At 64.0% G+C, this 89,245-nt stretch carries 87 protein-coding genes and 1 rRNA gene; 56 read left to right on the top strand and 32 right to left on the bottom strand.

The window, feature by feature from the left end:
- Positions 1–3: 3 nt before the first annotated feature.
- The 5 genes from rrf to HHL21_RS19720 all read left to right on the top strand — a co-directional run bounded on the left by rrf (position 4) and on the right by HHL21_RS19720 (position 4,623).
- A 5S ribosomal RNA gene (rrf, locus tag HHL21_RS19740) occupies positions 4–116 on the top strand.
- A gap of 125 nt (positions 117–241) precedes the next feature.
- Positions 242–931 (top strand): response regulator transcription factor, encoded by a 690-nt coding sequence (locus HHL21_RS19735; protein WP_169469085.1) that lies wholly within the window; start codon positions 242–244, stop codon positions 929–931.
- A complete protein-coding gene (locus HHL21_RS19730; RefSeq protein WP_169469083.1) occupies positions 918–2,180 on the top strand; it encodes a sensor histidine kinase in 1,263 nt (420 codons plus the stop codon). The genes HHL21_RS19735 and HHL21_RS19730 overlap by 14 nt, the downstream gene beginning before the upstream one ends.
- A gap of 66 nt (positions 2,181–2,246) precedes the next feature.
- A complete protein-coding gene (locus HHL21_RS19725) occupies positions 2,247–3,887 on the top strand; it encodes a phosphoethanolamine transferase (RefSeq protein WP_229496598.1) in 1,641 nt (546 codons plus the stop codon).
- Positions 3,877–4,623: a phosphatase PAP2 family protein gene (locus tag HHL21_RS19720; protein ID WP_169469081.1), complete on the top strand. Its 747-nt coding sequence runs from the start codon at positions 3,877–3,879 to the stop codon at positions 4,621–4,623. The genes HHL21_RS19725 and HHL21_RS19720 overlap by 11 nt, the downstream gene beginning before the upstream one ends.
- Here HHL21_RS19720 and HHL21_RS19715 read toward each other — a convergent pair.
- From HHL21_RS19715 to HHL21_RS19700, 4 genes are all read right to left on the bottom strand, one after another.
- Entirely contained in the window at positions 4,599–4,943 is a 345-nt protein-coding gene (locus HHL21_RS19715; protein ID WP_169469080.1) for a DUF1840 domain-containing protein, read from the bottom strand. The genes HHL21_RS19720 and HHL21_RS19715 overlap by 25 nt on opposite strands.
- Positions 4,944–5,027: 84 nt before the next feature.
- Entirely contained in the window at positions 5,028–6,275 is a 1,248-nt protein-coding gene (locus HHL21_RS19710; RefSeq protein WP_169469078.1) for an MFS transporter, read from the bottom strand.
- A 1-nt stretch (position 6,276) separates the two neighbouring features.
- Positions 6,277–6,786, bottom strand: a complete 510-nt coding sequence (locus HHL21_RS19705; RefSeq protein WP_169469076.1) for a hypothetical protein — start codon at positions 6,784–6,786, stop codon at positions 6,277–6,279.
- Between the two features lie 27 nt (positions 6,787–6,813).
- Positions 6,814–8,334 (bottom strand): YifB family Mg chelatase-like AAA ATPase, encoded by a 1,521-nt coding sequence (locus tag HHL21_RS19700; RefSeq protein WP_169469075.1) that lies wholly within the window; start codon positions 8,332–8,334, stop codon positions 6,814–6,816.
- Between the two features lie 188 nt (positions 8,335–8,522).
- On the opposite strand from HHL21_RS19700, the gene HHL21_RS19695 reads away from it, so the two are divergent.
- A complete protein-coding gene (locus tag HHL21_RS19695) occupies positions 8,523–8,780 on the top strand; it encodes a hypothetical protein (RefSeq protein WP_169469073.1) in 258 nt (85 codons plus the stop codon).
- 500 nt (positions 8,781–9,280) lie between these two features.
- Entirely contained in the window at positions 9,281–9,481 is a 201-nt protein-coding gene (locus tag HHL21_RS19690; RefSeq protein ID WP_169469072.1) for a hypothetical protein, read from the top strand.
- Positions 9,482–9,650: 169 nt separating this feature from the next.
- Here the strand turns inward: HHL21_RS19690 and HHL21_RS19685 are convergent, their stop codons facing one another.
- Positions 9,651–9,896 carry an accessory factor UbiK family protein gene (locus tag HHL21_RS19685; protein WP_169469070.1) on the bottom strand — a complete coding sequence of 82 codons (246 nt, stop codon included), beginning with the start codon at positions 9,894–9,896 and terminating at the stop codon, positions 9,651–9,653.
- A 247-nt stretch (positions 9,897–10,143) separates the two neighbouring features.
- Between HHL21_RS19685 and HHL21_RS19680 the strand changes: the two genes are divergently transcribed.
- The 12 genes from HHL21_RS19680 (at position 10,144) to HHL21_RS19625 (ending at position 21,464) form a co-directional block, all read left to right on the top strand.
- Entirely contained in the window at positions 10,144–10,887 is a 744-nt protein-coding gene (locus HHL21_RS19680) for a TorF family putative porin (RefSeq protein ID WP_169469068.1), read from the top strand.
- 13 nt (positions 10,888–10,900) lie between these two features.
- Positions 10,901–11,239: a P-II family nitrogen regulator gene (glnK, locus tag HHL21_RS19675; protein WP_169469066.1), complete on the top strand. Its 339-nt coding sequence runs from the start codon at positions 10,901–10,903 to the stop codon at positions 11,237–11,239.
- A gap of 12 nt (positions 11,240–11,251) precedes the next feature.
- Entirely contained in the window at positions 11,252–12,784 is a 1,533-nt protein-coding gene (locus tag HHL21_RS19670; RefSeq protein WP_169469064.1) for an ammonium transporter, read from the top strand.
- A 157-nt stretch (positions 12,785–12,941) separates the two neighbouring features.
- Complete coding sequence (gshA, locus tag HHL21_RS19665) at positions 12,942–14,243, top strand: glutamate--cysteine ligase (protein WP_169469062.1); 1,302 nt, start codon at positions 12,942–12,944, stop codon at positions 14,241–14,243.
- A gap of 68 nt (positions 14,244–14,311) precedes the next feature.
- Complete coding sequence (gene gshB, locus HHL21_RS19660; RefSeq protein WP_169469060.1) at positions 14,312–15,256, top strand: glutathione synthase; 945 nt, start codon at positions 14,312–14,314, stop codon at positions 15,254–15,256.
- 1 nt (position 15,257) lies between these two features.
- Positions 15,258–15,665, top strand: a complete 408-nt coding sequence (locus HHL21_RS19655) for a PTS sugar transporter subunit IIA (RefSeq protein ID WP_169469058.1) — start codon at positions 15,258–15,260, stop codon at positions 15,663–15,665.
- 65 nt (positions 15,666–15,730) lie between these two features.
- Positions 15,731–16,000, top strand: coding sequence for an HPr family phosphocarrier protein (locus HHL21_RS19650; protein ID WP_169469056.1), 270 nt, complete (start codon positions 15,731–15,733; stop codon positions 15,998–16,000).
- Between the two features lie 41 nt (positions 16,001–16,041).
- Positions 16,042–17,799 (top strand): phosphoenolpyruvate--protein phosphotransferase, encoded by a 1,758-nt coding sequence (gene ptsP, locus HHL21_RS19645; protein WP_169469054.1) that lies wholly within the window; start codon positions 16,042–16,044, stop codon positions 17,797–17,799.
- 19 nt (positions 17,800–17,818) lie between these two features.
- A complete protein-coding gene (metX, locus tag HHL21_RS19640) occupies positions 17,819–18,970 on the top strand; it encodes a homoserine O-succinyltransferase MetX (RefSeq protein WP_169469052.1) in 1,152 nt (383 codons plus the stop codon).
- Positions 18,967–19,584, top strand: a complete 618-nt coding sequence (gene metW / locus HHL21_RS19635; protein WP_169469050.1) for a methionine biosynthesis protein MetW — start codon at positions 18,967–18,969, stop codon at positions 19,582–19,584. Before metX ends, metW begins: the two co-directional genes overlap by 4 nt.
- Positions 19,585–19,667: 83 nt before the next feature.
- A complete protein-coding gene (locus tag HHL21_RS19630) occupies positions 19,668–20,552 on the top strand; it encodes a M48 family metallopeptidase (protein WP_169469048.1) in 885 nt (294 codons plus the stop codon).
- Entirely contained in the window at positions 20,553–21,464 is a 912-nt protein-coding gene (locus tag HHL21_RS19625) for a pseudouridine synthase (RefSeq protein ID WP_169469046.1), read from the top strand. It abuts the gene before it with no gap.
- On the opposite strand, the gene HHL21_RS19620 is transcribed toward HHL21_RS19625, so the two are convergent.
- Positions 21,465–24,152, bottom strand: coding sequence for a DUF4214 domain-containing protein (locus HHL21_RS19620; protein WP_169469044.1), 2,688 nt, complete (start codon positions 24,150–24,152; stop codon positions 21,465–21,467). It abuts the gene before it with no gap.
- A gap of 216 nt (positions 24,153–24,368) precedes the next feature.
- Positions 24,369–25,139 carry an exodeoxyribonuclease III gene (locus tag HHL21_RS19615; RefSeq protein WP_169469042.1) on the bottom strand — a complete coding sequence of 257 codons (771 nt, stop codon included), beginning with the start codon at positions 25,137–25,139 and terminating at the stop codon, positions 24,369–24,371.
- Positions 25,140–25,198: 59 nt separating this feature from the next.
- Here HHL21_RS19615 and pyrE point away from each other — a divergent pair, with 59 nt between their 5' ends.
- Positions 25,199–25,861, top strand: coding sequence for an orotate phosphoribosyltransferase (gene pyrE / locus HHL21_RS19610; protein WP_169469040.1), 663 nt, complete (start codon positions 25,199–25,201; stop codon positions 25,859–25,861).
- A gap of 77 nt (positions 25,862–25,938) precedes the next feature.
- Here pyrE and gatB read toward each other — a convergent pair whose 3' ends face one another.
- Genes gatB through gatC form a run of 3 tightly spaced genes read right to left on the bottom strand, consistent with a single transcriptional unit; the run spans position 25,939 to position 29,221 of the window.
- Entirely contained in the window at positions 25,939–27,399 is a 1,461-nt protein-coding gene (gatB, locus tag HHL21_RS19605; protein ID WP_169469038.1) for an Asp-tRNA(Asn)/Glu-tRNA(Gln) amidotransferase subunit GatB, read from the bottom strand.
- Positions 27,400–27,421: 22 nt separating this feature from the next.
- Positions 27,422–28,897: an Asp-tRNA(Asn)/Glu-tRNA(Gln) amidotransferase subunit GatA gene (gene gatA, locus HHL21_RS19600; RefSeq protein ID WP_169469036.1), complete on the bottom strand. Its 1,476-nt coding sequence runs from the start codon at positions 28,895–28,897 to the stop codon at positions 27,422–27,424.
- Positions 28,898–28,918: 21 nt separating this feature from the next.
- Entirely contained in the window at positions 28,919–29,221 is a 303-nt protein-coding gene (gatC, locus tag HHL21_RS19595) for an Asp-tRNA(Asn)/Glu-tRNA(Gln) amidotransferase subunit GatC (RefSeq protein WP_169469034.1), read from the bottom strand.
- A 309-nt stretch (positions 29,222–29,530) separates the two neighbouring features.
- Here gatC and HHL21_RS19590 point away from each other — a divergent pair, with 309 nt between their 5' ends.
- The 6 genes from HHL21_RS19590 to HHL21_RS19565 all read left to right on the top strand — a co-directional run bounded on the left by HHL21_RS19590 (position 29,531) and on the right by HHL21_RS19565 (position 36,183).
- A complete protein-coding gene (locus tag HHL21_RS19590) occupies positions 29,531–30,574 on the top strand; it encodes a rod shape-determining protein (RefSeq protein ID WP_018057985.1) in 1,044 nt (347 codons plus the stop codon).
- Between the two features lie 133 nt (positions 30,575–30,707).
- Entirely contained in the window at positions 30,708–31,730 is a 1,023-nt protein-coding gene (gene mreC, locus HHL21_RS19585) for a rod shape-determining protein MreC (RefSeq protein WP_169469032.1), read from the top strand.
- A complete protein-coding gene (mreD, locus tag HHL21_RS19580; RefSeq protein WP_169469030.1) occupies positions 31,727–32,239 on the top strand; it encodes a rod shape-determining protein MreD in 513 nt (170 codons plus the stop codon). The genes mreC and mreD overlap by 4 nt, the downstream gene beginning before the upstream one ends.
- A 7-nt stretch (positions 32,240–32,246) precedes the next feature.
- The gene (gene mrdA / locus HHL21_RS19575; protein ID WP_169469028.1) at positions 32,247–34,154 is read left to right on the top strand and encodes a penicillin-binding protein 2; all 1,908 of its coding nucleotides are present in this window, start codon (positions 32,247–32,249) and stop codon (positions 34,152–34,154) included.
- Positions 34,155–34,162: 8 nt separating this feature from the next.
- On the top strand, positions 34,163–35,275 hold the full coding sequence (gene rodA, locus HHL21_RS19570) for a rod shape-determining protein RodA (protein ID WP_169469026.1): 1,113 nt from the start codon (positions 34,163–34,165) through the stop codon (positions 35,273–35,275).
- Entirely contained in the window at positions 35,275–36,183 is a 909-nt protein-coding gene (locus HHL21_RS19565) for a septal ring lytic transglycosylase RlpA family protein (protein ID WP_169469024.1), read from the top strand. The genes rodA and HHL21_RS19565 overlap by 1 nt, the downstream gene beginning before the upstream one ends.
- 6 nt (positions 36,184–36,189) lie before the next feature.
- Here HHL21_RS19565 and HHL21_RS19560 read toward each other — a convergent pair whose 3' ends face one another.
- From HHL21_RS19560 to argS, 7 genes are read right to left on the bottom strand one after another with little or no spacing between them, the layout of a single operon-like run.
- The gene (locus tag HHL21_RS19560; protein WP_169469022.1) at positions 36,190–36,888 is read right to left on the bottom strand and encodes an SPOR domain-containing protein; all 699 of its coding nucleotides are present in this window, start codon (positions 36,886–36,888) and stop codon (positions 36,190–36,192) included.
- Between the two features lie 3 nt (positions 36,889–36,891).
- A complete protein-coding gene (locus HHL21_RS19555) occupies positions 36,892–37,620 on the bottom strand; it encodes a type III pantothenate kinase (RefSeq protein ID WP_169469021.1) in 729 nt (242 codons plus the stop codon).
- Between the two features lies 1 nt (position 37,621).
- Positions 37,622–38,389: a biotin--[acetyl-CoA-carboxylase] ligase gene (locus HHL21_RS19550; protein ID WP_169469019.1), complete on the bottom strand. Its 768-nt coding sequence runs from the start codon at positions 38,387–38,389 to the stop codon at positions 37,622–37,624.
- Entirely contained in the window at positions 38,386–39,159 is a 774-nt protein-coding gene (locus HHL21_RS19545; RefSeq protein ID WP_169469017.1) for an SDR family oxidoreductase, read from the bottom strand. The genes HHL21_RS19550 and HHL21_RS19545 overlap by 4 nt, the downstream gene beginning before the upstream one ends.
- Before the next feature lie 19 nt (positions 39,160–39,178).
- Entirely contained in the window at positions 39,179–39,850 is a 672-nt protein-coding gene (locus HHL21_RS19540; protein ID WP_169469015.1) for a thiol:disulfide interchange protein DsbA/DsbL, read from the bottom strand.
- Between the two features lie 24 nt (positions 39,851–39,874).
- Positions 39,875–40,510: an SPOR domain-containing protein gene (locus tag HHL21_RS19535; RefSeq protein ID WP_169469013.1), complete on the bottom strand. Its 636-nt coding sequence runs from the start codon at positions 40,508–40,510 to the stop codon at positions 39,875–39,877.
- 19 nt (positions 40,511–40,529) lie between these two features.
- Complete coding sequence (gene argS / locus HHL21_RS19530) at positions 40,530–42,239, bottom strand: arginine--tRNA ligase (protein WP_169469011.1); 1,710 nt, start codon at positions 42,237–42,239, stop codon at positions 40,530–40,532.
- Between the two features lie 182 nt (positions 42,240–42,421).
- On the opposite strand from argS, the gene rsmB reads away from it, so the two are divergent.
- The 8 genes from rsmB (at position 42,422) to HHL21_RS19490 (ending at position 50,541) form a co-directional block, all read left to right on the top strand.
- Positions 42,422–43,852 (top strand): 16S rRNA (cytosine(967)-C(5))-methyltransferase RsmB, encoded by a 1,431-nt coding sequence (rsmB, locus tag HHL21_RS19525; protein WP_169469009.1) that lies wholly within the window; start codon positions 42,422–42,424, stop codon positions 43,850–43,852.
- Between the two features lie 48 nt (positions 43,853–43,900).
- Positions 43,901–44,464 (top strand): DUF4390 domain-containing protein, encoded by a 564-nt coding sequence (locus tag HHL21_RS19520; RefSeq protein ID WP_169469007.1) that lies wholly within the window; start codon positions 43,901–43,903, stop codon positions 44,462–44,464.
- Complete coding sequence (locus HHL21_RS19515) at positions 44,465–46,741, top strand: sensor histidine kinase (protein WP_169469005.1); 2,277 nt, start codon at positions 44,465–44,467, stop codon at positions 46,739–46,741.
- A gap of 93 nt (positions 46,742–46,834) precedes the next feature.
- Positions 46,835–47,554 carry a response regulator gene (locus tag HHL21_RS19510; RefSeq protein WP_169469003.1) on the top strand — a complete coding sequence of 240 codons (720 nt, stop codon included), beginning with the start codon at positions 46,835–46,837 and terminating at the stop codon, positions 47,552–47,554.
- On the top strand, positions 47,551–47,922 hold the full coding sequence (locus tag HHL21_RS19505; protein WP_169469001.1) for a P-loop NTPase family protein: 372 nt from the start codon (positions 47,551–47,553) through the stop codon (positions 47,920–47,922). Before HHL21_RS19510 ends, HHL21_RS19505 begins: the two co-directional genes overlap by 4 nt.
- A gap of 109 nt (positions 47,923–48,031) precedes the next feature.
- Complete coding sequence (locus HHL21_RS19500) at positions 48,032–48,289, top strand: BTH_I0359 family protein (protein WP_131428549.1); 258 nt, start codon at positions 48,032–48,034, stop codon at positions 48,287–48,289.
- A 116-nt stretch (positions 48,290–48,405) separates the two neighbouring features.
- Positions 48,406–49,173: a class II glutamine amidotransferase gene (locus HHL21_RS19495; RefSeq protein WP_169468999.1), complete on the top strand. Its 768-nt coding sequence runs from the start codon at positions 48,406–48,408 to the stop codon at positions 49,171–49,173.
- Positions 49,174–49,260: 87 nt separating this feature from the next.
- Positions 49,261–50,541, top strand: a complete 1,281-nt coding sequence (locus HHL21_RS19490) for an EAL and HDOD domain-containing protein (protein WP_169468998.1) — start codon at positions 49,261–49,263, stop codon at positions 50,539–50,541.
- Between the two features lie 93 nt (positions 50,542–50,634).
- On the opposite strand, the gene HHL21_RS19485 is transcribed toward HHL21_RS19490, so the two are convergent.
- Positions 50,635–51,012, bottom strand: a complete 378-nt coding sequence (locus HHL21_RS19485; RefSeq protein WP_169468995.1) for an SPW repeat protein — start codon at positions 51,010–51,012, stop codon at positions 50,635–50,637.
- A gap of 112 nt (positions 51,013–51,124) precedes the next feature.
- On the bottom strand, positions 51,125–54,889 hold the full coding sequence (metH, locus tag HHL21_RS19480) for a methionine synthase (protein ID WP_169468993.1): 3,765 nt from the start codon (positions 54,887–54,889) through the stop codon (positions 51,125–51,127).
- Positions 54,890–55,216: 327 nt separating this feature from the next.
- Here metH and HHL21_RS19475 point away from each other — a divergent pair, with 327 nt between their 5' ends.
- Complete coding sequence (locus HHL21_RS19475; protein WP_169468991.1) at positions 55,217–55,471, top strand: BrnA antitoxin family protein; 255 nt, start codon at positions 55,217–55,219, stop codon at positions 55,469–55,471.
- Here the strand turns inward: HHL21_RS19475 and fmt are convergent.
- On the bottom strand, positions 55,468–56,424 hold the full coding sequence (fmt, locus tag HHL21_RS19470) for a methionyl-tRNA formyltransferase (RefSeq protein WP_169468989.1): 957 nt from the start codon (positions 56,422–56,424) through the stop codon (positions 55,468–55,470). The two genes, HHL21_RS19475 and fmt, sit on opposite strands and share 4 nt — an antisense overlap.
- An 8-nt stretch (positions 56,425–56,432) precedes the next feature.
- Entirely contained in the window at positions 56,433–56,975 is a 543-nt protein-coding gene (gene def / locus HHL21_RS19465) for a peptide deformylase (protein ID WP_169468987.1), read from the bottom strand.
- A gap of 282 nt (positions 56,976–57,257) precedes the next feature.
- Between def and HHL21_RS19460 the strand changes: the two genes are divergently transcribed.
- The 4 genes from HHL21_RS19460 (at position 57,258) to HHL21_RS19445 (ending at position 62,891) form a co-directional block, all read left to right on the top strand.
- The gene (locus HHL21_RS19460) at positions 57,258–58,358 is read left to right on the top strand and encodes a LysM peptidoglycan-binding domain-containing protein (RefSeq protein ID WP_169468985.1); all 1,101 of its coding nucleotides are present in this window, start codon (positions 57,258–57,260) and stop codon (positions 58,356–58,358) included.
- A gap of 7 nt (positions 58,359–58,365) precedes the next feature.
- Positions 58,366–59,478: a DNA-processing protein DprA gene (dprA, locus tag HHL21_RS19455; RefSeq protein ID WP_169468983.1), complete on the top strand. Its 1,113-nt coding sequence runs from the start codon at positions 58,366–58,368 to the stop codon at positions 59,476–59,478.
- A gap of 85 nt (positions 59,479–59,563) precedes the next feature.
- A complete protein-coding gene (locus HHL21_RS19450) occupies positions 59,564–60,028 on the top strand; it encodes a Smg family protein (protein ID WP_169468981.1) in 465 nt (154 codons plus the stop codon).
- A 211-nt stretch (positions 60,029–60,239) separates the two neighbouring features.
- Positions 60,240–62,891: a DNA topoisomerase III gene (locus HHL21_RS19445; protein WP_169468979.1), complete on the top strand. Its 2,652-nt coding sequence runs from the start codon at positions 60,240–60,242 to the stop codon at positions 62,889–62,891.
- Positions 62,892–63,140: 249 nt separating this feature from the next.
- Here HHL21_RS19445 and HHL21_RS19440 read toward each other — a convergent pair whose 3' ends face one another.
- The 4 genes from HHL21_RS19440 to petA form a co-directional block, all read right to left on the bottom strand.
- Positions 63,141–63,815 carry a hypothetical protein gene (locus tag HHL21_RS19440; RefSeq protein ID WP_169468977.1) on the bottom strand — a complete coding sequence of 225 codons (675 nt, stop codon included), beginning with the start codon at positions 63,813–63,815 and terminating at the stop codon, positions 63,141–63,143.
- Between the two features lie 26 nt (positions 63,816–63,841).
- A complete protein-coding gene (locus HHL21_RS19435; RefSeq protein ID WP_169468975.1) occupies positions 63,842–67,411 on the bottom strand; it encodes an ABC transporter permease/M1 family aminopeptidase in 3,570 nt (1,189 codons plus the stop codon).
- Positions 67,412–67,420: 9 nt separating this feature from the next.
- On the bottom strand, positions 67,421–68,311 hold the full coding sequence (locus HHL21_RS19430; protein ID WP_169468973.1) for an ABC transporter ATP-binding protein: 891 nt from the start codon (positions 68,309–68,311) through the stop codon (positions 67,421–67,423).
- Between the two features lie 221 nt (positions 68,312–68,532).
- Complete coding sequence (petA, locus tag HHL21_RS19425) at positions 68,533–69,135, bottom strand: ubiquinol-cytochrome c reductase iron-sulfur subunit (RefSeq protein WP_169468971.1); 603 nt, start codon at positions 69,133–69,135, stop codon at positions 68,533–68,535.
- A 125-nt stretch (positions 69,136–69,260) separates the two neighbouring features.
- Here petA and HHL21_RS19420 point away from each other — a divergent pair, with 125 nt between their 5' ends.
- A complete protein-coding gene (locus tag HHL21_RS19420) occupies positions 69,261–69,707 on the top strand; it encodes a hypothetical protein (protein WP_169468969.1) in 447 nt (148 codons plus the stop codon).
- A gap of 31 nt (positions 69,708–69,738) precedes the next feature.
- The gene (gene coq7, locus HHL21_RS19415) at positions 69,739–70,383 is read left to right on the top strand and encodes a 2-polyprenyl-3-methyl-6-methoxy-1,4-benzoquinone monooxygenase (RefSeq protein WP_169468967.1); all 645 of its coding nucleotides are present in this window, start codon (positions 69,739–69,741) and stop codon (positions 70,381–70,383) included.
- Between the two features lie 12 nt (positions 70,384–70,395).
- Here the strand turns inward: coq7 and HHL21_RS19410 are convergent, their stop codons facing one another.
- From HHL21_RS19410 to HHL21_RS19395, 4 genes are read right to left on the bottom strand one after another with little or no spacing between them, the layout of a single operon-like run.
- Positions 70,396–70,836 (bottom strand): OsmC family protein, encoded by a 441-nt coding sequence (locus HHL21_RS19410; protein WP_169468965.1) that lies wholly within the window; start codon positions 70,834–70,836, stop codon positions 70,396–70,398.
- 23 nt (positions 70,837–70,859) lie between these two features.
- The gene (locus tag HHL21_RS19405) at positions 70,860–72,041 is read right to left on the bottom strand and encodes an ABC transporter permease (RefSeq protein ID WP_169468963.1); all 1,182 of its coding nucleotides are present in this window, start codon (positions 72,039–72,041) and stop codon (positions 70,860–70,862) included.
- Positions 72,038–72,769, bottom strand: a complete 732-nt coding sequence (locus HHL21_RS19400; protein ID WP_169468961.1) for an ABC transporter ATP-binding protein — start codon at positions 72,767–72,769, stop codon at positions 72,038–72,040. The genes HHL21_RS19405 and HHL21_RS19400 overlap by 4 nt, the downstream gene beginning before the upstream one ends.
- 26 nt (positions 72,770–72,795) lie before the next feature.
- The gene (locus HHL21_RS19395) at positions 72,796–74,232 is read right to left on the bottom strand and encodes an alpha/beta fold hydrolase (RefSeq protein ID WP_169468959.1); all 1,437 of its coding nucleotides are present in this window, start codon (positions 74,230–74,232) and stop codon (positions 72,796–72,798) included.
- Positions 74,233–74,487: 255 nt separating this feature from the next.
- Between HHL21_RS19395 and rplM the strand changes: the two genes are divergently transcribed.
- From rplM to erpA, 5 genes are all read left to right on the top strand, one after another.
- Complete coding sequence (gene rplM, locus HHL21_RS19390) at positions 74,488–74,922, top strand: 50S ribosomal protein L13 (protein ID WP_169468957.1); 435 nt, start codon at positions 74,488–74,490, stop codon at positions 74,920–74,922.
- 9 nt (positions 74,923–74,931) lie between these two features.
- Positions 74,932–75,324: a 30S ribosomal protein S9 gene (rpsI, locus tag HHL21_RS19385; RefSeq protein WP_131428569.1), complete on the top strand. Its 393-nt coding sequence runs from the start codon at positions 74,932–74,934 to the stop codon at positions 75,322–75,324.
- Positions 75,325–75,573: 249 nt separating this feature from the next.
- Complete coding sequence (argC, locus tag HHL21_RS19380; RefSeq protein WP_169468955.1) at positions 75,574–76,623, top strand: N-acetyl-gamma-glutamyl-phosphate reductase; 1,050 nt, start codon at positions 75,574–75,576, stop codon at positions 76,621–76,623.
- Between the two features lie 106 nt (positions 76,624–76,729).
- On the top strand, positions 76,730–77,128 hold the full coding sequence (locus HHL21_RS19375) for a bactofilin family protein (protein ID WP_169468953.1): 399 nt from the start codon (positions 76,730–76,732) through the stop codon (positions 77,126–77,128).
- Between the two features lie 52 nt (positions 77,129–77,180).
- Complete coding sequence (erpA, locus tag HHL21_RS19370) at positions 77,181–77,543, top strand: iron-sulfur cluster insertion protein ErpA (protein WP_169468951.1); 363 nt, start codon at positions 77,181–77,183, stop codon at positions 77,541–77,543.
- Positions 77,544–77,546: 3 nt separating this feature from the next.
- On the opposite strand, the gene HHL21_RS19365 is transcribed toward erpA, so the two are convergent.
- Both HHL21_RS19365 and HHL21_RS19360 read right to left on the bottom strand, forming a co-directional pair.
- Entirely contained in the window at positions 77,547–78,647 is a 1,101-nt protein-coding gene (locus HHL21_RS19365) for an anhydro-N-acetylmuramic acid kinase (RefSeq protein WP_169468949.1), read from the bottom strand.
- A gap of 96 nt (positions 78,648–78,743) precedes the next feature.
- Entirely contained in the window at positions 78,744–80,117 is a 1,374-nt protein-coding gene (locus HHL21_RS19360; protein ID WP_169468947.1) for a M23 family metallopeptidase, read from the bottom strand.
- Between the two features lie 174 nt (positions 80,118–80,291).
- Here HHL21_RS19360 and tyrS point away from each other — a divergent pair, with 174 nt between their 5' ends.
- The 9 genes from tyrS to ruvB all read left to right on the top strand — a co-directional run bounded on the left by tyrS (position 80,292) and on the right by ruvB (position 88,175).
- Positions 80,292–81,560, top strand: a complete 1,269-nt coding sequence (gene tyrS / locus HHL21_RS19355) for a tyrosine--tRNA ligase (RefSeq protein WP_169468945.1) — start codon at positions 80,292–80,294, stop codon at positions 81,558–81,560.
- Positions 81,557–82,003, top strand: a complete 447-nt coding sequence (dtd, locus tag HHL21_RS19350; protein ID WP_169468943.1) for a D-aminoacyl-tRNA deacylase — start codon at positions 81,557–81,559, stop codon at positions 82,001–82,003. Before tyrS ends, dtd begins: the two co-directional genes overlap by 4 nt.
- A gap of 33 nt (positions 82,004–82,036) precedes the next feature.
- Positions 82,037–82,684 carry a histidine phosphatase family protein gene (locus tag HHL21_RS19345; RefSeq protein ID WP_169468941.1) on the top strand — a complete coding sequence of 216 codons (648 nt, stop codon included), beginning with the start codon at positions 82,037–82,039 and terminating at the stop codon, positions 82,682–82,684.
- Positions 82,685–82,812: 128 nt separating this feature from the next.
- The gene (gene dusB / locus HHL21_RS19340) at positions 82,813–83,856 is read left to right on the top strand and encodes a tRNA dihydrouridine synthase DusB (RefSeq protein WP_169468938.1); all 1,044 of its coding nucleotides are present in this window, start codon (positions 82,813–82,815) and stop codon (positions 83,854–83,856) included.
- Positions 83,857–83,929: 73 nt separating this feature from the next.
- Positions 83,930–84,163: a helix-turn-helix domain-containing protein gene (locus tag HHL21_RS19335; RefSeq protein WP_169468937.1), complete on the top strand. Its 234-nt coding sequence runs from the start codon at positions 83,930–83,932 to the stop codon at positions 84,161–84,163.
- Positions 84,164–84,288: 125 nt separating this feature from the next.
- A complete protein-coding gene (purH, locus tag HHL21_RS19330; protein WP_169468935.1) occupies positions 84,289–85,875 on the top strand; it encodes a bifunctional phosphoribosylaminoimidazolecarboxamide formyltransferase/IMP cyclohydrolase in 1,587 nt (528 codons plus the stop codon).
- 100 nt (positions 85,876–85,975) lie between these two features.
- Entirely contained in the window at positions 85,976–86,512 is a 537-nt protein-coding gene (gene ruvC / locus HHL21_RS19325; RefSeq protein WP_169468933.1) for a crossover junction endodeoxyribonuclease RuvC, read from the top strand.
- A gap of 16 nt (positions 86,513–86,528) precedes the next feature.
- Positions 86,529–87,107, top strand: coding sequence for a Holliday junction branch migration protein RuvA (ruvA, locus tag HHL21_RS19320; RefSeq protein WP_169468931.1), 579 nt, complete (start codon positions 86,529–86,531; stop codon positions 87,105–87,107).
- Positions 87,108–87,110: 3 nt separating this feature from the next.
- Positions 87,111–88,175, top strand: a complete 1,065-nt coding sequence (gene ruvB, locus HHL21_RS19315; RefSeq protein WP_169468929.1) for a Holliday junction branch migration DNA helicase RuvB — start codon at positions 87,111–87,113, stop codon at positions 88,173–88,175.
- On the opposite strand, the gene HHL21_RS19310 is transcribed toward ruvB, so the two are convergent.
- A complete protein-coding gene (locus tag HHL21_RS19310) occupies positions 88,164–88,541 on the bottom strand; it encodes a VOC family protein (protein WP_169468927.1) in 378 nt (125 codons plus the stop codon). The two genes, ruvB and HHL21_RS19310, sit on opposite strands and share 12 nt — an antisense overlap.
- Before the next feature lie 101 nt (positions 88,542–88,642).
- On the opposite strand from HHL21_RS19310, the gene HHL21_RS19305 reads away from it, so the two are divergent.
- Positions 88,643–89,101 carry a YaiI/YqxD family protein gene (locus HHL21_RS19305; RefSeq protein WP_169468925.1) on the top strand — a complete coding sequence of 153 codons (459 nt, stop codon included), beginning with the start codon at positions 88,643–88,645 and terminating at the stop codon, positions 89,099–89,101.
- The last annotated feature ends 144 nt before the right edge of the window (positions 89,102–89,245 follow it).

Raw genomic sequence — 89,245 nt, 5'->3', positions numbered from 1 at the left:
ATGCCTGATGACCATAGCAAGTCGGTCCCACCCCTTCCCATCCCGAACAGGACCGTGAAACGACTTTGCGCCGATGATAGTGCTGCAACCAGTGTGAAAGTAGGTTATCGTCAGGCTAGTTATAAGAGAAAAACCCCCATCAGCCTAAGCGCGCTCAAGATCGCGCTTGGTGCAGGTGGGGGATTTTTATCGTCCGGAGATTCACTGTAATTTGCTGATGTTTCTGCTCTAGAATAGCCGCATGCGCATCCTTATTATCGAAGATCACCCGGACATCCTGGCCAACCTGTATGGTTTTTTCGAGCCGAAAGGCCATGTGCTCGACTCGGCGCGTAACGGCTACGGCGGCCTTTCGCTGGCGTCCCAGAACGCGTATGACGTCATCATTCTCGACGTTATGCTGCCCGGCCTGAATGGCCTCGAATTCTGTAGCCGCCTCCGGTCCGAACTGCACAACGACACCCCCGTCCTCATGCTCACCGCGCGGGACAGCCTGCAGGACAAGGTTGCCGGATTCGACAGCGGTGCCGACGATTACCTGGTCAAGCCTTTCTCGCTGGTCGAACTCGAAGTCCGGTTGAAAGCGCTGGTGCGACGCGCCGGTGGAAAAAGCGCCACCAGTTCGGTGCTCCGATTCGGCGATATCGTGTTCGATCCCGATACCATGGAAGCGACGCGTGCGAGCGTGCCCGTTCCGCTGACTAAAACCGGCTACACCATCCTGCGTTGCCTGCTCCATGACGCGCCGCGCATCGTGCCGCGCGAGGCACTGGAGAGCGCAGTGTGGGGAGACGACCGCCCCGACAGCGACGCCTTGCGCACGCACATCCACGCGCTGCGCCAGGCGCTCGACAAACCTTTCCCTTTCCCGATGCTGCGCACGATCCCGGGCGTCGGCTACCGACTGGCGTTGCCCGATGCGCCCATCTGATTCGTTGAGACGGCGGATCGTCGTCGCCTTCCTGGCGTTCGGCGTCGTCTGTACGCTGTTCTTTACCGCAATCGCCGCCGTCGGCGTCGAGGGCATCGAAGTGCACCTGGTCGATAATCGCCTGACCGATGTGGCCGCGTGGGCTGCACCACGGCACACGGCCGGGATGCCAGTGGACATGCCGGCCGGACTGAGCTTCCATCGCGCCGACGCCATTCCGCAGTCGCTGCGCGACATTCCCCCAGGTGTTCACGAGATCGAGGTGGATGGCATCGGACTGCATGTGCTGGCCGGGCAGGACAGTGCCGGGCGCTACGTGGTGGTCGACCACGAAAGCGATTATGAGAAAGTTGAACTCATCATTTATTCCGCTTTCGCGATTACCTTCTTCGGGTTCCTGTTGTTCGCAGCGCTGCTTGGCGGATTTGTCGCGCGCCGCGTAGTCAACCCGATGACGACACTGGCCGATGCCGTCGCGTCCCGGACGACGACCTTGCCTTTGCTCGACCGCAGGGACGAGCTGGGAACGCTGGCGCGGGCGTTCGATGGCCATACCGGGGAACTGCGCGGCTTCCTCGACCGCGAGCGCTTCTTCACCGGCGACGTCAGCCACGAATTGCGCAGTCCGCTCACCGTCATCATGGGTGCCGCCGAGATCCTGATGACGCAGGCCAAAGACGAGTCCGTTCGCGTGCCGGCGGAGCGTATCTACCGCGCGGCCAACGAGGCAGCCGAATGCATCACCGTCCTGTTGCTGCTGGCGCGCGCGCCCGAACTGGCGGAACTGCCGCCGGTGCAGGTCAGCGACATCGCAATCACCGAAGCGGAACGCTATCGGCCTATGGTATCCGGCAAGCCTGTCGAGCTCATATGCGATGCCGCCGACGACTTTTCCATCCGGGCCCCGCGTGAACTCTGCGCCGCCGCAATCGGCAACCTGATTCGTAACGCCTGCCAGTACACCGAGGAAGGGCTCGTCAAGATCCGGCTGGAGGGGCACATCGTCATTGTCGAAGACACCGGTCCAGGGCTGCCGGCCGCCGTCCGCGCCACGCTCGAGCAGCCCGCCGGCCGCGTGCCCTCAACCGGATCCGCGGGGACGGGGCTAGGACTGGCATTGGCACGCCGCATCTGCGAATACCTCGGCGCCACGCTCGCCCATGCCGACCGCGTGGGCGGCGGCAGTGTTTTCACGATGACATTCCCGCCTGTTTCACGGCAGCCTAACGGAGCAATGACGCGGAGTTGACGCCCGGTTCGCTATCTTCAACACGATGCGCCAGCAATCCGCGGCGCCGTTTGAAGTGGAACCCAGTTGAAACTGTCCTTGCCCAACCGCGTCGGCGCTGCACAGCTGACGCTTGCCGTGTCAGCCTTCCTCGCCGCGGTCTACAACCTGAAATTCTGGGAAACGTTCACCCTTGCCACCGGCGGCCTGTCGCTCGCAAACCTGCCGCTTCATGTCGCGGCGTTCATCCTGGTTGTATTGATTTTTAACGCTCTCCTGACGATGGCGAGCTTTCGCTTCGTCATAAAACCGGTGTTGATCGCCTTGCTTGTCGCAACTTCCGTGGCCAGCTATTTCATGAACCAGTACGGTGTCGTGATCGACAAGTCAATGGTGCAGAACGTGCTGGAGACCGACGTGCACGAGGCCACCGAACTTGTCAGCTGGCACTTCGCGTTGATGATCGCCGTGCTTGGCATCCTGCCGTCGCTGGTCGTCGCCCGTGCGAAGATCGATTTCCCCGAAGGGCCGCGCGGGCTGGCGTTCAGGCTAGGCACTGGCGCCGCCTCGCTGGCGGTGGCTGCACTCCTGTTGATACTGTTCTTTAAGAGCCTGGCGCCAGCGTTGCGCGAGCATCGTGAACTGCGCTACCTGCTGACGCCAACCAATTACGTGCAGGCCCTGCATGGCTACCTGCGCAACCGGTTCAGCACGCCACTCGTGGTAGCGCCCCTTGGAACCGATGCGATCAAAGGCCGGGCGTGGGCCGGCACGTCGCGCAACACCGTGACCGTCATTGTCGTCGGTGAAACGGCCAGGGCACAGAACTTCTCGCTGAACGGCTACGGCCGGAATACCAACCCGATGCTGTCGCAGCAGGCCGGATTGATTAACTTCGCCAACTTCCAATCCTGCGGCACCGCGACGGCGATATCGGTCCCATGCGTGTTCTCCGCCCTTGGCCGTGACAACTTCTCGGACAGTAAAGCGCGCCGCCAGGAGGGCCTGCTTGACGTGCTCTCGCATGCTGGCTTCACAGTGCTCTGGCGCGACAACAATTCAGGCTGCAAGGGCGTGTGCGAGCGGATCGGTTTCGAGGACATGTCGGCGCCAACGCCTTCCGATCCGCTGTGCGAGGGCGACGAGTGCTTCGACGAGCGAATGCTGAAGGGGCTGCAGGAAATGATCCGCGATGCAAGCAACGACCTCGTGCTGGTGCTGCACCAGAAGGGCAGCCACGGCCCCGCCTACTCGCGGCGCTATCCGGCAAAATTTGGCCGCTTCGGTCCGGTGTGCGATGCCGCCGACTTCGAGAAATGTTCGAACGGGGCGATTACCGCCGCGTATGACAACACGATCGTGTACACCGACTATTTCCTTAGCAAGGCAATCGACCTGCTGCGCGACAGCAGCAAGCAATACGGTGTCGACGCCTCGCTGGTCTATTTCTCCGACCACGGCGAATCGCTTGGCGAGAACAAGCTGTACCTGCATGGCGCACCGTACGTGATCGCCCCGCCTGAGCAGACCCATGTGCCATTCATGCTGTGGATGTCGGAGGGCTTCAGCGAGCGTTTCCGCATCGATCGCGCTTGCCTGAACGCGCGCAGGGAGCAACCGTTTTCGCACGACAACATCTTTCATTCGATGCTGGGGATGTTGAACGTCAACACAGCGGTATTCAATCCGCGCCTCAACCTGTTCGGCGCGTGCACGCATGAAGGCTGATCGTGGAGAATTGCGCGGCGTCCCGTTGCTGGGCGCGCGCGCGCTGACGATCATCGCTGTGGCGCTGGCCTGTTCCGGCCTCGGCATCCTGTGCCTTGGTCACACCGGCATCGACCTGTGGCTGGCCGACGCCGCCTTCGATCCAGTTCGCCGTGCCTTCCCCTGGCGCGATACCTGGCTGGCGGACCAGTTCAACCACCGCATCCTGAAGGTCGTCTTCACGGTTGCGGGCGGCGGCCTTATTGCCGCGGTGCTGGCGGATATGCTTCGGCCGAGCCGGAAAATCGCGGGCCCGGCCAGGCTTCGCCTCAGGATCGTCGCCTTGTCGGCAGCACTGGTACCGCTGGTGACCAGCACCTTGAAGCAGGCAAGCGATGCGCACTGCCCCTGGGACCTGGCACGCTACGGCGGCGGGCAGCCCTACGTACGCCTTTTCGAATCGCTGCCGTTCGGTGCGGACGCAGGCCATTGCCTTCCCGCAGGCCACGCATCGACGTCCCTGTGGCTGGTATCGCTTGCGGTGTTCTGGCTTCCCGGAAGTCAACGCAAGGCGGCTGCGGTAGCAGCGCTGGGCCTTGCGATCGGGTTGGCGATGGGATGGATGCAACAACTACGCGGTGCGCACTTTCTCACCCACACGCTGTGGTCGTTGTGGATTGCTGTGCTGGTCGTTTCGGTAACGACCCTGCTGGTGGATGCAGCCGCGCGCCGTTACACGCCCCACACCACGTCATAGCCGCCTTTGCGCGCCTCGCGCAGCATGTCGAGCAGCGGATACGCGCGCGTCGCGAACGTGACGATTTCCATCTGCTCATGGTCGGTGTCGTCGCCTTGCTCGCCGTGATGGGCGTCGACGTCGCGCTTGACTTGCTCGGAGGTCGGATGCAGCCGGCTTTCGGCGATCTCGCTTTCCAGTATTTCAACCGCCTTCGGCGCTTCGGCGGCGGTGATAATCCCCTGGTCGCTATCTTTTTGCAGCAGGTCGAGGATACGCTTGGCGTGCTCCTTGTACATCATGACGTCGGCTGCGGCTTTGGAGTGGAATGTGATTAACATGGAAGTTTTCCGATCATGCGGTTGATGACGAAACGATAACACGAACCAGGCGCGCGGTCACCTCGCACACATGCGTGCGGGTCATCAATCGTGCGCTTGTGCCCGGCTAACGACGAAATAGGCCAGCGCCGCGGCCTGGGCCACCACGGCAATCGCCAGCGCCGTCCGGAAGGCATCGATGGCACTGAGTCCGTTGGCCTTCAGCCCATCGGCCAGCAGCCCGAAACCCCACTGGGTGGCGAAGGCGCCGACGAACAGCAACAGGTTGTAGGCCGCGTTGGCGCGTCCGGCCAGCGCGGCCGGGAACGACAGCGCCACATGCGACTGCACCAGCGTCGTCACCGGCACGCACATCGCCAGCAGCAGCCACAGGAGCCAGGCATGTTCGGACTGCGTGAACAGCATCGCCGCCTGCGCCAGCACCATGCCGGCCAGGCCGAAGGCGATCAGGCGGTGCGTATCCACGCCGCGCGCGACCAGCCGCGGCGCGGCCCAGCCCAGCGCCAGGTAGGCCATCATCAGCACCAGGTTCAGCATGAACAGGATCTCGCTGGTCTGCTGCTGCGATTGTCCCAGCACCGTCATCATCCACGGCCCGGCCCACAAAGTCTGCAGCGCGAGGAAGATGCCGTGATTGAACAGGCCCAGGGAACTCATTCGCCGGAAGTAGGCGCTGCCAAAGATGCGGCGGTAGCCGCCGTCATCGCCAGTCGCGGCAGCGGCGCCTGAGGCCGCCGACGCGAAGCGCCGCTCGGCCCCGCGCAGCGACAGGAAGATCGCTGCCGACACCAGCAACAGCAGCGCCGCCACCACCCAGAAAACACCGCGCCAGCCGATCGCTGGTAAAGCCATCGTGACAGGCACGGTCGCAACCAGCGCGCCGGCGGTACCCGCGACCAGCATCCAGCTCGCAAGCTGGCTTTGCTGATCGGGCGCGAACCACTGGCGGTAGGCCTTGAACGACGCCATCAGGCAGGCCGACACGCCCACGCCGATCAGTGCGCGCCCGAGCCACAGGCCGGCCAGCGAGGCACTGGTGGCGAAGACGATCGCACCGAGGGCGGCGATGACCAGCAGCGCCGACTCGGTGCGGCGCGGGCCGTACTTGTCGAGCCAGATCCCCAGCGGCAGCTGGAGCGAACCGAAGGCGACGAAGTAGGCGGACGACAGCAGGCCCATGTCGGCATTCGACAGGGCCATTTCGGTCATCAGGGCAGGGGCGATGACGGCGTTGATCGAGCGCAGTCCGTATGACAGCAGGTAGCCCAGTGCGAAGCACAGGAAGACCCGAGCGGCCAGCGCGCCGCGCAAGCTGCCGCTCATCGCGCCCATGTCAGTTCAGTTTGAACGACGACATGAACATATCGACTTCGTCCTGCGGCACGTTGTTCTCCTTGCCCATCACGATGACCTGGTAGAAGCGGGTGCCGCGCGATTCGAAATGGCCGACAAGGCGCATCGGTGCGCCGTTCTGCATACCCTTCGCATCGATGTGAATGGCCGCGTCCTTCTTCTCTTCGCGGGTAACGGTAGCGCCGATGTTCTTGATCATCGCGGTCCGCATTGCCGCCACTGCGGCTTGCGCCTGTGCCGCATCCGGCGCTTCGGCGCTGCCGATCGCGAACACGGTGCCGTCGATCTCAGCTGCCGTCATCGTCATGTCGACGGTCAGGCCGTCGAGATTGATGCTGCGCTTGTGCGACACCGGCTTGTCCGGGAACATGGCCTGGTAGGGCGCATCCGGGCTGTTGTAGTCGCGCCAGTTGTAGGCAGGGCTGCATCCGGCCAGCACGAGGGCCGCCAATACAGGGAGGACGAGGGATGAAAGTAGTGATTTGCGCATCCTGCCATGGTAGCAGAACGGCCGTGGCTACAGCTCCCGCAGCCCGCGCCGGAACTGGATCGCCTCGCCGACATGGGCCGCGCCGACCTGCGCCTCGCCGGCCAGGTCCGCGATCGTGCGCGCCACCTTCAGCACACGGTGATATGCGCGCGCCGACCAGTGAAGGCGCAGCATCGCATTGCGCAGGATGTCCGCACCGGTCGAATCGAGGCAGCAGTGCTCGTCCACTTCACGCGTCGTCAACCCTTCGTTGGCTTTGCCCTGCCGCGCCAGCTGAAGCTCGAATGCGCGCAGAACGCGCTGCGAGATGACGGCGCTCGACTCGCCGTCGGCTTGCGCGGACAGGGAGGAAGGCGGCATGGCGGGCACCTCCACCTGGATATCGATCCGGTCCAGCAGCGGTCCGGAGATGCGGTCCTGGTAGCGCAGCACCGCGTCGGTCGTGCAATGGCATTTGTTGGACGGATGCCCAAGGTAGCCGCAGGGGCAGGGATTCATCGCAGCGATCAGGTGGAAGCGGGCAGGGAAGTCGGCCTGGCGCGCGGCGCGCGAAATGGTGATCGTGCCCGACTCCAGCGGCTGTCGCAGCACTTCCAGCACGCGCCGGTCGAACTCCGGCAGCTCGTCCAGGAACAGGACTCCGAAGTGTGCCAGCGAGACTTCACCTGGGCGCGGTACCGACCCTCCGCCGACTAAAGCCACGCCTGATGTCGTATGGTGCGGGCTACGAAACGGCCTGCGCTTCCATTGCGATGCCGTGAAGCCGCCCGCCAAAGAATGGATTGCAGCGCTTTCGAGCGCCTCGTCATCGCTCATTGGAGGAAGCAGGCCGACGAAGCGCGAGGCCAGCATCGTCTTGCCCGCGCCCGGAGGCCCGACCAGCAGCGCGCTATGCCTGCCGGCGGCCGCTACCTCCAATGCGCGCTTCGCATGCAGCTGGCCTTTGACGTCCGCGAAATCCGCATGGCTTTTCACTTGATCGAGCGACGCTTGCGGATGATGCCGCTGCAGCAAACAGTCACCGCCGCGCGCGGCGAAATGAGAGCACACTTCCAGCAGCGACTGGGCCGGATAGATGTGCGCTTTCGGCACCAGCGCCGCTTCGCCGGCATTCGCGAGCGGAAGGATGAAGGCGCGCGGCTCGCCCTGCGAGCGGCGGTGCATTGCGAAGGTCATCGCCAGCGCGCCGCGGATCGGCCGCAACTGCCCCGACAGCGACAGCTCGCCCGCGTATTCGTAGAGGTCGAGCCGGTCGCCCGGAATCTGCTCGGATGCGGCGAGGATGCCAAGCGCGATCGGAAGGTCGAAGCGCGCGGACTCCTTGGGCAGGTCCGCCGGCGCGAGGTTGACGGTGATGCGGCGCGACGGAATTTCGAAGCCGGCATTCTGCAATGCGGCCCGCACACGATCCTTGGATTCGCGCACCTCGGTGTCTGGCAAGCCGACAATGGTGAACGAGGGCAGGCCGCGCGCCAGGTGCACCTCCACACTCACGGCAGGGGCCTCCATGCCGGCTAGCGCGCGGCTCTTCAATACGGCAAGGCTCATGACGTACCTGCATGCTGGGCTAAAAACGTTGATCCTATACGCACGTCGCGCTGCGACCTTGAGTGCGACCAAGAGTATGCGGATAGGTAAGCATCGCTGCGTGCGCTCGTAGTGAAGATAACAACACGCGAAACCTTTCCGTTCGACTAAACTACTCGTCAGGCACGTACGCAACCTAAGGAGCGTCAATGGGCCGCACCAAGGAATTCTTGCAAGAGTTATTGCTGTGGCCAATTTTTGGCAGCATCATGACCGTCTCAGGCGTGCTCGCTGGCTTCCTCGGTTCGTATTACGACGAGGAAATTGTCCAGTCGCTTCATTTTGCGTTGCTGCCGGGGGGAACTTTCCAATGCGCGCCAACGATGTTCTGGTTGATGACGCTCATATTTGCCATCAGTTTTGGCCGTATGGGCGCAGAATCGCAGTCATGCGCAAACGAACGGTGAGTTCAAAGCGACTTTGCGTGAGCTGCTCACGATGCCAAATCGAAGCTTCCTGCTGACATACCAAAGAATCTCGTTAGCCAGTACAAATTTCATTTGGCAACTTCCGCAGGCCCTGCAACTGACCGAACTCGACCGGGCAATCCGGTTCCAGCTGGAGTGTATCTGTAGCGTCGTCGAGGAGTACGACACCGATGCGAGCAACGCGAACTATGGCTGCAACGTCATGCTTTTTGTTGGAGCGGGAAGTCCCAGGTTCATCGCGAACGTGCATCCCGCTATGCACTTACCCTCCTGTCGTCACGCCATCCCAGGTGAACGCTCCTGCACCCAAGCCCAAGCCAGTCGGGGTCGTCAACATTCACCGCAGTCTTCCAGACTCCCGCGCCGCTGAAAAATTCGAATTCCTGTCGCCGCTGTCGATGCCCATGGTCCAAAATCTGGGCAACCTGGTAGAACAGCCAGCTCCCGTAGGGTGCTATACTTTTCACAGGAGGGGGGAAATGGATGATGTTCTAACAATCAAGCTACGGGCGAACGAGAATTTCGATCAGCTTGTCGCGATGGCGGAAGCCAGTGTCCGCGACGCTGTCAACGCGCCTCCTTCCGAAGTTGTCGGCGTGAAGAGCCACATGGGCGGTGTCGAAATGCGCGTCCAGCGGGTCGGATTGATTCAGCGTTTTCTGTTCAACAGATTCGTGTAAGGAAGCTCATGACGAGCGCGCCTCGTTTCGCGGCGAGAGTCATTGACTCACGCCCCGCCAGCCGAACCACCGGCTGCACCATGTAATGGTCGAGCCTTCGCCGATCATAGCCTGGCCGCCGAAGGTCGCTTCGATCAGCGGCCACACGCGCGCGCCGCGGATACAACAACTACGGTTTGACGTCGCTGCCCGCTTCCAGTTCAGCGATGCGCTTTTCCAGCGCATCGAGCTTGGCGCGTGTTTTGGCCAGCACCTGGCTCTGGATGTCGAATTCCTCGCGGGTGACCAGGTCGAGCTTGGAGAAACCCTGGGTCATCATCGCCTTCACATTCTTCTCGATGTCCTTGGCGGGCGAGCTTTCGATCGCCTGGTTGATCTTGCCTTGCAAGTCGGTGAAGAAACTATTCATGTCCATCTGATGTCCTGGTCTGAGGCGACGCACCATTCGGGTGCGCGCGGGTCTTAATATGGTGCGGTGCGGCGGGCGTTGCCGGGTACACAGCTGTTAATAAATTCCAAATAGGTCCGAAACGCAGGAAAAACAAGCCCGCGCCCGGTGAAAAACGGGCTGGCATGAGTCCTGCTAAGGCTTATATGACCGCCGGTCATACGAGATTGTAATCCGCAACCGCACCATACGTTCAAATCCAAGGGAATCGCCCATGAAGAACCTGAAAATGAAGCTGTCCTTCGCCGCCGCGCTGTGCGTGGCCGCGGCAACCTCGGGCGCAACAGCCGCGATGGCGCAGAGCACCGATGGCGAACTGACGTTCAACGCCGCACTGACCTCCGATTACCGCTACCGCGGCCTGTCGCAGACCCGCCTGAAGCCTGCGCTGCAGGGCGGCGCCGATTACGTGCACAAGCCGACCGGCTTCTACGTCGGAACCTGGCTGTCGACCATCAAGTGGACCAAGGACCTGGGCGGCGACGGCGACATCGAATGGGATATCTACGCGGGCAAGCGCGGCGACATTCTTGAAGGCATCAGCTACGACATCGGCGGCCTCGGCTATGTGTATCCTTCCAACGGCCTGAACCCGAGCGCCAACACCTTCGAGGTCTACGGCCAGGTCGGCATGGGCCCGGGCTACATCAAGTATTCGCACTCGACCACCAACCTGTTCGGCACCGCCGACAGCAAGAACAGCGGCTACCTCGACATCGGCGCCAACGTCGAACTGTCGGCCGGCCTGACGCTGAACCTGCACGCTGGCCGCCAGCGCGTCGCCAACAACGGCGCCTTCAGCTACAACGACTACAAGATCGGCCTGTCGAAGGACATGGGCTTTGCCACCGTGGCGCTGGCCGTGGTGAAGGCCGATACCAAGGCTTACTTCAGCCCTGTGAATGGCAAGGACCTGGGCAAGACCGGTGCCGTGCTGTCGATTGCAAAGACTTTCTAATAGCGAGGCAACCATGAAAATGATCACGGCCATTATCAAGCCCTTCAAGCTCGACGAAGTGCGCGAAGCGCTTTCGGAGATCAACGTGCAAGGCATCACGGTGACCGAAGTGAAGGGCTTTGGCCGCCAGAAGGGCCACACCGAGCTGTACCGCGGCGCCGAGTACATCGTCGACTTCCTGCCTAAGACCAAGATCGAGATCGCGGTCGACGACACGATCGTCGAACAGGTCATCGAGACGATCGAACAGGCGGCACGGACCGGCAAGATCGGCGATGGCAAGATTTTTGTCGCTAACCTGGAGCAGGTGGTGCGTATCCGTACCGGCGAAACCGGCAACGAAGCACTCTGAGGGGAACACCTAATGAAAAAAACTATAACAACGTGGCTGGCTGGCGCTGCGGTACTGTTCGCCTTCGCCGGTGCGCTGCCTGCCATGGCGCAGGATGCCCAGGCGCCTGAAACCGCCACGGCGGCGGCTCCGGCCGCTGCCGCGCCGGCCCTCGTCGAAGCGGCACCAGCCGCCGCCCCCGACGCCGCCGCACCTGCGGCCGAGGCTGCGCCGGCGCCGGTTCCGCACAAAGGCGACACCGCCTGGATGTTCATCGCGACCATCCTCGTGATCGTCATGGCGATTCCCGGCCTGGCCCTGTTCTACGGCGGCCTGGTGCGCGCTAAAAACATGCTGTCGGTGCTGATGCAGGTCTTCATGATCTTCTCCGTCATCATCCTGCTTTGGTGCGTGTACGGCTATTCGCTGGCGTTCACCGCGGGCAACGCGTTCATCGGCAGCTTCGACCGCGCACTGCTCACCGGCATCTGGGACCCTGCAAAAGGCGCGTTCGCCTATGCCGCCACCTGGAGCAAGGGCGTCGTCATTCCCGAGTTTGTGTTCGTGGCCTTCCAGGGCACCTTCGCGGCGATCACCTGCGGCCTGATCGTCGGCGCCTTCGCCGAGCGCGCCAAGTTCGCCGCGGTACTGGCATTCATCGTGCTGTGGTTCACCTTCAGCTACCTGCCGATCGCCCACATGGTCTGGTTCTGGACCGGTCCTGACGCGATCACCGATGCCGCCACCGCCGCATCCGAAGGCGCCAAGGCTGGCTGGCTGTTCCAGAAGGGCGCGCTCGACTTCGCCGGCGGCACCGTGGTGCACATCAACGCCGCAGTCGCCGGCCTGGTCGGCGCCATCATGATCGGCAAGCGCATCGGCTACGGCCGCGAAGCCATGGCGCCGCACTCGCTGACCATGACGATGGTCGGCGCCTCGCTGCTGTGGGCCGGCTGGTTCGGCTTCAATGCCGGCTCGGCGCTGGAAGCGGGCGACATCGCAGCGCTGGCCTTCATCAACACCTTGCTGGCGACCGCCGCGGCGACCGTGGCATGGGTGCTGGGCGAGTGGATCTTCAAGGGCAAGCCATCGATGCTGGGCGCCGCTTCGGGCGCGGTTTCCGGCCTGGTGGCGATCACCCCGGCCTGCGGCTTCGTCGGACCGATGGGCGGGCTGGTCATCGGCCTGCTGGCCGGCGTCATCTGCCTGTGGGGCGTGAACGGACTGAAGCGCATGATCGGCGCCGACGACTCGCTCGACGTGTTCGGCGTGCACGGTATCGGCGGCATCCTCGGCGCGCTGCTGACGGCCGTGTTCGCTGCGCCGTCGCTGGGCGGACAGGGCATCTTCGACTACGTGGCCAACAAGGCGTCGCCGGACTATTCGATCGGCGGCCAGCTGGTCACCCAGTTGTGGGCGGTGGGCACGACGATCGTCTGGTCGGCGGTGGTTTCCGTGATCGCCTACAAGCTGGTCGACATGGTCATCGGGTTGCGCGTTCCGGAAGAAGAAGAGCGCGAAGGCCTGGACATTACCAGCCACGGCGAATCGGCGTACCATTCCTGACCTGGCCTAAAATCCCATCCTGCCCCGGCAGGATGGTTCCAGGCGCCCCACGGGGCGCCTTTTTGCGTTCCAGCGGGCCAAACACCTTTAAAATGGCTAAATCATCCCTATTTACGATTCTCAAAATTATTAAAAAAGCCTGAAGGACGTCTTATCCATGGTTCCGCACCTTGCCACAGCCCTGACCGGCCCCCTGCTCGATCTCGAGAAAAAAATCCTGGAGGCGACGCCGGCGATCGAGCGCTGGTTCCGCCTCGAGTGGCAGGAGCACACCCCGCCGTTCTACTGCTCAGTCGACCTGCGCAACGCCGGCTACAAGCTGGCTCCCGTCGACACCAACCTGTTCCCGGGCGGCTTCAACAACCTGGCCACCGAAATGCTGCCGCTGGCGGTGCAGGCGGCCATGGCAGCGATCGACAAGTATTGTCCGGACGCGCGCAACCTGCTGCTGGTTCCCGAGAGCCATACCCGCAATCCGTACTACCTGCAAAACATCGCGCGCCTGATGCAGATCTTCCGCCAGACCGGCCTGCACGTGCGGCTCGGCTCGCTGTCGCCCGATATCACCGAACCGACGCCGCTGGCGCTGCCTGACGGCAACATGCTGGTCATCGAGCCGATGGTGCGCTCGGCCAATGGCCGCCGCCTCGGGCTGAAAGATTTCGACCCGTGCACCATCCTGCTGAATAACGACCTGTCGGCCGGCATTCCTTCGATCCTCGAAAACCTCCACGAGCAGTCGCTGCTGCCGCCGGTTCACGCCGGCTGGGCGGTGCGGCGCAAGAGCAACCACTTTGCCGCCTACGACGAAGTGGCCAAGAAGTTCGGCAAGCTGATCGACGTCGACCCGTGGATGGTCAACCCCTTCCACGCCAAATGCGGCGAGATCAACTTCCAGGAAGACATCGGTTCCGAGTGCCTGGCCGACAACGTCACCATGCTGCTGGCCAAGATCAAGAAGAAGTACAAGGAATACGGCATCAAGGACCAGAAGCCGTTCGTCATCGTCAAGCCGGACGCCGGCACCTACGGCATGGGCATCATGACGGTGCGCGACGCCAGCGACGTCAAGGACCTGAACCGCAAGCAGCGCAACAAGATGTCCGTCATCAAGGACGGCGTGGCGGTCACCGACGTCATCATCCAGGAAGGCGTGCCTACCTTCGAAAGCATCAACGACGCGGTCGCCGAGCCGGTGGTGTACATGATCGACCGCTATGTCGTGGGCGGCTTCTACCGCGTGCACGCCGAGCGCGGCATCGACCAGAACCTGAATGCGCCGGGCTCGCAATACGTGCCGCTGGCGTTCGCGCAGCAGCACGCGGTGCCGGACCTGAAGGCCAAGCCGGGCACGGCGGCGCCGAACCGCTTCTATGTGTATGGTGTGGTGGCGAGGCTGGGATTGCTGGCCGCGTCGCTGGAGATGGAACGCACCGATCCGAATCCAGAAGTCTATTAGCGGCGCCCCTTCAACCCCACTCGGCGTTTCCGGCTAAAATCAGGGTATTACCCGCAATGGAACCGCCCATGAAACTCGCTTTCCTCGCCGACCCGCTGTCCGGCTTCAAGATCTACAAGGACTCGACCTTCGCCATGATGCGCGAGGCGGCACGGCGCGGCCACGCGATCTACGCATTCGAGCAAAGCGACATGGCGCTGGAAGGCGGCATCGTCAGCGCGCAAATTTCCGAAATTACCCTCACCGGCGACGGCGACGACTGGTTCCGCGCCACGCCAAAGGCCAACGCGCGCCTGTCCGAATTCGACGCTGTCATCCTGCGCAAGGACCCGCCCTTCGACATGGAGTACGTGTACTGCACCTACCTGCTCGACCTGGCGGAAAAGCAGGGCGCCTGCGTCGTCAACAAGGCCCAGGCGGTGCGCGACCACAACGAGAAGCTGTCGATCACCCAGTTCAGCGAATACACCTCGCCAACCCTGGTCACGTCGGATTCAACGCGCCTGCGCGACTTCCACGCCGAACACGGCGACGTGATCTTCAAGCCGCTCGACGGCATGGGCGGCGCCGGCATCTTCCGCATCCGCAGCGACGGCATGAACCTCGGCTCGGTGATCGAGTCGCTGACCGACCTCGGACGGGTCACGATCATGGCCCAGCGCTACATCCCCGAGATCGTCAAGGGCGACAAGCGCATCCTCGTCATCGGCGGCAAGCCGGTGCCGTTTTCGCTGGCGCGCATCCCGCAGGCCGGCGAAGTGCGCGGCAACCTGGCCGCCGGCGGCATCGGCGTGGCGCAGCCGCTGACCCGGCGCGACCGCGAGATCGCAGAGGCTCTCGGCCCGACACTGGCGGCGCGCGGCCTGTTGCTGGTAGGATTAGACGTAATCGGCGATTTCCTGACCGAGGTGAATGTCACCAGCCCGACCTGCTTCCAGGAGATCACGGAGCAGGCCGGTTTCGACGTGGCCGCGATGTTCATCGACGCGGTCGAGCAAGTGGCAGGTAAATAAAATGGTAGGCATACTGTTGTTGACCCACGCCCCGCTGGGCCAGGCATTCATTACGGCCGTCGAACACGTGTTCCGCGGCCCGACCGAGTGTTTTGAAGCGATCGACGTCGCCGCCGACCAGGACATCAACCAGGTCAATGAGCTGGCCAAGCAGGCCATCGCCCGCCTCAACGACGGCAGCGGCGTCCTGGTCATCACCGACATCAAGGGCGGCACGCCGTCCAACTGCTGCAATTCTCTGGCGGCGGAAGGCTGCGTCGAAGTCATCGCCGGCATCAGCCTGCCGATGCTGCTGCGCGCGATCACCTATCGCCGCGACACGCTCGACGTGGTCGTCGAGATGGCGCTGGCCGGTGCGCAGAGCGGGGCGGTACGAGTGGACAACCGGATCCGCGTAGGACCGGGATAAGGAAGCGGCTGCGCGCTGCGCGGCCGTACAAATGGCGCAGTTCTGTGTGATTGAGACGAGAAAAAATGATTCAACAGGAACTAGAAATTATCAACAAGCTGGGCTTGCACGCACGGGCATCGGCGAAACTCACACAACTGGCAGCAAAGTTCCAAAGCGATGTCTGGCTGACGCGTAACGCGCGCCGGGTCAACGCCAAGTCGATCATGGGCGTGATGATGCTGGCCGCCGGCATGGGCGCCAAGGTCACCCTGGAAGCCGACGGCGCCGACGAAAATGAATGCGTCGCGGCCCTCACGGCCCTGATCAACGACAAGTTCGGCGAAGGCGAGTAATGCGCGAGCGCGCTTCGTCCCGCTTCCACACTGGACCGCCGATGGCATCGTTTACGCTGCATGGCATACCGGTCTCGCGCGGCATATCGATCGGCCGCGCGCACTTGCTCACGCCCGCCGCGCTCGACGTCAAGCACTACCTCGTCCCCGAAGAACAGCTGGAAGCCGAAGTGCGCCGGCTGCAGGATGCGATCACCGAAGTGCACCGCGGCCTGCAGGCGCTGTGGACCGACCTGCCGAAGGATGCGCCGACCGAACTGGGCGCGTTCATCGACGTCCATGCGCTGATCCTGTCGGACCCGATGATCTCCGAAGCGCCGCTCGACATCATCCGCACGCGCCACTACAACGCCGAATGGGCGTTGGTGACGCAGATCGACGAGCTGTCGGCGCAGTTCGATGAAATCGAAGACCTCTACCTGCGCGAGCGCAAGGCCGACATCCAGCAGGTCGCCGAGCGCGTGCTGAAGGTGCTGATGGGGACCGCGCAGCTGATGCCGCCCCGCGCGGCGGCCGGCGCCGACGAATACCAGCCGCAGATGATCGTCGTCGCGCACGACATCTCGCCGGCCGACATGCTGCAGTTCCGCGACCGCTCGTTCATCGGCTTCGTCACCGACGTCGGCGGCCAGAACTCGCACACCGCGATCGTCGCGCGCAGCCTCGACATCCCGGCCGCAGTCGGCATGTCGCAGGCGTCGCAGCTGATCGAGCAGGACGACTGGGTCATCATCGACGGCGACGCCGGCGTGGTGATCGCCAACCCGAGTGCGCTGGTGCTCGACCAGTACCGCGACCGCCAGTCCGCCCAGCTACGCGCCCGCAAGAAGCTGCACAAGCTGAAGAAGACGCCCGCCATCACGCGCGACGGCGTGCAGGTGGCGCTGCTGGCCAATATCGAGCTGCCGGACGACTGCCCGGGCGCGCTGGACTCCGGCGCCGAAGGCGTCGGCCTGTTCCGCTCCGAGTTCCTGTTCATGGGCCGCGCCGGCCATCCGCACAAGATCCCCGGCGAGGACGAACAGTTCGAGCAGTACCGCAAGGCCGTGGTGGCAATGAAGGGCCGCCCGGTGACCATCCGCACGCTCGACATCGGCGCCGACAAGCCGCTCGACCCGACCGAACACAATGCACTGAACCCGGCGCTGGGCTTGCGCGCGATCCGCTACTGCCTGGCCGAACCGCAGCTGTTCCTGACCCAGCTGCGCGCGATCCTGCGCGCGTCAGCCTTCGGCAAGGTGCGCATCCTGATCCCGATGCTGGCGCATGCGTTCGAAATCGACCAGTCGCTGTCGATGATCGAGCTGGCCAAGGCGCAGCTGCGCGAGGCAGGGCACAAGTACGACCCGGCGGTCGAAGTGGGCGCGATGATCGAGATCCCGGCGGCGGCGCTGTCGCTGCCGATGTTCGTCAAGCGCATGAACTTCCTGTCGATCGGCACCAATGACCTGATCCAGTACACGCTGGCGATCGACCGCGTCGACTACGAAGTCGCGCACCTGTACAACCCGCTGCATCCGGCGGTGCTGCAGCTGATCGCCATGACCATCACCGCAGGCCACAAGGCCGGCATCGATGTCGCCGTGTGCGGCGAGATGGCGGGCGACACCAAGCTTACCCGGCTGCTGCTGGGGATGGGGCTGCGCGAGTTCTCGATGCATCCGGCCCAGCTGCTGTCGGTCAAGCAGGAAATCCTCAATTGCGACATGGCGCTGCTGGCCGCGCACACCCGAAAAATCCTGCGCGCTACCGAACCGTCCGCGATCAGCGAAGCGGTCGAGCAGTTGCAGGCACTCTGAAACACCACAGTAAAGTCACATGCAATCCATTGGAACAGTCTCGCCCAGTTCGATGCACTTCGCCGAACCGCTGGCGCTGAAAAGCGGCGCGCAGATCGGCGGCTACACGCTCGTCTATGAAACCTACGGCACGCTCAACGCGAACCGTTCGAACGCGGTGCTGGTCTGCCACGCGCTGAACGCATCGCACCACGTCGCCGGCACTTACGCCGACCAGCCGAAAAGCACCGGCTGGTGGGACAACATGGTCGGCCCCGGCAAGCCGGTCGACACCGACCGCTTCTTCGTCATCGGCGTCAACAACCTGGGCTCCTGCTTCGGTTCGACCGGCCCGATGCACGACAACCCGGCCACCGGCAAGCCCTATGGCGCCTCGTTCCCGCTGGTGACGGTGGAGGACTGGGTCGCAGCGCAGGCGCGCCTGGCCGATGCGCTGGGCATCGAACAGTTCGCCGCCGTGATGGGCGGTTCGCTGGGCGGCATGCAGGCGCTGGCCTGGAGCATGATGTATCCGGAGCGGCTGCGCCACTGCGTGGTGATCGCCTCGACACCGAAGCTGTCGGCGCAGAACATCGCCTTCAACGACGTCGCCCGCCAGGCCATCCTGACCGACCCGGAATACCACGGCGGCGACTTTTACGCGCACGGCGTGGTGCCTAAAAACGGCCTGAAGGTCGCGCGCATGGTCGGCCACATCACCTACCTGTCGAACGACGACATGGCGGAGAAGTTCGGCCGCAAGCTGCGCAACGCGGCCGAAAATAACGAATACAAGTTCGACTTCGGCGTCGACTTCGAAATCGAATCCTACCTGCGCTATCAGGGCGACAAGTTTTCGGAATACTTCGACGCCAACACCTACCTGTTGATCACCAAGGCGCTCGACTACTTCGACCCGGCGCGCGACTTCAACGGCGACCTTGCCAGGGCGTTGGCCGGCACGCGTGCCGAATTCTTCCTGGCCTCGTTCACCACCGACTGGCGCTTCTCGCCCGAACGCAGCCGCGAAATCGTCGAGGCGCTGCTGTGCAACCGCCGGCGCGTGACCTACGCCGAAATCGACGCGCCGCACGGCCACGACGCCTTCCTGCTGGAAGATCCACGCTACATGAACATGGTGCGCGCTTACTACCAGCGCATCTGGGACCAGATGCCTACGGTGCGCGCATGAATTTCGAAGACCTCTCAACCTTGCGGCCCGACCTGGCCTTTATCGCCCACTGGGTGCCGAACGGCGCGCACGTGCTCGACGTCGGCTGCGGCGACGGCGCCATGCTCAGCTACCTGGGCAGCGACAAGCGCTGCACCGGCTACGGCATCGAAATCGACGACCACAAGCTGCTCGAAAGCGCCGCGCGCGGCGTCGACGTGATCCAGCACGACATGGAGAAGGGCCTCGGCATCTTCGGCGACAATTCGTTCGATACGGTGCTGTGCCTGTCCTCGCTGCAGATGATGCAGCACGTCGAAGCGCTGCTGCGCGACATCGTCCGCGTCGGCGCCGAGGCGATTGTCTCGTTCCCCAACTTCGCCTACTGGCCGCACCGCGTGGCGCTGCTGCGCGGCCGCATGCCAGTGTCGCGCTCCTTGCCATACCAGTGGTACGACACGCCGAACGTGCGCTGCGCCACGATCTTCGATTTCGAGGAACTCGCGGAAGAATGCGGACTCGAAGTGCTGGAGCGCGTGGCGCTGGTGGGCGGCCGTCCGGTATCGGTGCTGCCCAACCTGCGCGGCAGCCTTGCCGTCTTCCGCTTGCGTAAAAAGGCAGGCCCGACTCCGTGACCGCCATTCGTGTACATATCGTGTGCGACTTCGGGCGAATTTTTGAGATGATGGCGTTATCAGATAAACAGCACGGTACCCGCATGAACAAAGTCAAACAAATCGCGCTCGCGGTTACCCTGGCCACCTGCGCCGGCGTCGCGCCGGCCCAGCAAAACGACACCCAGGTCCAGGACGGCATCCAAGTCCGCCCGATGCCGCGCTACCGCGTGCTGGCGTCGGAAGACCAGATGGAACAGCAGGCCAAACAACAGTACACGGCCATGATGGGCGAGGCGCAGAAACAGGGCGCGCTGGCGCCGCCGAACCATCCGCAGGTCGTTCGCCTGCGCACGATCGCCAAGCGCATCATCCCGTATTCGACCCGCTGGAACCCGGCAGCGTCAAAATGGAACTGGCAGGTCAACCTGATCGGCTCCGACCAGGTCAACGCATTCTGCATGCCGGGCGGGCGCATCGGCTTCTTCAGCGGCATCCTGACCAAACTTAAACTGACCGATGACGAAGCGGCAGCCATCATGGGCCACGAGATCGCGCACGCGCTGCGTGAACACGGGCGCGAGCAGATGGTCAAATCGGCCGGTACCTCGCTCGGCATGCGCCTGGGCGGCGCACTGGTGGCTGGATGGCTCGGCATCGACCCGCGCATGACCGACACCGTGGCGCAGTACGGCACCCAGCTGCTGTCGCTGAAGTACTCGCGCGATGACGAACGTGAAGCCGACCTGATTGGCCTCGACCTGGCCGCACGCGCCGGTTACGACCCGCGTGCAGGCATCGCGCTGTGGCAGAAGATGGCGTCGCTGAGCAAGGGCGCGCCGGCCAGCTGGCTGTCGACCCACCCGGGCGGCGCCGACCGCATCGGCCAGATGAACGACCACATGAACGTGCTGCTGCCGCTGTACGCGCGCTCTAAGGGCACGTCGGCGTCGAAGCTGCCGCCGTACCGCACCACCGCACTGAGATAAATGGGACGGCAAGCCGCTATCAACGCTGTCCGGCCGCTTCCTGTCAGGGACGGCGTCGCGCCAAGCTACCTGTGGCTCGGCGAGGACCGCGACGGCGGCATGCTGGCCTTCCTGTGCGGCCACTTTCCGGCCGTGGGCGAGGCCGCGTGGCGCGGCCGCATGGCGCGCGGCGAGGTGGTTGACGGCGCCGGCACGGCGCTCGATGAAGCCAGCCAGGTAAAGCGCGGCATGCGCATCTGGTACTACCGCGAGGTCGACACCGAAACCCCGATTCCGTTTGAAGAACAGGTGCTGTTCCGCGACGCGCACCTGGTGGTGGTCGACAAGCCGCACTTCCTGCCGATGACGCCCAGCGGTCGCTTCCTGCGCGAGACGCTGCTGGTGCGCCTCAAGGAAAAGTTCGGGCTGCCGCACCTGACACCGATCCACCGGCTCGACCGCGAGACCGCCGGCGTGGTGATGTTCTCGCACTGCGAAGCGAGCCGCGGCGCCTACCAGTCGCTGTTCCAGCAACGCAGCGTCGAGAAGACCTACGAGGCGCTGGCCGCGCCGATGGCCGGACGCAGCTTCCCCTTCACCCATCGCAGCCGCATGGTCGACGGCACCCCGTTCTTCCGCATGCAGGAGGTGGAGGGCGAGCCAAACTCGGAAACCCTGGTCGATGTCATTGGCGGGCGCGGCGACGCGGTCCTGTACCGGCTGGAGCCGTACACGGGCCGCAAGCACCAGCTGCGCGTGCACATGGCCGGGCTGGGCGCGCCGATCCTCAACGACGCCTTCTATCCGGTCGCGCTGCCATGCAAGGGAGATGATTTTACGAAGCCGCTCAAGCTGCTGGCGCGGTCGATCGCCTTCCGCGACCCGCTGAGCGGGCAGCAGCGCCGCTTCGACAGCAAGCGCGTGCTGGACTGATTACAGCAGGGAGATGTGGAAGGTCAGCACCGGCGTGCCGATGATCTCCGCGTAGGCATTGCCCGCAACGTCGGCAATGCTGTCCGCTTCCAGTGTCAGCGAGTAGTGCCCCAGGGCGATGGCCGGGCTCACGGTCAGCATGGAGTGGTCGGCATTGGCCGGGGAAACGCCCATCGACCACGCGGCATCCTGGCCGACGCCGATAAGGGTAAGCAGGCCGCCAACCAGGCCGGTCATCTTCAAGGAACCACTGACGAAGCTGACGTGTTCCGAGAACGTCAGCGTCACGTCGCCCGAGGTGAGGCCGCCTTCCAGCGGTGTGGTACCGATGATGGCCGGTGCGGTGGTGTCGATCCTGATGTCGAGCGCGGGCGAAGGGTCGCTGGCGTTGCCGGCTGCGTCCACCAACCCGACGGTGATGCTGCGGCTGCCTTCGGCAAGCGCGTTGTCGGGCGCTACGGTCCAGGCGCCATCCGCACCTACCGTCGCCGAACCGACCTCCACGCCATCGGCAAACAGCTTGACGATATCGCCTTCGGCGCCGAGCGTGCCTGCGAACTGCGGCAGCGCGTCGCGTGTGATGTTGTCGCTGTCGGAGCTGCCGGTATCGCTCGCCGGCAGCAGGTCGGCTATCGACGGCGCCGGCGGCGCAGTCAGGTCCGGCCCTGGCGGCGTGGCAAACGACAGTGGGACGCCGACTGGATTGCCGGCCGCATCGGTCAGCGCGTCGGGCAGTGTCACCGTGTAGCTTGTCCCCGGGGCCAGCAGGCCGCCAGTGGCGAGCGTGACCGTCATGCCGTCCTCGGAGATGATGACGTCCCCTTGTCCGACTGTGACGTTGCCGTTTGCGCTTGCGAAGACGATTTCGGCCTCCGGGTCGGTCCAGTACACCGCTTCGGTGAAAGTGAGCGCCAGCGCGGACGCCGGGTCGACGGTCTCGGGAAGGCCAGTGATTTCGGGCGCGGTCGTATCGAGCGTAAAACTCAGGGAGCGTGTGGCACTCGTCTTGCCGGCCGGGTTGGTGAAGTAGGCGATGACCGTGTTCAGCCCTTCGGCAAATTCGCCGCCGATGAAACTCCAGGTCTTGTCGGCGTTCGCCGGAACACTTTGCGACACGCCGTTGATGACGACCTTCAGCGTCGTCCCCGACGGCGCGCCGACGAACTTTCCGCTCAGGGTCTGGATCGGCTCGTTAGTCAGTTTATCGGTGGACGAGATGCCGGTATCGTTGAATTCAAGCTTGCTGTCGACGACAGGCGTGACCATGGTGTCGACGGCGTAATTGTTGGAGCTGGCCGTGCCGGCATTGAGATTGCCGGCCATGTCGCGCACGCTGCCGGCACGCAGGGTGATGACGTTGGTGGTGTCGTCCTGGCCCGACGTTGGCGTGAACAAGGCGGTCCAGGTGCGGCCGTCGTCTGCGCTGGCGAAGTCCGACAGCATACCGTTGGGTGTATCGAAGTCGGCCGCATCCGGGGCCTGGACCGATTCGCTGAATTCGATCGTCATGATCGCGGTGTGGCCCGAATTGAAGCTTTCCCGGTTCACCGAGAACGTCAGTGCTTCCGGCGGGGTCGAATCGCCGAACGGCGTGAAGTTGAACGTCCCGGAGTCCGAGATGCCGCCGAACGGCATGTCGTTGGCGCCCACCAGCACGCCCTTGCCGATCAGGACACTGTAGTTCACGCCTGATTTCAGCGCCGACGATATGGTGATGGTGACGCGTTCGCCGTCGAACGAGACGTGCGCAGTGTCGTTGACGTCGATCGCGCGGGTATCGGTGGCCCCGACAATGCGCACCTTGGGCAGGCCGGTAGCGCGGTCGATCACGGTCTGCGCCGCGCCGTCGGTAATGTAGATCATGCCGCCGGCCGCGTGAACGTCTTGCGAGAACGCGAGCACGATCGCCGGCGTGACGGAGACGCCCTCCGTTGCGCCGTCCGACGGCGAGGTCGCGTCGAAGTCGATGACCGGCGACAGGGTCATGCCCGGGCCCTCGCCCGCGCCGCCGCCCTGGCTGTACCCGAGCGCGTCGGTCACGAAAGGATGCGGCACCGGAGCGCCGGTGTAGCCGCTGCTTGCGAACAGCTGGTTGATCAGGGCAAGCGGCTGGTCGAGCAGCAGTGCGCTGTCGATCTGCTGCTTGCTCGGGGCCGAACCGGTGATGCCGTGGTACTGCGCGATGATCTTGATGGTGGCGTCGGTGGCGGCGGCCATTTCGGGCGATGCCGCGATCGCGGCGAGGACATCGGCGCGCGAAGCCTGGCCAAGGGCCATCTGCTCAACCCAGTACGCCTTGCCGGCAGTGTCCGGCGCGCGGCCCAGCGCATTTTGGTAAATCAGGTCGATGAAGTCAGGGTTGCGCGCGGCGCCATAGACTTCGGCGAACTCCGCGGACATCGCAAAGGCTTCGGCGGTGGCGTCAAGCGACAGGCCCGCCTGCGCTTTCTGCAGCCAGTAGCCCAGGCCCGCAGCGTCGGGAATGCGGTCGAACGCGCTGTAGTACAGGCGCGCCACCGGTGCGACCGCATCCGCGAACTCGGCGCTCTCCAGGAAATGCCGCGTTACCTCGGCCGCGCCAAGCGCGCCGGTATCGATCGCCTGCGACCAAAAGCCACGTCCAGCATCGTCGGCAGGGCGTCCGAAGAAGGTCAGGTAGAGCTGTTCTACGAAGGCTGGAGTGCTCATGATCTGGATGCCACCTGGGCGCAAAGTTGGGGTTTGGGCGGGCGTGTCGACAGCTGCCGCCGGAAGGCGTAGTGTATCAACAAAGCAGATACTATTTTCGTGGGGAAACGTTTACCAGCACGGAATTTGCGTGGTGGCAACTTAATCGTGCTGAAAAACCACGCTAGTCATGGGCCATGCGTCATGAATAGCTGGGTTTTTGACAAGAAGGTCGGCTCAGAAGCCGTAATCGATGATCAGCGGGGCGTGGTCGGAAAAGCGCTCATCCTTGTAGATCGCGACGGTTTTCGCCTGCGCCGCGATGCCGGGGGTAGCGACGTGATAGTCGATGCGCCAACCGACGTTCTTGGCCCAGGCCTGGCCGCGGTTGCTCCACCAGGTGTACTGCTCCTCGCGCTTGTCGATGCCGCGGTGGACATCGACGAAACCAAGTTCGTCGAAGATGCGGGTCAGCCACGCGCGCTCCTCTGGCAGGAAGCCCGAGTTCTTCTTGTTGCCCTTCCAGTTCTTCAGGTCGATTTCGTGGTGCGCGATATTCCAGTCGCCGCAGATGACGACCTCGCGGCCTTCCGCCTTCAGCTCGAGCAGGTGGGGCAGGAACACCTCCATGAAGCGGAACTTCGCCTCCTGCCGTTCCGGCGACGACGAGCCGGATGGGCAGTACACGGAAATGATCGACAGGTCGCCGAAATCGCAGCGCACGTAGCGGCCTTCCGCATCGAACTCGGGGCAGCCGAAACCGGTGCGCACCGCATCCGGCTTGGCGCGGCTGTAGATACCGGTGCCCGAGTAGCCCTTCTTCTCGGCGTAATGGAAGTGGCCGTGATAGCCGCCCGGGGCGAGGAACTCCTCGGTCATGTCAGGCAGCTGCGCCTTCAGCTCCTGCACGCAGATGAAGTCGGCGGTTTGCGCCGCCATCCAGTTGAAGAAACCCTTCTTGTGGGCGGAGCGGATTCCGTTCAGGTTCGCTGAAATAATTCGTGGCATGGTTCCAGGGGGAGTAGGGGTGGCGTAAAATACCGCCAGATTTTAACAGTGAGGTCTTCGTGAACAATTTGCGCCAACAGTTTATCGCTTTTTCAGTATCCACGGGCGTGTTGCGCTTCGGTGAATTTACGACCAAGGCGGGGCGCCTGTCGCCGTACTTCTTCAACGCGGGCCTGTTCCACGAAGGCGCGACGCTCGGCCAGCTGGCGCAATTCTACGCCCAGACGCTGCTCGACTCCGGCGTCGAATTCGACATGCTGTTCGGGCCCGCCTACAAAGGCATTACGCTCGCCTCCGCGACCGCTGTGGCGCTGGCCGGCAAGGGCCGCGACACCTCGTTCGCCTTCAACCGCAAGGAAGCCAAGGACCACGGCGAAGGCGGCACGATCGTCGGCGCCAAGCTGCAAGGGAAGGTCGTCATCATCGACGACGTGATCTCGGCCGGCACCTCGGTGCGCGAATCGGTGCAGATGATCCGCGCGGCCGGCGCCGAGCCATGCGCGGTACTGATCGCGCTCGACCGCATGGAACGTTCGGGCAAGGACGACGCGCTGTCGGCCAGTTCGGCGGTACAGGAAGTCAGCCGCGAGTTCGGCATCCCGGTGATCTCGATCGCCAACCTCGACGACCTGTTCACCTACCTCAACGCCGAAGGCGCCGACCGGCAGCTGGGCCAGTACAAGGAAGCCGTCGCCGCCTACCGCACCCGTTACGGCGTGTAAAGATTTTAGAATGTTTCGGCATATAAAAATCGGGGTCCGTCCCCGGGGACGGACCCCGATTTAATTAAGCGAAAACTTTATCCCGCGAGTTTTTTCTTCAGCAGTTCCGTCAGCTGGGCAGGATTGGCTTTGCCTTTCGAGGCTTTCATCGCCTGGCCGATCAGCGCGTTGATGGCCGCTTCCTTGCCGGCGCGGTATTGTTCAACGGATTTTTCGTTGGCAGCGAGGACGTCGTCGACAATCTTTTCCAGCGCGCCGCTGTCCGAAATCTGGCGCAGGCCTTTCTGGTCGATGATCGCGTCGGCAATGTGCTCGTCAGTCGACTTCGCTTCCCACATCGCGCCGAACACTTCCTTGGCGATCTTGTTCGAGATGGTGCCGTCGGCAATCCGCTTGAGCAGCAGCGCGAGCTGCGATGCTTCGACCGGCGACTCCGCAATGCTGACGCCTTCGCGGTTCAGGGTCGACGAGACGTCGCCCATCAGCCAGTTGGCGGCGGCCTTCGCATTTTCCTTGCCGGCCTTGGCCACGACGGCTTCGAAGTAGGCCGCCATCTCGTGCGACGAGGTCAGGATCAGGCTGTCGTATTCCGGCAGCGCGTAGTCGCTGACGAAACGCACGCGCATCGCCGCCGGCAGTTCCGGCATGTCGGCCCTGATCCGCTCGACCCACTCTTGCGAGATCACCAGCGGCGGCAGGTCAGGGTCAGGGAAGTAGCGGTAGTCCTGGGCGTCTTCCTTGGTGCGCATCGCGCGCGTTTCCTTCTTGTCCGGGTCCCACAGGCGCGTCGCTTGCTGCACCTTGCCGCCGTCTTCGATCAGTTCGATCTGGCGCCGCACTTCGTAGGCGATCGCTTCTTCCATGAAGCGGAACGAGTTCAGGTTCTTGATCTCGCAGCGGGTGCCGAATTCCTTCTGGCCGCTTGGCCGCACCGAAACGTTGACGTCGCAGCGGAACGAGCCTTCCTGCATATTGCCATCGCAGATGCCGAGCCAGACCACCAGCGAGTGCAGCGCTTTCGCATACGCGACCGCTTCGGCCGAGCTGCGCATCTCCGGTTCCGACACGATCTCCAGCAGCGGCGTGCCGGCGCGATTGAGGTCGATGCCGGTCATGCCGGCATAGTCTTCGTGCAGCGATTTGCCGGCGTCTTCCTCGAGGTGGGCGCGGGTCAGGTTGACCGTCTTGGTCTCGAGCTTGCCGTCCTTTTCGTAGCCGAAGGTGAGCTGGCCGCCGATGACCACCGGGTCTTCGAACTGGCTGATCTGGTAACCCTTCGGCAGGTCGGGGTAGAAGTAGTTCTTGCGCGCGAAGACGGAGCTCGGCGCGATCTTTGCGCCGACGGCCAGGCCGAGGCGGATGGCGCGTTCGACCGCGCCCTTGTTCATCACTGGCAGCACGCCGGGCAGCGCCAGGTCGACCGGGCTGGCCTGGGTGTTCGGCTCGGCGCCGAACTGGATCGAGCTGCCGCTGAAAATTTTGGAGTTGGTCGTGAGCTGGACGTGGTTCTCAAGACCGATGACGACTTCCCATTGCATAGGTTTCTCGCTTCTTTGAATGTTAGATGCCGCTTGGAGCGCGCGTATGCCAGTCGGTCGCCTGCTGGAACTGGTGCGCGATGTTCAGCAGCTTCGCTTCGGCGAAGTAGTTGCCGATGATTTGCAGGCCGACCGGGCGCTTGCTGTTCTTGTCGCCCTGGCCGAAGCCGCACGGGATCGACATGCCCGGCAGGCCGGCCAGGCTGGTCGACAGCGTGAAGATGTCGGCCAGGTAGTTGGCCACCGGGTCGTTCGACTTGTCGCCCAGGTCCCACGCTACCGTCGGCGCCACCGGGCCCATGATGACGTCGCACTTGTCGCCGAGGACCGACTGGAAGTCGTCGGCGATCATGCGGCGGATCTTCTGCGCCTGCAGGTAGTAGGCGTCGTAGTAGCCGTGGCACAGCACGTAGGTGCCGACCATGATGCGGCGCTGTACTTCCGGGCCGAAGCCTTGGGCGCGCGTCTTCTTGTACATGTCCTGCAGGTCCTTGTACTCGGGGGCCCGGTGGCCGTAGCGCACGCCGTCGAAGCGCGACAGGTTCGACGATGCTTCCGCCGGCGCGATGATGTAGTAGACCGGGATCGACAGCGAGGTTTTCGGCAGCGTGATGTCGACCAGGGTCGCGCCGAGCTTGACGAATTCGTCGAGCGCTGCGCGCACCGCCTGTTCGACGTCGGCGGCCAGGCCTTCGCCGAAGTACTCCGTCGGCACGCCGATGCGCAGGCCGCCGAGCGGCTTGGCGAGGTCGCGCGCGAAGTCTTCGCGCACGTTGCCCTGTTCAGCGGTCAGCGAAGTCGCGTCGCGCTCGTCGAAGCCGATCATCTCGTTGAGCAGCAGCGCGCAGTCTTCCGCGGTCTGCGCGATCGGGCCGCCCTGGTCGAGCGACGAGGCGAACGCGATCATGCCGAAGCGCGAGACGCGACCATAGGTCGGCTTGATGCCGGTGACGCCGCAGAACGCTGCCGGCTGGCGGATCGAGCCGCCGGTGTCGGTCGCGGTGGCCGCCGGCGCCAGGCGCGCGGCAATCGCGGCGGCCGAGCCGCCCGAGGAGCCGCCCGGCACCGCCAGCTTGTCCCACGGGTTCTTCACCGCGCCGAAGGCCGAGTTCTCGTTCGACGAGCCCATCGCGAATTCGTCGCAATTGAGTTTGCCGAGGTGGACCATGCCGGCCGCGTTGAAGCGCTCGACCACGGTGGCGTTGAACGGGCTGGTGTAATTGCCCAGCATTTTCGAGCCGGCCGTCGAGCGCCAGTCGCGCGTGACGAAGATGTCCTTGTGCGCGATCGGCACGCCGGTCAGCGGGCCGGCGCTGCCGCCGGCCAGGCGTACGTCGGCCGCCGCCGCTTGCGCCAGGGTCAGCGATTCGTCGACGTGCAGGAAGGCGTTCAGGTCGCTCGACTTGATGCGCGCAAGGTATTGCGAGGCCAGTTCGGTGGCGGACACCTGTTTCGCATGCAGGAGTTCGGACAGCTGTTTCAGGGTTTTAGTATGCATGGCTGGTGGTCGAATCCGTGATTACTCAATAACTTTTGGTACCAGGTACAGGCCGTCCTGGGTTTTCGGCGCCGGCGCTTGGTAATCGTCGCGGCGGTTTTCCTCGGTGACCACGTCGTCGCGCAGGCGCAGCGTCAGCGTATCCATGACGGCGGCCAGCGGCTGCGACAGCGGCGCCACACCGGTGGTATCGATCGCCTGCATTTGCTCGGCCAGCGCGAAAATGCCGTTCAATTCATTCAATGCGGTCGCGGCGTGGGCCTCGTCCATATCGAGCTGCGCCAGGTGGGCAATGCGTTTTACATCTGAAAGTGTCAGGGACATGGCAGGATAGCGCGGCGCTGGCCGCGTTTAAAATGTTGTGGGCGAATGGTGAAACTTGAATAACAGAGCGTTAAAGACGATAAAAGCTTGTTAATGCCGCCGATCTCGTCGAGCGAACTGGCATGGAAAACACCGGTTTTTCAGCATTTACACGCCAAATTATAAGGTAGAATGGCGGGCTAATGCGTTGCGGAGGCTGAATCCTGGCCTTCGCAGCTTGCGAAACTGCGCGACGGTGCGACAAGATACGCGCGGCGACGGTATCCTTATTAATGTTAAATGCGCAGCCGATTGCGCTACAGGACACACATGTTTGGTTTTTTACGCAGCTATTTTTCGAACGATCTCGCAATTGACCTTGGTACCGCAAATACGCTGATTTACGTGCGTGGCCTCGGCATCGTACTGGACGAGCCATCGGTGGTGGCAATTCGCCAGGAAGGCGGCCCTAACGGCAAGAAGACCATCCAGGCAGTTGGTAAGGAAGCGAAGCAGATGCTCGGCAAGGTGCCTGGCAATATCGAAGCGATCCGCCCGATGAAAGACGGCGTGATCGCCGACTTTACCGTCACCGAGCAGATGCTCAAGCAGTTCATCCGCATGGTGCACGACTCCAAATTCTTCCGTCCTTCGCCGCGCATCATCATTTGCGTGCCGTGCGGTTCGACCCAGGTCGAGCGCCGCGCGATCCGCGAATCGGCGCTCGGCGCCGGCGCATCGCAGGTCTACCTGATCGAAGAGCCAATGGCCGCGGCCATCGGCGCCGGCCTGCCGGTGTCGGATGCAACCGGCTCGATGGTCGTCGACATCGGCGGCGGCACCACCGAAGTGGGCATCATCTCGCTGGGCGGCATGGTGTACAAAGGGTCGGTGCGCGTCGGCGGCGACAAGTTCGACGAGGCGATCGTCAACTACATCCGCCGCAACTACGGCATGCTGATCGGCGAGCAGACCGCCGAGGCGATCAAGAAGGCCATCGGTTCGGCGTTCCCTGGCTCGGAAGTCAAGGAAATGGAAGTCAAGGGCCGCAACCTGTCCGAAGGCATTCCGCGTTCGTTCACGATTTCGTCCAACGAGATCCTCGAAGCGCTGACCGACCCGCTCAACAACATCGTGTCGGCGGTGAAGAACGCGCTCGAACAGACCCCGCCCGAACTGGGCGCCGACATCGCCGAAAAGGGCATGATGCTGACCGGCGGCGGCGCGCTGCTGCGCGACCTGGACCGCCTGCTGATGGAAGAAACCGGCCTGCCGGTGCTGGTCGCCGAAGACCCGCTGACCTGCGTGGTGCGCGGTTCGGGCATGGCGCTCGAACGCATGGACAAGCTTGGCTCGATCTTCTCCTACGAGTGATCGGCCTGCGCTGGCCGCACTTGCGGCGGCCCGCCCTGTGCCCCGGCACGGATGCCTGTTTCGGCGCGGGGCGTGTGCGCGCCCCGCACGGTGACCCTGGCGCAGCGCGCCGTCATCTTCATACCTGAAATTCATGGAATACAGCCCACCGCCACTCTTCAAGCAAGGCGCCCCAGCGCGGGTCAAGGTGACGGTGTTCGCTCTTATCTCCATCATGCTGCTGCTGGTCGACGCGCGCATGAACACGCTGGCCACAATCCGCCAGGTCGCCGGCACCGTCCTTTATCCCCTGCAGATGGCCGCGCTGATGCCGCGCGAGGTCGTAACGACCATGGGCAGCTACTTTTCGTCGCTGTCCGCGCTGCAGAAGGAAGTCCACGACCTCAAAAGCCAGCAGGCGTCCAGCGCGCAGCTGATGCAGCAGGCGCGCCTTGAAATGGCCGAAAACGCGCACCTGCGCAAGCTGATGGGCGCGCGTGCCCACATTCCGGTCAAGTCGATGATGAGCGAGATCCTGTACGACGCGCGTGACCCGTCGGCGCGCAAGATCGTGCTCGACCGCGGCGCGCGCAACGGCGTCGCGCTCGGCCTTCCGGTGATCGACAACGCCGGCGTGGTCGGCCAGGTCACCCGCGTATTCCCGTTCACGTCCGAAGTGACCCTGCTGACCGACAAGGAGCAGGCCATCCCGGTCCAGGTGCTGCGCAATGGCTTGCGCAGCGTCGCCCATGGCCGCGGCAACGCCGGCACGCTGGAGCTGCGCTTTGTCGCGCCGAACGCGGACGTGCAGGTCGGCGACGTCTTGATCACGTCCGGCATGGATGGCGTCTATCCGGCCGGCCTGGCCGTGGCGAAAGTGGTCCAGGTCGAAAACAACGCCGCCGGCGCATTCGGCCGCGTGGTGTGCCAGCCGCTGGCCGGCGTCGACCGCAACCGCCAGCTGCTGATTTTGATGTCGCTGCCCGACCTGCCTCCGCGTCCGCCTGAAGAGGCGCCGCCGCCGGCCAAGCGCAGCCTGCTTCCGAAAATGGCGCCGCTCGACACGCCGCGCGCACCGCAGCTGCCGCCGTCCGCGCGCCCGGCCGTGGCGGCGCCGCCCGCCGCCGCACCTGCGACGGCCACGGCCACGGCCACGGCTCCGGAGACCACACGATGAACCGTCCACATTACATCCTGCTGCCGGTCAGCCCGCTGTTCATCGCGTTCAGCCTGACCTGCTCCTTCATGCTCAACCTGCTCCCCTGGGGGAAGTGGATCGGCGTTCCCGACTTCGTCGCGCTGGTGCTGGTCTTCTGGGGCATCAAGCAGCCGCGCAAGGTCGGCATCGGCGTCGCCTTCTTCATGGGCCTCCTGATGGACGTGCATGAAGCGACCCTGCTGGGCGAGAACGCGCTGGCCTATACGCTGCTGTCCTACTTCGCGATCATGATCCACCGCCGCGTCCTGTGGTTCCCGGTGATGACGCAGGCGATCCACGTCCTGCCGCTGCTGCTGATGGCGCAGGCGATCCAGATGCTGGTGCACCTGATCGGCTCGGGCAAGTTCTCCGGCTGGCTGCAGTTTGTCGAAAGCGCCGTGGCGATCGCGCTGTGGCCCGTGATCTCGTCCTTGCTGATGGCGCCGCAACGGCGCGCGGTCGACCGCGACCACACGCGCCCGATCTGAAGCAGCGATGACTGAAATTAAGAACAACGACCGGGAGATCCACCGCTTCCGCATGCGCCTTGCGGCGTTCGTCGGTATTGTGTTTATCGGTTTCGGCGTGCTGGTGGCGCGCTTCGTCTGGCTGCAGGTCATCAAGTACAACGACTACGCGGCGCAGGCCGAGGACAACCGCATCGCGATCGTGCCGATCGTGCCGAACCGCGGCCTGATCGTGGACCGCAACGGCGTGGTCCTGGCCCGTAACTTCTCGGCCTACACGCTTGAAATCACGCCGTCCAAGCTGCAGTCCAGCCTCGAGTCGGTGATCGACGAGCTGTCCACGCTGGTCGAAGTGACGCCGCGCGACCGCAAGCGCTTCAAGCGCCTGCTGGAAGAGTCGCGCAGCTTCGCCAGCGTGCCGCTGCGTACCCGCCTGACCGACGACGAAGTGGCCCGGTTTACCGCGCAGCGTTTTCGATTCCCTGGCGTCGAGGTGCAGGCGCGCCTGTTCCGCCAGTATCCGCAGGGCGAGGTCGCGTCGCACGTGATCGGCTACATCGGCCGCATCAACCAACGCGATGCCAAGGTGATCGACGCCAGCGAAGATGCGGCCAATTATGCCGGCACCGACCACATCGGCAAGGAAGGACTCGAAAAAAGCTACGAGGCGCACCTGCACGGCCGCACCGGCTACGAAAAAGTCATCAAGACCGCCGGCGGACGCGCGGTATCGACCCTGTCGCGCACCGAGTCGACCCCCGGCAGCAACCTGATCCTGTCGGTCGACATCGAGCTGCAGAAGATCGTAGAGCAGGCGTACGGTGACTTCAAGGGCGCCTTCGTGGCGATCGAGCCGGAAACCGGCGACGTGCTGGCTTACGTCTCGCGCCCCGGCTACGACCCCAACCTGTTCGTCGACGGTATCGACTCGCAGAACTGGAACGAACTCAATACGTCGGAGGACCGGCCGATGATGAACCGTCCGCTGTCGGGCACCTACCCGCCCGGATCGACCTTCAAGCCGTTCATGGCGCTGGCCGCGCTCGAGCAGGGCCGCCGCACGCCGTCGCAGGGCATTTCGGATGCCGGTTTCTTCATGCTCGGCGGGCACCGCTTCAACGACGACAAGCCTGGCGGCCACGGCTTCGTCAACATGCACGATTCGATTGTCGCCTCATGCGATACCTACTACTACCAGCTCGGCAACGAGATGGGGGTCGATAACATCCACGCCTTCATGAAGCAGTTCGGGTTCGGCGAAAAGACTGGCATCGACCTGGAACACGAAAAAACCGGCGTGCTGCCGTCGACCGCCTGGAAGCGCGAGCGCTACAAGAACAACAAGGCCATGCAGAAGTGGCACGCGGGCGAGACCATCTCGGTGAGCATCGGGCAGGGCGCCAACAACTACACCATGCTGCAGCTGGCGCACGCCGTCTCGATCCTGGCCAACAACGGCGTGGTGATGAAGCCGCACCTGGTCAAGATCGTCGAGGACGGCGCCACTCGCGCCCGCACCCTGACCGTGCCGAAGGAAACGCGGCGCGTGCCGCTCAAGCAGGAAAACATCGACGTGATCAAGCGCGCGCTGGTAGGCGTGAATACCGAACCTACCGGCACCGGCCGCATTGCGTTTGCGAATGCAGGCTACACGTCGGCCGGCAAGACCGGTACCGCGCAGGTGATCGGGCTGAAAGGCCAGAAGTACAACGCCAGCCGGATCGCCGAACGGTTCCGCGACAACGCGCTGTACGTCGCGTTCGCGCCGGCCGACAAGCCACGCATCGCGCTGGCGATGGTGGTCGAGAACGCCGGCTTCGGCGCCGCTACTGCAGCGCCGATCGCGCGCAAGGCGATGGATTACTACCTGCTCGGGAAGCGCCCGGTGATCAAGGACCAGCCGAAGCCGGATCCCGCGGCAGCGCCTGCACACTAAGGAATAACATGCGCATCAACGAACGCCGCTCGCTCTGGCGCCGCATGCGGCCCTACTTCACCGTCTTCGACGGCCCGCTGGCGATGATCGTGTTCCTGCTGTTTGCCACCAGCCTGGTGACGCTGTACTCGGCCGGTATCGATTTCCCGGGCCGGGTCGAAGGCCAGATCCGCAACATCATCGTGTCGTTCGTCTTCATGTGGATTGCCGCCCTGGTGCCGCCGCAGTTGCTGATGCGCCTCGCAGTGCCGATTTATGCGTTCGGCGTCGCGCTGCTGATTGCGGTGTTCATGTTCGGGATTATCAAAAAAGGCTCGCGCCGCTGGCTGCACATCGGTATCGATATCCAACCGTCCGAAATCATGAAAATCGCGATGCCGCTGATGCTTGCCTGGTACTTCCAGCAGCGCGCCGGGGTGGTGAAGTTGAGTTCATTCCTGGTCGCGGCTGTCTTGCTAGCCATCCCGGTCGGAATGATCCAGCTGCAGCCCGACCTCGGCACCTCGCTGCTGGTGCTCGCCGCCGGCATGTACGTGATTTTCCTGGCCGGGCTGTCGTGGAAGGCGATAGCCGGCCTGGTGGTGGCGTTCTTCGCCAGCCTGCCGGTGGCCTGGTCGCTGATGCACGATTACCAGCGCGACCGCGTGATGACGCTGATCGACCCGACCGCCGACCCGCTCGGCAAGGGCTTCCACATCCTGCAGTCGATCATCGCGATCGGTTCCGGCGGAGTGTGGGGCAAGGGCTGGCTGCATGGCTCGCAGGCCCACCTTGAATTCGTCCCCGAGGCCACCACCGACTTCGTGTTCGCGGTGTTTGCCGAAGAATTCGGGCTGGTGGGCATCCTGGTCCTGCTGTTCCTGTACCTGCTGCTGATCGGGCGCGGTCTCATGATCGCGGCGAATGCGGCCAACCTGTTCTCACGGCTGCTGGCCGGGGCGATCTCGATGATCTTCTTCACCTTCGTGTTTATTAACATGGGCATGGTGAGCGGAATCCTGCCGGTTGTCGGCGTCCCGCTGCCGTTCCTGAGCTACGGCGGCACCGCGCTGATGACATTGGGACTGTGCCTCGGCATCCTGATGAGTATCCAGCGCCACCGCAAGCTGGTGCAGACTTGATGGCGCCCGCGCTGGCAAGGCTGTCCCTTGCGCTGCTCGCCCTGGTGCTGGCCGGTTGCGGCAGCACCTCGGGCGGCAAGCAGCGTTCGCTGTGGCCGTTCCCGACTCCTTTGCACAAGGCGGAGCGCCACCCGTCGGTCGACCCGGACATGCCGCTGCTGCCGGCCGCCGGATCAGGCCGCGGCGGTTACTACAAGGACGATGGCCCGGGCGACAATCCGCCTTCCAACCTGAAGGACGTGGCTGACGCCGAAGTGCGCGCCGAGCCGTACTCGAAATACGCCAACCGGTCGTACACCGTGTTCGGCAAGACCTATGTCCCGATAGTCAACGAGGAGGCGTTCGTGCAGCGCGGCGTCAGCAGCTGGTACGGCAAGAAATTCCACGGCCAGCGCACCTCGTCCGGCGAGCTGTACGACATGTACAAGATGACCGCGGCCCATCCGACCTTGCCGATCCCGTCATATGCGCGCGTGACCAATATCTCCAGCGGCAAGCAAGTGGTGGTGCGCATCAACGACCGCGGCCCGTTCCATGCCGGCCGCGTGATCGACGTGTCGTTTACGGCCGCGCTCAAGCTTGGCCTGCTCGGGAAAGGCAGCCACGAGGTGGAAGTCGAGCGCCTGCTGCCTGACGGCGTCATCAACGTCGCCGCGCAGAGGCGCAATGCGCCGCAAACGGCGAACGCGTTCTACCTGCAACTGGGCGCCTACACGCTCGCCGAAAAGGCGGAACAGGCGCGCGCGCGCCTGCGCAACCGTGCCGCTGTGCGCGGCGCGCTTGAAGTGGTGAAGGGCGGGTCCATGCACCGCCTGTTCAGCGGCCCGTTCGCCAGCCGTGACGAGGCCAACGAAGCGATGCGCGAACTGAAGGCGATGGGCCTGAACCCGATGGTGGTCAGGCGCTAAGGCGCGCTACTTGCAGCTGCGTGCGCGCTGGCCGGGGAAGGATGCGGCGATTCGATCGAGCCGGTCGCGGGTGGCCGTGTCGATATCGCGGAAACGGTAGTTCACACGGGTCACCTGCGTGCCGCGGCCGCTGATGCGGGCGTCTTGCACGCCCTGCTTGTTCAGCGCAGCGAGCAAGGTCTTGGCCGCGTTTTCCGATTTGAACACGCCCAGCGAAATCGCCCACTTCATCGGCGTATTGTCCGGAATGACGTAGTAATTCGTGACGCCGAGGTTTTTCAATTCTTCCGCCTTGCTGTCGGCTGCCGCGCGCGTCGCCTGCGGCGCGATATGCACCATGTAGCTGCCCACTTCCGTCGTCGTCACGTTCTGGCGCACCGGCTTGAGCTGCCCGAGGGCGGCGATGCGGCTGTCGAAACGGCGCGCTTCCTGGGCGGTCAGGTTGCCGACTTCGACGCAGGCGATCAGCGCCGGGCTGGCCGCCACTGCTTGCAATGCAGGCGCCGGCGGCGCGGGTGAAGGCTCCGCCGCTTTTGCGGCAGTGGCCTGGGCGGCGGGCACCACTTTCAGCTTGTCGGCGCTGACCTGGTTTTTCGTGCGCGCCGGCTCGCGTTCGTTACCCTTGAAGTTGCCAAGGTAGCCGCGCCCATACGCAAACAGGGCGGCGTTAATCGACAGCAGAATCCAGAAGAGAAATTTCAGCACAGCTTATCCCGTAGATGTGGCGGCGGCATGCAATCCGACCAGCACGATATTATCGACCAGCCGGTGAAGGATGGACAGTGCCGGCGCGATGTGCGGAGCGGCGCCCCCCGAGATAAGGCACAACGCGCCCCCGTGCAGGCGGCTGGCGCGCTCGATAGCGCCCACCTGCGCCGACAGGCAGCCGGACCGGATCGCGTCGTCGGTATTGTCGGCGAACGGCGGCGCCGCCGCACTGCCGGCTGCCACCTGCGGCAGCTGCGCCGTGTTGGCCGCCAGCGAAGCGGCCATCAGGCCCAGTCCCGGCAAAATCATCCCGCCTAAAAACACGCCATCCGCGCCGACCGCGTCGATGGTCGTTGCGGTGCCGCAGGTGGCGACCACCAGCGCCTGCCCCGGCGCCAGCGCGCGTGCGCCAAGGGCCGCGGCAAAACGGTCGCAGCCAAGCTGTGAAGGATTGCGGTAACTGTTGCGAAGGCCCGCCAGTTCGGGCACGGAAGCAAACCAGCTGACCGCGACCGGCGGCAGCATCAGCTGCAGCTGGTCGCGCAGCCGCTGTCCGGCCACGTTGGATACGATGACCCGTTCAATGCTGGCGCCCTGCCAGGCTTCCGGCAGGTGGTTCAGGTCGGCGTTCGCGGAGGCGCCGCTGGCTGCCCATTGGCCCGGCGAGGCGCCTTGTTCCACCAGCGCCCACTTGATGCGCGTATTGCCGGCGTCGACCAGGAGGATCATGTCAGTGCTCCCGCGTGCGCAGCGAGACGTCGCCGGCCAGCACCGTGATGCGGCCTTCGGCGCCGTCGAGCAGCAGGCGTCCGCTGTCGTCGACCCCGGCGGCGATCCCGTCGTGCAGGACGGCGCCATTGTCGAGGATCGATACCCGGCGGCCCGGCCATGCGTGCAGGCGGTTCCAGCGCGCGCTGAAGGCGCCAAAGCCGGCCTGGCGGAATTCGCCCAGGGCGGCCGCAAGGCTGGCCAGCAGCGCCGCCATCAGGTCGTCGCGGTCCATCCGGGCCAGCCATGGCGCGGCGGCCACGGTGCGCCCGATGCGTTCCTCCAGGTCGTCCGGCATGCGCAGGTTCATGCCGATGCCGATCACCGCCCAGATGCCGCCGCCAGGCGCCGCCTGGGTTTCGATCAGCACTCCGGCCAGCTTGCTGCCGTCCTTGAGCACGTCGTTTGGCCACTTCAGCTGGACCTGTACGCCGCAGGCGGACAGCGCGTCGGCCAGCGCGACGCCGACCGCCAGCGGCAGGCCGGCCAGCTGCTGCAGCGGCAGGTCGAATTTCCACGCGAGCGAGAAGGTCAGCGAATCGCCGGGAGCGGATAGCCAGCTGCGGCCGGCCCGTCCGCGCCCCGCGGTCTGGTGTTCGGCGACCAGCAGGACAGGGCCTTCAAGCGTGGATGCGCGCGCCAGCAGGTCGGCGTTGGTCGAACCGGTCTGGCCGACCACTTCGACCGCCACCTGCGCGCGGCTGCGCTGTTCGATCGCAGCGGCGTTCATGGCGTCGCCTTGCGCGCCTTGTGCGGCGCGCGCGAAAAGGCGAAGTCGTAGACCGCGTTGGGCAGTGAGCGCAGCACCTTCGCGACCACCCCCATCTGCCACGGGATGACGGCGTAGCTGGCGCCCCGTTCGATTGTGTCGGCGGCCTTGACGGCAAAGCGCGCAGCCGGCATCAGGAACGGCATTGGATACTTGTTGTGGCGGGTCATCGGCGTGTCGATATAACCGGGTGCGATGGTGACGACCTTGATGCCGTCCCGTTTGAGTTCAAGCCGCAGCGATTCGCAGTAGCTGAGCACTGCCGCTTTCGATGCGCTGTAGGCGCCGGCGCCCGGAAGGCCGCGGATGCCGGCCACGCTGCCGATGCCGACCAGGCGGCACGGCCCGGATTGCGCCTTCATGGTGGCGATGAACGGCGCGAAGGTGGCGACGGTCGCGCTGACGTTGGTCGCGAGAATGGCGTCGAACACCGGCAGGTCGGCGGCAAATTCAGTGAGGGTGCCATGCGAGATGCCGGCGTTGGCGATGACCACATCGGCGCCGCCGTGGATGGCGATGAAGTCCTGCGCCGCCGCGGCCAGCGCCGCATGGTCGGTGACGTCGAGCGCGTACACCTTGTGCAGGTGGGCGTTGGGAAGGCTGGCGGCAAGCTGCGCCAGGACTTCATGGCGGCGCGCCACCAGGCCGAGCGTGGCGCCGCGCGCCGCGTATTCGGCGGCGAGGGCCGCGCCAATGCCGCTGGATGCGCCCGTAATGAATACGCGTGTCATGGCCGGGCGCATCGCCTGCTTATTTATTGGCTGCTTTTGCTTTGGCGACCAGGTGGTTCAGCACCAGTAGCCCGCTTTGCTGCTGATCTTCTTCAGTCTGGTCGGTCTTGACGGCGGCGCTGGCCAGCGAAGGGGAGGTCAGGTAGCGTCCGCCGACGGCGAGGATCGGCCAGTGGTCGATTTTGTAGGCCTCCATCATGGCCGCGGCGCGGCGCGTCTTGGCTTCCATGCCGAACGAACGGTAGGCATCGATGAACTTCGCGCGGTCGATGCCGGCTTTCTCCGCCCATGCGAACACTGCTTCATCGCTGGCGAAACGCTGGCGCTGCACGTGCATCGCATGGAACACTTTGGCGTGGTACTGCTCGACCAGTCCCAGCGACTCCAGCGTGTAGTACAGGCGCTGCTGCGGCAGCACGCCCTGGCCACGCGTGATGTGCACGCGCTTGAAGACGATGCTGGCGCCTTGTTTTTTCACCCACTCGGCCAGCACCGGCTCGAAAGCGTGGCAGTGCGGGCATGCGTAATCGAAGAACTCGGTTACTTCGACCTTGGATCCCGAGTCGGTGTTCTGGACTTCCGGCAGGGTCAGGTACTCGACGCCGTTGGCCGGATTGGCCGGCGAGGCGCTGGCGGTTGCGGTGACGGCGCACAGCGCCGCGGCGCACAGGATGGTACGAATGAATCGCATGCTGGAAGGCTCCCGGGAGAAAAGTTATTTTTGGTTGCGCACGATCGCGACGTCGACACCGGCGTCAATCAGCTTGGCGCGTGCGCGGTTCATCGTCTCGACCTGGTTGTACGGGCCGATACGCACGCGGTGCAGCACGTCGGCGCCGTTGGCGCGGTCGCTGATGGCGGCTTCGAAGCCGAGCAGGGCCAGCTTGGCGCGGGTGTTCTCGGCGTCGGCCATCTCGCGGAAGGCGCCGGCCTGCAGGTAGTAGATGATCTTGTCTTCGCCCGCGTCAGGGCTGGCCGCAGGCGCCGGCGCTGCTGCGGGAGCCGGGGCGGCTGGTGCTGCCGGCGCCGGATCGGCCGGCAGTGCGGCGATAACGTCGCCCAGCGGGTCGGCCTCCGGGGCCTTCGGCTGGCCCGCGAACTGCTTGTTGGCTTCGCGTGCCGCCTGCTTGTCGCCGTACAGCGGCTTGTTCGGATCGGCGGCCTGGCCGGCCTGCGGCTCGCCCATCTTTCCGAGCTTGCCGGACTTGTCGGTGAACGGGGTGGCGCCCTTGGTGATCAGGAGCGCCACGATGACGGCGATCACCAGGCCGATGATCAGGCCGATGATGATGCCGGTGAGCGTATTGCCGCGCTGGCGCGCGGGTGAAACGGAGCGGAAATGTGCTTTCATCTGGACCCTGGTTTGGGGGTTACATCTTGTTTGGTGCGGACACGCCGATCAGCGCGAGGCCGTTGCGCAGGACCTGGCGGGTGGCGACCATCAGCGCGAGGCGCGCCAGTTTGGTTGCTTCGTCGTCGACCAGCACGCGTTCGGCGTTGTAGTAGCCATGCAGTTCGCCGGCCAGCTCGCGCAGGTAGAACGCCACCTGGTGCGGACCCAGTTCGGTCAGCGCGCGTTCCAGCATCTCCGGGTAGGCCGCCAGCGTCGCCAGCAAGGTCGCCTCGCGCGGAGCGGTCAGCGGCGACAGGTCGACGCCGGCCAGCTGCGCCTCGTCGCCGGTCCACTGCGCCAGCACCGAGCAGATACGGGCGTGGGCGTACTGCACGTAATACACCGGGTTCTCGTCCGAAGTCTTGAGCGCGACGTCGACGTCGAAAATGAATTCGGTATCGGCCTTGCGCGAAATGAGGAAGAAGCGCACCGCGTCGCGGCCCTTGCCGATCTCGCCGCCGCCGGACCATTCGATCAGGTCGCGCACGGTGACGTAGGAACCGGCGCGCTTGGATATCTTGACCTCTTCGCCGTCCTTCATCACGGTGACCATCTTGTGCAGCACGTAGTCGGGATAGCCTTGCGGGACGCCCATGGCGACCGCCTGCAGGCCGGCGCGCACGCGCGCGATGGTGCCGTGGTGGTCGCTGCCCTGGATGTTGATGGCCTGGCCGAAGCCGCGCTGCCATTTGGTGATGTGGTAGGCGACGTCCGGCACGAAGTAGGTGAAGGTGCCGTCGGACTTGCGCATCACGCGGTCCTTGTCGTCGCCGTATTCGGTGGTGCGCAGCCACAGCGCGCCCTCGTGCTCGTAGGTCTTGCCCGAGCCGACCAGCGTGCCGACCGCCGCTTCGACCTTGCCTTCGGAGTAAAGCGAGGATTCGAGGTAGTAGTTATCGAATTTGACGCCGAACGCCTGCAGGTCGATGTCCTGCTCGTTGCGCAGGTAGGTCACCGCGAATTTGCGGATCGATTCGATGTCGCCGGCGTCGCCGCTGGCGGTTGCCGGCGTGCTGTCGCTGGCCGAGACGGTTTTGCCGGCCATGAAATCGTCGGCGATGTCCTGGATGTAGTCGCCGTTGTAGGCCGACTCGGGCCAGCCGGCGTCGCCCGGCTTGATGCCGTGCGCGCGCGCCTGCACCGAGTTGGCCAGCGTCGCGATCTGCACGCCGGCGTCGTTGTAGTAGAACTCGCGGGTGACGGCGAATCCCTGCGCCTGGAACAGCGCCGACAGCGCGTCGCCCAGCGCGGCCTGGCGGCCGTGGCCGACGTGCAGCGGGCCGGTCGGGTTGGCCGAGACGAATTCGAGGATGACCTTCTTGCCCCGGCCAAGTTCGCTGCGGCCGAATTGCGCTTGCTGCTGCATGATCGTGCGCACCACCGACTGCTTGGCGCTGGCGGCCACGCGCAGGTTGATGAAGCCCGGGCCGGCGATGTCGGCGCTTTCGACCAGGCCTTTGCCGGCCGGGTTCTCGAGCAGGCCGGCGACGATTTTGGTGGCCAGGTCGCGCGGGTTCATCTTCAGCTGCTTGGCCAGCTGCATGGCGATATTGCAGGCGATGTCGCCGTGCGACGGGTCGCGCGGGCGTTCCAGCACGACGGTCGGGCTCAAGCCGCTGCCTTCGAGGACAGGGGCGAGGGCGGCCTGGAACAGGGCGGCGATTTCTTGTTTTTGTTGGGCGAGCATGTGCGGTGGTCTGTAAAGTGAAGGTGCGGTGGCGAAGCCACGGGCAAAGATTGGTCAATTATACTGGTTTGGAGCGGCCCGGAGTACCGGCAGCAGCGGCGCGCCGATGCCGTGTTTAAGCTTGGCTTAGGGATTCACCCGGTACAATGACGCCTTTACATAGCACTATTGCAAAGACGACCATGACCGATAAGCGCCCGACGCTCTCCCTGAAGCCTGCGCCCAGCAAGACCGGCGCGCCGAAACGCGCCCCGGCGCCCGCGATCCGGCCCAGCTACGAGGTCAAGCCGGTGCTGCAAAGCGGCTATCGGCCCGACCTGCGCGACGATTCGCTGGCGCTGGCGCTGACCGGCGCGGCCCACGCGGTGGCGCAGGTACGCGGCGGAGTGACCTTGCCGCAGGCGCTCGGCGTCGCGTTCGGCGTGATGGACGCGTCGCCGCCGGCGCGCGGCGCCATCCAGGACATCGCCTACCGCGCCATGCGCAAGCTGGGACGCAGCGAGGTACTGGTCAGCCTGATGACATCGAAAGCGCCGGAGCCGCCGATGCTGGCCGGCCTGCTGTGCAGCGCGCTGGCGCTGCTCGATACGCCTGAAGGCGAGGCCGCGGCCTACGAGGAATTCACGGTGGTCGACCAGGCTGTCACGGCGGCCGCCTCGCATCCCGACATGGCGCATGCGCGCGGCATGGTCAACGCGGTGCTGCGCCGCTTCCTGCGCGAGCGCAGCGTGCTGGTCGCCGAGGCGGTCAGGCAGCCGGTCGCGCAGTGGAACTATCCTGACTGGTGGATCGACGCGGCCAAGGCGGCATACCCGCGCCAGTGGCAGCAGATACTCACTGCGGGCAATCAAGCGCCGCCGCTGACCCTGCGCGTCAACCAGCGCAAGAGCAGCGTCGCGGACTACCTGGCGCAGCTGCATGAGGCAGGCGTCAAAGCCAGCCAGATCGGCCCAAGCGCGGTCCGCCTCGACAAGCCGCTGCCGGTGACGCAGATTCCGGGCTTCGAGGACGGCGTGGTGTCGGTGCAGGACGCCGGCGCCCAGATCGCCGCGCCGCTGCTCGACCTGGCCGACGGCATGCGCGTGCTGGACGCCTGCGCCGCCCCGGGCGGCAAGACCGGGCATATCCTGGAACTGGCCGGGGTCGACCTGACCGCGCTCGACTCCGACCCCAAGCGGCTGGTGCGGGTGCGCGAGAACCTCGACCGCCTCGGCATGCAGGCCACGCTGGCCGCCGCCCTGGCGCAGGAGAGCGACTGGTGGGACGGCCAGCAGTTCGACCGCATCCTGGCCGACGTGCCGTGCACCGCCTCGGGCATCGTGCGGCGCCACCCGGATATCCGCTGGCTGCGCCGCAAAGGCGACACGCTCCAACTTGCAACACTTTCGGCCAAAATTCTCGACAACCTTTGGCAGATGCTGCGGCCAAATGGTAAATTGCTGTTCGTGACATGTTCGCTATGGCCCCAGGAATCGGAGGCGCAGGCCGCCGCGTTCGCGGTGCGCCACCAGGCGATCCGCCTCGACGCGCCAGGCCAGCTGCTTCCGGGCGCCGCTGCCGGGCAGGATCACGACGGTTTGTTTTACGCGCTATTCCAAAAGAAGGCGGCGTAACACGGGTCCTCCGGCAATTCAAACAATGATTAAGGCTCTGGCCCACTTGTGACACTACGATTTCTTCGACTCCTGGCATGCCAGCTGCTGCTGGCGCTTGCGTGCGCCCAGGCGCATGCGGCCGACGGCGTAGACGTCACCCGTGCCCGCATCGAGGCCACCGAGGACGGTTACAAGCTGGACGCGGCCTATTCCTTCGAACTCAATCCCAGCGTCGAGGACGCGATCCACCACGGCGTCTCGCTGTACTTCACCACCGAGGTGCGGCTGACGCGCCCGCGCTGGTACTGGCGCGACGAGAAGGCCGCGTCGGCCAAGCAGACCATCCGCATCTGGTACAACGTGCTGACCCGCCAGTACAACGTGCTGACCCTCGGCAGCGTGCAGCAAAGCTTCCCCACGCTGGAAGACGCGCTGTTCCTGATCCGCCGCCCGAGCCGCTGGGTGATCGCGCAGAAAAGCGCGCTGACGCCCGGCGAGACCTACGACGTCAGCCTGCGCATGGGGATGAACCGCGAATACCTGTCGAAACCGATCCAGGTCAACGCCGTCAGCAACGCGGGCTGGCGCCTGTCGTCCGATACCAAAACTTTCAAATACAAGGCCGAGTAAGTGAAACAGGGATTGCGCTACGCGGTAGTCGTCGCTGGCGGCGTCGTCAGCATCCTGTTGTTCCTGCTGGCCAGCGCCTCCGACAGCTCCGGCTTCATCGACCGCTACTACTCCTGGCTGCTCGGCCTGAACGCGGCGGTCGCCGCCACCTTGCTGGTGTTCTCGATCGTCGCGCTGGCGCGCCTGTATTCGCGCTACAAGAGCGGCAAGTTCGGCTCGCGCCTGATGGCGCGCCTGATGATGCTGTTCGCCGCCATCGGCATCCTGCCGGGGCTGGTCATCTTCCTGGTCTCGGTGCAGTTCGTGTCGCACTCGATCGAGTCCTGGTTCAACGTCAAGATCGAAGCCGCGCTGCAGTCGGGCGTGAACCTCGGCGTCGCCGCGCTCGACCAGGCGCTGTCGGAGCTGGGCGCGACGGCGGAGGTCAGCGCCGCCACCGTGGCCGGGCAGGACATCTACTCGGGCCAGCAGATCCTCAAGCGCCTGCTCGATGAGCGCGACGGCATGCAGAACGCGATGATCATCGGCGCCGACGGCAAGGTGCTGGCCAGCGCCTCGACCAACCGCCGGGCGGCCGACCTGCAGGCCGACATCCCGACGCCGCAAATGCTGCTGCAGGCGGTGATGCCGGGCGGTTATGCGCGCGCCGAGGGCGGCATCGAACGCGATTTCCGCGCCGCGCCCGAAGCATCCGACACCGCGCTGGACGCCGCCACCGGCCTGCGCCTGCGGGTGGTGCAGGCGATCCCCGAACCGCCCGGCGCGCAGCCGCGCTTCCTGCAGCTGATGCAGGCGGTGCCGGTGCACCTGGCCTCGAACGCCGAAGTGCTGCGCAGCGCCTACAGCGAATACCAGGAACGCTTCGTCGCCCGGGTCGCGCTGCGCAAGATGTACATCGAAACGCTGACCCTGACGCTGCTGCTGGCTATTTTCGGCGCGATCGCCAGCGCGTTCGTTATCGCGGGAAGGCTGGCGCAGCCGCTGCTGGTGCTGGCCGAAGGCACGCGCGCGGTCGCCGAGGGCGACCTGTCGCCGCGCCCGATCGTGGCCACCAACGACGAACTGGGCACCCTGACGCAGTCGTTCAACATGATGACCGGCCAGCTGTTCGAAGCGCGCAGCGCGGTCGAGCGCAACCGCTCGGCGCTGCAAAGCGCCAAGGCCCACCTTGAATCGGTGCTGGCCAACATGTCGGCCGGCGTGATCGTGCTCGATGCCGACTTCCATGTGGTGAACTCGAACGAAGCGGTCGAACTCATCCTGCAGCATCCGGTCGCGGCCCACCTGGGCGCGGCGCTGTCGGAAATCGCCGGACTCGAAGTGTTCGCCGGCGCGGTCAACCGCGCGTTCTCGGCCCAGAGCGCGGGATCGGCGGCCGGCAGCGCGCGCCTGCGCTCGCACTGGCAGCAGCAGATCGAGGTGCCGCGCCGCCCGGGCAGCGCGGACGACCACGACATCACCGTGCTGGCGCGCGGCTCACGCCTGCCGGTCGGCGCGGGCAGCGGCTTCATCGTGGTGTTCGACGATATCTCGGACGTGATCTCGGCCCAGCGCTCGATCGCCTGGGGCGAGGTGGCGCGCCGGCTGGCCCACGAGATCAAGAATCCGCTGACGCCGATCCAGCTGGCGGCGGAACGGATGCAGATGAAGCTCGAAGGGCACCTGCCGCAAAAGGAAGCTGACCTGCTCAACCGCGGCACCGCCACCATCGTCAACCAGGTCGATGCGATGAAACGCATGGTCGACGACTTCCGCGACTATGCCAAGGCGCCGCCAGCCCACCTCGAGACGCTCGACCTGAATGCCCTGATCGGCGAAATCCTCCAGCTCTACCTGGCCGGCGACGAAAGCGATATCATTCACGCCGCGCTGGCGCCGGGCCTGCCGGCGGTGATGGGCGATCCGACCCAGCTGCGCCAGGTGATCCACAACCTGCTGCAAAACGCGCAGGATGCGATGAACGACCGCGCGCCGGACGCGCCGCCGCCGCGCATCGACCTGACCACGGAGGCGATCCACTACCAGGGCGCGGGCGGCGGCGCCGGCACCGCGGTGCGCCTGTCGATCGTCGATAATGGCCCCGGATTCGCGCCGCGCATCCTGGCGCGCGCCTTCGAACCGTATGTCACATCGAAGGTCCGCGGCACCGGTCTTGGCCTGCCGATGGTGAAAAAAATCGTCGACGAACACGGCGGCCGGATTGACATCCAGAACCGCAGCGACGGAACAGGCGCGTCAGTCTTGATTTTGCTGTTAAAGTTAGCTCCTGCGGCATAGTGGCGTCAGGTAAGAATCAAGAATAGAATCATGGCTTCGGCGGCATGCCATGCGTGCGGCCCAGCATGGGCGAAATCAGGAAGGCAAGCTTAGATGGCAAACATACTCGTAGTTGATGATGAAATGGGCATCCGCGAGCTCCTCTCGGAGATCCTTGGCGATGAAGGCCATGCGATCCAACTCGCCGAAAATGCGCAGCAGGCACGCGACGCGCGTGCGGCGAGCACGCCCGACCTGGTACTGCTCGATATCTGGATGCCGGATACGGACGGCGTCACGCTGCTCAAGGAATGGCAGCGCGACGGCCTGCTGACCATGCCGGTGATCATGATGTCCGGCCACGCGACCATCGATACGGCGGTCGAGGCGACCCGCATCGGCGCACTGAACTTCCTCGAAAAACCGATCGCGCTGCAAAAACTGCTCAAGGCGGTGCAGCAGGGCCTGTCGCGCGCGCAGGAAGTGGTGCGCGCCCCGGCCATCGCCGCGCGCCCGATGATGGCGGCGCAGGTCGAGGAAAGCATCGTCACTGGCGCCGCGATGTTCGCATCCACGCCGCAGCCGGCCGGGATTTCCGCCCGCGTGGCTGGCCTGCCGAATGGCGAAGGACACGGCTCCAACCTGTCGTTCGACCTGCCGCTGCGCGAGGCGCGCGACGCCTTCGAGCGTATGTACTTCGAACACCACCTCGGGCGCGAAGGGGGCAGCATGACCCGCGTGGCCGAAAAAACCGGCCTCGAACGCACCCACCTGTACCGCAAGCTCAAGCAACTCGGCGTCGAGCCGGGCAAGCTGGCCAAAAAAGGCCAATGACCGCCGCAGCGCTGCCGGCCACGCTCGTGACCGGCGCCAGCGCCGCCGCGCGCGAGGCGGGCATCCAGGCCAGCCTGGCGCGCGCAGGGCAAGGCGGCAGCGCTGCCGTCATCCTCGAAGGCCTGCCCGATCCGCGCTCCATCCTCACTCCCTCAAGCTCGCTCGAAGTCCACCGGGTCGCACCCGGTTGCGTATGCTGCAGCGGCAATCTGGTTTTGCGTGTAACATTAAATCGTGTCCTGCGCCGCCGGCCCGAACGCCTGTATATCGGACTTGCTAGCACAGAACATCTTGATCAGTTGCGATCGTGGCTGCAGCAACCGCCATACGATCAGCTGTTGGAACTGACCCCGGACCTCAGCACTTGAAATTGGTTCCGGGACCCCCACCTCCCAAGTGAACGGAGTGGAAAGTCAGCCGTCTGAATTGAGGCGGTTCCGATCTGCAAACCCGTCTGATCGAGTGAAGGAGTGACTTATGAATATGATCTACAACAGCGAACAGTACAGCGTCGTCGAGTTCGGCGTTGACCAGAACCTCGAGGCCCTGCGCTTCGGCGGTTATGAGATCGTCGACAAGTCGGGCCGTCGCGAAGCCTTCATCGGTGGCAAGCTGGCACAATCGTTCCGGCGCGACGTCAACACGCTGATCGCCAGCGAACCGACCATGGAAGAGATTGACGACTTCCTCGGTTCTTATGATTCGCTGATGAGCAATCCCGTGCTCCTGCACTAAACCTGTGCCGGCCGTGGGTCCCCTTCGGGCGGCCCACGCACCCGGCGCCTCCGCCTCAGGGCCCCGCGGCCCGTCCCGGTTCGTCCTGCTCAAAGCGCGCATGGTAAGCTTGCACCATGTGCCAACTCCTCGGAATGAATTGCAATGTCCCCACGGACATTGTATTTAGCTTCACCGGCTTCGCCCTGCGCGGCGGACGCACCGACACCCACCACGACGGCTGGGGCATCGCATTTTTCGAAGGCGCCGGCGTACGGCTGTTTGTCGATCACATGCCGGCGATCGAGTCGCCCGTCGCCGAACTGATCAAGCGCTACCCGATCAAATCCAAAAACGTCATTGCGCACATCCGCAAGGCGACCCAAGGCCATGTCGCGCTGGAAAACTGCCATCCCTTCGTGCGCGAGCTGTGGGGACGCTACTGGGTCTTCGCGCACAATGGCGACCTGAAGGAATTCCATCCACCACTCACCGGCCCGTTCCGCCCGGTCGGCAATACCGACAGCGAGCGCGCGTTCTGCTACCTGCTGCAGGAATTGCGCGCGCGCTTCGGCGACGCGCCGCCGGCGCTGGAGGCCTTGCGCGCCGCGCTCGGCGAGCTGGTCCATCACGTCGCCGGGCACGCCACCTTCAACATGATGCTGTCCGACGGTTCGGCCCTGTTTGCCCATTGCTCGACCGCCTTGCACTACGTCGTGCGCCAGTACCCGTTCCCGACGGCCAAGCTCGCCGATGAAGACGTCAGCGTCGATTTCGCCCAGGTCACCACGCCGCGGGACCGGGTCGCGCTGATCGTGACGGCGCCGCTGACGACCAACGAGGCATGGACCGCGTTCGCCACCGGCGAGATGAAAGTGTTTGTGGATGGCTTGCCGCTCGAATGACTTCGCCTGGCCCGTGACAAAAAAGCCACAAAAGCGGGAATAATGGGTTAAAGTACCGGCAATAATTTCCGTTTATAACTGGCCCCGATGATCGATACCGCAAGTCCCGACAATGCCCGCGCCCAGGTGCGGGTCCGCGATTTTTATCTTGGACGCCAGCCCATCCTCGCGCGCGACCAGTCGCTGTTCGGCTACGAACTGCTGTTCCGCAACGCGCCCGTCGGCCCGGCCAGTATCGATAGCGACCTGTCGGCCACCGCGGCGGTGATCGCGCATGCGGCCCAGCTTGGCATGAACCGGGTGCTGGGCGACGCCTGCGGCTTCCTCAACGTCGACGCCGCGATCTTGACCAGCGACATCTTCGCCTTCCTGCCGCGCGAAAAACTGGTGCTTGAAATTGTCGAGGCCATGCAGCCGACCCAGCCCCTGCTTGACCGGATTGCCGAACTGGCCGGCCATGGTTTCCGTTTTGCGCTGTCGGATGTCGTCGCCGAGACGCCGGCTCTGGGCAAGCTGCTGCCGATGATGGACTACCTCAAGCTCAGCCTGCGCAACATATCGCAGCCGGACCTGCAGCGCCTGGTCCCGGCGCTGAAGGCCTCCGGCAAGAAGCTGGTGGCCGAAAAAGTCGAAACGCGCGAGGAATTCGATTGCTGCAAGGCGCTCGGCTTCGATTATTTCCAGGGCTTCTATTTCGCGCGCCCGGCCATCATCAGCGGGCGCAAGCTGTCGCCGGGACAGTTGGCCTTGCTCGAACTGATGAAGCTGATCGCGGCCGACGCCGACAACATCGTCATCGAACGTGCGGTGAAGAAAGACGTGACCCTCGCGCTGAACCTGCTGCGCCTGGTGAACACGCCCGCGGTCGGAGCGGGGCACCGGATCGACTCGGTCAGCCAGGCGGTCACGATACTGGGCCGCCGCCAGCTGCAGCGCTGGCTGCAGATCATGCTGTATGCGGAGCCGGCGCGGCGCGGCGAAAGCATGCCGCCGCTGCTGACCCTGGCCACCGCGCGCGGCCGCCTGCTCGAACTGCTGGCCCAGCGCCTGCGGCCGGGGCAGCGGCGCGTGCCTGACATCGCGTTTACGGTCGGCATCATGTCGCTGATGGATGCGCTGTTCGGCATGCCGATGAACGAGATCGTCGAGCAGATACCGGTCAGCGCCGAGGTGGCCGAAGCGTTGCTGAAGCGCACCGGCTTCTTCGGCGAACTGCTGCGCCTGGCCGAGCGCATCGAGATGATGGACGAGAGTGAGGAAGAAGTCGCGCCGGCGCTGGCTGAGCTGGCCCTGTCCGCCGACGACCTCGGCGAGCTCGAAGTGGCTGCGTTCGAATGGTGCGACAGCGTCGCCCGCTACGCCATCTGACGCCGTTTGAGCCGGTTTCCTTTTGGGGGCGGGCCTGACCCCACAGGGAGGACGAAAACGCGAACCGTTGGGTTCGCGTTTTCGTTTGGGCGCTCAGTGTGCGCCGCCGGTCCCGGCCCACTGGCGATGCAGGTCGGGATCGCTTTTCAGCTCCCACAAACCCAGCATGACGACGGCAACGCCGACAATGACCGAGTTCGTCATCATCGCGCCGCGGTCGAAAAATGCGGGTACCCACGGCGAAATCGCTATCCATGCAGCCAGCAGCAGGTTCGCCGCCACCGCCCATAGATAGGTTTTGTACAGGTCGAACGCCGCCAGTACGGCCATCGCGGCGCCCACGGCGTACGCGTTGATTGCGCGCGGCGAGTCGCTGGGCATTCCAAGCACCCAGGGTGAAACGCATAGCCAGGCGCCCAGCAGCAGGATGACCTGGTCCTGCCAGCGCCTGGCGGAGAAGTGCAGTGCCATATTGCCTCCGTGTAGACAAGCCGGCGCGTATTGGCGCGTTACGGGCGCGGCGCCGACACGCCCGCCATCATGCTTGGACCGCGGTCGGGAGGCAAAAGTTCTGCGCGTTTGCTTACGACAGGTTCGGCGCCAGCCAGCGCTCGAGGTCGTCCTTGCTGGCGCCGCGGCGCACGCCATGGTCGGCCAGCTGGTCGCCGCCGATCTTCCCCACCACGAAGTACTTCGATTCCGGATGGGCGAAGTAGAAACCGGAGACGGCCGCGCCCGGGAACATCGCGAACGAGTCGGTCAGCTCCATGCCGATATCGTTCGCCTGCAGCACGCGGAACATCTCGGCCTTGACCGTGTGTTCCGGGCAGGCCGGGTAGCCTGGCGCCGGACGGATGCCGGCGTAGCGCTCGGCGATCAGGTCCTCGTTGCTCAGCGTCTCGGCCGCCGCATAGCCCCACAGGTCCTTGCGCACGCGCTCGTGCAGGTATTCCGCAAACGCTTCGGCGAGGCGGTCGGCCAGCGACTTGAGCATGATCGACGAGTAGTCGTCGTGCGCATCTTCGAAGCGCTTCTCGTGTTTCTCGATGCCCAGGCCCGACGTGACGGCGAACAGGCCGATGTAGTCGTTCACGCCCGACGCTTTCGGGGCGATGAAGTCGGCCAGGCACTGGTTCGGGCGCTGCACGCCATCGACCACCGGCTTGACGCCTTGCTGGCGCAGTCCGTAGTAGGTGAACGCGACTTCGCTGCGGGTGTCGTCGGTGTAGATCTCGATGTCGTCGTCGTTGACCGAATTCGCCGGCAGCAGCGCGATGACGCCGTTGGCGGTCAGCCAGCGTCCCTCGATCACTTTCTTCAGCAGCTGCTGGCCTTCCTCGAACACGCGGCTGGCGGCTTCGCCGACGACCGGGTCGGTCAGGATGGCAGGGTAGGGGCCGGCCAGGTCCCAGGTCTGGAAGAACGGGCCCCAGTCGATGTACTTCGCCAGCGCGGCCAGGTCGACGTTGCGGAACTCGCGGCGGCCGATGAACTTCGGGCGCAGCGGTGCGAACTCCAGCTTCGCCTTGTTGGCGCGCGCGTCCGGCAGCGACAGCATCGGCAGCGCTTTCTTGTTGGCGTGCTGCTCGCGGATGCGCGCGTAGTCGTCGCTGATCTCTTCGATGTACTTGTCGCGCGTCTCGGGCGTCAGCAGCGACTGCGCCACCGATACCGAGCGCGAGGCGTCCGGCACGTACACCACCGGGCCTTCGTAGTTATGCGCGATCTTGACGGCCGTGTGGGCGCGGCTGGTGGTGGCGCCGCCGATCAGCAGCGGGATCTTCAGCATGCGGAAGTGCGGGTCGCGCTGCATTTCGCGCGCCACGTGCGCCATCTCTTCGAGCGACGGCGTGATCAGGCCGGACAGGCCGACCATGTCCGCGTTCTCGACCTTGGCGCGCGCCAGGATCTCCGAGCACGGCACCATCACGCCCATGTTCACGACTTCGAAGTTATTACACTGCAGGACCACCGATACGATGTTCTTGCCGATGTCGTGGACGTCGCCCTTGACCGTCGCGATGACGATCTTGCCCTTCGGCTTGGCGACGATGCCGGTGCGTTCTTCCTCGCGCTTCTTTTCTTCTTCGATGTACGGGATCAGGTGGGCCACCGCCTGCTTCATCACGCGCGCCGATTTGACCACCTGCGGCAGGAACATCTTCCCCTGTCCGAACAGGTCGCCGACGACGTTCATGCCGTCCATCAGCGGGCCTTCGATCACGTGGATCGGACGGCCGCCGGATGCCAGCAGGTCCTGGCGCGCTTCCTCGGTGTCTTCGACGATCCACTGCGTGATGCCGTGCACCAGCGCGTGCGACAGGCGCTGGTTGACCGTGCCTTCGCGCCACTGCAGGTTTTGCGCATCCTGCTTGTCGCCCGCCTTGAGCGTGCCGGCGATCTCGATCATGCGCTCGGTGGCGTCGTCGCGGCGGTTCAGCACCACGTCCTCGACGCGCTCGCGCAGTTCCGGTGCGATGTCGTCGTACACGCCCATCATGCCCGCGTTGACGATACCCATCGTCATGCCGGCCTTGATCGCGTGATACAGGAACACGGTGTGGATCGCTTCGCGCGCAGGGTCGTTGCCGCGGAAGCTGAACGACACGTTGGACACGCCGCCCGAGATTTTCGCGTGCGGCAGGTTCGCGCGGATCCAGCGGGTGGCGTTGATGAAGTCGACCGCGTAGTTGTTGTGCTCTTCGATGCCGGTGGCGATCGCGAAGATGTTCGGGTCGAAGATGATGTCTTCCGGCGGGAACCCCACCTGTTCGGTCAGCACCTTGTAGGCGCGCGCACAGATTTCGGTCTTGCGCTCGAAGGTGTCGGCCTGGCCTTTTTCATCGAAGGCCATGACGATGACGGCGGCGCCGTAGCGGCGGCACAGGCGCGCCTGGCGGATGAATTCTTCTTCGCCTTCCTTCATCGAGATCGAGTTCACGACGGCCTTGCCCTGCACGCACTTCAGGCCCGCTTCGATTACCGACCATTTCGACGAGTCGATCATGATCGGCACGCGCGAGATGTCCGGCTCGGAGGCGATCAGGTTCAGGAAGCGCGTCATCGCGGCGACCGAATCGAGCATCGCTTCGTCCATATTGATGTCGATGACCTGGGCGCCGTTTTCGACCTGCTGGCGCGCAACCGACAGCGCCTCGTCGTACTGCTCGTTGAGGATCATGCGCGCGAACGCTTTCGAGCCGGTGACGTTGGTGCGCTCGCCGACGTTGACGAACAGCGAGCTCTCGTCGATCGTGAACGGCTCCAGGCCCGACAGGCGCTGGGCGACCGGGATATCCGGCACGGCGCGCGGCGCGCGGTCGGCCAGCAGGTCTGCGATCGCCTTGATGTGCTCCGGCGTGGTGCCGCAGCAGCCGCCGGCGATGTTGATGAAGCCGGCGTCGGCGAATTCGCGCAGCAGCGCCGAGGTGTCGGCCGGCAGTTCGTCGAAGCCGGTGTCGCTCATCGGGTTGGGCAGTCCGGCGTTCGGGTAGATGCAGACAAAGGTGTCGGCGATCTGGGACAGTTCTTCCGCATACGGGCGCATCAGCGCGGCGCCCAGCGCGCAATTGAGGCCGATGGTCAGCGGCCTGGCGTGGCGTACCGAGTTCCAGAATGCCGGCACGGTCTGGCCGGACAGGATGCGGCCCGACGCGTCGGTGACGGTTCCGGAGATCATGATCGGCAGGCGCTCAATGCCAGGGCGCGCGTCGAAGAACTGGTCGATCGCGAACAGCGCGGCCTTGCAGTTGAGGGTGTCGAAGATGGTCTCGACCAGCAGCACGTCGGCGCCGCCTTCGACCAGCCCGCGCACCTGTTCGAGGTAGCTTGCTGCCAGCTGGTCGAAGGTGACGTTGCGGGCGGCCGGGTCGTTCACGTCCGGCGAGATCGATGCGGTCTTCGGCGTCGGCCCGAGCGCGCCGGCGACGAAGCGCGGCTGGTCCGGCGTGCTGTACTTGTCGCAGGCGCGGCGCGCCAGCTTTGCCGCTTCGACGTTCATCTCGTAGGCCAGGTGGCCCATGTGATAGTCGTCCTGGGCGATGCTGGTGGCGCCGAAGGTATTGGTTTCGATCAGGTCGGCGCCGGCGGCGAGGTAGCGCTCATGGATTTCCTGGATCACGTGCGGCTGCGTCAGGGTCAGCAGTTCGTTATTGCCCTTGACGAACAGCTCGCGCGCACCGCTGCCGGCCGGCGCCGCAAAACCGGCGAAGCGTTCGCCGCGATAGGCCGCCTCGTCGAGCTTGTACTGCTGGATGATCGTGCCCATCGCGCCGTCAAGGATCATGATGCGGCGCGAAAGGATAGCGCGCAGCTGGGTTTCGGTCTTTGAGATGGCGGTGGTCGTCATGTTGTGCTTTCAGTTGGCAGGGACCGGGCTGGGGCAGGCGGGCGCAACCCGGGTTTAAAATTATACGTCAACATTCCGGTTTGCTTTTCGCAGTGCAGCATTTCCATTCTTCAACTGCGTTTGTATCTTTATGTATTAAACGGAGGCACTGAAACATGAGGATACAAAACCTGATCCCCTAGCAATCTTTTGGATACATGCCAAGGCGACAATCACAGTATTGACAGGTTTCGGGCGCAGCCTTTGCCCCGCAAATCAAACAATAGGCAGGAATCGCGCCGCTTGTCGCGTGCGCGGAGGATCCGCCGTCGATATGAGGGATGAAGAATGAACAAGGATTTCGCACCGGTATGGGATGAGCCCGTCCAGGGAAGCTATCTGTCCAGCGCGCCGCAGCAGCCAACCGCCAAGCCCACCAACACCCAGCAGAAGCAGATCGTGACGATCCGCCTGGACGTGGACATGCTGGACTGGTTTAAATCGGCAGGCCCGGGCTACCAGACCCGCATCAACCAATTGCTGCGCGATCACATGGATGCCGCGCGCGCCAAGGCCGCAGCGGCAAACGACGACGCCGCTTAATCGAAACAGAGTCCTTCCAGCGGGAATCCCTTGAGGAATTCCTGCGCTGGAAGGCGTTTGCCGCCTGGCTTTTGCAGTTCGTTCAGGCGCAAAGTTCCTTCCTTGCATGCCACCACGATGCCATGCTGCGCATCGGCCGCCAGCACCTGCCCCGCCAGGGTAGCGCTTCTGGCGGGCAGTGCCTGCGCACCCCAGATCTTGATCGTTACACCGTTGACCTGGGCGTGGGCGCCGGGGAACGGGTTGAACGCGCGTATCTTGCGTGCGATAGCGGCGGCCGGCAGCGAAAAGTCGATCGCCGCTTCATCCTTGCTGATCTTGGCCGCGTAGGTCACGCCCGCTTCGGGCTGCGGCACGGCTTTCAGCTTGCCCTGCGCGAGTTCGCGCAGGGCCGCGACGATCATCTGCCCGCCCAGTGCGGCGAGCTTGTCGTGCAAGGCCGCGGTGGTGTCGGACGCGCCAATCGCGACTCTTTCCATCATCAGCATCGGGCCGGTGTCCAGGCCTTCTTCCATTTCCATGATGGTCACGCCGGTGTCCGTATCGCCCGCTTCGATGGCGCGGTGGATCGGCGCGGCGCCGCGCCAGCGCGGCAGCAGCGAACCGTGGATATTGATGCAGGGTTTGATATTGAGCGTGCTGAGCGGAAGGATCAGGCCGTAGGCGGCCACCACCATCACGTCGTAGTCGAGCGCAGTCAGGCGCGCATGTGCTGCGCTGGCCTGGGCGGCGCGCTCCGGATCCTTGCTGTCCATGCGCAGCGACAGCGGCTGCAGCACCTCGATGCCCTGCGCCAGCGCGTACTGCTTGACGCTTGAGGCCTGCAGCTGCATGCCGCGCCCGGCCGGGCGGTCGGGCTGGGTCAGGACCAGCGGGATTTCAAAGCCAGCCTCATGCAAGGCACGCAAGGCGACAGCGGCAAATTCCGGGGTGCCGGCAAAGACGACTTTCATCGCGCGGGTCAGTAGCGGCGACCGGCGGCGCGCAGGGCGGCGTCACGTTCGAGCCCGCGTTCTTCCTTGACCATCTTGGCCTTGATGCGGTTGCGCTTGAGCGGCGACAGGTATTCGACGAAGATCTTGCCGTTCAGGTGGTCCATCTCGTGCTGGATGCAGACCGCCATCAGGCCATCGGCGGCCAGTTCGAACGGCACGCCCTGGGCATCGAGCGCGCGCACCTTGATTTTCGAGGGGCGTTCGACGCCATCGTAGATGCCGGGCACCGACAGGCAGCCTTCGTCGTAAATGGTTTTTTCGTCGCTGGCCCAGATGATTTCCGGGTTGATGAACACGCGCAGGTCGTCCATGGTTTCCGTGATATCGATGATGACCAGCTGCTCGTGCACGTCGATCTGGCTCGCGGCCAGGCCGACGCCAGGCGCGTCGTACATCGTCTCGGCCATGTCGGCGACGAGCTTGGTGATGCGGTCGCCGAACTCGGTGACCGGCTTGGCGACCTTGTGCAGGCGTGCATCAGGGTAGCGGAGGATATTCAGGATGGCCATAGGTTCGTTCAGCTCAGTAGCAATTTAATAATCGATTCGGTCATGCAAGCAGAAAAATGCCTTAAAACAACAAAGTCACACAGTCCGCCACGGTGATCGGGCGCAGTATTTCTTGCTACTTCAAGGATTTATGTGCAGAATTTGATCCAGTACGGCAACCCTTGACTATCAGCAAGTTGCATAGGGGAGCGCTCATTCTGCTGCCTTTTGCGCCGTGGCGCGCAGTGGGTAAAAGTTTCAGCCAGCAATTTTTGTGTAATGCCGCACTTTTCGGACATCTCAATGAAAAATTTTAGCACAGTCGGTGCCCGTCTTGCTGGAGCAGCGCTTCTGGCGGGCGTGATGGCCGCCCCGGCCCAGGCAGCAAAAACCTGCGCGTTCCGCCCGAACGCGCCTGACCAGCACCTGGTCGTCAAAGGCGACACCCTGTGGGACATCTCCGGCAAGTTCCTCGAGCATCCATGGTGCTGGCCGCAAGTGTGGGGCATGAACCGCGACGAGATCCGCAATCCGCACTGGATCTATCCGGGCCAGATCGTCTACTTCGACCGCAAGACCGGCCGCCTGTCGCTGAACAAGCCGGGCGATGGCGCTGGCGCCGGCCAGCCGGGCATCACCCGCCTGTCGCCGCAGCGGCGCACCGAAGGCCTCGGCCGCGATGCGGTGCCGTCGATTCCGGCATCGGTCATCGAACCATTCCTGACCCGCCCGCTGGTGATCGGCGTCGATGAACTGGCCGCCGCGCCGCGCATCGCCGCGTCGCAGGAGGGCCGTGTTTACCTGGGGCAGGGCGACAAGGTTTACGTCAAGGGCGAGCTGAACGGCGTCAAGTCGTGGCAGGTGTTCCGTCCGGGTACGCCGTTGAAGGATCCGGACACCGGCGCGCTGCTCGGCTACGAAGCGCAGTACCTCGGCACCGTGGCATTGCAGGCCGAAGCGAAGCCGGGCGTCGATGTGCATACGTTCATCGTCGGCAGCTCGCACCAGGAAATGGGCGTGGGCGACCGCCTGGCGCCGGTGCCGCCTGAGTCGATGCGCAGCTACGTCCCGCATCCGCCCGAGCGCCAGGTCGCCGCACGCGTCGTGTCGATCTACGGCGGCGTGACGTACGCCGGCCAGAACCAGATCATCAGCGTCAATCGCGGTTCGCTTGACGGACTCGATGTCGGCTCCGTGCTCCAGCTGTACCATTTTGGTAAGGTTGTGGCGGATCCGGGCGGCGACAAAGGCATGCTCGGAATGCGCAAGCCGACCATCAAGCTGCCGGACGAGCAATACGGCAACCTGTTTATCTTCCGCGTGTTCAAGAACGTCTCGTACGGCTTGGTCATGCAAGTGACCGAGCCGGTGCAAGTCGGCGACGTGGCCAAATCACCGGAGTAAAACCGCCGTGCAGGACACGGACCCCACGCAGCAAACAGCCGGGCCGGACATCTCCGGCTGGCTGCGCCTGGCTTTAGTGCCGGGCATTGGCTGCGTGCTGGGTGCGCGCCTGCTGGATGCGTTCGGTTCACCCGCGGGCGTATTGACGGCCAGCCGCGACGCGGTTGCCGCCATCTGCGGCTTTCTTCTTGCCGACGCCATCGCGGCGGCGCCGCCCGCATCGACCCGGCAAGTGATTGCACGTACCCAGGCTTGGCTGGCCACATCCGGCAACCACGTGCTGACGCTGCACGATCCCGCCTACCCGCGCATGCTGCGCGAAATCTACGATCCCCCTTTGTTGCTGTACGCGGTAGGCCGCGTCGAGCTGCTGTCGGCCGTGTCGGTCGCGATTGTCGGCAGCCGCAACGCCAGTAACCAGGGCAAGGCCAACGCGCAGGCGTTCGCCCAGGCGTTCAGCAACGCAGGGCTGACCATCGTCTCCGGGCTGGCGCTGGGTATCGATGCCGCCGCCCACGAAGGGGCGCTGGCCGGTCCGGGATCGACCGTGGCCGTGATCGGCACCGGCGCCGACATCGTCTACCCGTCACGCAACCACAAGCTGGCGCATCGCATCGCGGACACGGGTTGTATTATTAGCGAGTACTCACTGGGACATCCGGTGCTCGCCTCCAACTTCCCGCGCCGTAACCGCCTGATCAGTGGATTGTCGGCCGGCGTGCTGGTGGTCGAAGCGGCGGCGCAGTCCGGCTCGCTGATCACTGCCCGCATGGCGGCCGAACAGGGCAGGGACGTGTTCGCCATTCCCGGATCGATCCACGCGCCCATGAGCAAGGGGTGCCACCAGCTGATCCGCGAGGGCGCCAAGCTGGTCGATTCCGCGGCCGACGTGCTCGGCGAGATCCTGCCCGGAGCGGCGCCATCTGACGGCGAGGACGCCGCGGCGGCGTCTTCCGGGCAGCTGCTGGACGCATTGGGATACGACCCGGTCGGCGCCGATGCGCTGGCGCAGGCTTGCGGGCTGGACGCGGGCACGCTCAGCGCGCACTTGTTAACCCTTGAACTGGCCGGCCATCTCGAGCGCCTGCCTGGAGGTTTGATCCAGCGGGTGAACCGTTAGACGCGGATTTTCCATTCCTGACGGCATTGCCGGACGGTACGTCAGCCCCTTGTGCCACAATGAACTTAACTGATAGAGTAGAGCCATGTTCGATATCCTTGTCTACCTCTACGAGACCTACTACCGCCCCGACGCCTGCCCCGAGCCGGCCGCTCTGGCGCGCAAGCTGTCCGCGGTGGGATTCGACGACGACGAGATATCGGAAGCGCTGGTATGGCTGACCGACCTGACCGAAATGGCGGGCGGCGACCTCGAATTCGCCGCCTCCTCTGACGGCATCCGCTTCTACGTCGACCAGGAATACGATGTGCTCGGCACCGCGGCCGTCGGCTTTATCCAGTTCCTCGAAAGCGCACGGGTGCTCAGTCCGGTGCAGCGCGAAATCGTCATCGAGCGTGCGCTGGTGCTGGACGAATCCCCGGTCGGCCTCGGCAAGCTGAAAATCATCGTGCTGATGCTGCTCTGGAGCCAGGGCAAGGAACCTGACGCGCTGATGTTCGACGACCTGTTCGGTTCGGACGACGAGCAGGCGCCGCGCCTGCTGCACTGACCGTACCGCGCTTTCCCCTTCGATGCACCGCTCGCGCCGGCCCCAGGCGCCAGCGTCAATGCCACTTGCGGATTTCACGACAACCCGCTTATCATTGGCCGCACTCATTCGATTGTTACAAATTAGATATCGGAATGACAAAATCCCGGTATTACGGCAGAGCATGTATGATGCGCGTGCCAAATCACCAAAGTACGACGAGAAACCAAATATGACAAAAACCCTCATCATCGCCGAGAAGCCCTCCGTTGCGAACGACATCGCCAAGACGCTGGGCGGCTTCACCAAGCACGATGAGTATTTCGAGTCGGACGAATACGTGCTGTCGTCCGCCGTCGGCCACCTGCTGGAAATCGCGGTGCCGGAAGAGCATGACGTCAAGCGCGGCAAGTGGAGCTTTGCCCACCTGCCGATGATTCCGCCGTATTTCGCGCTCAATCCGATCGCCAAGACCGAGTCGCGCCTGAAGGTGCTGAACCGTCTGATCAAGCGCAAAGACGTCACCCAACTGATAAACGCATGCGATGCGGGGCGCGAGGGCGAGCTGATTTTCCGCCTGATCGCGCAGAACGCGAAAGCCAAGCAGCCGATCAAGCGCCTGTGGCTGCAGTCGATGACGCCGGGCGCGATCCGCGACGGCTTCAGCCACCTGCGCAGCGACGAGGAAATGCTGCCGCTGGCCGACGCCGCGCGCTGCCGTTCCGAAGCCGACTGGCTGATCGGTATCAACGGCACCCGCGCGATGACCGCGTTTAACTCGAAAGAGGGCGGCTTCTACCTGACCACCGTGGGCCGCGTGCAAACGCCGACGCTGTCGATCGTGGTCGAACGCGAAGAGAAGATCAAGAAATTCGTCTCGCGCGACTTCTGGGAAGTGCGCGCCGAATTCGTCTGCGCCGCCGGCATTTACGAAGGCCGCTGGCTCGACCAGTCGTTCAAAAAGGACGAGAACGACCCTGAGAAGCGCCCGGAACGCCTGTGGAGCAAAGCGGCGGCCGACACCATCGCGATGGCCTGCAAGGGCCGCCAGGGTAACGTCACCGAAGAATCGAAGCCGACCACGTCGATGGCGCCGGCCCTGTTCGACCTGACCAGCCTGCAGCGCGAGGCCAACGGCCGCTTCGGCTTCTCGGCCAAGAACACGCTCGGCCTGGCCCAGGCGCTGTACGAAAAGCACAAGGTGCTGACCTACCCGCGTACCGATTCGCGCCACCTGCCGGAAGACTACATCGCCACCGTCAAGGAGACGATGGAGTCGCTTGCCGAGAACAACAACTACCACCAGTTCGCCAAGCAGATCAGCAAGAACGGCTGGGTCAAACCGAACAAGCGCATCTTCGACAACACCAAGATCTCGGATCACTTCGCGATCATCCCGACCACGCTGGCGCCGAAGAACCTGTCGGAACCCGAACAGAAGCTGTACGACCTGGTGACGCGCCGCTTCATGGCGGTGTTCTTCCCGGCGGCCGAATTCCAGGTCACGACGCGCTACACGGAAGTCTCCGGCCATCAGTTCAAGACTGAAGGCAAGGTCATGACCAACCCGGGCTGGCTGGCGATCTACGGCAAGGAGCTTGCGGCCGACGACAAGGAAGACGCAGGCACGCTGGTGCCGGTGGCGAAGGGCGAAAAAGTCCTGACCGAGAAAGTCACGGCCAATGGCCTGGTCACCAAGCCGCCTGCGCGCTACAGCGAAGCGACACTGCTGTCGGCGATGGAAGGCGCGGGCAAGCTGATCGACGACGACGAACTGCGCGATGCGATGGCCGGCAAAGGCCTCGGTACGCCGGCGACGCGCGCGGCGATCATCGAGGGCCTGCTGACCGAGAGGTACCTGCTGCGCGAAGGCCGCGAGCTGATCCCGACCGCCAAGGCGTCGCAGCTGATGACCTTATTGCGTGGCCTCGGCGTGAATGAGCTGACCGCGCCTGAACTGACCGGCGAGTGGGAATACAAGCTGTCGCAGATGGAGAAGGGCAAAATCTCGCGTGAGGAATTCATGCGCGAGATCGCGCAGATGACCCAGATTATCGTCAAGCGCGCCAAGGAATACGACAACGCGACGATCCCGGGCGACTATGCGACTTTGCAGACGCCGTGCCCGAACTGCGGCGGCGTGGTCAAGGAAAACTACCGCCGCTTCGCCTGCACCAAGTGCGAATTCAACATGAGCAAGACGCCGGGCAGCCGCCAGTTCGAGATCCCTGAGGTCGAAGAGCTGCTGAAGAACCGCACCATCGGTCCGCTGCAAGGCTTCCGCTCGAAGATGGGCCGTCCGTTCGCGGCGATCCTGCGCATCGTGCGCGATGAAGACATCAACAACTTCAAGCTCGAATTCGACTTCGGCCAGAACGACGAAGGCGGCGAGGACGGCGAAGGCGTCGACTTCACCGGCCAGACCCCGCTCGGACCGTGCCCGAAATGCGCCGGCGGCGTCTACGAGATGGGCCTGGCGTATGTGTGCGAGCACAGTGTGGCCAAGCCGAAGACCTGCGACTTCCGCAGCGGCCGCATCATCCTGCAGCAGGAGATCCTGCCGGAGCAGATGGCCAAGCTGCTCAACGAAGGCAAGACCGACCTGCTGCCGGGCTTCGTTTCGCAGCGCACGCGCCGTCCGTTCAAGGCCTTCCTGGTGCGGGGCAAGGACGGCAAGACCAGCTTCGAGTTCGAAGAGCGCAAGGCCAAGGCGCCGGCAAAAGGTAAGGCCGCCAAGGCCGAGCCAGAGGTCGAGGGGGAAGACGGTGCGGTAGTGGCGCCAGCGAAGAAGGCGGCTGCGAAGAAGGCACCGGCGAAGAAGGCAGCGGCGAAGAAGGTCGCGGCCAAGAAGGCGCCTGCCAAGAAAGCGGCAGTGGCGAAGTAACACACGCCGTTGCGATAAGAAAAGCCGTGCTATCCGATCTTCGGTAGCGCGGTTTTTTTATTTTGACGCGCGTTTCAGCGTCTGCAGGTAGAAACTGATTTCGTGAAGCGAACAGGAATCCTGAAGGTGTTCCAGCAATGCAGCAACGCGTTGTTTAGCCGTAATCATCGCTTTCTCCGAGGTGTGAATGTTAGAGCCGGCAGGCTCCGTATAGTTCACCCCGAATGTGTGTACCCGTGAGGGGTGTCGCTACTTCAGGTCTGCGGTATCAAAATAGACGGTACCCGTGACCTTCGCACCGGGCAGTGCACGTGTGAGGGTATCCGCCGCGGTTTCGTCGAGCCCCTGCTTTGCGAGCACAACAGGCGCGCCGGATGCGCCGGCGGGTGACGTGATCGCCACGATGTGGTCGAAGTCCGGTCGGCTGTCGATTTCCTTCACCAGGTAGCGCTGCTTGCCGCTGCCAAGCTGCACATAACGCGCACTGTCGCGCTTGGCCGCGTCGGCGGAGAGCTTGCGGAACACCAGCACCTTGTCGACCACCACCGTGGCGCCTGCGTACTGGGTCTTGCCGCCTCGTTCGAAGTGGCCGTCCACCAGGTCGGCCTTGAATTCGCGCACCGGCGCCGCGGCGTTCGGCGCGAGCCGGTCCAGTTCAAATTTTTCAGGGTCGATGGTCCACAGCGCGGTCTTGCCGTCGAGGCGCTGGCGCAGCGCAGCGTCCAGTTTCGGGTCGGCGACATGCACCTGCAGCACAACCTGGTAATCATGCGGCGCATGGAACATCGGCAGGTGCGACGCGTATAGCGCGTCCTTGCCGCCAAAGAGGGCCATGCCATGCGAGCCAAACGTCGGCCCGGGCTGGGCTGCCGCCGCGCCGCCTGTCAGCAGCGCGCCCGCGAGAATCAGTGTCAGTCGTTTCATTGTCAGTTCCAGTAAGGCCGTGCGCGTCAGCGCATTTCAACGTCGATCATATTATCCGATGGCTTGCGGTCGATCAGCTTGTTGTCAGGGTCGATGCCGGCTTTGGCCGGACGGCCGTCAACCACCAGCGTCACCGCCACATCGCGGCTGCCGACGATGCGGCGCTCACGCACCAGCGGCCTGCCGTCCTTGTCGTCGACGCCGAATTCGATCACGTCTTTCAGCGCCGCCTCTTTTTCCTCGCCAAGTTCACCGGCGCGCATCTTGATGGCGGTCGCGGCCAGGGTGACCGTGTACTTGCCGTCGGCACGCCGCTGCGCGGTCGCCGTGGTGGCGCGGTTTTCGTACAGGACGATCGATTCGAACAGGTCGTCGATCAGGTATGCGTATTCCGGCGGCGTGACGCCGCGCAGCGCAGAAACCAGCACATCGACGCCGGGGTAGGGCGCGCCGTGGAACGCGTGCTGCGCCAGCAGGTCGTGCAGCACATCGTTGATCTTTTCCTCGCCCAGCACATCCTGCAGCAGGTACATCGCCAGCCCGCCCTTGCGGTAGTGGATGTAGTCCTGGTTTTCGTTCTGCGCCAGCGGCAGTTCCTTGCGGTTCTCGAGCGCGCGTCCCATCAGGTAGCGGTCAAGGTCGTAGCGCAGGAAGCGGCGCATCTTGTGCGGACCCATCGTCTTTTTCATCACCATCAGCGCCGAATATTCGGACAGCGTTTCCGACAGCACCGTCGCGCCGCGCGTATCGGCGCCGACCAGCTGGTGGCCCCACCACTGGTGGGCCATTTCGTGCGCGGTGACGTGGAACGGGTAGTCGATGTCCTTCGGGTCCTTGTCGTCCACCTTGGCGATGAAGCCGATATTCTCCGAATACGGGATCGTGCCGGGATACGACTGCGCGAATGTCTCGTAGCGCGGGAATTCAACCACCCGCACCACCTTGTGCTGGTACGGGCTGAAGTTGGCCGAGTAGTATTCGAGCGAGGCCTTGACGCCGCGCACGATGCGGTCGAGGTTGAAGTCGTGCGCCGGATGGTAGTAGATGTCGATCGTGACATCGCGCCAGCGGTCGTGCCGCACTTCGTAGCGCGCCGACTGGAACGAATAAAAGTTCAGGATCGGCTTGTCCATCTTGTAGTGGAAGTAGCGGCGGCCCTTGTCCAGCCATTCCTTCTCCAGCGTCCCCGGGGCGATCGCGATCTGGTCCGGGCTGGTGCTGACGACGGCATTGAAATCGATCCAGTCGCCGTCGGAGCTGATGTAGTTATTGGCGCGGCCCTTCGGGTCGTCGCGCGCCAGCATCCGTTCGCGCGGCGGCAGGTCGTGGCGCTTGCGGTCGCGCGCATCCTCAAGTTCGGCTGAGCGCAGGTAGCCGATCGACGGCAGCACGTCCTTGTTGAAGAAGGTGCCGTTGCCGACCACGGGCGTGTCGAGACCCATGCCGAGGATGCCCTTCGGGGCGTAGCCAACGTCGAAAGCCATGGCGATGCGCGCCCCTGCGGCCAGCGGGCTTACGAGCTTGTAGACCCAGACGCCGCGTTCGCGGTCGGCGATCACCTGGCGTACCGGCTGGCTGAAGCGCAGCTTCAGCGCCGCGCGGCGGTCCTGGTTGACCATGATGTCGGTGACAGGACGGCCGGAACGGTTCTCGAGCTGGTAGGTGCCGCGCACCGCCAGGCTGCGCTGCTCCGGATTGATATCGACCTTGAGGTCGACGCTTGTCACACGCGGCTGCGGCAGCGCCGCGAGCCGCTTGTAGCGCAGTTCGTAGTCGGCGCGCTGCTGCTCGTCCTGCCAGGTTGTGTGGAAGTCGTTGGCGATGTGGAGGTTGTAGTACAGGAGCGAACCGGCGCCGCCGAAGATCGCCAGTCCAAGCGCGAAGCTCACCAGCACCGGCGTGCTGAGGTTGCGGCGCGCGAGGCGCAGCCGGCTTCCCAGTTCATCGTTGCAGCCGCGCGGCCAGAGCACCAGCGTCAGTACCAGCAGCATGAGTGCCGCGCCGGCCCAATACAGCTCGAACCAGCGTTCACGCGCCAGGTAGTGGCCGAAGCCGTTCATCGCCGAATACACGGCGTCGGGCGTGGTGCCGTACAGGATCATCGGGTGGTCAAGGCCGAGCGTGGCGAAGGCGATCGTCGCGACGTAGTACAGGATCATCGCAAAGTACGCCACGTACTTATGGTTGAGGAGCACCTGGAGGGCGATCGCCAGCACCGCGATCAGCGCGTACAGCGGCAGCTGGATCAGGAAAAGGGTCTTGACGTACAGCCCCAGCTCGAACACGAAGTAGCCGTTGAAGACCTGGACCAGCAGGCCGCACAACATCAATACAAACAGCATCAGCGCCTGCAGGCCGACCAGCGCGAACACCTTGGCCAGCATGCGCACCCATGTGGGCACCGGCATCACGTCGAGCATCGGCGCCATGCGCGCTTCGCGTTCGCGCCATACCAGTTCGCCGGCGTAGAAGGTGGTCACGACCAGCATGAACAGCGCGAAGGTATCGCTGATTATCTCGAGCACCTGGTAGGTGACCGGGTAGGTATTGGTGCCATAGATCGCGCCGATGTTGAGCGAGCTGGCGAACACCGCCAGCACCGCGGCCAGCGCGATGACGGCGAAGTAGATGTTCTTGACCGATTCGCGGAAGTTCAGCCAGGCCGACCGTGCCAGCAGCAGCGCCAGGCTGCGGTTGGCGAAATCGGGCTTCTCGCGCGTGTCGGCGGCGGTGTGCGACAGCTGCAGCGGCAGTTCGCTGTCGCGCCGGCGCGCAGCGCCGCTGTCGGCGGAGCTGATAAAGTGGAAGCGCCAGTATCCAAGCAGCAGCACGACCAGCCCGAAGCCCGACCAGATCAGGCGGTTGAGCAGGTAGACGCCTTCGAACGGGATCGTGCGCACATTGCGCTCGGCGATGGGCCAGTACTCGGTGACGCGGATCAGCGCGGTGGTGCCGAACGGGTCGATCAGTGCGGCCAGCGTCTTGTAATCGAGGTCGCGCGCCAGCTGCGGCGCCACGATATAACCGATCATCATGACCACGCTGGCCACGTAGACCGGCATCATGCGGCGCGTCAGCGCGGCCAGCACGAAGAAGATCGAACCGAAGATGAACAGGTTGGGCAGCAGCGTGAAAACGAATGGCCGCAGGTACATCATGACGCTGGAAGGCCCGAGCCGGTCCGGCTCGATGCCGGGGATCCAGGTGCCGAGCCACGCGCCCAGCACGATGCTGGAAAAGACGATCGCCATCGTGAAGCAGGCGCCGAAGAATCGCCCGAACACGTAGTCGGCCTTTCTGATCGGCGCGCTGAAGAAGAAGTGGTGCATGTCGTACTCGAAGTCCTGCTGCACCGAGCGGCCCGCGATCGCGGCCACCACCACGACGCCGAGGCAGCCGAGGAAGGCTACCGTCAGGTCGATCGAACGGGGCGCGTTGATCAGGACCTTGCCGCCGAAGGTGACGACGGCTTCCTTGAAGACGCCGCCGGCGGCGGCCATCCACAGCATCGCCAGTGCGAAGAACATGCCGAAGTAGACCCAGGTCGACAGCAGCTTGAGCCGCTGCCGCGCTTCGAACAGTGCGATTGCCAGCATAAACTGTCCTTAGCAGTTGCTGGCCGCGAAACTGCGCCCGGCGATGGTGGCGAAGTACACGTCTTCGAGATCGCCGATGGCCGGATCGAAGCCGTCGCCCGGATCGCGCTCGTCGTACACCCGGATCAGGGTTCGGCCGGTCAGCAGGCGGGTCGAAATCACCGCGTGGCGGGTCTGGAAGGCTGCGACTTCTGCCTTCGTGACGAAGCGCTCCCAGATCTTGCCGTCGATGGCGTCGATCAGCTTTTGCGGCTCGCCGCACAGCAGCACGTGGCCCTTGTTAATGATGGCCATGTTGGAGCACAGGTCGGCCACGTCGGACACGATGTGGGTCGACAGCAGCACGGTCTTGTCTTCGCCGATATCGGACAACAGGTTGTGGAAACGCACCCGCTCCTGCGGGTCGAGGCCGGCGGTCGGCTCGTCGACGATGATCAGCTGCGGATCTCCCAGCAGCGCCTGGGCGATGCCGAAGCGCTGGCGCATGCCGCCCGAGAATCCGCCGAGGCGCTGGTGACGCACTTCGAACAGGTTGGTTTGCTGGAGCAGGCCGTCGACTACCTCGCGGCGGCGTGCACGGCTCGACAGTCCCTTGAGCACGGCGAAGTGGTCGAGCAGTTCGTAAGCGGTCACTTTCGGGTAGACGCCGAAGTCCTGCGGCAGGTAGCCCAGCATGCGGCGCACTTCGTCCTGTTCGTCGAGCACGTCGATCTCGTCGAGGAACACCGAGCCGGAGTCGCATTCCTGCAATGTCGCGAGGATGCGCATCAGCGTCGACTTGCCCGCGCCATTGGGGCCGAGCAGGCCGAACATCCCGGTGGGGATGTTCAGGGTGACATTGTCCAGCGCCACCACGCCATTGGCGTAGGTCTTCGACAAATTGCGGATGCGTAATTCCATGCTGACTCCAGATCCCGTAACCATGCGTAACCAAAAATGCAACGGTTACGCTTTTGTGATAGTTGCATTGTATTAAATTTATGGCCGGCATGGCGGCTCGTTGCGATACACGGCGATTTGATTGGAACAGAGTGCAGTTTTGGGGGAATGGGGCGGGGCGTATTGACGCGGCGGCACACCGGGGCCGCGTACACGGCAACGGTGTGACTTGGCGAGGGGGGTCAGGGAAGGGCGTCGTCGGGATCGATACCGATCAGCAGCTTGCCTGCGCCCCTGAACGAATGCGGGGGAACTTCCATGTTGCTCGGAGCGGGCACGTTCTGGAATACACGTCCGGCCAGGTCGAATTTGGATCCGTGGCATGGGCAGTAGAAGCCGCCCGGCCAGTCATCGCCGAGATCGGCCGCGCCCGGCTCGGGGCGGTAGCTGGGAATGCAGCCGAGGTGGGTGCAAATGGCCGTCAGCACGAGGAATTCAGGCTTGAGGGAGCGGGTCGGATTGGCCGTGTAGGCCGGCTGCTGGCGCACGCGCGACGCGGGGTCGGCCAGTTCGCCGTCATGCCCGCCCAGCGCGGCGATCTGCTCCGGCGTGCGGTGCAGGATCCACACCGGCCGCCCGCGCCATTCGACCGTCACCAGCGCGCCCGGGGCAATGTTGCTGGTGTCCGCCTCGACCGGGGCGCCGGCCGCGCGCGCCCGTTCGCTGGGCGACATCGTCGCCATGAATGGGATTGCGGTTGCAACCAGCCCGACGCCGCCGAGCGCGGCGGTCGACACCGTCAAAAAATGCCGGCGGCTTGGCTGATACGTCAGTGTAGTGCCCATGGCTTCACCTCGTTCGTCTCGCCACGCAAATGCGCTTGTCTATTTGACCTGAGAAGTGCGGGCCAGGTTCGGACAATTGCCCCGGAAACCGTTCCGGCATAGCGGAAAATGTGGATAATGTCCGCATGGATACTGCTACCAAAGAAAAAGTACTCGCGGTCACTCGCCGCGGCCAGACGGCGCTCGAATCGACCGACTTCTTCCGCACCGCGCTCGGCCTGTACTATCTTGCCGCGCTGATGACCGACGAGGCGATCGACTTCAAGAAGGTCGACCGTGAATTCAACGTCTTCATTTACCAGTCGATCGGCAAGGGCCATACGATTACCAGCGTGCTGCAATTCATGAGCGGCGCCAAGGTGATTCCGGTGCTGGAGTCGAAGCGCTTCCTGCCCGCGTTCGCCGAGCACTGCGCGGAAGTGCCGGTCGGCAGCGTGCCGTTCCTGCTTTCGCTGAACCTGTCGGTGGCGAAGAAAATCTCCGGGATCGACATCGCCGGCCCGGTGCTGGACTGGATCGAACGCCAGAAGCTGCCCGAGGCGGGCGCGCCGGCCCCGCGCGACGTTTTATAATGACGTTTTTACAGCATTACTGGACACCGCCATGCCATCCCAGCGTTTACTCAATCCACTCGATAAGCTGATCGTCAACGTCGACAAGGCGCTGCGCGTCATCGGCGGCGTGGCCACCGCGTCGCGCCCGAACCCGGCGGTCCATGCGGCCGACGCCGCGCTCGACGAGCGCGAGCAGCGCCATAGCGCCGGCCTGATGCGGGTGAACCACGTTGGCGAAGTGTGCGCGCAGGCGCTGTACGATTCGCAGGCGCGCTGTGCAAAGAACCCGCAGATGCGCGAACAGTTCGAACAGGCTGGCCGCGAGGAAGAAGACCACCTGGCCTGGACCGCGCAGCGCTTGTCGGAACTCGGCTCGCAACCGAGCCTGTTCAATCCGCTGTGGTATGCCGGCGCCTACGCGATTGGCGCGGTCGCGGCGCACCTTGGCGACGCCCGCAGCCTCGGCTTCGTGGTTGAAACCGAGCGCCAGGTCGAGGCGCACCTGGACCGCCACCTGGTCGAGCTGCCGGCGCAGGACGCCAAATCGCGCGCCATCGTCGAGCAGATGCGCGCCGATGAAATCGCCCACGGCGCCGCAGCCCAGGCCATGGGCGCGGCCGATACGCCATTCGTGGTGAAGGCAGGCATGACGGCGATGTCCAAGGTGATGACCACCACCGCCTACTACATCTGACCCATCAGCGAACTACACCGCAGCTGGCGCGCCGGTGTCGACGATGTCGAATGAATGGGTGAAGGCCGCCGTCTTGGCGAGCATGATCGAGGCCGAGCAGTACTTGTCGTGAGACAGGTTGATCGCGCGCTCCACCGCCGCGTGCTTGAGGTTTTTGCCGGTGACGACAAAGTGGAAGTGGATGCGCGTGAAGACCTTCGGATCGGTCTCGGCGCGCTCGGCGCGCAAGCTGACGTCGCAGCCTTCGACCTGCTCGCGCCCGCGCTTCAGGATCAGCACCACATCGTAGGCGGTGCAGCCGCCGGTACCGAGCAACACCATCTCCATCGGGCGCGGCGCCAGGTTATGGCCGCCGCCTTCAGGCGCGCCGTCCATCGACACCATGTGGCCCGACCCGGTCTCGGCCCGGAAACTCATGCCCGACGGCCCGTTCCAGCTGACTTTTACATCCATTGCTGCCTCCGTTTAAAACGTGACTATACCGCCAGTACGTAACGTTCGCTGCGCAGGCGCCAGCTGGCGAAGGCGACGCCGGCCAGCGCCGGTATCAGCGAACTGAAGAAGGTCAGCAGGTACGGCATCGCGCCGATGTCCTGGCCCTTGGCCACTTCGCCGAGCAAGGTCTGGTTCGACAGCATCGGCACCGCATACATCCACGCGGCCGTTTTCAGCTCCATCATCGATACCACCACGCCCGGGATCATCGGCACCAGCATTACGACGCTGGCCGTGGTCTGGGCTTCCTTGAACGACTTGGCGTTCATCGCCATCGCGATGTGCACCGCGGCGGCCAGCAGCGACAGCGGCAGCGAGGCCAGGCAGATCAGCGCCAGGTCGGCGGACGTGACGCGCCACGACGTGCCGACTTCTTCCAGCGGCAGCCAGCTGAGGATGCCGTGCGCCAGCGCCAGTTCCAGCGTAATGGCGATCACCGACAGGATGCCGGCGGCGAGCCATTTGCCGCCAATGAGTTCCCACGTGCGCACCGGCTGCGCCATCAGCACTTCCATCGAGCGCCGTTCGCGTTCGCCCGCGGTGCTGTCGACCGCGGCCGACAGGCAGCAGCCGAACGCCGGGAAGAACAGGAACCCGATCATCGCGCCGATCACGCCCGAACGGCCGGCGGTGCCGCCGGTGTCGTAGCGCTGCACCTTCACCGGCGCCATCGTCACCGGCGAGACGCCGTGCGCCAGCAGGCGCGCACTGGCGATGTCCATGCTGTAGGCGTTCAGTACCGCCTCGACGTCGCGCACGCGCGGCCCGTTGTCGATCGCCGAATCGAACCACAGCTCGACCTGCGCCGGGCGCATCTCCTGGTAGTTCTCGGCGAACTTGTCGTCGATGCGCAGTACCGCCACCACCTTGCGCGACTTGAGCAGTTCGCCGATGGCCTCTTCGTCCATCGCGTCGACCTGCTGCACGGTCACGTTCTTCTGCTTGAACTGCGCCATCAGGTTGGGCGCCTGCGCCGCGCCGATGACGGCCAGCTCCATGCCTTCGCGTTCGGGCTTGGTGGCGCGCTCGATCTGCTTGTTCAGCATGTAGCCGAGCATCAGCGGATACATCAGCGTGAACAGCGCAAGCAGCACCAGCGAACGGCGGTCGCGCAAGGTCTCGCGGAACTCCTTCATGAATACGACCATGAACTTTGGCTTCATGCTGCAATCCCTTCTTCGCCCACCAGGCTGACAAATGCATCTTCGAGGTTGGCGATGCCGGTGCGCCGGCACAGTTCTTCGGGCGATCCCTGCGCCACGGTGTGGCCCTGCGCGATCACGATCACGTCATCGCACAGGTGGGTCACTTCCTGCATCACGTGGGTGGCCATCAGCACGCAGCAGCCTTCCTTGCGCAGTACGGTGAGCGCATGGCGCAGCGCGCGCGTGCTCATCACGTCGAGGCCGCGGCTCGGCTCGTCGAGCAGCAGGTGGCGCGGCCGGTGCAGCAAGGTGCGCGCCATCGCGACTTTGATGCGCTGGCCCTGCGAGAAACCTTTGGTGTGGCGCATCAGGATGTCGTCCAGCGACAGCAGGTCCGCCACTTCGTCGATGCGCTGGCGCAGCGCGGCGCCGCCCATGCCGTTCAGTTCACCGAAGTAGGTCAGGTATTCGCGCGTGGTGAGGCGCTCGTACAGCCCGAACTGGTCGGTCAGGAAGCCGATATTCCGGCGCACCGACATCGGGTCGACGGCCGGGTCGACGCCGCCGATGGCGATGCTGCCGTGATCGCGCGCGAGCAGGCCGACCAGCAGGCGCAGCAGGGTGGTCTTGCCGGCCCCGTTGGGGCCCAGCAGCGCGGTGATCTGGCCGTCGCGCGCGGTGAAGGACACCCCGCCGAGCGCCTTCACCTCGCCGAAGTGTTTACGGACGTCGCTTGCTTCAATCATGTTTGCCTCGGTACGCTTATTGAATATTAAGGGTGTGGCCCGGCGCTGCCGACCTGGAAGGTCGGGGCCGGGATCTCGGACAGGCACTTGGCGTCGAGCTTCTGCGCCGGGTCGTCGAGGAAGGTGCGCAGCAGGCGCGGACCGCAGCCGAGCGGCGAGATGCCGTGGCCCGCGTGGGTGACCACCACGTGCTGGGCGCGCGCCATGTGCTTGCCGGCGGCTTCGGCGCGGCGCGGCGGCGTGACCGGGTCGAGCGCGCCGGACAGCATCAGCACCGGTGCGTCGATCCGCGCCGGCGCGCGCAGCGGCACCGGCGGCACGCGCGCGGCCTTGCACATCGTTCCCATCTGCTTGACGTTGGCGACGGCCAGCAGCGACGCACGCGCGTCGTCGTCCGCTATCTGCTGCGTCAGGCGCGAATAGTCTTCGGCGCAGACGACCGCGACGTACAGTCCCATTGCCATCGGACCATCGGTGGCGAAGTCGCCGCTGGCGTTGCGGCGCGCGACGAACGGTTCCCAGCGGCCCTGGTGGGCGCTATGGATCATGTATGGCAGGCGGCGGCTGTCGAGCGGTGAATACAGTACGCTGTGCACGGTCGACAGGAAGCGTGCGCGCGTCATCGACTCGCGCAGCGGCAGCGTGGTGCGCGGATTGGCGAGCGAGACGTCGACCGGGCCGGCGCCAAGGCGCATCACCAGCGCGTCGAATTCGCTGCGCAAAGCGGGGAAGGCCTGGTTGCACGCGCGGTCGTTCGCGCAGGCGCGGAACAGGCCGTCGAGCGCGGCCTTGCCATCGACCCCGCCGGCCGGGATGATCTGGTCCGGCGCGGCCACGCCATCGAGGACCAGCGAGCGGACTTGGGAAGGGAAGGCGCGCGCGTATTCCTGCCCGAGGCGGGTGCCGTACGAGCCGCCCCACAGGTTGATCTGGCCGTAGCCGATCGCCTTGCGCACCATCTCGATGTCGCGCGCTGCATTGGCGGTGGTGTAGGCGGCGAAGTGCTTGCCGAGGCTGGTGATGCAGTCGGCAGCGACTTTCTCAAGCTGCGCGTCGCTCATGGCTTCGTGTTCGGGCTTGCTGGCGCAATCGAGCTTGCCGGACAGGCCGGTGCCGCGCTGGTCGATGAACACGATGTCGCGGGTGGCGCGCACGCGGCGGAACACGGTATCGAGCATCGGCAGCAGGTCGCTGCCGGCCTGGCCGGGACCGCCGGCGAGGATGAACAGCGGGTCGGGCTGGGCCGACTCGCGGAACGCCGGCGCCAGCGTCACATGGATGTCCATGGTCTTGGCGGGCGCGGCGTAGTCGAACGGTACCTTGACGCTCAGGCAGCGCAGCGGTTCTTCGGAGCCGGGCAGGTGGCAGCCGCGCCCGGTTGCCGACGCAGGGAGGGCGTGGGCGGCAGTCGCCGACAACAGGACGGGAAGCAGCAGGGCGGCAAGGCGGGCACTAAATTTCACATGGACTCCTTAGTAGATGCGGAGCAATAGTAGATTGCCATTGTTTCAAGAGTCAACAACTTTGGCGGAGCATGCGAGGCGGCTTGCCGGTGTGCCGGCAAGCGACACCGATCCCAGCAGCGCCTTGACGCGGCAAGGCCCGATGCGTTATGATTGTCGGCTTTCCGTTTGCTCAGGAAAAGTAAATAAGGCAGAGTCCGCTGGTAGTGAAGGCGGAACCACCATTTGAGCGATTTAAACAATTAGGAAGTCATCATGAAAACTTTTTCCGCTAAAGGACACGAAGTCCAGCGCGATTGGTTCGTGGTTGACGCGACGGACTTGGTCCTCGGACGTGTTGCCAGCGAAGTGGCACTCCGACTGCGCGGCAAACACAAGCCAGAATTCACTCCTCACGTCGACACCGGCGATTTCATCGTCGTCGTCAATGCAGGCAAGCTGCGCGTAACTGGCACCAAGGCAACTGAAAAGACGTACTACCGTCACAGCGGCTACCCAGGCGGCATCTACGAAACCAATTTCAAGAAAATGCAAGAGCGTTTTCCTGGTCGCGCGCTTGAAAAAGCGGTCAAGGGCATGCTGCCTAAGGGCCCGCTCGGTTACGCAATGATCAAGAAGCTCAAAGTGTACGCAGAGGGTTCCCACCCGCACGCGGCCCAGCAACCTCAAGCACTCGTGCTGTTTAAGTAAGGAGCTGACATGATCGGTAACTACAATTACGGCACCGGCCGTCGCAAGAGTGCAGTCGCTCGCGTCTTCATCAAAGTTGGCACTGGCCAAATCATCGTCAACGGCAAGCCAGCGTCGGAATACTTCTCGCGCGAAACCGGCCTGATGGTCATTCGCCAGCCACTGGAACTGACCGGCAATGTCGAGCGTTTCGACATCAAGGTTAACGTCCACGGCGGCGGCGAATCCGGCCAGGCTGGCGCGGTTCGTCACGGCATCACCCGTGCACTGATCGACTACGACGCAGCACTGAAGCCAGATCTGGCTCGTGCAGGCTTCGTCACTCGTGACGCACGTGAAGTCGAGCGTAAAAAAGTTGGTCTGCGCAAAGCACGTCGCGCAAAGCAATTCTCGAAGCGTTAATTCGTTTCCTGGCAGCGCTCCGGCGCTGCTCCCAGAAAGCCGCCGGCTGCGAAGCCCGCGGCTTTTTGCTTGTGGAGTGTCTTAAATCAATTGCAAAACACTTCGGGGTCCGTCCCCGGGGACGGACCCCGATTTGGAATGTTTTGAATTTGAATGTTTCCAGTCGCTGCGGCGCGGCGGGGATTTGGCGACGCTGTTAAAATTATTAGCTTATCGGGCTTCGCCCAACCATTTTACGAAGGAACGAATATGATCAAAGTTGGCATCGTCGGCGGTACCGGTTACACGGGTGTGGAGTTGCTGCGCTTGCTGGCCGTCCACCCGGATGTGAGGCTGACCGCGATTACGTCGCGCAAGGAAGATGGCCTGCCCGTGGCCGACATGTTCCCGTCGCTGCGCGGCCGCGTCGACCTGACGTTCTCGGCGCCAGACAAAGTCGACCTGACACGGTGCGACGTCGTGTTCTTTGCGACCCCGCACGGCGTCGCCATGTCCCAGGCCCCCGAGCTGCTGGCCGCCGGCGTCAAGGTGATCGACCTGGCCGCGGATTTCCGCCTCAAGAACCAGTCGTCCTTCGAGCAGTGGTACAAGATCCCGCACACCGCGCCGCACTTGCTGGAAGAGGCCGTCTACGGCTTGCCGGAGCTGAACCGCGAGGCGGTCAAGTCGGCGCGCCTGATCGCGAACCCGGGTTGCTATCCGACCACGGTGCAACTGGGCTTCGTTCCGCTGCTCAGGGCTGGTGTCATCGATGCCGGTTCCCTGATCGCCGATGCCAAGTCGGGCGTGTCGGGCGCGGGCCGCAAAGCCGAGATCGGCACCTTGTTCTCGGAGTCGAGCGACAACTTCAAGGCCTATGGCGTGTCCGGCCACCGCCACACCCCGGAAACGGTTGCTCAGTTGCAGCGCTTCACGGACCAGAAGGTCGGGCTGGTGTTCACGCCGCACCTGGTGCCGATGATCCGGGGCATGCATTCGACCCTGTACGCGCGCCTGACCAAAGAAATCGACAACGCCGCCCTGCAGGCTTTGTTCGAAGATGCCTACAAGGATTCCGATTTCGTCGACGTGATGCCATTCGGTTCACATCCGGAAACCCGCTCGACCCGCGGTTCGAACATGCTGCGCCTGGCCTTGCACCGTCCCGAGCAGGATGGCGCACCCGGCAACATGCTGGTCATCCTGGTGGTGCAGGACAACCTCGTCAAGGGCGCGTCCGGCCAGGCGGTCCAGTGCATGAACCTGATGTTCGGCCTGCCGGAAACCACCGGCCTCCAGCAAATCGCACTGTTACCGTAGAGCTATAACTCGCAAGCGTTGCTTCAGGACGACTTAGATCAAAGTGTCTAAGGTTGAGCACGGTAAATTAACCAGATCGTCTGGTCGAATTTACAAGGGGCCCATCATGTTCGGTCGCAACGCTAAAAGCGAGATTGATAGTCTGGTTGGCATTTCCGCCCGTATCGAGGGAGACCTTTGCTTTACCGGCGGCCTGCGCATCGATGGCGAGGTCCACGGCAGCGTGATCGCGGCCGAGGGCGCCGACAGCATGCTGGTGGTGTCCGAGCATGCGCGCATCGAAGGCGAGGTGCGATGTGGCAACTTAATCGTCAACGGCTACATTGCCGGGCCGGTGTATTCGTCTGAAATGCTTGAATTACAGCCGAAAGCCTGCATTGTAGGAGATGTCCATTACAAAACCCTGGAAATGCATGGCGGCGCCATGGTGACCGGGCAGTTGACGCACATGCAGACCGGCGAGCCAGTGTTTCATCTGGCAACAGCTGAACTCTCCGAAGCATGAGTAGCGCCAACGGACTATAATGAGCGTTGTATCCCCCAAGTAGGAGTTCCCCATGAATGCAGTCGTCGAAAACCTGGACGCGATCCCCGCGCCGATCATCTTTACCGATAGCGCCGCCGATAAAGTCGCGCAACTGATCGAGGAAGAGGGCAATCCCGACCTGAAACTGCGTGTATTCGTGCAGGGCGGCGGCTGTTCCGGCTTCCAGTACGGCTTTACCTTCGACGAAATTGTCAACGAAGACGACACCACGATGGTCAAGAACGGCGTCCAGCTGCTGATCGATTCGATGAGCTACCAGTACCTGGTCGGCGCCGAGATCGACTACAAGGACGACCTCGAAGGCGCCCAGTTCGTCATCAAGAACCCAAGCGCAAGTTCGACCTGCGGCTGCGGCTCGTCGTTCTCGGTTTAAGCCTTAAGCGGGGTAGAGGGCGCCCAGGATCCTGGGTCCCTTTGCTCCCGTCACCGCCGGCAGGTTGCCCGCTTCGCGCTGTGTGAAGCGGTAGCCGAGCCAGGCAAACGCCAGCGCTTCCACCCGGTTGGGCGCCACGCCCAGCACCGCAGTCGATTCCACCCGCGTTTTTCCTCCCAGCGCAGCCGCCAGTTCGCGCAGCAGCGTGCCGTTGTACGCCCCGCCTCCGCACACATAGACCGCGTCCACTTCGGCGGTCTCGTCGTTGATCGCGCGCGCGATCGTCAGCGCGGTCAGCGCGGTCAGGGTCGCCTGCACATCTTCCGGCGGCAGGCCAGGGCATTGCGCCAGGCGCGCGTCCAGCCACTCGGCGTGGAACAGGTCGCGCCCGGTGCTTTTCGGCGCCGGCTGCGAGAAGTAGGGTTCGTCGAGCAGGATGCCAAGCAGCATGGGATTGACCGTGCCGGTCGCCGCCCATGCGCCGTCGGCGTCGTATTCCTTGCCCGAATGGCGGCCAATCCACGCATCCATCAGCACGTTTCCGGGGCCGGTATCGAAACCGCTCACGCGGCCGTCCGCGCGCAGCACACTGATGTTGCCGATTCCACCGATATTTACTACCACCCGGTTCTGGCCGGGCTGGCCGAACTGCGCCTGGTGGAAGGCGGGCACCAGCGGCGCGCCCTGGCCGCCGGCGGCGATGTCGCGGCTGCGGAAGTCGGCAATCACGTCGATGCCGGTCACTTCGGCCAGCAGGGCCGGGTTATTGGTCTGCCACGTGAAGCCCAGTTCCGGACGATGGCGGATGGTCTGGCCGTGCACGGCGATGGCAGCAACCGGGCCCGGCGCGTCGGGCAGCAGGGCGGCGACGCATTCCGCGTAGCATGCCGCAAGCTGGTTTGCCGCCAGCGCCTCGCGTTCGATTTCGTTGTCGCTATTTGCCTGCAGCACCATCAGTTCGCTGCGCAGGGCAGGGGGGAAGCTGGTGAAGGCCGCCTTGATGGTGGTGATCTTGCCGTTGCCGAAGTCGGCCAGCACGCCGTCGACGCCGTCCATGCTGGTGCCGGACATCAGGCCGATGTAGAGAGTAGATGGATTGTTCATAGTCGAATTATCCGCGATTGTGCCGGGCGCTGGCGTAAAAAAGCCTTCCGCCAGGTGGGGGAAGGCTAATTTGCTGACGCCTTGCGGCTCGATTGCTTAGCGGGCAGCCATCGCGGTGCCTGCACCAGCCGGACGCAGCAGCGCGAAGCGGTGCGACATGTCGGCTGCGGCCATGCGGAAGCGGGTCATTTCAGCTGCGTTCAGCGGAGCTTGCTGGACCAGGGCCACCTTGCCCGGATCGCGTGCTTCGTTGTTGACGCGGAATTCGAAGTGCAGGTGAGCGCCAGTGGACCAGCCGGTCGAGCCGACGTAGCCGATGACGTCACCCTGGCTGACCTTGCTGCCGCGGCGGATGCCAGGAGCAAAGCGGCTCATGTGTGCATAAGCGGTCGAATAGCTGGCCCAGTGCTTGATCTGCACGAAGTTGCCGTAGCCGCCCTTCTTGCCGGCGAAATCGATGACGCCATCGCCCACTGCGCGGATCGGGGTGCCGGTCGATGCGGCGTAGTCGACGCCCTTGTGCGCCTTCCACACGCCCGAAATCGGGTGCGAGCGCATCGAGAAGCCGGACGAAATACGCGAGAATGACAGTGGGGACTTCAGGAACGCCTTTTTCAGCGACTTGCCGTCCAGGCTGTAGTAGCCGCCGCCCTGCTTGCTGTGCGGATCTTCGAACCAGACCGACTGATAAGTGGTGCCGCGGTTGGTGAATTCGCCAGCCAGGATGCGGCCTGCGCGTACCATCATGCCGTCTTGCCAGAAGGTTTCGTAGACGACGTTGAAACGGTCGCCGCGCTTCAGGTCCGAGCGGAAGTCGATGTTGGTCGAGAACATTTCGATGATCTGGGCGACGATCGAATCTGGCAGCTTGCTGCCGTCCGAGTTCGAATCGGTTGCCGCATACAACGAGGAATTGATTTCGCGTGCGCGCATTTCGACGCGGCGCTCGAGCTGGACCTGGCTTTCTTCCGCCGTGAAGCGCTCGCCCTTGCGGGAAATGGTGATGTTCTTGATCGGCAGGTCGCGGCTGTCGACCACGGTCGTGCGCAGCCACAGCAGTTCACCGTTTTCGCCGGTGCGGGCCTGGACGCGCTTGCCGCTCTTGAGCTGCATGACACCACGGGCGAGCTTGTCGGACTTGATGAACTGGACGGCTTCGGCATCGTCGACACCAAGGCGGGTCAGCAGCGCGGCAAGGGTGTCGCCGGCGCGAACGCGCTCTTCCTGGGCGAACTGCTGTTCGTCATCCTGGAGGGCCGCGATCTGGTCTGCCAGGTTCGGCAACTCGAGATCTTGTGCGATGGAAACTTGGGGAACTTCGGACGCGTCGGGTGCAATCGGCGCGACACCAGCGGCGCCGAAAGCACAAGCTGCCAGGAAGATCGCGGATGCGCTCAAAATGCGCGCCTTTCGCGTGGTGCCTAGCAGGCTGGTCCAGCTTTTGCCTGTGATTTTGTTTGTAGGGTTCATGCAATCAGTTAAAATTTGCTGCTTGAACATCCGTAAGGCTACAACTTTTTGTTTTTGTTATCTGTGTTAGATGTTTTCGGTCAGCAAGATTGATGGGATCGAGGATTATACCAAACAAATCCGTTTGTAGGACGAATCTCGCAAAGAATGTAGGACAATTTCGATTTTGACAATATGACGAACCCTTCCGTAACACCTAGAACCGCTGCCGCCGTGCATGGTTCGGCCCCCTTGCCGCTGACAGACGCTGTCCTGGAAGCGCTCGCCATTACCAAGCGTGGCGTCGACGAACTGCTGATCGAAAGCGAATTTGCGCAAAAACTCGCGCGTTCCGAAAAAACCGGCCAGCCGCTGCGTATCAAGCTCGGGCTCGACCCGACCGCGCCCGACTTGCACCTGGGCCACACCGTGGTGCTGAACAAGCTGCGCCAGCTGCAAGACCTCGGGCACCAGGTGATCTTTTTGATCGGCGACTTTACGTCGATGATCGGCGACCCTTCGGGCCGCAATGTAACGCGGCCGCCGCTGACCCGCGAGCAGATCGAGGAAAACGCCAAAACCTATTTCCGCCAGGCTTCACTGGTGCTGGATGCTTCGCGCACTGAAATCCGCTACAACTCCGAATGGTGCGACCCGCTGGGGGCGCGGGGCATGGTCGAACTTTCTTCCCGCTACACGGTTGCCCGGATGATGGAGCGCGACGACTTCACCAAGCGCTTCAAGGGTGGGACTCCAATTTCGATCCATGAGTTCCTCTATCCCTTAATGCAGGGATACGATTCCGTCGCTTTGAAGGCAGATCTTGAGCTAGGTGGAACAGACCAGAAATTTAACTTGCTTGTTGGCCGGGAACTGCAGAAAGACTACGGGCAGGAACCACAGTGCATCCTGACAATGCCGCTGCTCGAAGGCCTGGACGGCGTCGAGAAGATGTCCAAGTCCAAGAACAACTATATTGGCATCACCGAGCCTGCCAATACGATGTTCGGCAAACTCATGAGCATTAGCGACGTCATGATGTGGCGCTATTTCGATCTGCTGTCGTTCCGCTCGATTGCCGACATCGCCCAGCTCAAGTCCGAAGTGGAAGGTGGGCGCAACCCGCGCGACGCCAAAGTGGCACTGGCGCAAGAGATCGTCACGCGCTTCCATTCGGCCCAGGCGGCGGACGATGCGCTGGCGGACTTCGTGAACCGCTCGAAGGGTGGTATTCCGGATGATGTGCAGGAAGTGTCGGTTTCCGGCGCGCCACTTGGCATTGCCCACCTGCTCAAGCAGGCTGGCCTGTGCGCTTCCACCTCGGAAGCGATGCGCATGGTGGACCAGGGCGGCGTGCGCATCGACGGCACGGTGGTCAGCGACAAGGCGCTGAAGCTGGACGCCGGCACCGTCGTGCTGCAAGTTGGCAAGCGCAAGTTCGCCCGAGTGACGCTGAGCGCATGATCGGCCTGCTTCAGCGGGTCAGCCAGGCCAGCGTGACGGTCGACGGGCAGGCGATCGGCGCCATCGGGCCCGGCCTGATGGTGCTGGTTTGCGCCGAACGAGGCGATACCGGGCGTGAAGCCGATGCGCTGCTGGCCAAGTTGCTTGGCTATCGCGTGTTTTCTGACGACGCAGGCAAGATGAACCGCAGCGTGACCGATGTGGAAGGGGGGCTGTTGCTGGTTCCCCAGTTCACCCTGGCGGCGGATACCAAGTCCGGTACGCGGCCGTCGTTCACGCCGGCCGCCAGCCCGGAGGATGGACGGCGGCTGTTCGATCATTTTGTCGCGGCTGCACGCAAGCGTCATCCGACGGTCGAAACGGGCCAGTTTGGCGCCGACATGCAGGTTTCGCTGACCAATGATGGGCCGGTGACGTTCTGGCTCCAGGTTGAGCCGAAATAGTGTTACAACCCTGACGGCCTACCCCGGTATTACATGCCAACAACCCGCATCATCCTGATCCGACACGGCGAAACCGCCTGGAACGCCGAGCGCCGCCTGCAAGGCCACATCGACATCGCCCTGAACGCCGAAGGCGAGCGCCAGGCCGACGCGCTGGCCTCGGCACTGGCAGGCGAGCGCTTCGACGCGATCGTCTCGAGCGACCTGCAACGCGCGTACCAGACCGCCACGGCCGTCGCCCGCCTGCACGATCTTCCAGTCGAGACCGATCCCTCCCTGCGCGAACGCTGCTACGGCGGTTTCGAAGGCTTGCTCTACGCAGAAATCGAACAACGCTACCCAGCCGAATTCGCCGCATGGCAATCAAGGGACGTCGACTCGACGATGCCCGAAGGCGAGCGCCGCGCCGAAACCTTCCGCCAGTTCTACCGGCGCGCCGTCGACGCCATCCTGGCATGGGCCGGTGCCCATCCGGGTGGCACACTTGCCGTGGTCGCCCACGGAGGCGTGCTCGAGTGCGCCTACCGCGCTGCGCTCGGGCTGTCGCTCGAAACCCCGCGCACCTTCAAGGTCATGAACGCAAGCATCAACCGCTTCACGATTAAAGAAGGAAACCTGGTGCTGGACAGCTGGGGCGAGGTCGGCCACCTGCGCCAGGGCGCGCTGGATGAACTCCCGTAGCCGATAAATCAACACCGATCAAGCGCCATTTAGAGTTTTCCGTCAGCCTCATGCGAAAAAACTGCTAATTAATTGAGCAGTATATCGGTTAAAATAAAAGGTTCCCGCCATTCTTTCCATGCTGACCTGTGCAAATCGGACCGTATTTACTGCGCAATAATGTTTTCGTCGCCCCGATGGCAGGCGTGACGGATCGCCCGTTCCGCCAGCTGTGCAAGGAGCTGGGCGCGGGCTATGCGGTGTCCGAAATGGCGGCGTCGAATCCGCGCCTGTGGGCAACGGAGAAGAGTTCGCGCCGCACCGACCACGCCGGCGAAATGGAGCCGAAGGCGGTGCAGATCGCCGGCGCCGACCCGCAAGACCTGGCGGATTGCGCAAAATTCAATGTCGACCGCGGCGCCCAGATCATCGACATCAACATGGGTTGCCCGGTCAAGAAGGTGTGCAACAGCTGGTGCGGCTCCGCGCTGCTGCAGCACGAGGATTTGGTCGAGCGCATCCTGCATGCGGTGGTGCAAGCCGTCGACGTGCCCGTCACCCTGAAATTCCGTACCGGCTGGAGCCGCGAAAACAAGAATGCATTGCGCATCGCGCGCATTGCCGAGCAGGCCGGCATCCAGATGCTGACCTTGCACGGCCGCACCCGCGCCGACGGCTACAAAGGCGATGCCGAGTACGACACCATTGCCGCCGTCAAGGCGTCGGTGGGCATTCCGGTCGTTGCCAACGGCGACATCACAACGCCGGAAAAAGCGCGCTACGTACTCGATTACACCGGCGCGGACGCGGTCATGATCGGCCGCGCGGCGCAAGGGCGCCCGTGGATCTGCCGCGAAATCGATCATTACCTGCGCACCGGCACCCATTTGCCGGCGCCGTACGTCGACGAAGTGCGCCACCTGATGAACCAGCACCTGCAGGCCCATTACGCCTTCTACGGCGAATTCGTCGGCGTGCGCACCGCGCGCAAGCACATCGGCTGGTATGTTCAAGATCTGCCCGGCGGCGAAACTTTCCGCCAGCAAATGAACCGGCTCGAGTTCACCGCCGAACAGTTATTGGCAGTAGATAAATTTTTCGAATCGCAACACAGTCACGGGGAGAGGTTACAATACCGCCCCGCGGACGTTTCCTCCGCAGGCGAAAACGCCAGCGAAGCGCTGGCAGCATAAGAAAAACCATGGGGCGGACCCTGTCGTCAAAAGCGGCAGGCGGAAACACACCACACGCAGGATAAGCACGAACATGAGCAAAGAAAGCATCCAGGAAGTTGTCCAGAAGAGCCTTGAAGACTATTTCAATGATCTGGGCGAACAGCTACCGTCGAACATCTACGACATGGTCGTATTGACTGTTGAAAAGCCGGTTCTTGAAGTCGTGATGACGCGCGCCGAAGGTAACCAGTCGCACGCGGCACAGATGCTGGGCATCAACCGGAATACCTTGCGCAAGAAACTGCAAGAGCACGGACTGCTGTAAACCTCGTTAGCACCGAGTGGCCGTGCTAGCGAGCGCGAGCCATTCGCGCCGCCGCGCGGGCGACGCTTGCTCCCCGCAGCTGTCCCGGCAGGCATCTTCGAATACTCAACAACCAGGCCACTCACATGATCAAACAAGCCCTCATTTCCGTCTCCGACAAGACTGGCGTGCTCGACTTTGCACGCGCATTGTCCGCGCTCGGCGTCAACATCCTGTCCACTGGCGGCACCGCCAGGCTGCTGCAGGACAATGGCGTGCCAGTCACGGAAGTGGCCGATTACACCGGCTTCCCGGAAATGCTGGACGGCCGGGTCAAGACCCTGCACCCGAAAGTTCACGGCGGCATCCTGGCGCGCCGCGATTTCCCTGAACACGTCGCCAAGCTTTCCGAGCACAACATTCCGGAAATCGACATGGTGGTGGTCAACCTGTATCCGTTCCAGCAGACCGTCGCAAAAGACAGCTGCACCCTGGAAGATGCAATCGAGAACATCGACATCGGCGGCCCGACCATGCTGCGTTCGGCGGCCAAGAACCACAAGGACGTGGTGGTGGTGTGCGATCCGGCCGACTACGGCCTGGTGCTGGCGGAAATGAAGGGCACCGGCGCGGCCGCCGGCGCAGTCAGCTACGACACCAAGTTCATGCTCGCCAAGAAAGTCTTCGCCCATACCGCCCAGTACGACGGCGCGATCACCAACTACCTGACCAGCCTCGGCGCGGACAAGGCGCACGCCACCCGCAGCAACTTCCCGCAGACGCTCAACATCACCGTCGAAAAAGTGCAGGACATGCGCTACGGCGAAAACCCGCACCAGGCCGCCGCGTTCTACCGCGACCTGGCGCCGGCCGCCGGTTCGCTCGCTGCCTACAAGCAGCTGCAGGGCAAGGAATTGTCGTACAACAACATCGCCGACGCTGATGCGGCGTGGGAATGCGTCAAGTCGCTCGGCGGCCTCGGCCAGAGCGCAGGCTGCGTGATCGTCAAGCACGCCAACCCGTGCGGCGTGGCAATCGGCACCGATGCGCTGGACGCCTACCACCGCGCACTCCAGACCGATCCGACCTCGGCTTTCGGCGGCATCATCGCCTTCAACGTCGAAGTCGACGGCAAGGCAGCCGAAGCGCTGGCCAAGCTGTTCGTCGAAGTGCTGATCGCGCCATCGTTCACCGCGGAAGCGCGCGCGACGATGTCGGCCAAGCAGAACGTGCGCCTGCTTGAAATTCCCCTCGGCGACGCCCAGAACCCGTTCGACGTCAAGCGCGTCGGCGGCGGCCTGCTGGTGCAATCGCCTGACGCCAGGAACGTCGGCATCGGCGAGCTGCGCGTGGTCACCAAGAAGCAGCCAACCCAGCAGCAGCTGCAGGACATGATGTTCGCCTGGCGCGTGGCCAAGTTCGTCAAGTCGAACGCCATCGTCTTCTGCGGCAATGGCATGACCCTCGGCGTCGGCGCCGGCCAGATGAGCCGCATCGACTCGGCCCGCATCGCCTCGATCAAGGCCCAGAACGCTGGCCTGTCGCTGTCCGGCTCGGCAGTGGCGTCGGACGCCTTCTTCCCGTTCCGTGACGGCCTCGACGTGGTGGTGGACGCGGGCGCGACCTGCGTGATCCATCCGGGCGGCTCGATGCGCGACCAGGAAGTGATCGACGCTGCCGACGAGCGCGGCGTCGTCATGCTGTACACCGGCACCCGCCACTTCCGCCACTAAGCAGTTCAAAAAGGGCTTCCGCCGCACGGCGGGAGCCCGACAACTGTGTTTTTACACAGTATTTCCCCACAAGCGTTGCCGGTCGGTATAACATTCGGTAATGATTATTCTAGGCATTGACCCAGGCCTGCGCACGACCGGCTTCGGCGTCATCGAAAAGCAAGGCAGCAAGCTGCGATACATCGCTTCCGGCACCATCAAGACCGGCAGCGACGGCGCCTTGCCGCCCCGCCTGAAAGTCATCCTCAACGGCATCGGCGAGGTGGTCCGGACCTACCAGCCCGACTGCGCGGCAATCGAAAAAGTCTTCGTCAACGTCAATCCGCAATCGACCTTGCTGCTTGGGCAGGCGCGCGGGGCGGCCATTACCGCGCTGGTCGGCTCCGACCTGTCGGTCGCCGAATACACCGCGCTCCAGGTCAAGCAGGCAGTGGTCGGCACCGGCAAGGCGGCCAAGGAGCAGGTGCAAGACATGGTCTCGCGCCTGCTGATGCTGCCCGGCCTGCCTGGTTCGGACGCCGCCGATGCGCTTGGCGTCGCCATCTGCCATGCCAACAGTTACGACGCGCTGGCCCTGATCCAGTCGCTCGCACCATCCCTCGGCGGCCTGCGCATGAAGCGCGGCCGCCTCGTCTAATGTATAGAGGCTCCCGATGATCGGTCGCATTTCCGGAATCCTGCTCGAAAAGAACCCGCCGCAACTGCTGGTGGATTGCAACGGCGTCGGCTATGAAGTCGATGTGCCGATGAGTACCTATTACAACCTGCCGCACACCGGCGAGAAGGTGACGCTGTTCACCCACCAGGCGATCCGCGAGGACGCCCACTTGCTGTTCGGCTTCGGCAACGCCAACGAACGTGCGGTGTTCCGCCAGCTGATCAAGATCAGCGGCGTCGGCGCGCGCACCGCGCTGTCGATCCTGTCGGGCATGACGATCGCCGACCTGGCGCAAGCGGTCACCTTGCAGGAGGCAGGGCGGCTGGTAAAAGTTCCCGGCATCGGCAAAAAAACGGCTGAGCGACTGCTGCTGGAGCTCAAGGGCAAGCTGGGCGCCGACGTTGGCGCGGTGGCTGGCGCACCGCGCGACGATACCCAGTCCGACATCCTCAACGCGCTGCTGGCTTTGGGGTATTCTGACAAGGAGGCCACGGCCGCACTGAAGAACATGCCGGCCGGCGCGAGCGTGTCCGACGGCATCAAGTTCGCGCTGAAGGCGCTGTCGAAAGCTTAAACGATGAGTATCCAGACCGACAATTTCACCGAGCAGCGCATCATCGACGCGAAGCCGTCCTCGCCCAACGAGGAGGCGATCGAGCGCGCGCTGCGACCGAAGCAGCTCGATGAATATGTCGGCCAGGAGAAGATCCGCGGCCAGCTCGAGATTTTCATTTCGGCGGCGCGCAAGCGCGGCGAAGCGCTCGACCACACGCTGCTGTTCGGACCTCCCGGCTTGGGCAAGACCACGCTGGCGCACATCATCGCGCGCGAGATGGGCGTCAACCTGCGCCAGACTTCAGGCCCGGTGCTGGAACGCCCGGGCGACCTGGCGGCGATCCTGACCAACCTCGAAGCCAACGACGTCCTGTTCATCGACGAGATCCACCGCCTGTCGCCGGTGGTTGAAGAGATCCTGTATCCGGCGCTCGAGGACTACCAGATCGACCTGATGATTGGCGAGGGCCCTGCCGCGCGCTCGGTCAAGATCGACCTGCAGCCATTCACGCTGGTCGGCGCGACCACGCGCGCCGGCATGCTGACCAATCCGCTGCGCGACCGCTTCGGCATCGTCGCGCGGCTCGAGTTCTACAATGCCGCTGAACTGACCCGCATCGTCACCCGTAGCGCGGCCTTGCTCAATGCGCCGATCACGGAAGAGGGCGCGCATGAGATCGCGATGCGCGCGCGCGGCACGCCGCGGATCGCCAACCGCCTGCTGCGGCGCGTGCGCGATTATGCGCAGGTGAAGGGTACCGGCGACATCACCAAGGAGATGGCCGATGCGGCATTGATCATGCTGGATGTCGACTCGGTCGGCTTCGACGTCATGGACCGCAAGCTGCTGGAGGCGGTGCTGTTCAAGTTTGGCGGCGGGCCTGTCGGCATCGGCAACCTGGCGGCGGCAATCGGCGAAGCGGCCGATACCATCGAAGACGTGCTCGAACCGTACCTGATCCAGCAGGGCTACCTGCAGCGCACCCCGCGCGGCCGTGTCGCCACGCCAGCGGCGTACCAGCACTTTGGCGTCGCCGCGCCGCGCCTGAACCTAGCCGGGGATTTGTGGGATAACCTAGGCAGCTGAAGCTGGTTCGAGGTCCTGCCCGAACATCATGCGATGGCCGTCAACCGTTCGCACTCCGAACTCGCGCATGCCCCACGGTTCGCTCGCGATCGGCTTGCAGATGTCAGCGCCGGCCTCGGTGACGCGCGCCAGCAAGGCGTCGGCGTCATCGACCACGAGGTAGGCGAAGTAGGAATGGTCACCCGTGTCGGCGACCGGCATGGCGTCGCGGCATTCGCCCGCCATGATCCGGCAGCTGTCGCGCACAAGAAAGCGCCAGCCGGGATCGCCCATCTCCTGTATCTCGAATCCCAACACGTCCCGGTAGTAATCGGCTGAGCGTTTGAGGTCAGGTACGGCAAGGACAAACATCGCGCTTTTGATCATGGTGCCAGCTCCATTGTTATTTCGACCATCAATACCACATTTTCCAGCTGTCGTGCAGCGTCCGTTATACTGCCCGCCATCACAACGATACGAAAGACAGCATGCGGATTTGGGTTGATGCGGACGCATGTCCCGGCGTGATCAAGGAAATCCTCTACCGGGTGGCCGAACGCCTCGAGATGGAGGTGACGCTGGTCGCGAACAAGTTGATGCGCGTGCCGGGCTCACGCTTCGTGCGCGCGCTGCAGGTGCCAAATGGTGCGGACGTGGCCGACGCCGAAATCGTGCGCCTGCTGGACGCCGGCGACCTGGTCGTGACGGGCGATGTTCCGCTTGCCTCCGATGTGCTGGCGAAGGGCGGCTTCGCGCTCAATCCGCGCGGCGAATTTTATACCGATGCGAATATCGCGCAGATGCTGACGATGCGTAAATTTATGGAGGAGCTGCGGCAGAATGGCGTCGATACCGGCGGCCCGGCGCCGTTCAACCAGGCCGACCAGCGTAATTTTGCCAACGCGCTGGACCGGCACCTGAGCCGGCACGTGAAACGAACGACATGAAAAAAGGGGCCGGCGGCCTAATGCCGTTCAGTTAAGACTGAACGGCATTTTTATTTTGCTGTTGTAAACGCCGGGCATCGCTGTTAACCTTCGTCGCGATGTTCGACGATACCCTTCACTTCCTGGCCAACCATCTCGAGTCTC

It is taken from the genome of Massilia polaris (assembly GCF_012927275.1).
GTDB classification, from domain to species: Bacteria; Pseudomonadota; Gammaproteobacteria; order Burkholderiales; family Burkholderiaceae_D; genus Telluria_A; species Telluria_A polaris.
This window is presented reverse-complemented; position numbering and strand designations above follow the sequence as displayed.

Bases quoted from the DNA above. Each gene is read 5' to 3' on its own strand.
- HHL21_RS19715 (WP_169469080.1), bottom strand. From the start codon at position 4,943: ATGTTAATCACATTCCACTCCAAAGCCGCAGCCGACGTCATGATGTAC.
- HHL21_RS19405 (WP_169468963.1), bottom strand. From the start codon at position 72,041: ATGAAGCCAAAGTTCATGGTCGTATTCATGAAGGAGTTCCGCGAGACC.
- tyrS (WP_169468945.1), top strand. From the start codon at position 80,292: ATGACGAACCCTTCCGTAACACCTAGAACCGCTGCCGCCGTGCATGGT.
- HHL21_RS19445 (WP_169468979.1), top strand. From the start codon at position 60,240: ATGACAAAAACCCTCATCATCGCCGAGAAGCCCTCCGTTGCGAACGAC.
- glnK (WP_169469066.1), top strand. From the start codon at position 10,901: ATGAAAATGATCACGGCCATTATCAAGCCCTTCAAGCTCGACGAAGTG.
- mreD (WP_169469030.1), top strand. From the start codon at position 31,727: ATGAACCGTCCACATTACATCCTGCTGCCGGTCAGCCCGCTGTTCATC.
- HHL21_RS19625 (WP_169469046.1), top strand. From the start codon at position 20,553: ATGGGACGGCAAGCCGCTATCAACGCTGTCCGGCCGCTTCCTGTCAGG.
- HHL21_RS19375 (WP_169468953.1), top strand. From the start codon at position 76,730: ATGTTCGGTCGCAACGCTAAAAGCGAGATTGATAGTCTGGTTGGCATT.
- petA (WP_169468971.1), bottom strand. From the start codon at position 69,135: ATGGGCACTACACTGACGTATCAGCCAAGCCGCCGGCATTTTTTGACG.
- HHL21_RS19360 (WP_169468947.1), bottom strand. From the start codon at position 80,117: ATGAACCCTACAAACAAAATCACAGGCAAAAGCTGGACCAGCCTGCTA.
- gshA (WP_169469062.1), top strand. From the start codon at position 12,942: ATGGTTCCGCACCTTGCCACAGCCCTGACCGGCCCCCTGCTCGATCTC.
- HHL21_RS19670 (WP_169469064.1), top strand. From the start codon at position 11,252: ATGAAAAAAACTATAACAACGTGGCTGGCTGGCGCTGCGGTACTGTTC.
- purH (WP_169468935.1), top strand. From the start codon at position 84,289: ATGATCAAACAAGCCCTCATTTCCGTCTCCGACAAGACTGGCGTGCTC.
- HHL21_RS19690 (WP_169469072.1), top strand. From the start codon at position 9,281: ATGGATGATGTTCTAACAATCAAGCTACGGGCGAACGAGAATTTCGAT.
- HHL21_RS19555 (WP_169469021.1), bottom strand. From the start codon at position 37,620: ATGATCCTCCTGGTCGACGCCGGCAATACGCGCATCAAGTGGGCGCTG.
- HHL21_RS19430 (WP_169468973.1), bottom strand. From the start codon at position 68,311: ATGGAATTACGCATCCGCAATTTGTCGAAGACCTACGCCAATGGCGTG.
- HHL21_RS19620 (WP_169469044.1), bottom strand. From the start codon at position 24,152: ATGAGCACTCCAGCCTTCGTAGAACAGCTCTACCTGACCTTCTTCGGA.
- HHL21_RS19615 (WP_169469042.1), bottom strand. From the start codon at position 25,139: ATGCCACGAATTATTTCAGCGAACCTGAACGGAATCCGCTCCGCCCAC.
- gatB (WP_169469038.1), bottom strand. From the start codon at position 27,399: ATGCAATGGGAAGTCGTCATCGGTCTTGAGAACCACGTCCAGCTCACG.
- HHL21_RS19500 (WP_131428549.1), top strand. From the start codon at position 48,032: ATGAATATGATCTACAACAGCGAACAGTACAGCGTCGTCGAGTTCGGC.
- HHL21_RS19650 (WP_169469056.1), top strand. From the start codon at position 15,731: ATGATTCAACAGGAACTAGAAATTATCAACAAGCTGGGCTTGCACGCA.
- HHL21_RS19400 (WP_169468961.1), bottom strand. From the start codon at position 72,769: ATGATTGAAGCAAGCGACGTCCGTAAACACTTCGGCGAGGTGAAGGCG.
- dtd (WP_169468943.1), top strand. From the start codon at position 81,557: ATGATCGGCCTGCTTCAGCGGGTCAGCCAGGCCAGCGTGACGGTCGAC.
- HHL21_RS19540 (WP_169469015.1), bottom strand. From the start codon at position 39,850: ATGCGATTCATTCGTACCATCCTGTGCGCCGCGGCGCTGTGCGCCGTC.
- HHL21_RS19365 (WP_169468949.1), bottom strand. From the start codon at position 78,647: ATGAACAATCCATCTACTCTCTACATCGGCCTGATGTCCGGCACCAGC.
- HHL21_RS19720 (WP_169469081.1), top strand. From the start codon at position 3,877: ATGAAGGCTGATCGTGGAGAATTGCGCGGCGTCCCGTTGCTGGGCGCG.
- rodA (WP_169469026.1), top strand. From the start codon at position 34,163: ATGCGCATCAACGAACGCCGCTCGCTCTGGCGCCGCATGCGGCCCTAC.
- HHL21_RS19730 (WP_169469083.1), top strand. From the start codon at position 918: ATGCGCCCATCTGATTCGTTGAGACGGCGGATCGTCGTCGCCTTCCTG.
- ruvB (WP_169468929.1), top strand. From the start codon at position 87,111: ATGAGTATCCAGACCGACAATTTCACCGAGCAGCGCATCATCGACGCG.
- HHL21_RS19305 (WP_169468925.1), top strand. From the start codon at position 88,643: ATGCGGATTTGGGTTGATGCGGACGCATGTCCCGGCGTGATCAAGGAA.
- HHL21_RS19685 (WP_169469070.1), bottom strand. From the start codon at position 9,896: ATGGACATGAATAGTTTCTTCACCGACTTGCAAGGCAAGATCAACCAG.
- HHL21_RS19630 (WP_169469048.1), top strand. From the start codon at position 19,668: ATGAACAAAGTCAAACAAATCGCGCTCGCGGTTACCCTGGCCACCTGC.
- ptsP (WP_169469054.1), top strand. From the start codon at position 16,042: ATGGCATCGTTTACGCTGCATGGCATACCGGTCTCGCGCGGCATATCG.
- HHL21_RS19695 (WP_169469073.1), top strand. From the start codon at position 8,523: ATGGGCCGCACCAAGGAATTCTTGCAAGAGTTATTGCTGTGGCCAATT.
- erpA (WP_169468951.1), top strand. From the start codon at position 77,181: ATGAATGCAGTCGTCGAAAACCTGGACGCGATCCCCGCGCCGATCATC.
- HHL21_RS19335 (WP_169468937.1), top strand. From the start codon at position 83,930: ATGAGCAAAGAAAGCATCCAGGAAGTTGTCCAGAAGAGCCTTGAAGAC.
- HHL21_RS19490 (WP_169468998.1), top strand. From the start codon at position 49,261: ATGATCGATACCGCAAGTCCCGACAATGCCCGCGCCCAGGTGCGGGTC.
- HHL21_RS19590 (WP_018057985.1), top strand. From the start codon at position 29,531: ATGTTTGGTTTTTTACGCAGCTATTTTTCGAACGATCTCGCAATTGAC.
- HHL21_RS19705 (WP_169469076.1), bottom strand. From the start codon at position 6,786: ATGCGCAAATCACTACTTTCATCCCTCGTCCTCCCTGTATTGGCGGCC.
- fmt (WP_169468989.1), bottom strand. From the start codon at position 56,424: ATGAAAGTCGTCTTTGCCGGCACCCCGGAATTTGCCGCTGTCGCCTTG.
- rsmB (WP_169469009.1), top strand. From the start codon at position 42,422: ATGACCGATAAGCGCCCGACGCTCTCCCTGAAGCCTGCGCCCAGCAAG.
- mrdA (WP_169469028.1), top strand. From the start codon at position 32,247: ATGACTGAAATTAAGAACAACGACCGGGAGATCCACCGCTTCCGCATG.
- rpsI (WP_131428569.1), top strand. From the start codon at position 74,932: ATGATCGGTAACTACAATTACGGCACCGGCCGTCGCAAGAGTGCAGTC.
- HHL21_RS19410 (WP_169468965.1), bottom strand. From the start codon at position 70,836: ATGGATGTAAAAGTCAGCTGGAACGGGCCGTCGGGCATGAGTTTCCGG.
- gshB (WP_169469060.1), top strand. From the start codon at position 14,312: ATGAAACTCGCTTTCCTCGCCGACCCGCTGTCCGGCTTCAAGATCTAC.
- argS (WP_169469011.1), bottom strand. From the start codon at position 42,239: ATGCTCGCCCAACAAAAACAAGAAATCGCCGCCCTGTTCCAGGCCGCC.
- HHL21_RS19700 (WP_169469075.1), bottom strand. From the start codon at position 8,334: ATGAGCCTTGCCGTATTGAAGAGCCGCGCGCTAGCCGGCATGGAGGCC.
- rplM (WP_169468957.1), top strand. From the start codon at position 74,488: ATGAAAACTTTTTCCGCTAAAGGACACGAAGTCCAGCGCGATTGGTTC.
- gatC (WP_169469034.1), bottom strand. From the start codon at position 29,221: ATGTCCCTGACACTTTCAGATGTAAAACGCATTGCCCACCTGGCGCAG.
- metX (WP_169469052.1), top strand. From the start codon at position 17,819: ATGCAATCCATTGGAACAGTCTCGCCCAGTTCGATGCACTTCGCCGAA.
- HHL21_RS19655 (WP_169469058.1), top strand. From the start codon at position 15,258: ATGGTAGGCATACTGTTGTTGACCCACGCCCCGCTGGGCCAGGCATTC.
- mreC (WP_169469032.1), top strand. From the start codon at position 30,708: ATGGAATACAGCCCACCGCCACTCTTCAAGCAAGGCGCCCCAGCGCGG.
- HHL21_RS19435 (WP_169468975.1), bottom strand. From the start codon at position 67,411: ATGCTGGCAATCGCACTGTTCGAAGCGCGGCAGCGGCTCAAGCTGCTG.
- HHL21_RS19495 (WP_169468999.1), top strand. From the start codon at position 48,406: ATGTGCCAACTCCTCGGAATGAATTGCAATGTCCCCACGGACATTGTA.
- HHL21_RS19475 (WP_169468991.1), top strand. From the start codon at position 55,217: ATGAACAAGGATTTCGCACCGGTATGGGATGAGCCCGTCCAGGGAAGC.
- def (WP_169468987.1), bottom strand. From the start codon at position 56,975: ATGGCCATCCTGAATATCCTCCGCTACCCTGATGCACGCCTGCACAAG.
- HHL21_RS19545 (WP_169469017.1), bottom strand. From the start codon at position 39,159: ATGACACGCGTATTCATTACGGGCGCATCCAGCGGCATTGGCGCGGCC.
- coq7 (WP_169468967.1), top strand. From the start codon at position 69,739: ATGCCATCCCAGCGTTTACTCAATCCACTCGATAAGCTGATCGTCAAC.
- HHL21_RS19535 (WP_169469013.1), bottom strand. From the start codon at position 40,510: ATGAAAGCACATTTCCGCTCCGTTTCACCCGCGCGCCAGCGCGGCAAT.
- HHL21_RS19345 (WP_169468941.1), top strand. From the start codon at position 82,037: ATGCCAACAACCCGCATCATCCTGATCCGACACGGCGAAACCGCCTGG.
- metW (WP_169469050.1), top strand. From the start codon at position 18,967: ATGAATTTCGAAGACCTCTCAACCTTGCGGCCCGACCTGGCCTTTATC.
- gatA (WP_169469036.1), bottom strand. From the start codon at position 28,897: ATGCATACTAAAACCCTGAAACAGCTGTCCGAACTCCTGCATGCGAAA.
- argC (WP_169468955.1), top strand. From the start codon at position 75,574: ATGATCAAAGTTGGCATCGTCGGCGGTACCGGTTACACGGGTGTGGAG.
- HHL21_RS19450 (WP_169468981.1), top strand. From the start codon at position 59,564: ATGTTCGATATCCTTGTCTACCTCTACGAGACCTACTACCGCCCCGAC.
- HHL21_RS19510 (WP_169469003.1), top strand. From the start codon at position 46,835: ATGGCAAACATACTCGTAGTTGATGATGAAATGGGCATCCGCGAGCTC.
- HHL21_RS19505 (WP_169469001.1), top strand. From the start codon at position 47,551: ATGACCGCCGCAGCGCTGCCGGCCACGCTCGTGACCGGCGCCAGCGCC.
- HHL21_RS19310 (WP_169468927.1), bottom strand. From the start codon at position 88,541: ATGATCAAAAGCGCGATGTTTGTCCTTGCCGTACCTGACCTCAAACGC.
- HHL21_RS19460 (WP_169468985.1), top strand. From the start codon at position 57,258: ATGAAAAATTTTAGCACAGTCGGTGCCCGTCTTGCTGGAGCAGCGCTT.
- HHL21_RS19710 (WP_169469078.1), bottom strand. From the start codon at position 6,275: ATGGGCGCGATGAGCGGCAGCTTGCGCGGCGCGCTGGCCGCTCGGGTC.
- HHL21_RS19735 (WP_169469085.1), top strand. From the start codon at position 242: ATGCGCATCCTTATTATCGAAGATCACCCGGACATCCTGGCCAACCTG.
- ruvC (WP_169468933.1), top strand. From the start codon at position 85,976: ATGATTATTCTAGGCATTGACCCAGGCCTGCGCACGACCGGCTTCGGC.
- HHL21_RS19550 (WP_169469019.1), bottom strand. From the start codon at position 38,389: ATGAACGCCGCTGCGATCGAACAGCGCAGCCGCGCGCAGGTGGCGGTC.
- HHL21_RS19485 (WP_169468995.1), bottom strand. From the start codon at position 51,012: ATGGCACTGCACTTCTCCGCCAGGCGCTGGCAGGACCAGGTCATCCTG.
- HHL21_RS19680 (WP_169469068.1), top strand. From the start codon at position 10,144: ATGAAGAACCTGAAAATGAAGCTGTCCTTCGCCGCCGCGCTGTGCGTG.
- HHL21_RS19420 (WP_169468969.1), top strand. From the start codon at position 69,261: ATGGATACTGCTACCAAAGAAAAAGTACTCGCGGTCACTCGCCGCGGC.
- metH (WP_169468993.1), bottom strand. From the start codon at position 54,889: ATGACGACCACCGCCATCTCAAAGACCGAAACCCAGCTGCGCGCTATC.
- HHL21_RS19440 (WP_169468977.1), bottom strand. From the start codon at position 63,815: ATGAAACGACTGACACTGATTCTCGCGGGCGCGCTGCTGACAGGCGGC.
- HHL21_RS19565 (WP_169469024.1), top strand. From the start codon at position 35,275: ATGGCGCCCGCGCTGGCAAGGCTGTCCCTTGCGCTGCTCGCCCTGGTG.
- ruvA (WP_169468931.1), top strand. From the start codon at position 86,529: ATGATCGGTCGCATTTCCGGAATCCTGCTCGAAAAGAACCCGCCGCAA.